This is a genomic window from Kitasatospora sp. NPDC022856, assembly GCF_055561235.1.
In genome coordinates, this window is sequence record NZ_JBVHHE010000017.1 from 111,868 (window position 1) to 221,953 (window position 110,086).

Sequence of the window (110,086 nt, forward strand, 5' to 3'; positions counted from 1 at the left end):
TGGAGCCGGCGCTTCTACGAGAACACCCCGGGCTACGCCGCCACGGTGGCACCGGTGCTGGTCATGCAGGGAACGGCGGACACCGTCATCAACCCGCACTCCACCGAGCAGTACATCAAGCGGGCCTGCGGGTTCAGCCGGCCGGTCGAATACTCGACCTACCAGGGCGCGACCCACAACACGATCCCGTTCGAGGCGCAGCAGGAGTACCTGACCTGGATCGCCGACCGCTTCGCCGGGAACGCGGCGCCGTCGAACTGCTGACGCGTCGGCGCCTGCCGCTCCCGGCCTGAACACACGTTCCGGGGGAGGGGCCGGCGGCCGAAGGCCGCGCGGCCCCGGGTGCCTGGTGGACCCGGGGCCGCGCGGCCTTCGGCGTCCCCGGGCCGCGTCTCCGTTCGCTCTCCCGGCGCTCCCCGCGCTCCGGCCCGCTCCCGGCCCCGTTCACCCGTCGCTCGCCGCCCGCTCACCGTCCGCTCACCGGACGGTACTTGACAGCATGAATTGGTCCAGTCCATTTTGGGCTCCTCCCCGCACCTCCACCCCCACACCCCCACTGGAGGTCCCCGGTGCTCAAGCGCACCCGACTGCCCGCCGTCGGCGCGGCAGCCCTGCTCGCGGCCGCCGCCGCGTTCACCGCCCCCACCGCCGCCCACGCGGCGAACCAACTCGGCAACCCCGGCTTCGAGACCGGCACCCTGTCCGGCTGGTCCTGCACCGGCGGACTCGGCTCGGTGGTCTCCACCCCCGTGCACGGCGGCGGCAAGGCGCTGGCGGGCGCCGCCTCCGCGAGCGACAACGCCAAGTGCACGCAGACCGTCGCCGTCCAGCCCAACACCACGTACTCGCTGTCCGGCTGGGTCCGCGGCAGCTATGTCTACCTCGGTGTCACCGGCGCCGGCTCCGCCTGGACCTCGGCCGCCGACTACACCCGGCTGAGCGTCTCCTTCACCACCGGCGCCACGCAGACCAGCGCGGAGGTCTATGTCAACGGCTGGTACGGCCAGGGCACCTACTACGCCGACGACCTGAGCCTGGACGGCCCAGGCGGCGGGACCCCGGGCGACACCCAGGCACCCACGTCCCCAGGCAACCTGCGCAGCACCGGCAAGTCCGCCACCGGCGTCACCCTCGCGTGGGACGCCGCCACCGACAACGTCGGCGTGACCGGCTACGACGTCTACCAGGGCGCCACCAAGGTCGCCACCACGACCGGCACCGGCGCGACCGTCGACGGGCTGACCGCCGCCACCGCGTACAGCTTCACCGTCAAGGCCCGCGACGCGGCCGGCAACACCTCCGGCTCCTCCGCCGCCCTCGTGGTCACCACCGACCAGGCCGGCGGCACCCCGACCGGGTTCAAGCAGGCCGCGCCCTACCTCTACAACGGCTGGGGCAACCCGCCGGCCCCCACGACCGTCATGAACGCCACCGGCGTGAAGTGGTTCACCCTGGCCTTCGTCCTCGCCCAGAACGGCTGCAACCCCACCTGGGACAGCCAGCGGCCGCTGCTGAACGGGGTCGACCAGGCCACCATCAAGGCCGTCCGCGCGGCCGGCGGCGACGTCGTCCCGTCCATCGGCGGGTGGAGCGGCAACAAGCTCGGTCCCAACTGCGCCACCACCGCCGATCTCGCCGGCGCCTACCAGAAGGTGATCGACGCCTACGGTCTGAAGGCGATCGACGTCGACATCGAGAACACCGACGAGTTCGAGAACACCGTCGTCCAGGACCGCATCCTCGGCGCGCTCAAGATCGTCAAGCAGAACAACCCCGGCCTGCGCACCGTCCTGACCTTCGGTACCGGCACCACCGGCCCGACCTCCTACGGGAACCGGCTGATCGAGCAGGCCAAGGCGCTCGGCGCGGACATCGACGTGTTCACCATCATGCCGTTCGACTTCGGCAACGCCTCCACCGACATGTACGCCGCCACCGTGAGTGCGGCGGAGGGCCTGAAGGCCAAGCTCAAGTCCACCTTCGGCTGGGACGACGCCACCGCCTACGCGCACGTCGGCATCTCCGGCATGAACGGCCTCAGCGACAACAACGAGGTCACCACCGTCCAGAACTGGACCGCGATCCGCGACTGGGCCAACAGCCACCACATCGCCCGGCTGGCCTTCTGGTCGGTGAACCGCGACCGCGGCTGCGCGGGCGGCGGCCTGCAGGAGACCTGCTCCGGCATCGCCCAGAACGACTGGCAGTTCACCTCCATCACGGCCGGCTTCACGGGCTGACACCCCGGCCGGCGGTCCGGCCCGGGCCCCCTCACCGCGAGGGGTCCGGGCCGGACCGTCAGTAGCCCGGTCGCGGCGAGCCGGTCGGCCCGCTCAGCCCCCGCAGCGGCGGGAGCTCCGGGCGGTCCAGCCACGCGGTGAACAGGGGCTCCAGCGAGTGATCGGCGTAGCGCCCCGCATGGGCGCGCAGGTCGGCGGTGCCGACGACGCCGTGCCGGTGGGCGGTGGCCCACTCCCGGAGCATCGGGAAGAACGCGGCGTCGCCGAGGGTGAGCCGGAGCGCGTGGACGGTCAGGCCGCCGCGCTGGTAGAGCCGGTCGTCGAACATCAGCTTCCGGCCCGGGTCGGCCAGCCTGAGGTCCTGGGGGAGGCCGGCCAGCAGGGCGTGCGCGGCCGCCGCGTGCGTGGTGGCCGACGGGCCGCCGGCCCGCTCGGACCAGAGCCACTCCGCGTACTTGGCGAAGCCCTCGTTGAGCCAGATGTGGCTCCAGTCGGCGATCGACACGCTGTTGCCGAACCACTGGTGGGCCAGCTCGTGGGCGATCAGCCGCTCCCGCTCCCAGCCCCCGCCGAGGTGGTTGGTGCCGAAGGTGGCGACGCCCTGCGCCTCCACCGGGACGTCCAGCTCCTCGTCGGCGACGACCACCGTGTACTCGCCGAACGGGTAGGGGCCGAAGATCTCCTCGAAGTACGCGGTCATCCGCGGCTGCCGCCCGAAGTCCACCGCGAAGTCGCCGGCCACCCGCTCGGGCACGTACCCGGTCTGCCGGACGGCCGGGCGCTCGGCGAGCACGACCGGCCGGTACTGGCCGATCGAGACCGTCACCAGGTACGTCGAGGTCGGTGCGCTCTGCTCGTACACCCAGGTCGTGCTGGAGGCGTGCGTGGTGCGGGTGAGCAGCCGGCCGCCGACCACCACGGTGTACGCGGACGGTGTGGTCACCGCTATCTGGTAGGTCGCCTTGTCGGCGGGCCGGTCGTTGCACGGGAACCAGGACGGGGCGCCGACGGGCTGGCTGGCGACCAGCGCGCCGTCGGTCAGCTCCTCCCAGCCGAGGCCGCCCCACGGGCTGCGCACCGGCCGCGGGTTCCCGGTGTAGTGCACCTCGACCGTGAACGCGGCGCCGGCCGCGAGCGCCTTGACCGGCCGCACCCGCAGCTTGCCGGCCCGGTGGGTGTACCGGGCGGCCTTGCCGTCCACCAGGACCCGGCCGATCCGGAACTCGGCGAGGTCGAGCGCGAACTCGGGCAGCGCCGTCCCGGCGACCGCGCTCAGTCGCGCGGTGCCGCCCAGCCGGTTGGGCCCGGGGCGGTAGTCCAGGGCGAGCTCGTAGCGGTGCACCCGGTAGCGGGTGTCCCCGCTGTTCGGGAAGTACGGGTCCGGGGCGGCGGCGCGGGCCGCCGAGGCGTGCTGGTGGTTCACCGGGCGGGGTTTCACCGGGTCGTGCGCTCCCTGCGAACTGGGGGACGTGGAGGTGGCGGGCGGGTCGGAGGGGGCGGCGGTCACGAGGTGGCCTGCCACACCTCGATCGGGTTGCCCAGCCACCGCGTGTCGGCGGGGACGGACTCGGCGCGCATCACCAGCGAGGCCGGGCCCAGGGTGCTGCGTGCGCCCACCGTACTGCCGGGCAGCACGATGCCGCCCGGGCCCAGGGTGGCGCCCTCGCGGAGGATGACAGTATCCATCCGCATGATCCGGTCGTGGAAGAGGTGGGTCTGCACCACGCAGCCCCGGTTGATGGTCACCCCGTCACCGAGGGTGACCAGGTCCGCCTCCGGCAGCCAGTAGCTCTCGCACCAGACACCCCGCCCGACCCGCGCGCCGAGCGCCCGCAGCCAGACGTTCAGGACCGGCGTGCCCGGGACCGCGCCCACCAGCCACGGCACCGCCAGGACCTCGACGAAGGTGTCCGCGAGCTCGTTGCGCCAGACGAAGCCGCTCCAGAGCGGGTGCTCCACCGCCCGGAACCGCCCGACCAGCAGCCACTTCGCGGCCACCGCGACCACGCAGGCCGCCCCGCCCGCCGCGAGCAGCACCAGCCCGGAGAGCAGCGCCGCCGCCACCGGGGACCAGTTCGCCGACAGCCAGGAGAGCGACGCGAGGGTCAGCGCACCGAGCGCGCCGGAGGCCAGCACCGGCAGCAGCCGGGCCACCTCCACCAGCCCGCGGGCCCAGAGCAGCCGGGCCGGCGGCTCGTAGGTGAGGCTCTGGTCGGCCTGGTCGGCCGAGCGCGGCAGCCGCATCGGCGGCATGCCCAGGTAGGAGCTGCCCTTCTTGGCCTTCTTCGGCGTCGCCGACAGCACACCCACCAGCCCGCGCGCCGGGACGGCCCGCCCGGGAGCGGTCATCCCCGAGTTGCCGAGGAACGCCCGCTCACCGACCTTCGCCTCACCGAGCCGCAGCCACCCGCCGCCCAGCTCGTACGGGGCGATCAGGGTGTCGTCCGCCAGGAACGCGCCGTCCCCGACCGTGGTCAGGCTCGGCAGCGCCAGCACGGTGGACACCTCGGCGCCCCGGCCGACCTTCATCCCCAGCGCCCGCAGCCACAGCGGCGTGACCAGACCCGCGTACAGCGGGAACAGGATCTCGCGGGCCTGGTCCATCAGCTGGGTGACCGTCCAGGCCTGCCAGCCGATCCGGCCGTGCAGCGGGTGCACGCCCGGGGCCAGCCCGATGCTCAGCAGCCGCACGGCCGCCACCAGCTGCGCCGCGTACACCAGGCCGTAGGCCAGGGTGGCCGGGAGGAGGCCGAGCAGGGCGCCCCCGAGTGCGGCACCGAGGTCCTGGCCGGGCTGGACGAAGCGGGAGAGCACCACGAGCCCGGCGAGGGCGGGCAGCACCGGCAACAGGCTGAGCGCTGTGCCGCTGGCGCCGAAGAGCGCCGCCCAGCGCGCCTGGCGGGCCGGCCGGTCCTTCGGCCAGGTCCGCTCGGCCCGGCCCAGCTTGGCGGCGGGCGCGCCGCCCCAGCGCTGGCCGGTCGGCACGTGCCCGGTGACGCTGGAACCGGCCACCACGTGCGACCGCTTGCCGACCCGGGCGCCGGGCAGCAGGGTCGAGCGGGTGCCGACCACGGCCCCCGAACCGACCTTGACCTGGCCGACCTCCAGCCGGTCGCCGTCCAGCCAGTAGCCGCAGAGGTCGACCTCGGCCTCGACGGCGCAGCCCCGGCCCAGCTTGAGCATCCCGGTGACCGGCGGCATCGAGTGCAGGTCCACCTCCGGGCCGACCTTGGCGCCGAGCGCCCGCGCGTAGCGGGTCAGCCAGGCTCCGGAGAGCGAGGTCGCGCCACTGACCTCGGCCAGCCGCTCGGCGGTCCAGAGCCGTAGATGGGCGCTGCCGCCGCGCGGGTAGCTGCCGGGCCGCAGGCCGCGCAGCAGCAGGCGGGCGCCGCCGGCCGCGATGGCGAGCCGGCCGGCCGGGGAGAACAGCGCCAGCGCGCCCGCGCCGACCACCCACCATGAGGCGGTCGGTGCCCAGGGGTAGTCGCCGAACCAGGCGAGCACATTGCCGAGAGTGAGCAGGGCGACCGTCCAGCGCAGGCCGACCACGGTGAAGAGCGGGATCAGCAGGAGCAGCTGGAGCAGCTTGGCCCAGGTCGGCACCAGGGCGACGGTGCGGGTCTCGCCGCTGTCCGCCACCGACCGCTCCAGATGGCGGGCGAGCTTGCGCAGCGTCGGCTGCTGGTAGATGTCCAGCACGGCGGCGCTCGGGTAGCGGGCGCGCAGCAGGGTGGTGAGCCGGGCGGCGGCCAGGCTGCCGCCGCCGATGGCGAAGAAGTCCTCGCGCGGGCCGCCGACCGGCACGCCGAGGATCTCGGTCCACTGCTCGGCCAGCCAGGCCTCGGTGCCGTAGAGCTGCTCGGTGGGCCCGGCGGTCTCCAGGTCGGGCAGCGGCCAGGGCAGGGCGTTGCGGTCGACCTTGCCGGACGTGCGGGTGGGCAGGGACTCCACGGACGCCAGCAGGGGCACCAGAGCCGCGGGCAGCTCGGCGCGCAGCCGCTCGACCGAGGCCTCCCGGTCCCAGCCGTCCTTGGTGACCAGGTAGCCGACCAGCAGCTGGTTGCCGCCGCGGGCGGTCCGCACGGCGGCGGCCGCACCGGCGACGCCCGGCAGGGCCTGCAGCGCGGCGTCGACCTCGCCGAGCTCGATCCGGCGCCCGCCGAGCTTGATCTGCTCGTCGCTGCGGCCGAGGAAGAGCAGGCCCTCGGGGTCGGCCTCGACGAGGTCGCCGCTGCGGTAGGCGCGGTCCCAGCCGAGCGAGGGCAGCGGCGCGTACTTCTCGGCGTCCTTGACCGGGTCCAGGTAACGGGCCAGACCGACGCCGCCGATCACCAGCTGGCCGGTGCCGCCCGCGGCGACCGGCTCGCCGGCCTCGTCGACCACGGCGAGGTCCCAGCCGTCCAGCGGCAGGCCGATCCGGACCGGACCGTCGCCGGTGAGCAGCGCGGCGCAGGCCACCACGGTCGCCTCGGTCGGGCCGTAGGTGTTCCACACCTCGCGGCCCTCGGTGACCAGGCGCTGCACCAGCTCGGGCGGGCAGGCCTCGCCGCCGAAGATCAGCAGCCGGACCTCGTTCAGTGCCTCGGCGGGCCAGAGCGCGGCCAGCGTCGGGACGGTGGAGACGACGGTGATCTCCTGCTCGGCGAGCCACGGGCCGAGATCGGCGCCGCTGCGCACCTGCGAGCGGGGGACGGGCACCAGGCAGGCGCCGTAGCGCCAGGCCAGCCACATCTCCTCGCAGGAGGCGTCGAAGGCGACGGAGAGGCCGGCCATCACGCGGTCGCCCGGGCCGATCGGCTCCTCCTGGAGGAAGAGGGCGGCCTCGGCGTCGACGAACGCGGCGGCGTTGCGATGGGTGACGGCGACGCCCTTCGGCCGGCCGGTCGAGCCGGAGGTGAAGATGATCCAGGCGTCGTCGGCGGGGGTCGGCCGGGTGTCCGCGGGGACGGCGGGCCGCCGGTCGCCGGTGAGGGTCAGGACGCGCTCGGCCCCGAGCACGCCGGCCACGGCGGCCTCCTCGAAGACGAGCTGGGCGCGCTCGTCCGGGTCCTCGGCGTCCACCGGGACGTAGGCGGCGCCCGCGGCCAGTACGGCGAGGATGGCGATGTAGAGGTCGTTGGTGCCGGAGGGGACGCGGACGCCGACCCGGTCACCGGGGCCGATCCCGGCGCCGTTCAGCCGGTGGCGCAGCTGCTCGACCTCGGCGGCGAGTGCCCGGTAGCCGAGGACGGTGTGCCCGTCGTCCAGGGCCGGCTCGTTGGGGTGGGCGCGGACGGCGGCGTCCAGGATGTCGACCAGGGTGCGCGGGGCCGGAGCCGGGCGACCGGGGAAGAGGGCCTGCGGGGCCCGCGCGGTCTGTTCTGTGTGGCTCGGTTCAGCGGTCATGGCTGCCGTGCGCTCCTCGTCCTCGCCCCTGGTTCCGACCGTGTCCGGCCCTTGGGGCGGTGGGACCACTCAGTCTATCGGGTGACCCCACTCCGGGGCCGGAGCGGACAACCTCACCGATGGTAGCCCCGTGTGATGAACGGCGTACTGCCCGACACTCTGCTCAACTTGCCTTGAATTGAATGAATCTGACGTTGCATCAGTTCAGAAGTGGGCCTAATCGTGGTGGATGTGACGACCCGTCAGTGATTTTGACGGATCGTCAGGTCGGAATTCCCATGGTGAGCCACGCCACACGGATCGTGCTCCCTCCGGGTGACGAGGGCTGCTCCGGGGGCGTCGCGGGCGCCTCCCACAGGGGTCGGGGACCGGTTCTCGGCGGGCCCAGGGCGCCTTCCAGCCCCGTTCGGAAGGCGCCCTGGGCGGACCTCCGGACTCCCGGGGGCGCGCGAGCCGTCCCGTGTGAGAACGCGGCGCGCCGGCGTCCGCGCGTTCATTGCCGGGCAGGGCCGGGCGTGGCGGATCCGGCGGGCCGCACCCTCGCCCTGCTGGCCTGCGTGGACGGGCTGGTCTTCGACCGGCTGGTCGCCGGAGGGAGCGTCCGGCCGGACGAGATCCGCGGGCTGGTCGTGGCCGCCCCGCGCGGGCCGGACGACGTCGACGGGTGACCGGGCCGACCCCGCCGATGGCGGCCGGCGGGGTCGTCGAGTGACCGAGCGCAGGGAATTCGCCCGCGCGAGGCGCATTCATCATATCGGCGTTCCTATTTCGCATCACATTCTCCGAGGGTCGTGCGGCCCGGGGTGCGAGGCCCGGAATCGAGCTGTCACCCCGGGGTCCGGGGTCGACGAGGGGACACTAATCGGCGCCACTGACAATGGCTCTGAGCCGGGAGAGTTCGAAGGGGGATTGAAAAGGACGTACAGTCACACTAATTCGTACAGGTATTCACATGGGCGAATGCCCGTGCTAGCGTGCGGACGCCAGCTTCTCAGAATCGAGAAAGTGGGTCCTGGCATGAGTCAAGAATTCTCTCGCCGCGGGTTCCTGGGCAGTGCCGGAATGGCTGCCGCCGGGGTTTCCGCCGTTTCGTTGGGGGTCGGCGCGGCCGGCCCGGCCGCGGCCGAGTCGGCCGGCGCCCCCGGCGTCCTCGGCGGGCAGTCGGTGCTCCCGGGCGATCCGCGGTACCAGACGCTCAGCCAGGGCTTCAACCAGCGCTGGTCCAGCAGACCGGCCTACATCCGGCTGGTGGGGAGCGACGCGGACGCGGTGGCGGCGCTGAAGACCGCGCTCGACAAGGGGCTGCGGCCGACGATCCGGGGCGGCGGGCACTGCTACGAGGGGTTCGTCGACAACGACCGGGGCGTCATCCTCGACCTCAGCACCCTGCGCGGTGTCCGCGCGGCGCGGGACAAGTTCGGCGCCCCCACCTACTGCGTCGAGGGCGGCGCGACCAACTGGGACGTTTACACCAGCCTGTTCCGGACGTACGGCGTCACGCTGCCCGCGGGGTCGTGCTACTCGGTCGGGGCGGGCGGTCACGTCAGTGGCGGCGGGTACGGGCTGCTCTCCCGAAGAGACGGGCTGACCGTCGACCACCTCGTCCAGGTGGACGTGGTCACGGTCCGCGGCGGCACGGTGGAGCTGACCACGGCCCACCGGGACGACCCCGCGACCTCGCCGGAGAGCGACCTCTTCTGGGCGCACACCGGTGGGGGCGGCGGAAACTTCGGCGTCGTCCTGCGCTACCACTTCGCCCGCCTCCCCAAGCCGCCGCCACGGGTCTGGCTGAGCAGCGTGGCCTGGTCCTGGGCGGACCTGCTCAAGCACCCGGAGGACTTCCGCCGCCTCGTGGAGAACTTCGGATCCTTCTTCGCCCAGCACAGCGGTCCGAAGGAGACGGTCTACCGGGGCCTCTTCGCGATCCTCAAACTCACCCACCGGACGAACGGGAACGTCGTCCTGCTCAGCCAGTGGGACGAGGACGATCCGTCGCCGCTGGAGGAGTTCCTGGCCGCGATGGAGGCCGGGCTGACGAGCAGGGCCGTGGTCCAGAGCTACGCCGCCGGGGGCGTGCTCCTGCCGTATCCGGACAAGCGCCGACAGATGCCGTGGTTCCAGGCCACCATGACGCTGAACCCCTCCGGGGCCAATCAGCGCGGCAAGTACAAGTCCGCCTACCACCGGCGGCGCTTCACCCCCACACACATCGACGCCTTCTGGGAGTGGCTGACCAAAACCGTCCCCGGCGTGGATCTCACCCAGGCGCTGGTCCAGATCGACTCCTACGGCTGCCGGATCAACGAGCACAAGCCCGCCGAAGCCGCGATCCCCCAGCGCGACTCCGTGATGAAGCTCCAGTACCAGACCTACTGGACCGACCCCGCGCAGGACGCCGCGCACCTGGCCTACCTCAGCGGGCTCTACCAAGCGGTCTACAAGGCCACCAACGGCATCCCGGAGATCGACACGGACACCGACGGCGCCTATGTGAACTACCCCGACGTCGACCTCGGAACGGCCGACCAGAAGCACCCGGCCTACCAGCGGCTCTACTACAAGCAGAACTACGCCCGACTGCAGAAGGCCAAGAAGACCTGGGATGCCGGGAACGTCTTCCACCACGCCCAGTCGGTCACCTTGCCGTCCTGACCGCACACACGGAGCCATGTCGACCATCCGGAAAGTAGGTGATATCGGGGCGAATGGTGTGAGCAAAGAGGTCGACGTGGCTTTCTGCCCCGAGCGCGGGAGGGCGGCCGGACCTCCTCGCAGCGGCGGTGCAGGTTCGACGTGCCGTGGGCTGATCTCTCAGGTGTTCGCGTATCTGTGAGGGTGGACTCGGACTGATGCTGACTTCTGCTGGTCTAAGCCGATGGTGAGTCAGGTCTGATCGGCGTACGCGGAAGCTGTTCGAGCAGGAGCGGTCGGAGAGGCCGGGCGAGGGCTGGAATCGCTCTGCGGCGCCTCTGCATGAGTATGTGCGGAAATGGCCTGGCTGCTGATCGGTACCCGGGCGGCCTGGTGTGCGGGCCCGGGAGCGAGCCGAAGGCGGAGGCGGCGGCTGGGATGGCCACCTCCATGCGGATCCTGGTCCTGGGTGGCAGTTGGTCGAGCACCGCCGAGACCCGGATTCCCGGGTCCGCGCCGGGCGGCAGCGGCGGTACCGTTCCGGCGAGGGCGCTGTGCGAAGCCGGTGTCCAGGCGCGGCAGGCGTGCGTCCACCAGGGTGAAACCCTGTCGGCGGTGCTCGGCGCACACCGATTCGAGCCAGGCGGCCAGGGCGGCCTCGGCAGCCCGGTAGGCAGCGGTTCCCGACAGCTGGCGCTCTACGATGACGCCGGTCAGCGCCCCGATCACACCGGTGGCGTCCATCACCAGCAGCCGCCATCCGCCGAACTCCACCGCCGAACTCCACCGCCGTCTCCTCCCAGGGCGAGCGACGCAGGCCGGCTGCGCGCGTGCGACCCGCACGCACCGGATTCCCCGCCGGGGTGGGTCACCGTCGGGCCAGCACCCGGGGAAGGCGCTCGGCGACCGCATTCGCGAGACGCTCGAACTCGGCCCGCAGGAACGGCGCCGCAAGGCGCGCCAGGCCGTGGAAGTGCAACGACGCGCGGTAGACCACCAGCGTTCGGCCCTCGGTTGCGCGGACCGTGATGTCGTCCGTGGCCGTGACGGTACGGTTGTGTCCGACGAATACCAGCCGGGCGGGCCCGTACTCCTCCAGGCGGTAGTCCAGGTCGGTTTGCCGCCCTCGGAACCGCGAGGTGTTGCGCCAGCGCGCACCTACCACGAGCGGACCGGGGTCCAGGCGCACGCAGGCCACGGTGCCCGGATCCCACTCCACTGTGTTGTCGAAGTCCGCCAGGTACCTCACCACCTCCCCGGCAGGGCGCCCGATCACCATGCTCCGTTCGACGCTGATCATCAGCTCGCCTTTCCGTCGTGGCCCGCCGCTTTGCGGGCTGCCGCTGTCTTGTTCGATGGCCGGGCCGGGTCCACCGTCACCGGTTCGGTGATCATCCGTACCTCCCCTGCTGGCGTTCAGGCCTCGGATGGTGCGCTCCCGGCGGTGGGGCGGGGACCTCGCAGCGTTGCTGCACTGGAGATCGGCGGAGCTGCCGGGGACCGGTACCGCGGCCGTCTGCGAGCTGCTCCGTCGGGGCTTACGAGGGTGAGTGAAGCGCTGCGGGCCCCGCAGGTGTTGTCCTGCGGGGCCCAGGCGGCGGCTCGGGCCGGTCACCCGGTCTTGTCGCCCGGGTGGTCGAGCCACGCGCTCCGCCGACCCTTGGAGGAGACGGTGGGCGCCTCGCGTTCGTACCCGGCGAGTGCCAGCCCGAGCCCGAAGAACGTGGGCGCCCACTCGCCCACGAAGATGCCCCACCGGTCGGCGCGTTCAACGCCGGCCTGTTCGGCCTTCATCGACGCGATCCAGCTCAGCAGGGACAGGCCGATGGATCCGAATGCCGCCGCGTAGGCGTGTTCGCTGGTGATTCCGGCTTCGTGGAGTCGTCGCACGATGGCCATGACTTCCCTCCGACATGCTCGAATCGGTCTTGGGCTTTCAGCCTGAGAGCAGGCTCGTTGGTCCGGTAGTCGCATCGTTGGTGCATCGTCCGCCCTCCCGCCGTCCGGCCCGGCGCGATCCCTTCCTGCGAGCAGCCGGCGCCATCAGCCGGCGCGCAGTAGTGCCAGGCGCCGGAAGACGAGCGGGAGCACGGGCGCGGACCCGCCCGCGCCGGCTTCGGCAACGGGTGTGGTGGCAGCACCCGAGCCCGCCAACAGCGCGCAGGCGGCAGTCGGGGCGGCCAGGGCCGAGGCTGCGGCGGCCAGGAAACGGGGCCGGTGCCACAGGCGCGTCCGCAGACCCGGGGGAACTGCGAGCAGACGCTCCAGCGCCGGATCCTCCCGCCGGAGGTGGGACTCGATGCCGTCGAGCAGCCGCTGCTCGCGGCCGGTCAGGGGAGTGCGCATGGTGCGGCCACCTTTGGTTCGCCGGTTGCGATACAGCATCCGTTCGCTGCGGCGTGGCGCCGGTCGCAGCGTTTGCGTGAACCGACTTGGTGGCGTGCCGAAGGCGTCAGGGGCGGGTCGGCATGGACTGCAGGAGTTCTCGGGCGGCCCAGGCGGGGCCGCGTGGGTGCGGGCGGGCGGGTAGGGCCTCGGTGGGTTGTGGTGGTGCGGCGAGGAAGGCGGCGACGGCGTGGCCGGCGGCGTCCGGGGTGAGGGTGTTGGGGTCCAGGCAGCGGCCGGCTCCGGCGCGTTCGGCGTCGTGGGCGATGGCGAACTGGTCGCTGGAGAACGGCAGGACCAGAGCGGGCACGCCGGCGTGCAGGCACTCCGTGAAGGAGTTGTTGCCGCCGTGGTGGACCATGGCGGAGGCGTGCGGGAGCAGTTCCTGTTGCGGGATCACCGGGGCGACGTGCAGCCGTTCCGGGTCGGCGTCGCGCAGTGCCGGGTCGGCCGCGACGGCGGCGACGCGGTTCCCGGCGGCCATGATCACCGAGGCCGGGGTGTGCCGGAGGATCCCGGCCGCGGCGGTGGTCAGGACGTCGTCGCGGGCGGACAGGAACGTGCCGAGGGCCAGCAGTACCAGCGGGCGCCCGTCCGTCGTCAACCGGGCGAGCACGGCCTGCCAGTGCTCGTCCAGCGGGTCCGGGCCGGCGTCGGACAGCAGGTGCCCGGCGTACAGGGCCCGGGGGCCGGCCGGGGCTGACGGCAGCCACGGCAGACTCGGGTAGTTGAAGACGACGGCGTGCGGCGAGCACAGGGTGAACGCCCGCTCGGGCGCAGGTCGGCCCGGCGCCTGGCGGCGGACGACCGCCTGGAACGCGGCGGTGAACGCGGTGTCGTTCGCCGCCGCCGCGTCGCGCAGTCGCGCGAGGTCGGCGGCGGCCGGACGCACGGTGTCCGGCCAGGCGTGGGGGAGCCCGAAGAAGGCGTCGGGGGAGGCCGGCAGGTAGCTGGGGTGACCGGGGCAGAAGGTGGCGTAGGGCAGGTCGAGGCAGTGCAGGGCGAGGGTCGCGGAGTAGGAGAGCTGATCGACGAGGTACCAGTCCGGGCGCAGGCGCCGGTCGAGGTCGGCGAGGCCGCGCAGGACGTCCTCGGGGTCGGGAAGCATGTCGGCGCGGCGGTGGCGGGCCTGGACGAGGAGGGTCGCGGTCGGGCCGTGGTGGGTGGCGTCGAGGAAGTCGCGCAGGCGAGCGGCCTCGGCCCGGCCCTGCCGGGTCGCTTCGGCGACGCCGGTGTTGGCGTTGCGGGTAACTGCCAGTTCGGCGAACCCGAGGCCGGCGCGGGTCGCGAGGTCGGCGAACGCGGGGGTGCAGGCGAAGTCGACGCGGGCGCCGTACCGCTTCAGCGCGGAGCCGAGCGCGGCCAGCGGCCGGGCGTGGGAGTGGAAGGGCGGGCTGATCACGACGACGCGGGCCATGCTGTCCTCCTTCGGGGTGTCGCCGCGCGAGCGGCCTTCGATGATGCCGGGAGCCCGGTGCCACGTCCGGGCGACCGGTGCTGCCCCGGGCGGAAGCTCGTGCCACCGATGCCGTCGATACCGGCCCGGACAGGGTACGTGGCGCCGGTCGCGGCCTGGGCCCAAACCGTTGCGCGGCCCGGCTCCGAAGGCGCCGTCGACCGGACAGCGGCACGGGAGGAAACGCGATGACCCACCACCTGACACCGGCCTTGGCAGCACCTCCGCGAAGCGGGCTCGCCGGCGCCGGGGCACTTGCCGCTTGGCGCAGGTGCCACTGGGCCGAGGACCTCAGCGCGGTACCCGGCCGCGACCTGCTCAGCCGACTGGCCCGGGCCGAGTACGGCGGGTCCTGCGGCCGCTCGGACGCGGCGCTGTCCGTCGCCGACCGGCGAACGGCGTGGCTTCGCCGGCTCGTCCGGCGCGAGAGCACGGTTCCGGCGTGGATCCTGGCCGCCGCCGGGGCGGCGCCGGATCTCCAGGTGTGGGAGCGGACCGCCCTCGCGGAAGCCTGGGAACGCAGCGCCCGCCTCGACGCAGGGGCGAGCGCCACCGCCGAGATCCGCCGCCGGCTGCTCGCCGATCCCGGCCCGGCGGAGACCGGATTCCTGCTGGACGTGGCGGACGCGAACGGGCTGCGACCGCTCTCATCCGTGGAAGCCCTCCAGCACCGGGCCCCCGGCCGCAGGGCGGCTCACGCGCTGTGGCGCTACCTGTCGGGGGTGCCCGGCGGCCACCGCCTGCTGCCTGACCCCGGTGAGGGCAGGGACGGCTACGAGCGGCTCCTGCTCGCCGCCTGCGCTGGGCGGGCCGACCCCGCGGACCCGTCCGGCCGGCGGTTCAGGGCGGCGTTCGCGGTCCTGGAAGAGCCCCCGCCGGGATCCCTGGTCGTCGCGCAATCGATGCTGCTGGGCCGACTGGAGGAACCCGGCGCCGGACTCAGCGGCGGCATGAGCGTGCTCCTCACCGGGCTGGGCCCGTCCCTGACCGCACAGAACAGCGTCGCCCGGGTTCTCACCCTCACCACGGCCCGGCCCACGGAAGCCGACCGCTGCGACCTGGCCCAGCCATCGGGCCGATCCCATCTGCTGGTCCGGCTGCCCGTCGACTCGCCGCAGCCGCTGGATCCGCACACCGCCGTCGAGCACCAGGCGGCACTGGCCTGGTGGACCGCCCGGATCTTCGAACTCCCGGGCTACCGCCCGGACATCACGCACGTCAGATTCGCCGACGACGCCTCACTCGCCGTCGCCCGCACCGCCCGCCGCCGCGGCGCGAAACTCGCGTTCACCGTCACCCCCGACCCCCACCGCACGATCGACGAACGGCACGCCGGCCTGCCACCGGAGCACACTGGCGACGCGGCCCGCGCGCTGCGCCTGGACCTGCACCGGGTCTTCGTCGCCGACTGTCTCGTGGCGCGCGCCGACCTGCTGGTGGCCATGCCCGCGGCACCAGGAGGGCAGGAGCTCGCGGCGCACTTCCCCCAGCTGGCGGAGCGCCCGGTGCACATCCAGCCCGAGGGCATCGCCCCCTTTCATCCCGCCGCGGCCGACGGCGACACGGCACACGGCCTGCTGGCCCGCCTGTACGGCGGCGCGAGTGCGAGCGGCCTTGAAGCCGAGGACCGTGAACTGCCGCTTCTGCTCTGTGTTGGACGGCTCCACCCCGTCAAGCAGCAGGAGCACCTGGTGAAAGCCTGGGTCCTCGCGGGCCTGCACCACCGCACCACGCTGCTGCTGGTCGGAGGATCCCCCACGTTCCCGACCCCGGACGAAGCGGCGGTCCGCGCCCGGCTCGCTCAGCACCTGGCGACCGATCCCGTCGCCGAGCGGCGCGCCGCCCTGTGGCCCGCGCTGCCCAACCGGCAGGTGCGGCTGCTGGAGAGGGCGCTGGCGCAACGCGGGCCAGGAACCGTCCTGTATGTATGCCCCAGCGCCAAGGAGGAGTTCGGCCTGGCTGTACTGGAAGCCATGGAGGCGGGCCTTCCGGTGGCCGCCCCGCAGCGCGGCGGGGCCTCCCACTACCTGCACGACGGCGTCAACGGTCGACTGCTGGCCACCCAATCGGTCGAGCGGCTCGCCGACGGCCTGCGCTCCCTGGTCTCCACCCCCGCGCCGGAACTGGCGGCGATGGCAGAAGCCGGAGCCGCGACGGTGCGCGAGCGGTTGAGCATCGACGCCATGGCCGCGTCCCTGGCCTACGCCTACCGGACCACGTGCGGCGCCAGCCGCCCCGCGGACCAGCCGCAGCGTGCGGAGGGAAAGAGCGGCGAGCGCGATGTCACGGGACGTAGTTGAGGTGATTCCACCTGGTCGGAGCGGCATGGCGCGCGGCACCCTCTGCCTGCCGCAGGACGGCGTGGGGGCCGTCCCGGAGCAGCCCCGGCCGCCAGGCTGCCGACGGGGCAACTGTTGCTCGGCGTGGGAGCCGCCGGCCACCGGATCGCCGAGACGCTCTCGGCGGCTGCGGCCCCCACGGTCGCTCAGCCGTGGCACGCGCTTCGCGCCGGGCCGCCACGTGTGCGGGGACCACCGGGCGACGCCCTCGGTCCAGGGCGCGCCGGCGTGGGGGAGGCGGGCGGCCCGGGAAGTGGCGGCGGACCTGGCCGCCTCACGGCGGTGACTGGCCGCGGATGTGTTCGGCGGCCAGGACTTCGGACAGGCCGGTCAGCCGGTGCAGGCCGGCGGCGGCCCGGGCGGTGCGGTGGTTGGCGGCGAGGAGGTCCTGGTGGCGGTGGACGAAGGCCCAGTAGCCGGTGGTGAAAGGGCAGGCGCGGTCGCCGAGGCGTTCGGTGGGCTGGTAGCGGCAGGGGCGGCAGTGGTTGCCCATGCGGTTCAGGTAGGCGCCGCCGGCCGCGTAGGGCTTGGTGGTGATCAGGCCGCCGTCGGCGAACTGGGACATGCCGACCACGTTGGCGGTCATCACCCAGTCGTAGCCGTCCACGAAGCAGCGGTGGAACCAGTCGGTCAACTCCCGTGGGTCCCAGCCGTGCTGGAGGGCCCAGTTGCCGAGCACCATGAGCCGGGGGATGTGGTGGACCCAGCCGTGGTCGCGGACCTCGGTGAGGACGTGGGACAGGCAGCGGGCGGTGACGGCATCGGCGTCCAGGTCGCGGAACCAGCTGGGAAGAGGTTCGTGGTGGCGGAGGCGGTTGGCGTCTCGGTATCCCTCGCCGAGGTGCCAGTAGAGCTGCCAGACGTACTCGCGCCAGCCGACGATCTGTCGTACGAAGCCCTCGGCACTGTTGAGCGGTACCCGGCCCGCCCGGTACGCGTTCTCGGCGGCACGCGCGCATTCGCGGGCGTCGAGCAGGCCGAGGTTGAGCGGGACGGACAGGGCGCTGTGGGCCAGCCACGGGTCGGCGAGGAGCATGGCATCCTCGTAGCGGCCGAAGTCGGCCAGGCGGTGGGCGACGAAGTGCGCGAGCGCCCGCTCGGCCTCCGGCCGGGTCGCGGCGAAGCGGCGCGGGCCGTCCCGGCCGACGAAGGCGACCTCCCCGGCGCGCTCCCAACGGTCCAGATCGGCCCGGACCTCCTCGTCGATGCCGTCCTCCTCGGGCTCGAACGGGGCCGGCAGCGGCAGGGCGGTAGCTCCCCTCGGCGGCGGTTCGCGGTTGTCCCGGTCGAGGTTCCAGCGGCCGCCGACCGGGCTGCCGTCCGGTTCAAGCAGCAGGTGCTCGGCGCGGCGCACCCGGTGGTAGAAGTCCTCCATGAGCAGCCGCCGCTCGCCGGGTTCGCCGGCCCAGCGGCGGAAGTCGGCGAAGGGGACCAGGAAGCCGCGTGGCGGCAGCACCCTGACCTGGTCGAGGTCGCGCACCAGGCCGAGGGCAGCACGCGAGGTCGGGTGGCAGACGGTGGTCCGGCGACCGCCTACGGCCTTCGCCAGGCCCTCGCGGTAGGTGTCGGCCCGGACGTAGCGCACCCGGTCGCCGAGCGCCTCGGCGGCGTGGCGCATCGCCGACAGGACCAGATGCGCCTTGGCCCGGTGGAACCGCCGCCGGCGAAGCACCGAGCGGGCCTCGATCATGACCACCGGCGCGTCCGGGTCCGGGCCGCCCTCGCCCGGGGCGAGAAAGTGCGGCCCGAGCTGGTCGCCGAACAGCCAGTGCGGGCACGGGCCGCTCACACCGGCCGCCCGGGGAGTACCGACGGCCGGGAGCCGCCGGGGAGGGCCGGCGCACTGTCCCGGTCGGCGGGTCGGGGGTGGCGCTGGCGCCAGTAAGGGTTGTCGAGGGGCAGCTTGCCGCTGACGCGGCCGTACATGCCGAAGGTGGCGATCACCAGGCCCATGGCGAAGCTGAAGAGCACGTTCTGGATGCGGAAGGCCAGGATGTTGGCGGGCGAGTCCAGCAGGACGAGGTTGACGAAGCCGCTGAGGACGAACAGCGCGCCGACGGTGATGTTGACCGTGGAGGCCGCGTTGCCGCCGATCAGCGCGCCGGCGATCAGTACCACGGCCGTCACCAGCGAGACCAGGCTGAGCAGGCCGTTGCTGGACAGGCCGGCGATCCGCTCGCCGCTGGTGCTGAAGAACGCCAGACCGTTCGTGAGCCCGAGGCAGCCGAAGACCAGTAGCGCCGCTCCGCACAGGCCGGCGCCCGCGCGGTAGATCTGCGAGAGGTGATTGTCGACCGGAAGTTCGTCGTGCAGCTTCATGGTCCGCTCCCGTTCCGAGTGAGTCCATGGCCGCCGTGCGGCCCGTGGCGAGCATTGGCCGCGGTAAGCTCCCGCCCCACTCGCACCGAAGGCGCAGCGTTTCACGGGATGTGCGGCGGAGTGCGCTGCACAAACGCTGCGACTGGGCTTTCCGGGGCGAATCGCTGCACCGTGACGGTGTGAAGACGCCAACGAGGACCGAGTGCGGCAAACGTTCCGTCGTTCGCCGCAGCCCGACGGCCGAGGAAATGCCCCAGCTCGTGGGCCGGGTCGCCCGGGGCGACGAGGCGGCCTTCGAGTTGCTGCACAGCGTGATCGCCGGGCCGGTTTACGGGGTCGTGCTACGGACCCTGCACAGCCCGGCGCACGCCGAGGAGGTGGCCCAGGAAGTCCTGCTGGAGGTGTGGCGCACCGCTGCCGCGTATCGGCCGGAGCGTGGCGCGGTCATGACCTGGGTGCTGGTCTGCGCGCACCGCCGGGCCGTTGACCGGGTGCGGGCCGTCCAGGCGTCCGCCGAGCGCGACCGGCGGGTCGGGCTCCGGGAGACCTGCCCCGGTGACCCCCCGGAGGAGCAGGCGCTGCGATCGCTCGAACGCCGACGGGTCCGGTCCGCGCTCCGGCAGCTGAGCGCGGCGCAACGCGAGGCCGTGGTGCTGGCCTACTACGGCGGGTACACGCAACGTGAGATCGCGCACCGGACCGGCGTGCCGCTGGGCACCGTCAAGACCCGCGTCCGCGACGGGCTCCTTCGGCTGCGCGCCGCGATCACGCCCGACGCCGACTCGGCTGGGCTGCTCCCCGCACCGGACCGCACGGCGGCGTGATGACCGGCGGTCCGGCCTCGAACCGGTGCGTGACCACCCGCACCCACCGGCCGTCCACTCTGCTCGCCGGACGCGGATCGAGGTGCGGTTCGCCGGGGTGCTGATCGCCTCCGCGGCCGAGGCGGCGCGTGTGCTGGAGACGAGCCACCCGCCGGTGCACTACCCCCCGGATGACGTTGTCACCGAGTTCCTCACGTCCCGGGACGGTGTCAGCGTGTGCGAGTGGAAGGGGCGGGCCCGCTCCTGGGACGCGCGGGTCGGGCAGCGCACAGCGGCGCGGGCGGCCTGGGGCTGTTCCCATCCGAAGCCCGTCCACGAGGAGTGAGCGGCCGTCTGGCGTCCTACCCCGGAGTGGTGGACCTGTGCACGGTTCACGGCGAGACGGTGCGCGCCAAGGATGGCCGCTTCTACGGCGGGTGGATCACCGACGCGCTCACCGGCCCGTTCGAACGGCCACCGGGTTCGGCCGGGCCGTGAGCACCCCGGCGGTACGGCCGGCCGCCGCCCGCAGCGGAGCGCAAAACGGTGCGATTGGGCACGACAAGTGGACAGGACGACCATTGAGCTCTGGACCCAGCGGCGCACCCGCCGCTGCCGACCGCCGCTTCGGCGGCACCCGAAAGTACAGCTCCCGTTACCCATGGAGAACCAGCCGGTCGGCGGCGTGTGGGTTCGTAGGGCGGCGGCTCGGATGAGGCGGCCGCGGTGGCGGGCGGCAGTGTCGCGGACGAGCTGGGCGAAGCGTTCGCGGCCGGCGCGCTGGTGCCGAGGTCTTCGTCGTCGGCTTCGCCGTACTCGCTGTGCAGGAGCCAGCAGGCGTGCCAGGGTGAAGCTCTCCCTCCGCAGCCAGCGGCGAAGCTGCCGGCGGGTACGTCGACCAGGGCCGCGCCCTCGTGTCCGCTGAGCGTGGTGCGAAGCGGCTTGCGGCCGTGAGAAGGCCTGCCGGGCGGCTGACCAGCCCTGAGCGAGAGGAACTCCCCCGGCTGCGTCGCCAGAACCTCGGGCAGCAGAGACCATCGAGATCTGTCACGTGGGTGGTCCATTCACGGCTCCCGCCGGGCAACGCCGTGCGCCGCCAAGCGGCAAGGGCTCGGCGGCGCACGATGGTTCGACCGGTCAGGCCGGAAGCGGGCGATTCAGAGGAAACAGGGGTCGTCGAGTGCGGGGCCGCCGCCCTGTCCGGGCACCCAGTGGCCGCGGGCCGCGCGCCAGGCGCGCTGCTCGTCGGAGTCGGCCGCCGCCTCGGCCAGCCGCTCGGCCTGCCGGACACCGGACAGGCTCGGCGCCGGGGTGGCCTGGTAGCCGCCGAAGCGTGCCACCGGGCTCCACAGCGGGACCACGGCCGGCAGCTCGGGGGCGAGGCCCTCGTGCTCCTGGACGCCGTACACGATACGGCCGCCGACTACGGTGAGCACCGACTCGATGTGCGGGATGTCCGCCTCGGGGACGGTGAGGTAGTCCGCGCTGAGCACCGTGAGGTCGGCGTAACAGCCCACCCGAAGACGGCCCTTGACCTCCTCCTCACCGGTGAGCCGGGCGCCGCCGAGGGTGTACAGCTCCAGTGCCTCCTCGCGGCTCAGCCGGTTGGCGGCCGGGCGGACCGCGCGTCCACTGACGGCCCGTCCGGAGACCAGCCAGTGCAGGGCCACCCGTGGGTTGTAGGAGGAGACCCGGGTGGCGTCGGTGCCGGCGGCCACCGTCAGGCCGCGTTCCAGCATCGCCCGCACCGGCGGGGCGTCGGCGGCCGCGGCCGCGCCGTAGCGCCGGACGAACGCCTCGCCCTGGAAGGACATCCGGTTCTGCACCGAGACGGCGCCGCCGAGCGCCGCGATCCGCTCCAGGCTCGCGGCGGAGACCGTCTCGGCGTGGTCGAAGAGCCACCGGTTCCCACCGGGGAACAGGCCCTCGGCGGCCAGCCGCTCGAAGACCGCCAGATCGCGGCGGATCGTCTCGTCGTAGCTCGCGTGCAGCGGGAAGCCCCAGTCGTGCTCCATCAGCAGCCGCACCGCTTGCTCGAACCCGGCCTAGTACGGGCCGAGTTCGGGGCGCGGCTCGGAGAAGTTCTCGAAGTCGGCGGCCGCCCAGGTGAGGTTCTCCCCGGCTCCGTTGAGTCGCAGCCACTCGTCCCCGTCGCCGGGTCGGACGGTCTCCACCCAGCGCCGCAGGGCGTCCAGCTCCTGCCCGGCGGCCTGCGGGAAGAGGTGGTAGGCGATCCGGAGCGTCAGCTGGCCGTTCTTCGCCAACTCCGTGACGGTGCCGTAGTTCTCCGGGAAGCTCTGGAAGCCGCCCGCCGCGTCGATGGCGGAGGTGAGCCCGAAGCGGTTGAGCTCGCGCAGGAAGTGCCGGGTGGAGGCGGCCTTGTCGGCCTCGTCCAGGGTCGGAGCCTTGGCCAGCGTGGAGTACAGCAGCAGGGCGCCCGGTGCGGCCAGCAGCATGCCGGTCGGCTCGCCGTCGTGAGCGCGCACGATCTGCCCGCCGACCGGGTCGGGGGTGTTCCGGGTGAAGCCCGCGGCCCGCAGTGCCGCCCGGTTGAGCAGCGCCGACTGGTACAGGTGCAGCACGAACACCGGGGTGTCGGGGGCGGCGGCGTTGAGTTCGGCGAGGGTGGGCAGTCGACGCTCGGCGAACTGGTCGGCGGACCAGCCACCCACCACCCGGACCCACTGGCCCGGCGGGGTGCGCTCGGCCTGGGCGCGCAGCATGGCCAGCGCCTGGCGCAGCGTGGGCACGCCGTCCCAGCGCAGTTCCAGCACGTAGTTGAGGCCGCCCCGGATGACGTGCAGGTGCGAGTCGTTGAGGCCGGGGACGGCGCGCCGGCCCAGCGCGTCGACCACGCGGGTGTGCGGGCCGACCTGCGGCAGGACGTCGGCGTCGTCGCCGACGGCGGTGATCAGTCCGGCGCGGATCGCGACCGCGCTCGCCCGGGGCGCAAGGGGTCGCCGGTGTACACCTTGGCGTTGCGTACGACCAGGTCTGCGGTGTGCTCAGGGGAGCGGCCGGTCAGCCGCCGATGAAGGTCAGCAGTTCTCTGTTGACCTCGGTGGCGTGCGTCCAGATGAAGACCGTGCGGGGCCCCTTCGAGCACCACCAGGCGGGCGCCCGCGATGGCCTTCGAGAGTGGGACGGCGGTCGAGCGCAGCGGCAGGGTGCGGTCGGCGTCGCCGTGGATGATCAGGACGGGGACGTCGATCTTCGGCAGGTCCGCACGGAAGTCGGTGAGCCAGGTCGGGACGCAGTCCGCGGTCGCCTTGGCGGAGGCCGAAACGCCGACGTTCCAGCTGTACTGACCGACTTGGTCGCTCACCCGGTCGCCGCCGAGCACGTCCACGTGGTACAAGCCGGCGACGAAGGCGGGGCGGTCGGCGCGGATGGCGCCCCGGATCTTCTCGAAGACGATGTCGCCGACCCTGCCCGGGGTGTCATCGGCTTTCAGCAGGAACGGCGGCAGCACGCCGAGCATCACGGCCCTGGAGACGCGCTCCGAGCCGTCGCCTTCGCCGCCGTCATCGGCGCCACCCGCGTCTACCTCGGCGTCCACTGGCCGCCGGACGTCCTCGGCGGCTGGCTCCTCGCCACCGCCTGGCTGCTCCTGGGCTCCGCGCTCCTCCGGACACCGGAGCGTCCGATGCCCGAGGGAGCGCCGACGGACGAAGCGACGACATTGCTGTAGACATCCTCAGTGACGGCGCCTTGTCGAGGTGGAGACGCCGTCCGGCGCCACCGGTGGCCGGGCGATAGCCGACTCTCTGATGAGTTGCTCCGATTCGGGGAGGGCGCACTCCTCCCTGTCGATCACGGCACAGAGCCGCGTCTGTCGGAAGTCGGGATCGCCGGCGGGTCCGCAGGGCACCGCCTGAACACGAGTGGTGCCTTCGAGACTCGGATCGGCTGTCCGTCACACCTGGCCGGGCCACCGCGGCGTGGTCACCGAACGGTGGTGACTACCATGTCGGAGCGAACAGCGCTTCTAGGCGCGACGCTTGGGGGAACCGGGCCGGGGATGACGTCGAGATTAAGGTGCTCCTTGAAAAGGTGGACCAGGTTGGCTCCGTCGAGGAGCTCAAGTCGGCCGTGGTCCTGGGCGAACGCCTGGCTGGCTCTGCCGAACCACGAGGTGGTGACCAGGATGCCCTTCGCTGCCCGCTTGTGCTCGACGACGCCCGCCAGGGCCGAGACGGTCTCGAAGGGCACCACGTTACGGCTGCGCTTCGCCTGGATGACGCACAGCCCCTTCATCACCGGGTCGCTCCCGCTCAGCCTGCTTGGCACGGGCCTCCGCGGCCTTGCCTGCGGTTGTGTACCGGCTCCCCCAACGGTGGGCCAGTTGCGCCACCATGAACAGGCCGCGGCCGCCTTCGTCGGTCACCAGGGCCCGCCAAGATGTGGCTGGGTCTGGCTGGGGTCGGAGATTTCGCACGTCAGCAGATGCGACTTGATGAGGCGTAGCCCCACCGGTCCGCCCGCGTAGCGGATTGCGTTGGTGACGAGTTCGCTGACGATGAGTTGGGTGTTGAAGATCAGGTGGTCTAGCGCGAACAGCACCACCGCCAGCGCCAAACCGGGCAACGTAAGGGCGAACGCCATGACCCTCGACCCGTGACCCCCAGTTGCACGACGCTCCCCGCATCGTGTTCCGACCGACAAACGGCCCGCACCTGAACGGTAGTTCCCGGACGGGCGACGCGCAGGCCGGCAACCCCGCGTCAGCGGGCCGACAGGGCCGGGGCGCCGCCTGCGGTGATGTCGTTCCAGCGGCGGTGGCAGGCGGCGGCGCGGTGCTGATGGCGGGGGCGCCAGCGTGACCAGTGCAGGACGAGTTTCAGGTCGCGTCGCACGCGTGCGGGGGGCCGGCAGTTCGTTCGTAGGTGCGCCTTCGGTTGGCAGCCTAGCCGCCTTTCAGGGCCTGGCCTCGTTCACCTTTGCCACCAGCGGACCTTTTTCGGCTTTACAGGCTCAGTGACCCTGAAGAGGTCAGCGAACCCCTGGGTTCCGCGGCTCTGTTCGGCTGCCATGAAATCACTTAGTGTCTCTTTGGTTCGCGAAACGTACTGCGAGTCTGCCCCAGGCACAATGCGCGGAATGAGAGCCTCCATTGGGGCAACTAAAGGTTGGTATTGATCGCACGGGAATGCGATGACTTCCAAGGCGACTCCCGCCATGCCTCGCCCTAGGTGATATGCGCAAAATCGTTCCGAAGGAAGCATCAGGCAAAGCAGTCTCTCAACATTGAAGGCATTCCCTCGGGTGCGATCATCGATTCCCTTCCACTCATTCAAGCCATACTGATTCCATGTCGATTCAATGGCGCGACTAAGTGACTTGGAATCAACTAACGCAAGCTTCGGGGTATAGGGGCAGCGCGCCTCATTGTCTCGATCTATGATGAGCCCTGGGGATATGACGTCGAACTCTCCCCATTCTGGATATGACACTTTCCCTCCCCTCTGGCGAGTAGGGATGGGTTTGCATTCTTCGTGTCAGAATATTTAGATCTCTGGATCACATGGGCGTCGGCCGGTCTTCAGATAGACGACCTAACTTAAGTCTGCGTCGGATGTTGGCTTGTGTCGACCAGCGACGGCTTATGTCGACCAGCGACGCCGTGCCCGGGCGCGTCATTGGTCGAGCAGGCCACACGAGGTGAACCTGGCGCATCTCCTCCAAGCCCGATGCCCCGCCGCCGCCAAGCCCAGCCAGATCCTCGCCGAACACTGAGCCCCCACCGCGACCAGGCACAGGCCCTCAGGTCATGCGGACCGAGGTCGGAAAGGGGCCGCTGGCAGCCCGGCGACCCGCTTCCCAATGGCAGCGAGCTTGCTGCCGGTCTACCCGGCCCGCTGCTCCAGTTGCGTCCGCAGTAGGCGGTTCTCCTCCTCCAATGCGGCCAGCCGCTTCTGCAACTGGTCGAGGTGGGGCCGGAGTTCGGCCTCGGAGAAGCGCGGGGTGATGTGCTGGGGGCAGTTCCAGTTGAAGCCCTCGACGTGGATGGTCATCAGGCGTTCCACCCGGCCCCCGGTCCGGGTGGCGAGCAGGCGCCGGTCGAGCTCCGGATTCTCCTCCAGGTCCTGCACCGAGGCCCGGCCGAAGAGCTTCAGCCGGGCCTGGCGGGCGTAGTCCATGAAGAACAGCGCCACCCGGCCGTCCGCGCGGATGTTGCCGGTGCTGATGTACTGGCGATTGCCGCGCACCTCGGCGAAGGCGATCGTCCGCTCGTCGACGACCTGGGCGAAGCCGGGCGGGCCGCCGCGGAACTGGACGTACGGCCACCCGGTCTCGCTGACGCTGGCCAGGTAGAACCCGTCGCGGGACTGGATGAAGTCGGCCTCGGCGTCCGTCAGCTCCTCGGGCTCGTCGCCGTGCGCGAGCTGGCGGATGGCCGACAACTCGCTTCCCTGTTCCCTCTGGACCAGGCGCACCTCGTCGGTGTACGCCAGGTGGGCGTAGCGGCCCATGCTGTGCTCCTTCTCGCCGGTGGGGCGGTTGGGTGGACGCGATGGCGCGGCGGTGCGGTGGCGGTCCGGATCACCGGGCCCGCCGGGTCAGCCGGTCGGGACGGCCGGTGGGGCGGTCGCCGGGGCGGCCGTGAGGATCGAGGTCAGGAGTCCGGGGAAACGGGCTTCGAGGTCGTCCCGGCGCAGCCGGCTGAGCCGACTGTTGCCGGCCAGCCTGGTCGCCACGACACCGGCCTCGCGCAGGGTGCGCAGGTGGTGCGAGACGGTCGAGCGCTTGACGGGCAGGTCCAGCGACGTGCACGACTCCTCGGCGGAGGCGTCGAGCGCCCGGAGGATCTGCAGGCGCACCGGATCGGCCAGCGCCTGGAGCACGGTGCTGATGTCCACCGCCGCAAGGTCGGGCTGTGGCAGCCAGGTCTCCTCGATCGCGTGCATCCGCTCCACCCTGCTCGTCGGTGCGGCCGTGCACCGGTGCCGACGATACCCATCCGCCCGGGCCGCTCGGCCGGAGGCTCTCCGTGCTTCGATAGTAGTCGTCTTGTCCGATGTACATCGACCTTTCTGCGTCTTTCGGCCGCCGCGGGGGAGTTGCGGGGGACCGGCGTCGCCGCGGGGTCGTCGGCCGTCGAAGGCTTCAACGGAACTTCTCCGACGGGCATTTGGCCGGAACCCGACGGTCGGCCGCGCTGTCGGCACCAGTGGGGGAGGCCCCTGCCGTTACGATGCCGGTCGTAACAGACGCCGATCATCGAACCGGGAGTCGCACCGTGACCGTCCCCGCCGGCGCGTCCCCGGCGGCCCCCTGGGGACCCGCCGCGATGCTCCTGGCCCTTGGTACCTTCGCCGTGGGCACCGACGCCTTCGTCATCGCGGGCCTGCTCCCCGACATCGCCGGCTCACTGCACGTCGATGTCGCCGCGGCGGGCCAGCTGGTCAGTGTCTTCGCCCTCGCCTACGCGGTGCTCTCCCCGGTCCTGGCGGCGCTGACCGGCACCTGGTCACGGCGTACCGTGCTGGTCACGGCGCTGCTGGTGTTCGGGGTGGGCAACGTGGTGACGGCGGTCGCCCCCGGCTACGGGCTGGTGCTCGCCTCGCGGGTGATCGCGGCGGCCGGTGCGGCGATGTTCACCCCGAACGCGGGCGCCACGGCGGCGGCGCTCGCCGGTGAGCGCCACCGCGGCCGGGCGATCGCCATCGTGACCGTGGGCCTGACCGCCTCGCTCGCCCTCGGCGCGCCGCTGGGCACCGCTCTCGGCGACGCGATCGGCTGGCGGGCGACGATGTGGTTCGTCACCGCCCTGGCGGTCCCGGTCGCCGCCGTGATCGCGTTGCGCCTGCCCGAGATCAGGCTCGGCACCGCGGCCGGGCTGCGCCGGCGCCTGTCCCCGCTCACCGATCGGCGGGTGGCCGGCGTGCTCGCCTGCACCCTGCTGGCCTTCGTCGGCGTCTACCTCCCCTACACGTACATCAGCTCCGTCTTCGCGCCGGCCGTCGGGGGACACGGCGGTCGGGTGTCGCTGCTGCTGCTGGTCTTCGGGGTGGCCGGCACCGCCGGGAACCTGATGGCCGGGCACCTCGCCGACCGGTACGGGCCGCGCAAGGTGGTGATCACCGCGACCCTGGGGCTGGCGGCCGTCTTCCTGGCGATGCTGGAAGCCCGGGGCTCGTTCGCGGCCGCGCTGGTGTCGGTGGCGTTCTGCGGGGTGGCCTCCTGGTCGCTGACCGCGCCGCAGCAGCAGCGGATCATCGCGCTCGCCCCGGCGGGCTCCGAGTCCCTCGTCGTCTCGCTCAACGCGGCCGTGCTGTACCTGGCGGTCTCGCTGTCCAGCGTCCTCGGGGCGATCGGCCTGAAGGCCTTCGGATCCGCCGGGCACCTGCTCCCGGTCGGAGCGGCCTTCGCCGTGTCGGCGGCCGGCCTCGCCTGGACCTCGGGCCGGGCGGACGGCCGCACGGCGCCCGCCGAGCCCCCTGCCGCGCCGGTGTCCTCGGCCTCGGAGTGAGGCCGCCGAGGCAGCGGCGGGACGCCGCCGCTGCCCGGCGCCGCCGCTGCCCGGCGCCGCCGCTGCCCGGCGCCGCCGCTGCCCGGCGCCGCCGCTGCCCGGCGCCGCCGCTGCCCGGCGCTGCCGCTGCCGCCGCTGCCGCCGCTGACGACAGTGCCGACAGGGCCGACCGGCGGAGCCTCCTCGACGGCGTCGAATCGGCCTCCTTTGCGACCTCGTCACCGAAGAAGTACGCGGGCTTGACGCCGAAGAAGGCCGTGAGGGCCTCCGGGTGGTGCAGGGACGGACTTTCGCGGGGCCGTTCCGCGGATAGGCGATGTGCACCGTCGAGATATCTCTGTCATAGAGGTGAATGGCCTTCGCCACCGCTTCGTTGCGGTACGGACCGCGATCCCGGGGGCGGGCGGTCGCGAAAGAGGTGGTCGAGGCGCCTCCCGGGTGCGTCCGGGCAGGATGGCGCGTGTTCCTTCAGGGCTTTCCAATCCTCACCAGCAGTCCCACGGGGAACACGTCGCACACGGACTCTGATTGGTTGACATGAAAGTGGCGCAAGGTAAGCTGACGTCCTGGCAACTGCTGTGGCCGCGAACCGTGTTGCGGCCCTCACCACGGAGAACGCGAGTTGCCGCCGTCGACTCCGCCCCGACGGCGATCACGGCCCGAGGAAAGCGCCGCACCTGCCTTCTGCCGACTCTCCTCACCGAAGAACTTCCACGCCTGCGTCAATCATTTGCGTCTCCGCTGCCCAGTGATCGGATAGGACGGGACAACTGGGATGGAAGAACAAGGCTTGACCAATAACACGGGATGGATCCAGATATTCGACCCCGCACCGAAGGCCGGACTGCGCCTGGTCTGTTGCCCGCACGCCGGGGCCTCGGCGGGCACCTACCGCCGGCTCTCGGCCGCCCTTCCCGGCGACGTCGAGGCGCTGTCGGTCCAGTACCCCGGGCGGCGCGGCGGGTCCGGGGAGCGCGGGATCGACGACATCGGCGCGCTGGCCGACCGGATCGGCGCCGAACTGCACGGCTTCGACGACCTGCCGTTGGCCGTGCTGGGCCACAGCATGGGCTCGGTCGTCGCCTTCGAGGTGACCCGCCGGCTGGAGGCGGCCGGGCGGGCGCCGGTGCGGCTGTTCGTCTCGGGCCGCCGCTCGCCGTCCGCCGGGCTCGGCCTGAACATCCCCCGGGGCGACGACGAGGTCCTGGACGAACTCCGGGAGCTGGGCGGGATCCCGGCGAGGCTGCTGGACCGCCCGAAGTACCGCGAGTCGATCCTGACCGTCATCCGCAACGACTACCGGGCCAACTCCCGTTACACCGCCCGGCCCGACACCACCGTGACCTGTCCGGTCACCTTCCTGTTCGCGGACGCCGACCCGTATCTCGACCCGGCGGCGGCGCTCGGCTGGAAGGGCCACACCACAGCGGAGTTCCGGCTCGCCTCCTTCCCCGGTGGCCACTTCTTCCTCGATCAGCAGTTGGCCGCGGTGGTCGCGACGATCACCGCGGATCTGGGTGTCGGATCCACCGGACGAGCGGACGGAGACAGAGCGTGAAGCGGGGACTGTGCTCGATCGACGAGGAGCTGGCGGTCCGGGTCTACGAGCGGCTGCTGGTGGCCAAGGGGGTGACCCTCCCGGAGCTCGCCACCGACCTGGGAATCACGGCCGAGCGGGCGGAACAGGCGCTCTCCGCCCTGCGCTGCCTGAAGCTCGTCAGGTACTGCCAGGAGCAGGGGCGCTTCGTGGCGCGCAGCCCCGAGATCGCCCAACTGGAACTGCTCATGCCGCTGGAGCAGGCGATCCGCGAGAAGCGCCGTGAACTGACGGACTTCCAGGACACGCTGGGCTCGTTCGCCGACACCTACAGCAGCCTCCAGCGCACCCGGCTGCGGAGGGAGCCGGTGCTCAGCGGGCTGGACCGGGAGCAGACCGGGTTGCGGATGGCGGACGCCCTGCGCGACCGCCCGTCCGAGATCCTCGTCATGGAGCCGTTCGCCCCGGTCCAGGGGCAGGACTCGCACGTGCTGGGCCTGTCGGCGCTGCCGCCCGGGGTCCCGATTCAGGTCCTGTACCCGCACACCGCCCGCAGCAGCCTGGCCTCACGCGGCAGCCTGCGGACGCTGGCCGAGGCGAGCGCGCGGGTCCGCACCTCGACCCAGGCCTTCGAGCGCCTGGTCATCGTGGGTGGCGAGGTGGCCTTCCTGGCCGACCCCGGGGGCGACGACGCGGGCGTCACCGTCGTCTACGAGCAGGCCATCGTCGCCCGGCTGGTGCGCTCCTACGAGCACGCCTGGGCGTCCGGGACGGACATCGACTCGAACGTGGTCAGGTACGGCGAGACCCTGGACGAGGTCCGCTGCGCCATCCTGGAACTGCTCGCCTCGGGGCTCAAGGACGAGGTGGTGGCCCGGCGCATCGGCATGTCCTCGCGGACCTTCCGCCGTCACCTCGCCACCATCATGGACGAGTTGAACGCCGAGAGCCGGTTCCAGGCGGGCGCGGCCGCCGTCCAGGCCGGACTCCTGCCGGTCCGGGGCGCCGCCGGCTGACCGGCCCGGTGCCGTCGGTCCCGGCGGGCGTCGCCGCTTCGATATGGCCGTATGTGGCCACACCACATCAGGTCATTGCGGCGCCCGCCGGGACTTCCCTACCTTCGAAGAGTGCCGGAAAACGGCACGGCATTGGAGCCGCCGGTCACCACGAGGCGGCCGGGGAAACTCGGAGGTCAACGCCAGCATGGTCAGCAAACTGATCGACCAGGACGGCCGGTTCCTGGAAATACTCGACCGTCTGACCACGAAGTCGATCGATGACTACTACAACCCCTACAAACTCTTCGAGTGGCCGGACAGCCTGCCCGAGGAGATGTGGTGGATGAGCCCCGAACTCACCACCACCCACGGTACCGAGGCCGCCCGGCGGCTCACCGAAAAGGAGCTCCACGCACTGTCGCGGTACGAGAGCATCAACTTCTACAGCCTCAATGTGCACGGAATCCGGGAACTTCTCATCGAGGTCACCAAGCGGATTCACACCACCGGCTTCGAGACGCCCTCGGACTTCTTCCACCACTTCATCGGTGAGGAGAACGAGCACATGTGGTTCTTCGCCGAGTTCTGCCTGCGCTACGGCAGGAAGATCTACCGGCAGCCGGCCGGTGCGAACGTCGAGATCCCCCGCTCGAACGTGGAGAGCCTGCTGGTCTTCGCCCGGATCCTGATCTTCGAGGAACTGGTGGACCACTTCAACTCCCGGATGGCGCTGGACGACCGCCTGCACGAGACGATCCGCGGGATCAACCGGATCCACCACCAGGACGAGTCGCGGCACATCGCCTTCGGCCGTGAACTGGTCACCGCGCTGGCCGCCGACGTCCGGCAGACCTCCACCGAGGAGGAGATGCGGGACATCGCCGGCTACATCCGGCGCTACATGACCTACAGCTTCGAGACGCTCTACAGCCCGCAGGTGTACCGGGACGCGGGCATCGAGGACCCGCACGGCCTGCGCCGGCAGCTCCTCGAATCCCCGCAGCGCGCCGAGTTCGAGCAGAGCGTCTACCGCAAGACCGCCAAGTACCTCGAGAGGACGGGGCTCATCTGATGGCCGGCACCGCCCCCCGAACCACCGGCCCCGCCGGCGGACTGGTCATCCTCGACCCGGACCAGACCGACCTGCTCCTCGAACTCGACCGGACGTTCGCCGGCTGGGGCCGCTCCGCCGGAGCCCGCGAGATCCTCCCGCCGCCGCTGTACCCGGTGTCGGACCTGGAGAAGTTCGACGTCTACGTCAACTTCCCGCACCTCGCCCTCGTCGGTGCCGGACTCGACCTGGAGAGCGGCGAGAACAAGCCCGTCGACGGCCGGTTCGCGCCCGCCGCACTGCGCGGCGCACAGGTCGGCCTGCCCCACGCGACCTGCTACAGCGCCTTCCTGTACTACGAGAACTCCGTCGTGGCGGCGGACGCGCTGATCACCCTGGTCAACCGCTGCTTCCGCAACGAGGAGCGGTACGAGGGCCTGCGGCGGCTGCTCAGCTTCCAGATGCGCGAGGTCGTCGCACTCGGCTCGTACGAGCACACGCAGCAGGTCCTCGGGTCCTTCGCCGAGCGGATCGCCGCGTTCGCCGACGCGCTGTCCCTGCGGCTGGAGAAGGTGCCCGCCTTCGACCCGTTCTTCCGGGCCGACGGCGCCCGAGCCCTGCTCCAGAAGCTCAGCCCGGTCAAGTACGAGTTCCAGGTCGGCGACCTGGCCGTCTCCTCCGTCAACACGCACCGCAACTTCTTCGGCGAGCGCTGCGACATCCGCGGGCCGGAGAACGAGTTCGTCTTCACCAGCTGCGTGGCGTTCGGCCTGGAGCGGTGGCTCTCCGTCCTGGTCGACCTGCACCACGGCGACGCGGTCGAGGCCCTGGACGCGGTGCGGACCGCGGTCCGGCAGCTCGCCTGAGCCGCGGAGCCTCCGCGTAGATCCCGCACCGGGCCGCGTAGATCCCGCACCGGCCCGAGCGCATCCGGCACGGGCTGCGTGGAGTGCGTACGTCCCGACGCATCCAGCACGGCCCGAGCATGCCCGGATCGCCCTATCCCCCTATCGCCCCAACACCCGAGGAGTGGCAATGGCTTCGGCAGGAATCGACCAGGTCCGCGAGTGGATCCTGGCCAGGCACCCGGACCGGGAATCCATCGAGCCCGACGAGAACCTCATCGAGAGCCGCCTCGTCGACTCGCTCTCCTTCGTGGAGCTGGTCTACACGATCGAGAGCGCCAGCGGCGTCGAGATCGACTTCGACAGCATCGACATGCAGGACCTCCAGACCCTCTCGTCGATCGAGAAGGCCTTCTTCACCCCGGCCCGACTCCCGTAGGAGGCCATCCCCATGGAAGCTGTCTCGTACACGGCCCAGTGGACCGCCGCGGCCCGCGCCGTCGAGTCCGAGCGCCCCGGTGACGCCATGTTCCAGGACAGGTTCGCGCGCGATCTCGCGGCCCCGCGCGGCTTCGAGCTCCTCGACAAGTACGGCGGCGGCGGCCTGATCCCGTTCATCGCCATCCGCACCAAGTACCTCGACGACAGCATCGAGGCGCTGCTGGCGGACAGCGGCATCCGGCAGGTGGTCCTGGTCGCCGCCGGGATGGACACCCGGGCGTTCCGGCTGGCCTGGCCGCCCGGCAGCACGGTGTACGAGGTCGACCACGGCGGCCTCATCGACGAGAAGCGTGCCCGGCTGGCCGCGCTCGGGGCGGAGCCCACGGTGGAGCGCCGCGAGGTGTCGGCCGACCTCGCCACGGAGTGGCTGCCCGCGCTGCACCGCGCCGGCTTCGACCCGGAACTGCCCACGCTCTGGGTCGCCGAAGGGCTGATGTTCTTCCTCACCGAGGAGCAGGCCTCCCACCTGCTCGGCGTACTCGGCTCGGTCTCGGCCCCCGGCAGCCGGCTGGCCGTCGACTTCGCCAGCCGGGCGCTGCTGCGCAGCCCCTTCTCCAGGGCATTCCTGGCCGGCCTGCGCGAGGACGGCACGCCCTGGCTCTTCGGCACCGACGAGCCGGAGGAGTTCCTGGCCGGTACCGGCTGGAAGGTCCGCGAGCTGCGCGAGCCCGGCGAGCCCGGCGCGGGCCAGGGGCGCTGGCCGTACGAGGTGCAGCCCCGCGACCGCCGGGGCGTGGCGCGCAGCTGGCTGGTCCGCGCCGAGTTCGCCGGCCGCTGAGGAGCGGGCGGATGAGGAGGGAGCGGAGGAGGAGCGGGCGGATGAGGGGAGTACCCGGATGGGTGGCGTGACCACACTGGAGAGGATCGAGTCGTTCCTCCCCGAACGGAGCGTGCGGATCGACGACCTCGCCGAGAGCCTGGGGCTGCGCCGCGCCGAAGTGGGGGTGTTCCGGAAGATCTACGGCCTCGACCGGCTGCGGTTCGATCCCGGCACCGGCCTCTTCGACCTGGTGCTTCCCGCGGCCCGCCGTGCCCTGGCGGCGCTTCCCGCAGGACGGCGGGTCGACTACGTCATCTACGCGCACACCGTGCAGACGCTCGCCCCGCCGCACATCGACGCCGCCCGGGTCATCCGGGCGAAGCTGGGGCTGCACGACGCCGAGGCCTTCGCCCTCACCCAGCAGGCGTGTGTCAGCAGCCTCGGCGCCATCGACCTGGCCGGCGAGCTGCTGCGGGCCGAGGCGCCCGAGGGCGCGTACGCGCTGATGGTCACGGGGGAGCGGGCGTACTCCCCGAAGGTCCAGCTGATCCCGAACAGCGCGGTGATGGCGGACGCGGCCTCCGCCTGCCTGCTGACCGTCGGCGGCCCCGGCGACGAGGTGCGCTCGTACCTGACCCGCACCCTCGGCGCCTACGCGGCGGGCCTGGAGATGACCCCGCAGGAGATCAGCGCCTTCGGCCAGGACTACGCCACCGTGCTCGGCGAGGTGATCGAGGAGTCCGTCCGCCGGGCCGGCCTGAGCTTCGACGAGATCGACCTGGTCATCCCGCACAACGTCAACGCCGTCTCCTGGCGCCACACCATCCAGCGGATGGGCGCCGACCCGGACCGCTTCTTCCTGGACAACATCCCGCTCTACAGCCACTGCTTCGCCTCGGACGTGTTCCTCAACTACACCACCCTGCGCGAGCGGGGCCGGCTGGTCGACGGCGGCCACTACGTCCTGGTCTCGGTCGGCCTGGGCGCCACCTTCGGCGCCATGGTCATCACCCACCGAGAGGGAGGCACCCCATGACCGGCACCGCCTACACGGCGGACCTCAAGGAGGCGCTGACCGGCGACCGCGAAGCGCGGTTCGTCTGGCTCTGCAACTTCGAGGTGGAGAACCAGTGGGCGCGCGGCCACACCGGGCTCCCGGCGGCGCGGATCACCACCACCGCCGCGACCGTGCAGCGGATGGAGGAGCTCGGCGCCCTGCTCGCCGAGCCGACCGACCACCTGCTGCTCGACCGCCCGCTCGATCCCGGCTACCGCGCGTACGCGGAGAAGACCGGGCTCGGCGCGCCCACCGAACTGATCACCCGGGCACCGGCCGGCGAGGACGGCACCAGCGGGGCCGTCCTCGACTCCCCGGAGCTGCTGGACCGGCTGCGGGTGCTCGCGGGCGGCGGCGCCTACCTGATGCCGATGGGCAACTCCCCCCTGGAGCAGGAGATCTGCCGGCGGACCGGGCTGCGCCCCGCGGTGCCCGGTCCGGAGACCTCGGCGCGGGTCAACAGCAAGATCTACAGCCGCCGGCTGACCGAGGAGCTCGGCCTGCGGGCGATCCCCGGCTTCACCTGCGAGACGGTGGGCGAGCTCCACCGGGCGCTCGACGACTCGCTGGGCGACGGCGGGCCGGTGATCGTCAAGGACGCCTACGGCGTCTCCGGCAAGGGCCTGATCGTGCTCGACAGCCGCAAGAAGGCCGACCGGCTGCTGCGCATGGTCGACCGCCGCGCGCGGAGCAACGGGGACGACGCGATCCACGTCGTCGTCGAGCGGTTCCTGCCCAAGCGGTTCGATCTCAACTACCAGTTCACCATCGCCCGGGACGGGCGGGTGAGGTTCGACTTCGCGAAGGAGGCCCTGACCTCCGGCGGCGTCCACCTCGGGCACGTCATGCCCGCCGCGCTCTCGCCCGTCCAGCACGAGGGCCTCGTCGCCGCCGCCGAGCGGCTGGGTGCCCGGCTCTTCGAGGACGGCTTCTTCGGCGTGGTCGGCGTGGACGCGCTGCTCGGGCGGGACGATCTGGTGTACCCCGTCCTGGAGATCAACGCCCGTCTGAACATGTCCAGTTACCAGGGGCAGGTCACCGAGCGCTTCCTCGCCCCGGGCGGGGCCGCGCTGGCGAAGCACTACCCACTGCGGATCTCCGCCCCGGTCTCCTTCGACGAGGTGGCCCACGCCCTCGGGGACCTCGCCCGGCCGCCCGTCGACGGCACCGGGCTGGTCGTCACCTGTTTCGGCACGGTCAACGCGCAGGCCGGCACCTCCCTCCCGTTCGACGGCCGGCTCTACACCCTGCTCTTCGCCGCCGACCGGCACGGCCTCGGCGACCTCGACCGCCGGACCACCGAGGCGCTCCACCGTCTCGGCACCACCGAAAGGACGCCATGAACACCAGCGAACTGAGGGTGCAGGGGGTACCGGTCTCGCGGATCGCCGAGCAGTTCGGCACCCCGCTGTTCGTCTACGACGCCGAGGTGCTGCGCACCGTCTACCAGTCGCTGCGCGAGGGGCTCCACCCCGCGGTGGACGTCTTCCTCTCGCTCAAGGCCAACCCCAACGTCGCCGTCTGCGGCTACCTCGGCTCGCTCGGCGCCGGCGCCGAGATCTCCTCCCTGGTCGAGCTGATGACCGTCCAGCGGGCCGGCATCGCGCCGGAGAACGTGATCTTCCTGGGGCCGGGCAAGACCCGCGCCGAGCTGGAGGCGTGCGTCGCGGCGAACCTGCACGCCATCGTCTGCGAGTCCCTGGACGAGCTGCGCCTCCTGGAGGAGATCGCCGAACAGGCGGGGCGGGCGGAGGTGCCGGTCCTGCTCCGGGTCAACCCCGACTTCCACACCAAGGGCTCGGGCCTCGCCATGAGCGGCAAGCCGCGCCAGTTCGGAATCGACGCGGAACTGCTGCGCCGTTCCCGCCCGGTGATCGACGCACTGCGCCGGGTCCGGGTCCGCGGCTTCCACGCCTACATGGGCACCCGGTTCCTGAACGCCGACGACCTGGTGCACAACACCCGGCAGATCCTGGTGATCGCCGAGGAGCTGTCGCAGACGCTCGGCATCCCGCTGGAGACCGTCGACTTCGGCGGCGGCTTCGGCGTCGCCTACTTCGACAACGAGAAGGACCTCGACCTGGGGGCCGTCCTCGCCGGCATCAACGAGGTCGTCGAGCCCTTCGTCCGGGCGCACCCCGGTTGCCGGCTGATCAACGAGCTCGGCCGCTACCTGACCGCGCACGCCGGTACGTACGTGGTGCGCGCGCTGTACGTGAAGGAGTCCCTCGGCGAACGCTTCGTGGTCGCCGACGGCGGCACCAACCACCACATGGCGGCGGTCGGCGTCGGCAGCTTCGTCAAGCGCAACTTCCCGATCCGCTCGCTGACCAGGTACCGGGACGAGCCCAGCGACACGTACACCGTCACCGGGCCGCTCTGCACGCCCAACGACGTCATCGGCAAGAAGGTCGCCCTGCCGCCGGTCGAGGCCGGCGACCTGCTGGGCGTCGAGCGCTCCGGCGCCTACGGGCCGACCGCCTCCCCCGGGCTCTTCCTCAGCCACGGATTCCCCGCCGAGGTCCTGGTCCACAACGGTGCCGCGCACCTGGTCCGGGAGCGGGACCGCCGCGAGGAGATCCTCGCCAAGCAGCACCTCGTCGACTTCGACTGACCGGTCGGCGGCCGTTCCCGGCAGCCCCGGCAGCCCCGGCAGCCCCGGCAGCCGCGAAGTCCCCGACCGCGCGACCGTGACAGAGCCACCGCCAGCCCCGACAACCCCGACAGCCCTACAGCCCTGACAGCCCAGCCAAGCCCAGCCCCGACAGCCCCGGCACAGAGGAGTGAACCGGAACATGGAACGTCAGAACGTGGTGTCCGCGGTGGAGGCCGCTCTCAGCGAGGTCCTGGAGCGGGCCGTCACCGGTATCACCGAGGACGCCCGGCTCTTCGAGGACCTGCACCTGGACTCCACCTCCGTCCTGGAACTGCTGATGGTCCTGGAGGACACGGTCGAGATCTCGGTGGACCCGGAAGCCCTGGACATGGACGACTTCACGTCGGTGGGCACCCTCACCGACTACGTCCTGGCCCAGGCCGACGGGGCATGAGGGAGACCGCGATGTCCACGACCCTCCAGGGCGCCGGCGCGGTGGTCTCCCCGCCGCGCCGGCCGTACGACGAGGACCCGGCGACGCTCTCCTACTACCGCGACCTGGTCGAGCCCTTCGGCCTGGAGGTGGCGCCGGACCTGCTGCGCGCCGCGCCGAACGTCACCCACCGCGACCTGGTCGACCGGCTCGCGGCGATCGAGGGCGTCCGGGACAGTGCGCCCGACCTGGTGATCGTGGCGCAGGCACTGCCGGACGTGACGCCGTTCGTCGCCATCGCGCCCTACCTCGACCGGCTGCTCGGCGGCGGGTCCGCCAACAACCTCGGCATCGGCCAGCAGGGCCTGGCCGCACCGTTCACCGCGCTGCGGGTCGTCTCCGCCTTCCAGCGGGCGGGCCGGAGCCGGACGGCGGTGCTCGCCGTCCTCGAACAGACCACCCTGCCGACCCGGTTCCCCCTGGTCCACGACAACGGCCTGGTCGACTCCGGGGTGGTGCTGGTCCTCGGCACCACCGGCGGACCCCGGGTGGCGGGGGTCGAGACGATCCCCGCCACCGAGTCGCCCCTCGACCGCCTCGGGGAGCTGGCCGCCAAGGACCCGGCGGGCACGCTGGTGGTCACCGGGCCCTGGTTCGACCGGCGGGGGCTGGACCAGGACGGCCCCCGGCACCGGGTGGAGCCCGGCAGCTACTGCACCAGCGTCTGGTTGGCACTGGCCCGGAACTGGCGCTCCTGGCAGCACCGGTACGCCACGGTGCTGCTCTGCGACACCGACCCGCGCTCCGGCGAGAGCCACCTGGCCGTGCTGGCCTCGGACTCCGCCGGGACCGCGGCCTCCGGCAGGGGAGCGCTCTGATGCCGCCGGTCGACACCCCGCCCCGGACGGCGCCCGGCGGCGTCGGCACCGGTAGCGCCGGGGCCGCGGCGGCCCTGCGGAACTTCGCCGCCGCGCTCGACGCCTGCCACGAGCTGGCAGGCCCGGGCGCGCTGGTCAGCTCGACCGGCGGCTGGGCCGTCGCCTCGGCCGGGCGCCTGCCGGAGGGCACCCCGGTGCCGGGCGGCTTCGACGCGCTCGCCGTGACCGGCCCCGGGGCGCCGTCGCCGGACCGGGCCCGGGAGCTGTTCGCCGACGGGCTGCTCCGGCTCCACCGGGAGCTGCTCCGCGGGCTGCTCGACGCCGTCGTGGTCCGGCTCAACGACCGCACCTCGGAGGGCGCCACCCTGCTCAACCGTCAACTGGTGCGGAGCGCGGTGGCCGACGTCGCGCTGGCCCTCACCGAGGCGGCCGACCTGCTGGCGATCCCCGACCGCACCGCCGCGCGCCGCCACCGGATCCACCGCGGGCTGGTGGACGCGGGCCGCGTCGCGATCAAGCTGTACGGCGCGAGCGGCTTCGTGGCCGACGGCCCCGGCCGGCTGCTGTACCTCGCCGAACTGCTGGGCAACACCTACCTCCTGCCGGACCGCCGAGAACGAGACGAGGACGGGAATGAGTGAGCCGGACCCGCACCGGACAGCCGCGCTCAGGTCCCACATCCGCGAGTCCGCGGGAGAGCTGCGCGGGATCGGTCTGGAGATCGACCGCGACCCTGAGGCGATCGACCGCTGGCTGCACCTCCCCGTGGTGGACATCATGCGCAAGGCCACCGTCCCGGTGGAGTACCTGGAGCGGCCGCTGCGCATCGACGGACACACCTACGACATGAGTTCCTGTCTCGAACACTCGATTGCCATCGAGGAGTTGAGCTATGGAGACGCGGGCTTCATGCTCGCCTGCCCCGGCCCGCTGATGTCCGGCGTGGCGGTCGCCGCGCTGGGTGACGACAAGCAGCGGCAGGCCTACTACGAGCGGGTGGCGGCCCCCGGGTCGACCTGGACCTTCTTCGGACTGACCGAGCCCGAGAAGGGGTCCGCCGCCGCCGAACTGGAGACGGCGCTCACCCCGGACGGGGACGGCTTCCGGCTGAACGGCGCCAAGCGCTACGTGGGCAACGCCGCCTTCGCCCAGCTGGGCGTGGTGTTCTGCCGCCGGGCACCGGGACCGCTCGGCATCGAGGCGGTGCTGCTGGACACCACGGCGCCTGGCCTGCGGGCCGAGCTGATCCCGACCGTCGGCCTGCGCGGCGCGCGGATCTCCGCGATCCGGTTCGAGGACGTCCGGGTGGAGCGCGAGCAGATCCTCGGCTACGAGACGCTCAAGCCCAGCCGGCGCGGGCTGGTCGGCGCCATCCGGACCTTGCAGCGGTTCCGTCCGGTGCTCGCCGGGACGGCGCTGGGGCTGGTCCGCGCGGTGCTGGACCACGTGCGGGAGGAGCGTCCGGGGCTCACCGGTACGGACCGGTTGCGGCTGGACGAGCTGGTGGACGCGCTCGCCGCGCTGCGGCACCGGAACTACGAGGTGGCCGCCGCGATCGACGCGGGCCGGACGGGAGCGGACCGGATCGCCGGGGTCAAGACGCGTGCCGCCGAGCTCGCCGAGCGCAGCACCCTGGCCGCCGCCGAACTGCTGGGCCCGGGCGCCCTGCTGGCGGATCCGCTGCTCGACAAGCTGTACCGGGACGCGCGGGCCTTCGAGTTCATGGAGGGCACCGGGCACATCCAGCGGTTGGCCGTCTTCCAGGGCGTGCTCAAGGGCACGTTCCTCCGGTGAGCCCGGTCCGTGCCGGCGTCGTCCGCGCCGTGCCCGCCGTCCGGGCCGGCGTCGTCCGGCCGCCTCGGCGGGGGGTGCGCTGACCGTGTGGATCGGTGTCGACGTCCTCCAGGAGGGCGAGCTGGCGGCGCTGCTCGGCCGGCCCTGGTTCCGGGTGTACGCCTACGCGCCGGCGGAGCTGGAGATCGCGGACTCCTACGGGGCGGAGCGGGCCCGGGAGTTCCTCACCGGCCGGTTCGCGGCCAAGGAGGCCGTGCTGAAGGTGATCGGCACGGGCTTCGGCGGGGGAGTGACCCCCCGGCAGGTGAGCGTCCTGCGCGCCGACGGCGGGGCGCCGGTGGTCCGGCTCGGCGGCGAGGCCGCGCTGAGGGCCCGGGAGCGCGGCATCGCGGCCATCGGGGTCTCGATCACGCACAAGCGGGGTCTGGTCATCGCCGCCGCCATCGGGACACCGGGCCGGGCCGCGGCGGACGCACCGCCGGTGGCCCGGCCCGGGCACCGGCCCTGACCGACGAACCGGACAGTCGAGAGAGGGGGAGAGCCCGTGCCACGACCGCCGCAGACGCCGCCCGCCCCGGGCCGTGCCGCCGCCCGCCCGACCGACGCGGGGGCCGCCGGGGCCGCGCCGGCCCTCCCGGGACGGGGGCGGCGCTCAGTCGAGGAGCCGCTCCGCCATCCGGCGGGCCAGCAGGGCCGGTGCGGCGTTGCGCTCGCGCATCGCGGTGACGATGGCGCCGTCCATCAGCAGGGCGAACTGCGGCGCGAGTTCGGAGTGCCGGCTGTGCCCGGCGGCTTCGAGCAGGCGGTCGAGGAAGTCGGTCACCGCCTGTTTGTGCGCTGCCGCCAGCCGGTACACCTCGCTGGCGGGGTCGGACACCTCCGCCATGGCGTTGATGAACGCGCAGCCGTGGAAGTTGACGTCCGCCGCCCCCTCCGCGAGGGCGTCGAAGACCGCGAGCGGTCCGCCCCCGCGGGCGTCCACGGCGTCTTCGAGCCAGGCGCGCCAGCTCTCGTCCCGACGGGTCAGGACGGCCGCCACCAGGGCGTCCTTGCCGGTGAAGTGCCGGTAGAAGGACGCCCGGCCGACCCCGGAGTCGGCCAGCAGTCTCTCCACGCCGACGGCATGGATCCCCTCGGCGTAGAAGAGCTCCTCCGCGGTCTGGAGGAGGCGGTCGCGTGCATGGGTCGCCATGGGTCCACGGTAGCGGATCTTGACCCCAAACGGCACCGAGCGGTACCGTCCTCATAAACAGAACCGATCGGTACCGAATGAAGGAGGGCCCATGGCCCGGCTGACCGATTCCGGCACGGGAACAGCGCTGATGGCCGAGGACGAACCCGAGGCGGTATCGGCGAGGAGTGCGTGGCGAGCCGTCCTGATGCTCGGCTTCGGCACCTTCGCGCTCGGTACCGACGAGTTCGTGCTCGCCGGGGTGCTGCCCGAGTTCAGCAAGTCCCTGGACGTCTCGATCGCCACCGCCGGCCAGACCGTCACGGTGTTCGCGCTGACCTGCGCCGTGATGTCGCCGGTCCTCGGCACCCTGACCGCCGGCTGGCCCCGCCACCGGGTGCTCAAGCTCGCCGTCCTGCTCTACATGGCGGGCGTGATCGCGACCGGGCTCGCCCCGTCCTTCGCGGTCGTCCTGGTCGCGCAGATGATCGCCGCGGCGGGCGCCGGCCTCTACATCCCCGCGGCCAGCGTCACGGCCGCCAGTCTGGTCGAACCCGAACGCCGGGGCCGGGCCATCGCCGCGGTGACCACCGGGCTGACGGCGGCGACGGCCCTGGGCGCGCCGATCGGCACCGTGGTCGGCAGCGTCCTCGGCTGGCGGGCGACGATGTGGTTCATCACGGCGCTGACGGCGCTGGGCCTGATCGGCGTGCTGGCCCTGGTGCCCCGGGTGTCCGTGCCGGCCCCCGGCGGGCTGCGCCAGCGGCTCGCCCCGCTCGGCGACCGCCGGGTGGTCACCGTGCTCGCGACCACGCTGGTCGCCTTCACCGCCGCCTACATCGTCTACACCTACATGGCCGAGGTGTTCTCCGACGCGACCGGCGGCAGCGGCACCAAGCTGGCGGTCCTGATGTTCGCCTTCGGTCTGACCGGCACGGTCGGCAACTTCTACGCCGGCGCTCTGGTCGACCGGATCGGTGCCCGGCCGGTGGTGGGCGGCGCCATCGTGCTGCTGGCCCTCAGCCTCGTCGTCCTCCCGCTGACCACCGGCTCCTACCCGGCCGCGCTGGTCGTCATCGTGGCGTACGGTGTCGCGGCCTGGGCCATCACGGCCCCCCAGCAGACCCGTCTGATCACCCTCGAACCCGAGTCCGCGCCCCTGCTGATCTCGCTCAACGCGGCCTTCCTCTACCTCGCCATCGCCTTCTCCGGCGTCATCGGGGCGGTCGGCATGAGCTCGATCGGCGCGGACCGGATCAGCTTCATCGGAGCGGGGCTGGCGGTGGCCGCCCTCGGCCTGTCCGAGCTGGCGCACCGGTTGTCCTCGCGCACCCCGGCGGCGGAGCCGTCGAAGGTCGATACGTACCACTGAAACGCGCTCGATCACTCGACGAAAGGGATGTCCGAGATGTGTGGAATAGTCGGCTGGGTGGACTTCGGTCGCGACCTGACCAGGGAGGGAGCGACCGCGCAGGCCATGACGGACACCATGGCCTGCCGGGGGCCCGACGCCGAAGGCGTCTGGACCGCCCCGCACGCGATGCTCGGCCACCGCAGGCTCGCGGTGATCGACATCGAGGGCGGCGCCCAGCCGATGACCACCCCGGAGACCGGTCCGGACGGCCTGCCGCTCGTGGTCCTGAGCTACAGCGGCGAGGTCTACAACTTCCAGGAGATCCGCGAGGAACTGGTCCTGCTCGGCCACCGCTTCCTCACCAGGAGCGACACCGAGGTGGTGCTGCGCTCGTACCTCCAGTGGGGGAGCGAGTTCGTCCACCGCTTCAACGGCATGTTCGGCCTGGCGATCTGGGACACCCGGACGCAGGAACTGCTCCTGGTCCGCGACCGCCTCGGGGTCAAGCCGCTCTTCTACTACCCGATCGACGGCGGCGTGCTCTTCGGGTCCGAGCCCAAGGCCATCCTCGCCAACCCGCGGAGCACCGCGACGCTCGACCTGGACGGGCTGCGCGATGCCCTCGCCCTCGCCCGGGTGCCCGGCCGGACCCCGTTGAAGAACCTCTACGAGGTACGGCCGGGCCACATCCTGCGGGTCGGCCGCGACGGGCTGCGCGAGGAGCGCTACTGGTCACTGGAGACCCGCCCGCACACCGACGACCTCGACACCACCGTCGCCACCGTCCGCGAGCTCATCGAGGACGCGGTGAGCCGGCAGATGGTCTCCGACGTACCGCTCTGCGCGCTGCTCTCCGGCGGCCTCGACTCCAGCGCCCTCACCGCGCTGGCCCAGCGCTCGCTCGACGCCAAGGACGGCAGCCGGGTCCGCACCTTCTCCGTCGACTTCGTCGGACTGGCCGGGGAGTTCAAGCCCGAGCAGTTCCGGGACGCGCCGGACGCCCCGTTCGCCGCCGAACTCGTCCGCCACGTCGGCACCGAGCACCGCGAGATCCTCCTCGACACCGCCCAGCTCGTCGACCCCGGCGTCCGCGACACCGTGCTGCGGGCCTGGGACCTGCCCTACGGCATCGGCGACCACGACCCCTCGCTCTACCTGCTGTTCAAGGCGGTCCGCGAGAGCTCGACCGTCGCCCTCTCCGGCGAGTCGGCCGACGAGGTCTTCGGCGGGTACCTCTGGTTCCACGACCCGGTGGCCTCGCAGGCCGACACCTTCCCGTGGCACGCCATCAACCGGGTCCCGGTGAGCGAGCAGGCGACCAGCTTCCTCGACCCCGGCCTGGTCAAGTCCCTCAACCTGGCCGAGTACGTCGCCGACGAGTACCGCACCGCCGTCGGCCAGGTCACCCACCTGCCCGGGGACAGCGGCCTCGAACGCCGGATGCGCCTCGCCAGCCACCTCAACATCACCCGCTTCCTCCAGATGATGCTCGACCGCAAGGACCGGATGAGCATGGCGACCGGCCTGGAGGTCCGGGTGCCGTTCTGCGACCACCGGCTCGTCGAGTACGTCTACAACACGCCGTGGGCGTTCAAGACCTTCGACGGGCGGGAGAAGAGCCTGCTGCGCCACGCCACCAAGGACCTGCTGCCGCGGTCGATCGCACAGCGCCGAAAGGCCCCCTACCCCTCGACCCAGGACCTCGGCTACGACCGGGCCATCAACCGCGAACTCGCCCGGATCGCCGGCGACCGGGACGCCCCGGCGCGGCCGCTGCTGAACCTCGACGCCGTCCGGTCCCACCTCGCCGCGCCGGTCGAGAACGCCTACTCCATGATGCAGCGATCGGTGTACACCGAGCCCCCGGTCCGGCTGGACGCCTGGCTCAGGCTCCACGACGTCCGGCTCGACGACGGCCTCCTGACCGCCTGACCGCCTGACGCGTGACCGCCTGACCGCCCGACCGTCCGGCACCGGTACCCGGCCAGGGCGCCGCCGGGACCATCGGCGACCGTCGAGCCGCCTGTGAGAGCGGGTACTCGGGACACCAGGTACCCGCTCTCCCCGGTCTCCGGGCGGGTCGCGGTCCACGGCGGTCCGCGAACGGCGAACGCCTCGGGCAGAAGACCCGGACAGGGATGCCACCAGGAACTGATTTCCGCCCAATTCGTTTTCTCTCACTCGGAATTGGCGCCGCGATGGTGTTGACTGAGACGATGATGCCGTTGTTGTTGGTGACCGACCACGGGTCCAAGGAGGGCAGCCGCGAGATCCTCGCCGACGCGATCGCCCGGGTGACGGGCCAGGGTCCGGTGCGGCTGGACGCGCGGCTCCTGTACGACGACGGGCCCGTGACGGCAGGCCTTGAGCGGGCCGGAGGCCTCCTCACGGTCCGCCGGCCGGGCCGCGCCCCGGTGGCCGTCGAACCGGTGGTCGTGGTCTTCGAGATACCTCCCCACCGCAGACGCCACCTCGAAGGATTCCAGGACCTGCTGCGCCGGTTCGGAGCGCGGACGCTCGCGGCGGATCCCGAGGCGTGGCGGGTCGCGACGGACAAGTCCCTGATGGTCGAGCGGTTCAGCCGGGACTCCGTCGCGCAGATGGAGACTCTGCGAATGAACGGCTCCTGGCACGACATGCTGAGCGCGTTCCGCCGCCTGGGCCGGGACGTGTGGGCACGGCCCGTACTCGGCATGGGCGGAGCGGACGTCTTCCACGTCACCGGCACCGAGCAGCTGAAGGCCGCCGCTGCCTTCTACCGGAGCACCGGGCAGGGCTGGCTCATCTCCCGCGATGCGGGGAACTTCACGGCCGACGGCCGCCGCAACCAGCACCGCGTGATCGTGCTGAACGGAAAGGTCGTCCACGCCTTCGAACGCCACCAGAGTGACCCGGACCGGCCGTGCAACGTCTCCCAGGGGGCCGGCACCACCGTGTTGGGCCCCGACCGGCTTCCCCCGAGGCTCGCCGAACTCGCGGTGGCCGCCACCGCGTCCGTCGGACTGCCCTTCGCCGGCGTCGACCTCGCCGCGCAGAGCGGCGGTGTCGTCTTCGAAGTGAACGTCCACCCTGCCTTCAACCCCGACCGGCCCGTGGAGACTGTCGCCATCCCCTACGTCCGCGCCCACCTGTCGGCAGACCCGGACCTGACGCCCAACGGTGCCGGCCGACGAGGCGACCGCCGACCGGCGCGAGCCCCGCCGCGTTGCCCGGTTCCCCTGCCGCTTCTCCGGCCGCGTGCGGCTCCCCGACGCCGCGGGCTCACCAACACCGCGGCTCACCGACACCGCCGGGCCCGCACGCCGCCGGGCTCGCACGCCGCAGTCAGCTGCTTCGGTCACCCGCCGCGCAGCTTTCCCAGTCCCACCCGCATGTTGCGGATCGCCCCTTCGGCCTGGGAGCGCAGACCGCAGGCCTGGAGGAGCGCCGCGGCCTCGCGGCTGACGGTGATGCCCTCCTGTAGTTCTCCGAGGTCGACCAGGACCGCGCCGAGCATGAACAGGGCGGTGCCCTCGGTCTCGCGCGCTCCCAGGGTCCGAGCGAGTTCGACCGCCCGCCGCCACACCGGGGTCGACTCGACGTAGTGACCGGCTCCCAGCAGGGCTTTGCCGAGCGAGACCTGGGCGGTGAGCTCGTTCCCGTGGTCGGCGGGGGGAGCCGCGAAGAGGGTGGCGGCCTGTCGGCAGGGTTCGACCGCCCGGGGCCACTGCTCGATCCGCAGATGCATCTCGCCCGCGTTCAGCCACGCTGTCGCGGCTGAGCGCGGGTTGCCCGAGGCCCGGTACGACGCGGCGGCCTCGGTGAAGGCTCCGGCCGCCCGCTCCTGCTGCCCGGCCTGGTGGAGCGCCGCGCCGAACTCGAACCAGGCCATCGCCCGGAGCGGGTCGCCGAGCTCCAGCGGCACCGTCGTGGCCCGGCCGGCGGCGGCGAGGCGCTCCTCGGCCCGGCCGGTCTCCCGCGACGCCATGGCCAGCAGGATCAGCGCCTTGACCTCCCCGGGCCGGTCGCCGATCGTCCGATGGACGGCCGCAGCCCGGTCCGCCACGTCGGCCACGGCGTCGAACCGCTGCGTCTCCTGGAGCGCGGAGCACTGATTGAGCAGGGCCGACCCCTCGTGCCAGAGCTCACCGAGGTCCCGCATCAGGTCGGCGCAGCGGCCGTTGACCGCCGCGGCCTCCTCGAAGCGCCGGCCGTCCGACAGCGCGGTGCCGAGACTGTGGAGCGCCGACCCCTCGCCCAGCCGGTCGCCGGCCGCCGCGTAGAGATCGACGGCACGCCGGGCACCGCTGATCGCCTCGTCGGGACGGCCCGCCCGAATCCGGCTGTTGCTCAGCCGCACGAGTGCCGCGGCCTCGCCACGTGCGTCGCGATCGGCGCGGTGGGCGGCGGCCGCCTGCTCCAGTGCGGCGGTGGCCTCGTCCGGTCGGCCGAGCCGGGTGAGTGCGTCGTGCAGCTGACCGAGCGCCAGTCCTTCGCTGCCGTGCTCGCCCAACTCCCTCAGCAGTTCGACGGCAAGGCGCCCGGCGTCGACCGCTTCGGCGAACTCCTCCGCTTCCACCAGCGCGCCGGTGAGGCCGAGTAGGGCCCCGGCCTCGCTCGACCGGTCGGCCGTGCGCCGGCTCAGCCGCACGGCCCGCTCGAAGGCGTCGACGGCCTCCGCGTTGTCGTGGAGGGCGAAGCAGGCGACGCCGAGCCCGTAGCAGGCGTCCCGCTCGTACCGGCGGTCGCCGAGCTCCGCCCACATCCGCGCGGCCTCGCGCCACGGTGCGACGGCCTCCGACGGCCGCCCGGAGCGCTCCAGGGCCCGGCCCAGGTTGTGCCAGGCCGCCGCCGGGTGGCGGGGATCGTCCGGCCTGGTCGGGCCGTTCAGCGCCGCCGCCGCCTCGCGGCACAGCGGGAGGGCTTCGTCGACCCGGCCCGCTTCCAGGAGGGCGGCGCCGTACTGGGAGAGTGCCACGGCCTCCTGCTCCCGGTCGCCCGCCGCCCGGCAGCGGGCGAGCAGTCGCTCGGCGAGGGGGAGGGCCTGGTCCAGTCGCCCCGAACCGACCAGGTTGGCGCAGAGGGTGAGCGAGGCCTGCCTGGCCCGGCGGGGCTCTCCGGCGGCCTCGTAGAGCGCCACCGCACGTCGCAGCGCGGTGGTCGCCTCGGCGAGTCGCCCGCTCCGCGACAGCGCCGTTCCGAGGCTGTGCCGGGCGTCGACCTCTTCCAGGGGATCGCCGCTGTCCTCGTACTCCCGCCTGCCCGTGCGCTCGTAGAGGTCGGCGGCCCGCTCCAGGGCGACCACCGCCTCCTCGTTCCGGCCCAGCTGGAGGAGGGCCTCACCGCGGGTGTAGAAGGGGTGGCCGTGCTCCCGGCCGAGCTCCTCGTCGAGGGCGCAGGCGGCGTCGGCGGCCTCGACCGCCTCCCCGTACCGCCCGGCGCGCCGCAGGTGGTCCGCCAGGTTGCTGAGCGACACGGCCTCGAACTCCCGGAAGCCCAGTTCGCGGGAGGTCCCGAGGGCACGCCGGCCGACGGACACGGCCTCCTCGTACCGCCGGGCCCGGGCCAGCGCCGTGCCCAGATTGAGCAGCGCGGCGGCCTCGGCGGCGCGTTCGTCCGTCCCGGCGTACAGCTCGACGGCCTGCCGGGCCGCCTCGACGCGCTCCTCGGGCGCGCCGAAGGGCAGGGCGCTCAGGTTGAGGAGCATGTGCGCCTTGTCGCCGGCCGCCCCGGACTCGCCGTACAGGGCTGCCAACCGCCGTAGCAGGCCGGTGAGTTCCCAGGGTGCCGTGCTGCCGCCGGAGCCCAGTGCCTGATAGAGGTCGGCGGCTTCGCGCAGCACCGTGACGGCCTCGTCCCGCCGGCCGAGTTCGGCCAGCCGGTCGCCGTGCGCCTCCAGGGCCCGGCCCAGGCCGCGCCGGTGGATCGCGGGATCGACCTCGGCGAGTTCCCTCGCCAGGACCACGGCCTCCTCGGCCGCGGTCAGGGCAGGCCCGGAGGTCCGGTCGCCGTGTTCGGTCCGGCGGGGGAGCGTCGCGCTCAGGTGGACCAGGGAGGTCACCAGATGCGGCCGGTGTACGGCCGGATTGGCCCCGGCCAGGCGCCGGAACAGGCCGACCGCCTCCTGCGCCGCCTCGACGGCCCGCTCGCGGCGTCCGGCTTCCAGCCGCACCCGCCCCAGGCTGCCCAGTGCCCGTGCCAGATCCCCGAGGTGGTCGCCCGGCCGGACCGCGGCCAGCCCGCGCAGCACGGCGACCGCCTCCTCCGCCGCCTCCACGGCCTCGTCCCGGTGGCCCTGTCGCAGGCGCAGGGCGCCCAGGCCGCTGAGGGCCCGGGCCAGCTGGGCCGACTGTCGCTCGGGGTCCTCGGCCGCGAGTCGCCGGCGCAGGGCCGTCGCCTCCTCGGCGGCGTCGAGGGCTTCGCGCGCCCGGCCGCAGTCGGCGAACCGTCCTCCGAGGTCCGTCAACGACCGGGCCAGGGCGGGGCGGTGGCCCGGGTCGTGCTCGGCCAGCTCGCGCAGGAGGGCGGTGGCGCCCTGGGACTGCGACAGCGCCTCGCTCCAGCGCCCGTGCCGGGCGAGGGCGTTGCCGAGTTCGGTCAGCGAGTCCGCCAGTCGGGCCCGGTGCCGGGGGTCGTTCCCGGCCTGCCACCGGTTGAGCCTGGCGGCCTCCTCCGCCGCCGCCAGGGCGGGCCCCCACTTGCCGGCGTTGGTCCGGCGCCTGCCCAGCGTCCCGTACAGCCCGGCCCGTTCGGCCGGGTCCGTGCTGCCGTCCAGGCGGTGCGCGGTCAGCCGCTCGACCACGGCCAGGGCGCCGGCGTCCAGGTCGATGTGCTCGCCCTCGGGCAGCAGCGGCTCCACGTGCTCCAGCACCGTGAGCAGCTCCGGGTCGATCGGGCGGCCGTGGGCGCCGTCGGCGCTGTCGGCGCCGATGGCGGAGAGGCCGCTCAGGGCCGCGCTGCCCGCTCGGAGCGCGAGGTCGGGCCGGTCCCGCAGCACGGGGTAGAGCACGGTGCCGCCCACATGCGGCCACCGGTCGGCCGCGGCGGCCAGGAAGGCGACGGCGCGGGGCGCGCAGAACGCCGTGCGTTCGTCGGTGAGCAGCCGTGCGGGGACAGTGGTGGCCCAGGCGTCCGTGGGAAAGCCGGTGACGGGGTGGCCCGGCAGGAGCAGGGCGAGGAAGTCCTCGGCCAGCCGGTCGGGTAACAGCGGCTCCAGCGCGGTGCCGCGGTCGGACGGCGGGTAGCAGACGGCGTGGTCGGCCAGGGCCCGGTCGACGGGCACGCCGGGCATGACCCGCTCCAGGACGGTCACGGCTCTCGTGCGGGCGACCGGCCCGGAGAGGATCGCCGTGAACACCGTCCGCGCCAGCACCTCGTCGGGCGTGCCGTAGTCCAGGCCCCGCCCGCTGTTCTCCTGGAGCTGGCTCCAGTTCTCGCGCTCGCGGTCCAGCAGGTAGGTGGTGAGGCCGATCATGTCCGTCGGTGGCGTGCGGCCGCAGGCCGCCGCGTCCACCGCGACGAGGGCGGCCATGTGCAGGGCCAGCGTCAGCCCGAAGTCGGCGTGACGCAGGTCCCGGGGCGGCCGGATCGGGGCCGGGGCGCCGAGTTCGGGGTAGTGGCGGACGAAGCAGTCCCTGGCCGCGTCGAACATAGCGCCCCGGAGCTGTCCGTCGTCGGCGAGCGGCCGCAGCAGCTGGTCGGAGGTGTGGATGCTCTCCCGCAGCCGGTCCAGCTTGCCCCGTAGCGCGGGCCACTGGCCCGCCGACCGGCCGATGAGCAGCACCCGCGCGGGGACCGGCTGCCGGAGCATCATGTTGTGGAACAGCCAGCTCAGGTCGGACAGCGGCCACCGGTCGGCGTAGTCGACCAGCACCAGCACCCCGGCGCTCCCGTCGAGACGCAGATCCTGGCTGCCGTCGGCCGGCGGATGGGTGTCCGTCCCGTGGACGGCCTCCGCGACCACCCAGCCCGCCCGCTCGGACTCCTCGGCCAGCCGCCCGGCCAGCCGGGTCTTGCCCTGGCCGCCTTCCCCGTGCAGCCACCGCACCGCGAACCTCGGTTCGGCGTCACGCCAGGCCAGCAGCTCCGCCGTCTCGGTGTCGCGGCCGGTGAAGTCGACGACCTCGGCACGCGCGTCCAGCAGTCGGCTGGGCTGCGACCTGAGCCAGGCCGGGTCGGGACCGGCCGGGCGCCGGTGGCGCAGCAGCAGGTAGACCGGCGTACCGTCACCGAACACGTGGATGTCGGCGCCGACGGCACCGTAGGCGAAGCCGCCCTCGGCACGGACGTGTTGGACGTGCCGGGCCCCCTGGACCCGCTGGGCGGGTGGGGCCTGTGGGGCCGGCACGGGCGGTGTGGCCTGTTCTCGGTCGGGCGGGGTCCCGTCGGCGCGTCCCGTACGGGCGTCGCTCACGCCTCGGCCTGCCCGCCGTCCGCGGCAGCGCCGTCCGGGGGTGGCACCTCACGGGCGTGGGCGCCCTGGTAGTGGATGACGTTCCCGCCCTGCGCGCCGTAGACCGTGGCGTTGTCGCGGGCCACGATCGTCTGCACCCAGCCCCGGCGCTCCTCGGGCAGCGCCTCGCGGAGCGCGGCGAGCAGGTCGCGCAGCTCCGGCTCGACCTCGGGGCAGTCCCTGAGCAGACGGGCGAGCCTGCGCCGCCAGACGGGCGCGATGTCCTGGCGGACCTCGTCCTGCTCCTCCGGGTCCGCGTCGCGGACGAGCTCCTGGTCGGCGTCCAACTGTGTCTCCACGCCCGCCTCGTGGTTCGGGCCCAGCCGTCCGAACATCGCGGCGATCCTCGCGCGGGCCACACCGAACGCACCCGTGGCCAGGGCACCGGCGAGAACGATGGCGCCCTCCTCGGCAAGACCTTCGAGTCCGTCGACCGTGGTCGGCAGATTGGTCATCATCGCCCCCTCCGTTGACTTCCGGTGCCGACAGCGTACAAGTGACGGATTATCAGCGGCGGGCGGTGGGGGCGGAACGAGCGGGGCGAGCGCGGTCACAGGGGTCCTGGGCATCACCCTGGCCGAAGCCGTCCGTGCGTGGGCTGTCCCACCTCGGTGGAGCTCTTCGCCGAGCACCGAGGTTCGCGGTCGACCCACCGTCGGACATTCCGGTCGGCTGCCTTCGCGGTGCGGCCGGGGGGCTGCCGACCGCTCAGCAGACCCGGCCGCACCGGCCGGCTCGGCCGCTCCTGGCTGCCCGCGGCCGGCCGGTGCGGCGGCAGGTCACCAGGCGGTGCAGGCTCCGCTCGTCCTGATCGCCTCGAAGTTCGCCTTGAAGGCGTCGTGGACGGCCGGGTCGTCGATCTTCAGCAGGGTCTCGTCGTGGGACCGCAGGTTCGGGTAGGTGTAGTTGTGGCTCCCGGTGAACACCAGCTTGCGGTTGGCGGCGCCCAGGTAGGTGCCCTCGATCAGCAGGTACTTGGAGTGGATGCCGATCGACCGGGTGGTGCCGTCGCCGTTCGGCGCGGTGCCCCAGCAGCGGGCGGCCAGGTCGAGCTTGCCGGCCAGCGCGTTCTTCACGGTGGTGCCGAGGTTGCCGCTCTCCCCGTTGTGCAGCAGCTCCACCTGGCAGCCGGCCTTCTTCAGCTCGACCAGCTTGTCGGCGACCTGGACCCGGGTGAAGGCGTACATGGCGATCCGGATCCGGGTGGCGCCGCCCGCGCAGTCCGTGTTGCCGAGCAGGGAGACGACGGTGTCGGTGGACGCGTCGTCGTTGTAGGCCGTCCCCGCGCTCTCCTGGCGGGGGAAGAAGTACGTCTTGTACGGGCCGGCCTGCTGGCTCAGGTAGTTCGTCGCCAGGCCGTTGCCGGAGGAGCCGTACGTCACGAGGTCCTGCCAGTACGTCCGGTAGGCGGCGTAGAGGCCGGAGCCGGCGTCGGGGACGGTGACGGCGTTGTTGAAGAGGTTCTTGCGCTGGCTGGTGGTGAGGTTCGCAGAGGTCTGGAACACCACGTTCTCGGTGCTGCCGACCTTGGAGAACAGGAAGAACTTGTTGTGGTTGATCGCGCCGTCGTCGTCGTCGTTCAGCGCCCGGTTGCCGATGCAACCGCGGGTGTCCGGACAGGCCAGCACCCAGGAGTCGGCGTTCTGGTCGGTGCCCAGGCCGGTCGGCGCGGCGAGCGTCGCGTACTCGGACCCGGTGGCCTTGGGCGGGTTGCTGCCGGGCTCGTAGACCGGCACGGCGTCCCCGTCCACGACGAGCCTGACCTTCACGCCGCGCTGCTTGGCCGCGATCAGCGCGGCGCTGACACCGCCGTCGGTGAACAGGTACATCGAGCCGTTGATCTCGGCTCCGGCCGGCGTGCGCTTGATCAGGGAGATCAGCTGGTTGCGGATGGCGTCCTGGGAGGCGGCCGGCCCCGCCGGGTTGTTGAACGTGGTGGTGAGCGCCACCGGCGTGTCCTCGGCCGCTGCCATCGGCACCCCGAGCAGCGACGCGCCCACGACCAGCGCCGCCAGCCCCGCCGTCGTACGGACCTTCATCTGTATCCCCCTCTGTCGACACATCGATACAGGAGGTCACTGTACTGCCCATGATCATTAAGAGTGATCATGGGCCGGTCAACAGAGGGGCGAGGGGTGGGTGGTACGCCGGCGCGCCCCGCTCACCGCACCGTCCGCGCAGGGGCGGGGGCAGCTGGTACCCCGGGCAGGGGCGGGGGCAGCTGGTACCCCGGGCAGGGGCGGCGGCAGCGGGTACCCCGGTGCCGGCACCGTGGCCGGGTGGCACGGAAATGCCGCGTCACGCCGAGGCCCCGAGGTGCTACCCTGCCTATGGCGATGCTGGAAGCCCACCCTCAGGGTGCGGGAACCAGGCGCACTGCACACCGGAGTCCCCGCCGTAGCGGCCCGGATCCCGTCATTCCAACCGCTTCTTCCGGCGGTCTCCTGCCCGACGCATCGCCGGCACCCGACTGGTGCCCGCCCGGCAGGCAGCCAACTTCCCCTGCCCAGCCCCTTCGTGTGCCCGGCCCCTTCGTGTGCCCGGCCCCTTCGTGGCCGCGCCGGGGCCGCGTGTCCCGCCCGAGCACCGCCGCAGCCCGCTCCGGGCGCCCCGCCGGGCCGAACAGCTCGTCGCCGGTTCCTGCCGCCCCACCGGGGCCACCCGGCGCCCCTCACCCTTCGCCATCATCCGACAGCACAGGAGTACCTTCTCGTGACGACCACCACCGCACCGTCGACCCCCGCGCCGCTGGACGGCCTGCTGAAGACCGACCTCCACCAACTCGCCTCCGCCCTGGGCGTTCCGGGCGCCGCTCGGCTGCGCAAGGACGAACTCGTCGAGGCGATCATCGCCAAGCGCTCTCCCGGCCGGCCACCGGCGCCGGCGGCCGGTTCCCGGCCCGCGGCCACCGAACGCCGGGGCAGCCGGCCCGCGCAGCCGGCCGCCGCCGCGGACAGCGACCTCCTACCGGTCGCCGGCGTGCTGGACATCCGCGAGGGGAAAGCCGTCCTGCGCACCTCCGGCTACCTCCCCGGGCCCACCGACGTGCACCTGCCCGCCGACCAGGTCCGCGCACTCGGCCTGCGGACCGGCGACGTGCTGACCGGCGCGACCGCCCCGCGCACCCCCGCCCCGCGCACGCCCGCCCCGCGCACGCCCGCCCCGCGCGGCGGCGGCACCGTCCGCCCGGCATCGACCCGCATCGACACCGTCAACGGCCGCACCGTCGACGGGGCCCGGCACCGGCCCGCGTTCCACGAACTGACGCCGCTGTACCCGCAGGAGCAGCTGCGCCTGGAGACCGGTCCGCGGGAGCTGATCGGCCGGGCCGTCGACCTGGTGGCCCCGATCGGCAAGGGCCAGCGCGGGCTGATCGTGGCACCTCCGAAGGCCGGCAAGACGATGGTCGTGCAGTCGATCGCGGCGGCGATCGCCCGGAACCACCCCGAGGCGCACCTGATGGTCGTCCTGGTCGACGAGCGTCCGGAGGAGGTCACCGACATGCGGCGCTCGGTCCGGGGCGAGGTCATCGCCTCGACCTTCGACCGGCCCGCCCGCGAGCACATCGCGCTCGCCGAACTCGCCGTCGAGCGCGCCAAGCGGCTGGTCGAACTCGGCCACGACGTCGTCGTGCTGCTCGACTCCCTCACCCGCCTCGCCCGCGCCCACAACTCCGCCGCCCCCGCCAACGGCCGCACCCTCACCGGCGGCATCGACGCCGCGGCCCTCCAGCTTCCGAAGAAGCTCTTCGGCGCGGCCCGCAACACCGAGAACGGCGGCTCGCTCACCATCCTGGCCACCGCCCTGGTCGAGACCGGCTCCCGGATGGACGACCTGATCTTCGAGGAGTTCAAGAGCACCGGGAACATGGAACTCCGACTCGACCGCCGTCTCGCCGACAAGCGCGTCTTCCCGGCAGTCGACGTCAAGGCCTCCGGCACCCGCCGCGAGGAGCTCCTCCTCGGCCCCGCCCGCACGCCCGCGGCGTGGACCCTGCGCCGGGCGCTGAGCGCTCTCGACGTCCAGCAGGCCGCCGAGCTGCTCCTGGACCGGCTGAAGCGGACCGGCGGCAACGACGAACTCCTGCGCCAGGTGGCGATCGGCTCCCCGGCCCGCACGGTCTGAACCGAAGACACCCGCGGACCGCTGACGGCCTACCGCTGTCGAACACCCTCCACGACCGCGTCCCCGACCCGGTGGAGTACCTCCGGACGCGCCGCCGACCCGCCGGGACCTCGCTCTCCACGATCCTGCCCCGCTACGCCCACGGGCGGGACCTCCCGGCGGAACTGCCCGGCCATCCCACCGTGCAGGCACCCGTCGACGCCTTCGCGGACAACCTGGACCTGCGCAACGACCTCTACTCCCGCCGCCAGGAGAGCGAGGTCGAACGCGACGGCAACACCCCGGACGCCCATCGGGCGCTGCCGGCCTGCGCGGACGACGGACTGGCTGGCGGGTGATCACGCCAGGTACCCGCAGACCCGCCGGTACGCCGTCGGCGCGTGACTCCGCGCCGCCTGGCGGGCCCCGACCGACGGCCGGCCACGCCGGTCCCGGCGGTCGGCGCCGGCGCCGTGGCCTTCGTGGAGTCCACCGGCCTGAAGCCGGTCAGAGCGCCACACCGTGGTGCTGGGCGACGTCGAGGAGGGCGGACGTCACCATGCCTGCGAGCGCCATGACGTAGGGCACGAACTCGCGGGCGTCCGCGTGGTCGGCGAGGCGGAATCTCAGGTCGTTCTCGTGCCAGGGGCTGTAGTGCCTGGCCTCGTCGTCGAGGAACGACCGGGCGAACTGAGCCGGGGTCCGGCGGTACCACACCGAGCGCGTGAAGGTGCTGCAGACGGTCTCCTTCGTCACCTCGGCGAACCCGACCGGATCGCGCCGCGACCGGTCGAGCGTCAGGGTCAGCGTGTCGTAGGGGAGGACCCTGCCGTCGTAGTTCCAGAGTCTCCAGCCGCGATTGGCGGGCTCCGGGGGGACGACCGGCAGCTCGACGCCCGGCCGGGTGAGGCGCGGCGGCCGGTCGAGGGCGAGGTGCCAGCCGGACACGGACTGCTGGCTGCCCACGGTGAAGACCCGCATGCCGGGTCGGCCGGCCGTGTCGAGGGCGGCGCCCAGCCGTTCGGCCGTGGACGTGATCTCCTGCTCCGCCGCCTCCCGCGTCCGGGTGTTCACCGTCGCGCTCAGCACGTCCCGCCACCATGCGGGGAACTGCCCGGGGCCGACGATCTCCTCCACCGAGCGGCGGGCCTCCCGCTGGATCAGCGCCGACCCGGCGGAGCCCGGCAACGTGATGTGCGGCCGCATCCCGGAGCGGTGATGCCGCCGCCGAGCGAGCGAGCGTCACCCGCGGGGCCCGTCCGGGAGCACGGCGACGGCGAGCGGGAGGCGGCCGACCGTGCCGACCAGATCGTTCCCGACGCGATGGGTCTGCTCGACCCGGTGCGGCCGGCCACCTGGATCAGCGGCCCGCCCGCGACCAGCGACATCGCACGGTGAACACCCTGTTCGCGGCGGCCGCCGTCAAGGTCGTCGGCGGGGGAGACGCGGCGCAGATCCTCGCCGACGCGGCCAGGCGGGCCCAGGCCGAGATCGACCGGCAGCGCGCCTGAGGAATGCCCGGTCCGGCGCCCCGCGCTCCCGTCCGGGGAAGCGTATTCCCGCGGCAGGGGTGATTCCCGGCGACGGACCGGGTGTTCCGCGGTGAGGCCCTGGTGGCGGGGGGATTTCGGCCGCTCGGCGGTGCGGGTCGGGAATTGCAAGCCGCCGTACTTCGGAATGCGCTCCGCCTTGTCCGGGCCCGCGGGAATTCCGGTGCGGGGCGGATCCCGGCGGGTCCGGCTCCGGATTCCGGTATTCGCTCCGGCGGGGATTCCGGGCGCCGCCCCGGCGGTCGGGATGCGGCCGGTGCGGGGCGGGGGCAGGGTCGAGGTATGAGCGGAGTGATCGTACTGGTCGAGCTGGAGCCGTCCACGGAGGTGCTGGACGCGGGAGAGGTCGACGTGGGCGCCCGGATCCGCTGGGTGCACGCGGCCCCGGCCGACCCGGAGGTGCCGGAGGACCCGGGGCCGGTCACGTTCTGCGGGATCGGCACGGGCGACCTGGAGCGCGAGAACTACCGGCCGTCCGGACCGGGGCAGCCCTGGTACCCGCCGTCCCAGCGGACCCGTCGGTGCCGCGCCTGCGAGTCCGCGCTCAGGGTGCTCTGAGCTCAGGGTGCTCTGAGCGGGTGGACCGGGGCCGGCCGGGCAGCGGGCCGTGCCTCTCCGGGCACGGTCCGCTGCCCCGAGAGGGCCGACCCACGGGGTCAGGGGGTGGGTTCGGTGATCCGGCCGTCGCGGAGTTCGATCACGTGGTCGGCGAGTTCCATGAGGGTGGGGTCGTGGGTGGCGACGAGGGCGGTGACGCCTTCGCTGCGCACGACGGCGCGCAGCAGTTCCATGATGGCGCGGCCGGTCTCGGAGTCGAGTTGGCCGGTGGGTTCGTCGGCGATGATGAGGTCGGGCTGGTTGGCCAGGGCCCGGGCGATGGCGACGCGTTGCTGCTGTCCGCCGGAGAGTTCGGCGGGGCGCTGGTTGGCGTGGTCGCTCAGGCCGACGAGGGCGAGGAGGGTGCGGGCGCGCTCCTCGCGCTGGGGGGTCGGGACGTTGCGCAGGCGCATCGGGATCCCGACGTTCTCGCTCGCGGTGAGGACGGGGATGAGGCCGAAGGACTGGAACACGAAGCCGATGCGGTCGCGGCGCAGGGCGAGCCGCTGGTTCTCGTCGAGGCCGGCGAGGTCGGTGCCGTCGAGGGTGATGGTGCCGCCGGTGGGGGTGTCGAGGCCGCCGACGAGGTTGAGGAGGGTGGTCTTCCCGGAGCCGGAGCGGCCCTTGAGGGCGGTGAGTTCGCCGCGCCGTGCGGTGAAGGAGACGCCGCGCAGGGCGTGGACGGTGCGGTCGCCGGTGCCGAAGCTGTGGGTGAGGTCGGTGACGGTGACCATGTCGGTGGTGACGGTGGCGGCCGGTTGCTGCGTCATTGGGCGTCCCCCTGGGTGTTCCTCGACTGAAGTGAAGTACTGATGACGGGCGTTCAAGCTGAGGTGTGCATGGCATTCTGATCGAACGCTGAACCGCGTGCCACGGCCGGCCCGTTGTTCCTGTCTCGCCGGGTGGGGGTCCGATGTACTGCCAACGCGGAGAATTTGCTCACTAGTTACATGATTCGCGCAAGTCCCTTCCGTTTGAAGAGCGAATCTGACAGCATCGTCCGCTATCCGGTGATCAAGCGCCGGTGATCACCGTATCGGTGCGTAACAGGCGTCCATCCCGTGGCTGGAGAGTGCCCGGACGGCGGCGCCGGGCGCGACCGGGATGTTTCCGGGGGAGGCAACAGGATGCTCGGCTTCGTCGTGCGCCGTCTGCGCGGGCGGTTGCCGTTGGCCGGCGCCGTCCTGCTCACGGTGCTGATCACCACGGCGGTGCTCACCGCGCTGGTGGCCTTCAACCGCACCGTGGGGGAGGCGGGGCTGCGGCAGGCGCTCCAGGCACCCGGCCAGGCCGCCCGGACCACCGTTCTGGTCAAAGCCGAGCACGGCCAGGACAAGCGGGCCGCCGACGACGCGGCGGTCGCCGGCTACGCCGGCCGGCTCTTCGGCGGACTGCCCGTGCACCACGAGAGCCTGACCCGCAGCCGCTCCTACGGCCTTCCGGCCGCCGCCACCGCTCCCGCCGCCGGCCAGGCCGCCGCGAAGCAGACCGATCTCACCCTGCTCGCCACGCTCGACCACGACCGGGTCACCCTGGTGGCGGGCGCGTGGCCGGCGGCGGCCGCGTCCGGGGCCGGGCCGGTCCAGGCGGCCGTGCCACAGGCGGCGCTCGCGAGGCTGGGCCTGAGCGCCGGGGCGCTGCCCGCCGAGGTCCGGCTGGACGACCGCCTGAGCGGCGCGCCGCTCACCGTCCGGCTCACGGGCGTCTACCGCGCCACCGATCTCGCCGACCCGTACTGGCGGTTGGACCCGGTGGGCGGCCGCGAGATCCTGGTCGGCGGCTTCACCACCTACGGGCCGCTGCTGGTCGACGACAGCGCCTTCACCGCCGCCGGCGTCCCGCAGAACGGCCGGAGCTGGCTGCTCGGCGCCGACTTCTCCACCGTCCGCGCCGCCGAGGCCGCCGCCGTCCGGGACCGTGCCGCGGGCCTCGCCGCGGAGCTCGGCACCTCGGCCGGCCTCCAGGTCTCGACCGAACTGCCGCTGTTCCTCCAGGAACTGGACTCCAGCGCGCTGGTCGCCCGCTCCACCCTGCTGATCGGCGCGCTGCAACTGGTGGTGCTCGCCGCCGCGGTGCTGCTGCTGGTGGTGCACCTGATGGCGGCCCGGCAGGTGGGGGAGAACGCCCTGCTCGCGGCGCGCGGTGCCTCGGGTGTGCGGCTGGGCGCGTTCTCGGCGGCGGAGTCGGTGCTGCTGGCGCTGCCGGCGGCGGTGCTGGCGCCGTTGCTGGTCCCGGTGCTGCTGCGGGCGCTGACCCGGTTCGGCGCGTTGTCCCGGGTGCCGCTGGACACCGGTCTGAGCTGGACCTTGTGGCCGGTCGCGGGTGTGTGCGCGCTGGCCTGTGTGGTGCTGACGGCGGCTCCGGCGGTGTTCCGCGGCGCGGGTGGCGCGGTGCTGCGCCGGGCGGGGCGCCGGCAGGCGCTGGTGGCGGGCGCGGTGCGCTCGGGTGCCGACCTCGCGGTGGTGGCGCTGGCGGTGCTGGCCTACTTCCAGCTGGCGCGTTACAGCGGCGGGCTGTCGGCGGATTCCGACGGCAAGCTGGGCCTGGACCCGGTGCTGGTGGCGGCTCCGACGCTGCTGCTGTGCGCCGGCACCCTGCTGGTGCTGCGGCTGCTGCCGTTCGCCGCCCGGCTGGGCGGCAGGCTGGCGGCGCGGGGCCGGGGCCTGGCGCCGGCCCTGGCGGGGTGGCAGCTGGCACGCCGGCCCGGGCGCGCCGCGGGGCCGGTGCTGCTGCTGGTGCTGGCGGTGTCGACGGGGGTGCTGGCGCTGGGTCAGCATGCCAGCTGGTCGGGATCGCAGCGGGACCAGGCGGACTTCGTGTCGGCGGGCGGTCTGCGGATCTTCGGGTCGGCGACGGCGTCGATGGGGCAGGGCGGCCGGTACGGGGCGCTGCCGGGCGGTGAGCGGCTGGTTCCGGTGGTCCGGCAGGAGAGTTCGCTGCCGGGCGGTGCGGCGGGTCAGCTGCTGGCGCTGGACGCCGCCGGGTTCGCGGACCGGGTGCCGGTGCGGGCGGACCTGCTGGGCGGGCAGAGCGCCCGCGAGGTGTTCGCGCCGCTGGCCGGGCCGGCCCCGACCGGGGCGCAGGCCGGGCTCCCGCTGCCGGGCAGCCCCCGGCGCATCGACGTCGAGCTCACCATTGTGCCGGCCGCGCCGGCCGACGCGCGCCCCGAGGTCTGGCTGATGCTGCGCGACCGTTTCGGCGCCACCTTCCGGGCCCCGCTGGCCGGGGTCCCCGAGCAGGGCGGCGCGGTGGCCACCGCCGACCTCTCGGCGCTGACCGGCGCGCCGGTCGGCTCCGCCGCCGCGCCGCTCACGATGGCCGGGCTGGTCGTGGTGTTCGGCTCGGACCGCGTCGTCCCGCTCAGCGGCACGCTGACCGTCGGGCGGATCGGCCTCGCCGACAGCGCCACCGGACCGGCCACCCCCGTCGCCGCCCCGGCCGGCCTCGCCTGGACCACCGTCGCCGCCTCGGACGACGAGCTGTCCTCCTCCGCGGTCCTACCGGTGGCGGAGGGCGAGGGCGAGCGGCAGCTGCTCAAGCTCCACTACGAGAAGGGGCACGGCGGCAGGAACAGCGCGGAGGCCATCGTCGCCCCCGCCGGCGCCCCGGCTCCGAAGGGGGTCTCCGGGGTCGCCACCCGCGCCTATCTGACCGCGGTGGGAGCGGCGGTCGGCGACCTCGTCCAGGTGCCGTTCGCGAGCGTCACGCTGCAGGTCGAGGTGACGGGCGTGGTCGAGTCGCTGCCGGTGGTCGGGGACCGGGCGGTCGTCGTCGACCTGGCCACCGTCGCGCGGCAGATCGGCGCGGGCGGCCGGCAGCTGCCGGCCGTCTCCGAGTGGTGGCTGCCCGCCACCGGGCCGGGGGACGGGGTGCCGGCCGCGGCCGCCGCGAAGCTGCGCGCCGAACCGGGGGGGGGCAGCAGCTGGTGGTCCGCGACGAGGTGGCGGCCGAGCTGCTCGCGGACCCGATCGGTGCCGCGCCGCAGAACGCGCTCGCCGCGATCGCCCTGGTCAGCGCCGTGCTGGCGGCGATCGGCTTCGCCGCGGCGGCGGCGGCCTCGGCCCGCGAACGCGCGGGGGAGTTCACCGTGCTGCTCGCGCTCGGCACCCCGCGGCGCCGGCTGAGCCGGACGGTCGCCGCCGAGCAGGGCGTGCTGGTCGCGCTGGGCAGCCTGGTCGGGCTGGCCCTGGGCGCCCTGACCGTCCACCTGGTGGTGCCGCTGGTGGTGCTCACCCCGTCCGCCCACCGGCCGGTGCCCGAGGTGCTGGTCGACCTGCCGTTGGGCCCGGCCCTGCTGCTCGCGGCCGCGATCACGGCCGTTGCCCTGCTGTCGGCCTCCCTGAGTGGGCGCCGCCGCCGTCGAGACGTGGCCGCCCGGCTGCGGTACGTGGAGGAGATGTGACCACCCCGGCCGACACCGGTACCCCCCGCCCCGCGCCGAGGCCGGAGCACCGCCCCGCGCCCTGGGTGCGGACCAGGCTGCGGACGGCGCCGCTGGCCGCCGCGCTGATGGCCGCGCTGGCCTTCGTCACCGTCCTGCTGGCCGCCGCCTTCCCGCGCGCCGTCGACCGGGGCACCGACGACGCGCTGCGCGAGTTCCTGCACGACCGAGGCCCGTCCTGGACCAGCCTGCTGGCCACCGGGCGCCACCAGTACGACGCCGCCGACCTGGACAAGGTGGCGGCGAAGCTCGCCTCCTACCCGAACGAGACCTTCCGGTTCGCGGCGAGCGGCCCGGTCTACGGAACGCGCAGCAACAAGTCGCGCCCGATGCTCAACACCGGGTACGCACGCCCCGACGAGGTGCCGCCCCAGCTCGACCTGGTCTCGCTGCACGGCCTCACCGACCGGGTCACCCTGGTGGCCGGCCAGTGGCCCGGCGCCGGCGGTGGCGACGGCCCGGTGCCGATCGCGATCAGCAAGGCCGCCGCCGACACCATCGGCATGCACCTCGGCGACCTCGTCGACGCCGGATCCTCGCTCACCGGCGAGCCGGTCCGGGCCGATGTGGTCGGCGTCTACGTGGCCAACGACCCCGACGACCCGTACTGGGTGGGCCTGCCGTGCCCCGAGCGGGCCTGTCGGGAGGCCACCGCCAAGGTCAAATGGCGCACCGGCGGTGTGGTCTCCCCCGGCGCGACGGACCGGATCGCCCCGTGGGGCGGCGGCGCGACGGACTTCTGGCGGCTGCCGGTCGACACCGCCGCCCTGCGCGCCGACCAGCTGGACCGGACCAAGGAGGAGATCTCCTCCTACCTCGCCGGCTCCACGGCGCTGCGCCTCACCACGCTGACCGGCCGCGAGGACCTGCGGGTCGGCTCGGAGCTGCCCGAGCTGTTCGGGCAGGCGGTGGCGCGCCGTGACGCGGCGGCGCCGTTGGCGGCGGTCGGTCCGGCCGGGCTGGCCGGGGTGGCCGTGGTGGTGCTCTGCCTGGCGGCGGGGCTGGCCGGGGACCGGCGGCACGGTGAGCTGGCGCTGCTGCAGGCCCGCGGCGGTTCGCGGGGCGGGGTGGTGCGGCGGTTGCTCGGCGAGGGCGCGGTGACCGTGGTCCCGGCCGCGGTGGTGGCGACCGGACTGGTGTGGTGGTGGCTGCCGACCCCCCGGTGGTGGGGATCGATGGTCGCGGCGCTGGTGGTGCTGCTGCTCGCGGCGCTGGGCCTGCCGGTCCGGGCGGCGCTGCTGTGGTCGGCGCGGCGTGCGCCGGGTGGCTGGCGCCGGCTGGTGGGTGAGCTGGTGGTCGGGGCGGTGACGGTCGCGGCGGTGCTGGAGGTCCGGCGCCGGGGTGTGGTGCCGCCCGGCGACGGGCTGGACCCGTTGCTGGTGGCGGCGCCGTTGCTGTTGGCGCTGACGGGTGGGCTGGTGCTGGCCCGGGTGCAGCCCGTGCTGGTGGGCCTGTTGGCGCGGGCGGCGGGCCGGGGTTCGGGGGTGGTCGGCTTCCTGGGCCTGGCGCGGGCCGCGCGGGGATCGGGCGGCCGGCCGCGTCCGTCGGTGCTGCCGGTGTTCGCGCTGATGCTGGCGGTCACGACGGCCGGCTTCGGCGCCACCGTGCTGGACGCCGTCGACCGTGGCCGGGCGCAGGCCGTCCGGAGCGCGGTCGGTGGCGACGCGGTCGTCGGGGCACCGACCGGCGCCGTGCTCCCGCCCGGCTTCCTCACGGCGGCCGGCGCGCTGCCCGGGGTGCGGACGGCCACCGCCGTGTGGTGGGACAACGACGTGTTCCTGCTGGGCAGCGACGCCGGGCCGATCCGGGTCAGCACCCTGGTCGTGGACCCGGGGACGTACGCCGAGCTGTCCCGGGCCGTCGGTCGCGGCGCCTTCGACCCGGCCGTCCTCGCGGGTGACGACGGCGGGATCGACACCCCCGTACCGGCCCTGTTCAGCACCGAACTCGCGCGGAGGATCGGTGACGGGGGCTACCGGCTGCGGATGCCCAACGGGTGGGAGCTGCTCGCCAGGTCGACCGGTACCCTCGACGGCACCCCGGCACTGGAGAGCTCCACCCGACGCTTCGTGGTGCTCCCGGCCGGCCCCTCGACCGCGCGCTTTCCCGAACTCAAGCGTGCCAACCTGTGGTTCGCCACCGGCGACATCGACGAGCGGCAGCTGAAGGGGCTGATGCGCGAGCTGGCACCGGTGCAGCCGCGCGACGGCTCCCCGGAGGGCGCCGCGGTGTCGGCCTCGGCCTCGGCGTCGACGCCCGGGCCGACCGCCGCGCCTTCGCCGTCCGGGACCGCCCCGGCGGCCCAGGCACCGGCCGAGTCCGACGCCGACGCGGTGCCGACCGGGTACCTGGTCCGCACCAGTGCCGCCCGCTCCGCCGAGCTGGCGAACGACCCGTTGCAGCACTCGGCGGCCCGGCTGTTCTGGGCGGCGGTGATCGGCGCTGCCGGGTTCGCGCTGCTCGCCGTGCTGCTGACGCTGCTCCGGGCGGCTCCGGAGCGGGCGGCCGTGCTGGCACGGCTGCGCACCATGGGGCTGCGGCCCCGGCAGGGGCTGGCGTTGATCGTGGCCGAGACGCTGCCGCAGACCCTGGTCGCGGCCGTCGGCGGCGGCGTGGTGGCGTGGATCGCGGTCGCCCTGCTCGGTCCGGCGATCGACCTGTCCGCGTTGGTCGGCGCACCGGTTCCGACCGGGCTGCGGCCGGCGCCGCTGCCGGTGCTGTTCCAGGTCCTCGGTCTGGCGGCGCTGGTCACCGCGGGTGTGCTGGCCGAGGCGCTGATCTCCGGCCGGCGCCAGATCAGCACCGAACTGCGGGCGGGGGACCAGCGATGACCGTCACCCGGCCCGCGCGGCCACCGGCCGACGGCGGGGCGTTCGGCAGCGGCGCGTTCGGCGGTGGCGGAGCCCCCGGCCGGGCGTTCGGCGGGGGAACCAGCACGTGGCGATCGCGACCAGGAGCGCACCCAGGCGCAGCAGCGGCGACAGGAGATCAGTGGTGAGCAGTGTGTCCGAGGGCGGGGCGGTCGTCGAGGGCCCGACGCTCGACGAGTTGCGGGAGCGGGCGCTGGCGGCCTCGGCGCCGCGGGTGGTCGCGGGGGACGCGGCGATCGTCTGCGAGCGCCTGGTGCGGATCTTCAGCGCCGAGGGTGTGGAGGTGCAGGCGCTCCAGGGCCTTGAGCTGACGATCCGTCAGGGCGACCTGGTGGCCCTGGTGGGCGCGTCGGGCAGCGGGAAGTCGACGCTGTTGACGATCCTGGCGGGGCTGGACGTGCCGACCGCGGGGACGGCCACCGTGGCGGGCTGCGACCTGCTGGAGATGTCGGCGCGGGAGCGGCTGCGGTACCGGCGCGAGGTGGTGGGGTTCATCTGGCAGCAGACCGCCCGCAACCTGCTGCCGTTCCTCACCGCGGCCGAGAACATCGCGCTGCCGATGCAGCTGCGGGGCCGCGGCGGCGCGGCCCGCTCCCGGCAGCAGGCGGCCCGGGTCGCCGAGCTCCTGGAGGCGATGGAGCTGGGCGACCTCGCGCACCGGCGCCCGGGTGAGCTCTCCGGCGGCCAGCAGCAGCGGGTGGCGATCGCCGTCGGCATGGCCAACAACCCGCCCGTCCTGCTCGCCGACGAGCCGACCGGTGAGCTCGACTCCGAGACCGCGGCGGGGATCTTCGAGACCTTCCGCACCGTCAACCGCGAGCTGGGTGCCACCGTCGTCATCGTCACCCACGACCCGATGGTCGCCGGTGAGGTGCGCCGCACGGTCGCGATCCGGGACGGCCGTACCAGCAGTGAGGTGCTGCGGCGGACGGTGACCGACGAGTACGGCGAGGAGTCGGTGAACGAGACCGAGTACGTGATGCTGGACCGGACCGGCCGGGTGCAGCTGCCGGTCAAGTTCCTGGAGGCGCTGGGGATGGAGCACCGGGTCGCGGTGGACCTGGGCGCCGACCACATCGCCGTCCGCCCGGACGACATCGCGGGCCACTGACGCGTCCGCCCGGCCGCACCCGCCGCCCGGCCCCGGGGCGGCGGGGCCGGGCGCGATGGGATACTGGACCGGACGTTCCGGGGCGAGAGGTACCGCATGAGCAGCCGCGTGAGAGTGCTGAGAAAGCAGAACCGGCTGAGCCTGGAGGCGCTGGCGGCCCAGGTCGGGGTGACCAAGAGCTACCTCTCCAAGGTGGAGCGGGGGCTCAGCGACCCCTCCATCTCGACCGCGCTCAAGCTGGCGCACGCGCTGAAGGTCGACGTCGGCCGCCTGTTCGCGGAGGACGTGGAGCCCGAGCTGATCACGGTGGTCCGGGCCGGCGAGCGGACGCCGATGGCCGGCGGCACGGGCCCCGGCGCCCCGCACTACGAGGGCATCGCGACCGGTCTCAGCGGCAAGCGGATGGTGCCGTTCATGATGTACCCGCCGCTGGAGCTGGGCGACTCGCCCTTCAAGTCGCACGCGGGTGAGGAGTTCTTCTTCGTCCACGCCGGGGCGGTCGAGCTGGAGTTCCCCGAGCGGACGGTCCGGCTCGCCCCGGGGGACAGCGTCTACTTCAACTCGGCGCTGCCGCACCGCTGCCGGAGCACCGGTCCGGAGCCGGCCGCGATCCTCGTGGTGATCCACGACGATCCGGCCGGCCCGTCGGACCGGGTTCCCAGCCTGCCCTGACGCCTCGTCAGTCCAGTGTCGCGAGCAACTCGGCCAGGTGGCGGGTGCGTTCGTCGTCCAGCGGCAGCAGCGGTCGGCGCGGCTCGCCGACGTCCAGCCCGCGCAGGGCCAGGCCGGCCTTCACGGTGGTGGGCAGGCCGCCCCGCAGGATGAACTGCAGAAGCGGCAGCTGGCGGTAGAAGGACTGCCGGGCGGCGTCCAGGTCGCCGACCCGCACCGCCCGGTGGAGTTCGAGCACCGCCTCGGGTATCAGGCAGGGCGCGGCGGTGCACCAGCCGGCGGCGCCGGCGGCGAACGCCTCCAGGGCCAGCGGGTTGCTGCCGTTGAAGAACGGCAGCTCGCCGCCGGTGAGCTGGCTGAGCCGGTGCATCCGCTGCACGTCGCCGCTGCTCTCCTTCACCATGGTGATGTTCTCGACCCGTTCGACCAGCGAGACCATCAGCTCGGGGGAGAGGTCGACGCCGCTGGTGGCCGGGTTGTTGTAGATCATCACGGGGACGGAGACGGCGCCCGCGACCTCGGTGAAGTGGCGGACGATCTCGCGTTCGTCCAGCTTCCAGTACGACAGCGGCAGGACCATCACGGCGTCGGCGCCGACCTGTTCGGCGAACCGGGCCCGGCGGACGGCCTTGCGGGTGGTGAGCTCCGCGATGCCCACCACGGTGGGCACCCGCCCGGCCACCGCCGCCACCGAGGCCTCGGCGGCGGTGAACCACTCCTGGTCGTCGAGGTAGGCGCTCTCCCCGGTCGAGCCGAGCGGGGCGACGGCGTGGCAGCCGGCCTCGACCAGCCGGTCGATCAGGGTGCCCAGGCGTGCGGTGTCGAGACCGCCGTCGGTGGGGGAGAACGGGGTCACCGGGTAGGCGATGATCCCTTCCAGGGTCGGACCGGCCATGTCAGCGACCGCCTTCCGTGGCGAGGGAGTCGAGCGCGTCGCCGTGGCCGGCGCGCAGGGCGCGGCGGGCGTAGTAGGCGAAGGACGCCTGGCCGCGCTTGGGGGTGGAGATCCAGTCGTGCGCCTCGCGGGCCAGCAGCTCGGGGATCTCCTGGATCCGTCCGGCGGCCGAGGCCAGCAGCTGGAGCCGGGCGGCCCGCTCGAACAGCACCGCGAGGACGCAGGACTCCTCGACGGTGCCGGTGGCCACCAGCTGTCCGTGGTGGGCGAGGAGCAGGGCGCGCTTGTCGCCGAGCGCGGCCGTGATGATCTCGCCCTCCTCGTTGCCGACCGGGATGCCGGGCCACTTCTCCAGGAACGCGCAGTCGTCGTAGAGCGGGCAGAGGTCCATGTGCGAGACGATCAGCGGCTTCTCCAGCATCGACAGCGCGGAGATGTGCAGCGGGTGGGTGTGGATGATGCACTCGACGTCCGGGCGGGCCCGGTAGACCCAGCTGTGGAAGCGGTTGGCGGGGTTGGCCATCCCCTCGCCCGCCAGGACGTTGAGGTCCTCGTCCACCAGTAGCAGGTTGGACTCGGTGATCTCGTCGAAGCCCAGGCCGAGCCGCTGGGTGTAGTAGGTGCCGGGTTCCTCGGCGCGGGCGGTGATCTGGCCGGCCAGGCCGGAGTCGTGTCCGGCGTCGAACAGGATCCGGCAGGTGAGCGCGAGCTTTCGCCGGGTGGTCCAGCCGTTGTCGGGGATGGCGCTCTGCATTCTGCGGTGGGCGAGGTCCACCAGCTCCGCCTTGGTGGCCGTGAGGGTCTCTGCCATCGGCTGTGCTTCTCCTTCGTAGGGGAACGCCCGGGCGCGGCGGGGCCGTTGGGCAGGCGTGGCCGCCGTGCCGCCCGCCGGGAGCGACGGGCGAGGACACGTTGTTCACCCTAGGACACCTTGTGTCCTGGCGTCGATAGCGTGCCCGCTACGGGTGGGCCCGAAGCCACGGCCGCTACCCGCTGCCCGCCACCTACTACCCCCGCTTCCCGGCAACAGCCCTGCTGATCAGAGGTGTTGGGGCTTCCGGGGCAGGCTCAGCCGTCGTCGCCGATGCGTCGGATCAGCCCGCTGCGCTCGGCCTCGGAGCGGAGGTCCCGCTCCGGCTCGCCGCGCCTGCCGCGGTCGCCCCGGGCGGCGGCGGTGCAGAGCGCGAAGACGAGTACGGCGCTGGCCGCCACGGCGAGGATGCCGAGCGCGGTGAGGACGCGGAGCCAGGTCACGGCAGATGCCTCCGGTGGGCGGTGCGACGGGAGTTGTGCCGGGGATATCGGCAGGACGCGCCGTAGGATCGAGTGTCCACGGGCGGTTCCGTGGGACATCCGCCGCAGCACCGGGAGCACGCGCGGGCACGCGAAGCGTCGGCGGCGCGCGGTGCTCCTCGATACGCGCCCCCGGAGCCTTTGCGCGCCCCCGTCGGCCGCCCGCGACCCCGCCGCCCGTGACCCCGCCCCCGCGATCCCGTCAGCCGCCCGTGACCCCGTCGGCCGCCTCCGGGGCCTCCCGTCCCTCCTCCGGTCCCGCCTGCGCCAGCAGGGTCCGCAGGGCGTCGAAGTCCGGCTTCCCGGTCGCGCTCAGCGGCAGCTCCGGCAGCACCAGGATCGTCGACGGATCACCGTGCGGACCGCCGCGCTCACGCGCCCACCGGTGCAGCTGCCGCGCCGTCACCCCCGCCCCGGGCCGGGTGGTGACCGCGGCGTGCACCCGCTCCAGCCGGTCCGGGCCGGTGGTCGCGAACATCACCGCCTCCCGCACCGCCGGATGCGCCAGCAGCGGCCGCTCGACATCGCGCGGGAAGACGTTGTGCGCGTCCACGATCGCCATCGGCCCCCGCCGCCCGGCCACCGTCAGGTACCCGGCCGCGTCCAGGCTGCCCAGGTCCCCGGTGTGCAGCCAGCCGCCGCGCAGCACCCGGGCCGTCAGCGCCGGATCACGCCAGTAGCCGGACATCACCGTCGGCGTCCGCACGCGGATCTCCCCGGTCCGGCCGACCGGCAGCGGCGCGCCCGCCTCGTCCACGATCCGGACCTCGGTGTCCGGGAGCGGCCGCCCGGCGGTGGTGAGCAGCCTCGGATCGAGGTGCTCGTCCGGGGTGAGCCGGGTGACCGGCCCGCACTCCGTCAGGCTGTACGTCTGGTGCAGCACCCGGCCGATCCGGCGGGTCGCCTCCGCCAGCCGTTCCGGGGCGGCCGGGGACCCGGTGTACGTCACCCGGCGCAGGCTGCCGGTGTCGGTCCGGGAGAGTGCGGGGTGGTCGAGCACCCGGTAGAGCAGGTGCGGCGGCAGGTACACCCGTGACACCCGGTACCGCTCGACGGCCGCCAGAACCGCCTCGGCCTCGAAGCCGTCCTGGAGCACCACCGTGCCGCCCGCCGCGAGGGCCAGGTCGGCCGTGGTGCCTCCGCCGTGGCACAGGGCCGTGCAGAGCAGGAAGGTGGACGCCGCCACCAGCTCCGGTCGGGGCGGCCGGGCGAAGCGGCGCAGCACCCCCTTCGGCCGGCCGGTCGAGCCGCCGGTGAACCGGATCGCCATCACGTCGTCCGGCCGCCAGCGGGGTGCCGGCGGGACGGGCGGGAGCGGCGCGGCCAGGGCGGTGAGGTCCGCCCCGACCGGGGTGGGGCCGAGGGCCAGCGGCAGCGCGGCGGGGAGCGCCCCGGCGAGCTGCCGCGCGGTCGCGGTGAACCGCTCCGGGGCGAAGACGAAGGCGGCGGTCCGCGCCTCCTCGGCCATCGCGACCTGGTCCGCCACCGACCGGTCGGTGGGCAGCATCGCCACCCGGCAGCCGATCAGGTTCGCCGCCAGGCGCACCAGCACCGCCTCCGGCCGGTTCCCGGCCAGCACGGTGACGCCGTCGCCGCGCCCGAGACCGGTGGCGGCCAGCGCGCGGGCGAACCGGTGCACGTCGTCCAGGCACTCCTGCGCCGTCAGCGACGACTCCCCGTACCGCAGCGCGACCCGGGCCGGATCGCGGGCCAGCCCGTCGAGGACCAGCCCGGTGTGCGTGGCCGTCCCGGTGCCCGCCGCCCGCCCCGCCGTCCGCGCCGTCCGCGTCCTCGCCACGCGCCGTCTCCCGACTCTCGATACCCGCGTTCGATCTGACAGTCCATCACATCACCCCGCCGTCCGGCGGCCGGGTCGGGGGAGCGGGCCGGGGGCCGGGCCGGGGACCGTGCGGTCCGGAGGGCGGTCGGTGTTGTTATCGTTCCAGGTCGGGCACCGACGGGGATGAGTGAGCACCATGGACAGGCCGACCACGCCGGGCGGGCGGACCGCGGTACGGCAGGGGGCGCAGACAGCGATGGAACCGCGGGGCCTGGTCGATCTCAGGGGCGCGGCCGGTGAGTCCTTCACCGTCCGCTACCCGCCGGGCGCGGTCGTGGTGGTCTCCGGACTCCCCGGCAGCGGCAAGAGCACCCTGCTGCGCCGCTGGTCGGACCGGAGCGGGGCGGCCGCCACCGTCGACCCCCGGGCCGTGCACGAGGCCTGCGCGGCGGTGATGCCGGCCGCCCTGCCGTACGCGGTCTACCGGCCGTGGGCCCGGATCGAGCACTTCCGCCTGCTGCGCGCCTCCGTCCGCCGGGGCGGTCCGCTGCTGGTGCACGACTGCGGCAGCCGGGCCTGGATGCGCCGCTGGTTGTCCGGCGTCGCCGCCCGTCAGGGCCGTGAACTGCACCTCGTCCTGCTGGACGTCGGCGCCGTCACCGCGCTCGCCGGTCAGCGGGAGCGCGGGCGCTGGGCCCCGCGCCGGGCCTTCGCCCGCCACCGCCGGGGCCTCGACCGGCTGCTGGCGGCCTTCACCCGGCACGCCGCGGGCGCGGCCGGCACGCCCACCCCGGAGGCCGCCTCGGTGCTGCTGCTGGACCGGGTCTCCCGGGAGCGCGCGGAGGCCGTCCGCTTCGGCCCGGCCGAGCCGGCCCGGTAGCGCGGCTCCGCCGCGGCGACGGGCCGGTCGCGGGTGCCGGGTGCCGGGTGGCCCGTGGTGCGCGGTGGGGCGGCAGGGGACACTGGGGAGGTAGCGCAGCAGCTGACCCGTCTTCAGGGAGGTCGTCCCGCATGGCCCGCAGTACCGCCACCGAGAGCCCGTGGTTCCGCCGGTTCCACTCCCACGACACGGCGCCCGCCCGGGTCGTCTGCTTCCCGCACGCGGGCGGGTCGGCGAGCTACTTCCTCGACTACGCGACCGCCCTCGCGCCGTACGCCGACGTGCTCGCCGTCCAGTACCCCGGCCGGCAGGACCGCTTCGGCGAGCCCGGGATCGACTCCGTCACCGGTCTCGCCGACCGGGTGTACGAGGCACTGCTGCCCTGGACCGACCTGCCGCTGACCTTCTTCGGGCACAGCATGGGCGCGGCCGTCTGCTTCGAGGTGGCGCGCCGCTTCGAAGCGGACGGCGCGGCCGGCCCGGCCCACCTGTTCGTCTCCGGCAGCCGCGCGCCCTCCCGGCCCCGGGAGTCGGCGGTGTACCGGCTCCCGGACGACGAGCTGCTCGCCGAGGTGTCCGAGCTCGGCGGCACCGACGCACGGGTCCTCGCCGACCCGGAGCTGCGGGCCGTCATCCTGCCGGCGCTGCGCAGCGACTACACCGCGATCGAGACGTACCGGTGCGCGCCGGACGCCGTGGTGTCGCCGCCGGTGACCGCGCTGACCGGGGACGCGGACCCGCGGGTCTCGCTGGACGAGGCCGGCGGCTGGGCCCGCCACACCACCGGCGCCTTCGAGCTGGAGGTGTTCCCGGGCGGCCACTTCTACTTGGCCGAACAGCGGGACGCGGTGCTGGAGGTGGTGACCGCGCGGCTCCGGGGGTGAACGGCCCCAGTGGCGGGGGGAGTCGGGCTCGTGCACGAACGAGCCCTGCTCCGGGGGGGGGGCGCCGGGCGACGCGGGCGCGGGCGGCGCCCCCGGGCGACACCAAAAGTTGACACGCTTGTGACAAGCCGTCACGCGTAAAGCCTTCCCCAAGTGCTCACCGATCTGGCATGTTGCGTTCAAACTCCGTGCGAACCCCTCACGCACGGGCCGATCGGAGGACACACGTGTCACCCCTGATATCCCGGCGGCTCGGTCGCCCGGCCGCCGCGCTCGCCGTCCTCTCGGCCCTGGCGCTGGCCGTCCCCGGCGTGACGGCCGCCGCCGCCCCCCTCGCGGCCGCCGCCCCCACGGCCGCCGGGGTGCCCGCCGCCGCCGGGGTGCCGACCGCCGCCGCCACCGCCCCGCAGGTCGCCGCCGGCTGGGCCGCCGGGACGCGCGCCTACCTGGTGATCAGCGCACCCGCCGACACCGCGGCCGCCAGGAGCGCCGTCACCGCCAACGGCGGCACGGTCTTCGCGAGCTACGACGCGATCGGCGTGATCGTGGCCCACTCCACCTCGGCCGGTTTCGCGACCGCGGTGCGCGGCGCCGCCGGTGTCCAGCAGGTCGGCGCGACCCGCACCTCCGACGTGCCGGCCGACGCCTACAACCCCGCGCTGCCCGCCAACCCGGCCCAGGCGGCCACCACCCTCACCGAGTCGAACCGCTGGGACATGACCCAGATCAAGGCCGACCAGGCGTGGGCCGTCAGCACCGGCTCCGCCACCGTCAAGGTCGGCGTCCTCGACACCGGGGTGGACGACCAGCACCAGGACCTCGCGCCGAACTTCGACGCCGCCGACTCGGCCTCCTGCGCCTACGGCAAGGCGGACACCCGCACCGGCGCCTGGCGGGACGTCGACACCCACGGCACCCACGTCGCGGGCACCATAGCGGCGGCCAAGAACGGCAAGGGCGTCGTCGGCGTCGCCCCGGGCGTGAGGATAGCCTCCGTCCGGATAGCCGAACCGACCAGCACCCTCTTCTACGCCGAGAACACCGTCTGCGGCTTCGTCTGGGCCGGTGACCACGGCTTCAAGGTGACCAACAACAGCTACTACACCGACCCGTGGCAGTTCAACTGCCCGGACAACGTCGACCAGGCGGCCATCATCGAGGGCGTCAAGCGCGCCCAGGAGTACGCCGAGGGCAAGGGCTCGCTCCAGGTCGCCGCGGCCGGCAACTCCGACTACGACCTGGCCAACAAGACGACCGACAGCGAGAGCCCGAACGACTCGACGCCGGTCACCCGGACCATCAGCAACGCCTGCCTGGACATCCCGACCGAGCTCCCCGGCGTGGTCACCGTCGCCGCCATGGGCAGCGGCAGCGCCAAGGCCTCCTACTCCAACTTCGGCAAGGGCGTCATCGACGTCGCGGCCCCCGGCGGCGACGGCGCCAACGGCGTCTACTCGACCCTGCCCGGCGGCAAGTACGGGACCAAGAGCGGCACCTCGATGGCCTCCCCGCACGTCACCGGCGTGGCCGCGCTGATCGCCAGTGCCGACCCGACGCTCACCCCGGCCGGCATCCGGGCCCGCCTCGCCACCCAGGCCAACGACGTGGCCTGCCCCGGCTCGGACGGCCGCTGCACCGGCACCACCGCGAACAACGCCTTCTTCGGCGAGGGCCAGGTCGACGCGCTGAAGGCGGTCGGCGGCACCACCACGCCGCCGACCGGCAAGTACTTCGAGAACCTGACCGACGCGGCGATCGCCGACAACGCCACGGTGGAAAGCCCGATCGCCGTCACCGGCGTGACCGGCAACGCCCCCGCCGCCCTCAAGGTCGGCGTGGACATCAAGCACACCTACCGCGGTGACCTGGTGATCTCCCTGGTCGCCCCGAGCGGCACGGTCTACCTGCTGGAGGACTTCGCGAACGGCGACAGTGCCGACGACGTCGCCAAGACGTACACCGTCAACGCCTCCGCGAGCGCGGCGAACGGCACCTGGAAGCTCCGGGTCAAGGACGGCGCCTCCGGCGATACCGGCACGATCGACGCCTGGAACCTCACCTTCTGATCCCGCGTCCGGTCCCGCCCGACAGCCCTGTGCTCCGCCGCCCACCGGGCGGCGGGGCACAGGCGTCCCGGGAGCCGCGGGCGCGCCCGTCAGAAGGCGACGATGCCCTCCCTGCCGACCCCCTGGGGCACGGTCTGCGAGCCCAGCGCGGTGAGCGAGCCGTCGGGGTTGACCGCGAACTCGTCCACGACGCCGTCGACCCCGGTCTGGGCGTAGAGGTGGCGCCCGTCCGAGGACACCGCCGCGTCGACGGTGCCGGGGCGGGTGGGCGTGTTGCCCAGCGCGGTCAGTCCCTGCGCTGACAGGGTAGGTGACGGTTTGTCGGGAACCATGGAATTGCCGGGTTCGGCCCCGCCGCGGGGCCACCGTGCGCGGCGGGTGGGCGGGGCTTGTTCTTGAATGAACGCTCAGGTATGTTTTCCCCATGCCCAGGCCGCGTGAGTTCGACCCCGACGCCGTCCTCGATCAGGCGATGCGGCGGTTCTGGGAGCGCGGCTACCGGGCCACCTCCATCGAGGATCTGGTGAAGGCGACCGGGGTCAAGCCCGGCAGCATCTACAGCGCGTTCCCCGGGGGCAAGCACGCGCTCTTCGTGAAGTCGCTGGAGCGCTATTCGAAGCTGGTCGTCCCGCAGAAGCTCGGGGAGCTGGAGGCGCCGGCCGCGTCGGTGGCGCAGGTGCGCGGCTACTTCGACGGGCTGGTGCGCGACCTGCTCAGCCCCGAGGGGCGGCAGGGCTGCCTCCTGGTCAACACCGCCATCGAGAAGGCCGCGGAGGACGACGAGGCGGCGGCCGTCGTGCGCGGCCACCTGGCGCGCCTGGAGCGCTGCATGACCCACGCCCTGGAGAACGCCGTCCGCCGGGGCGAGGTCAGGAGCTCGCTCGACGCGGCCGGCAGCGCCAAGCTGCTGGTGGCGACCTGCCAGGGGCTGATGGTCGTCGGCAAGGCCAATCCCGACGCGGCGGTCCTGCGGGCCGTCGTCGACAACGCCTTCGTCGCGCTCTCCTGACGGGCGCGGCGTTCCCGGGCCACCGTACGCGGTGGCCCTCTTTTCGGCCCCATAGTTGAATGACTACTCAAGAATGAGGTTCGGACATGAAGGCCATCGTCATCTCCGCCCACGGCGGCCCCGAGGTGCTCGCCGTCACCGAACTGCCCGACCCGGTACCCGCCGACGGCGAGGTCCTCGTCCGGGTCAAGGCGTTCGGTCTCAACCACGCCGAGGCGTACATGCGCAGCGGGGCCTGGGGCCCGGTGGCGGCCGTCCCCGGGATCGAGTGCGCCGGCCTCGTCGAGGCCGACCCCTCGGGCGAACTCCCCGTCGGCACCCGGGTGGTGGCGATCCTCGGCGGGATGGGGCGGACCCGCAACGGCAGCTACGCCGAATTGGTCACCGTCCCGGCCACCCATGTGGTGGCCGTGGAGTCCGGGCTCTCCTGGGCCGATCTGGCCGCCGTGCCCGAGGTGTACGCCACGGCCCACAGCGCCCTGCACGGCAACCTCGCCCTCCGGCCGGGGGAGACGCTGCTGGTCCGGGGCGCGACCTCCTCGCTCGGGCAGGCCGCCGTCAACCTCGCCGTCCGGCACGGTGCCGACGTGCTGGCCACCACGCGCAACCCGGATCACGGGCCCCTGCTCAAGGACCTCGGGGCCGTCGACGTGCTCATCGACGACGGAAACCTGGCCGCGGAGGTCGGCCGCCGGGGCCTCGTCGTCGACGCCCTGCTCGACATCGTCGGCAACAGCGTGCTGCGCGATTCGCTGGCCGCGGTCCGCCCACGGGGCCGGGTCTGCCAGGTCGGCTTCCTCGGCGGCTTCGCACCGGTGGCCGACTTCGACCCGATGGCCGACCTGCCCGGTGCGGTCGGGCTCAGCTTCTTCGGCAGCGCCTTCGTCCTGGGCACACCGGCGTTCCCGCTCGCCGACGTGCCCCTGGAGGCGATCTGCGCCGAGGTCGAGGCGGGCGTCCTGAAGGCCCGCCCGACCCGGGTCTTCCGCTTCGGTGAGATCGTCGAGGCCCATCGGGTGATGGAGGCGGGCCGGGCCCTGGGGAAGATGGTCGTCGTCGTCGACTGACGCGGCCCCGGCCCGGCACCGGGCCGGCCGCCACCGCGGACCGGACGCACCCCCGAGGACCGGACGCACCCCCGAGGAGCTGACCCGCCGGCGGGTCCGGCGCGGGGCGGCCCGCCACGCCGGCGCGGCGCCTCAGCGGTCGACGGCCGATCGAACACGCCCCGGACAACGGGCGGGAGCCGCGGCCCGGTCGCGGTTCCCCGCGGCTTCACCCAGGGCAGAACGCCGTGCCCTTCCCCCGGCGCCCGGGATCCCTAGGCTGAAGGTGTGAGCACTCCTACGCCGAACGAAGCCCGCGTCATCCCGCTGCGCCCGCCGGTCTCACCCGGCCCCGGTGCGGCGGCCCGCCCCCCGCATCGGCAGGCGGGGGTCCCCCCGACCCCCGCGCCCCGGGAACCCCTGTGGCGCGACCTCGTCGGCGACGCGCTGCGGCGCGAGCGGCTGGCCCAGGAGCGGACGTTGAAGGACGTCGCGGAGGCGGCCCGGATCTCGGTGCCGTACCTGTCGGAGCTGGAACGCGGACGGAAGGAGGCCTCCTCCGAGGTGCTCGCGGCCGCCGCCCGCTCCCTGGGCCTCGGCCTCGCCGACCTGCTCTCGCTCGCCCAGGACGAGCTGGTCCGGGGCGGGCTGGCCCGGGGCGGGCGCGGCCGGGTGGCGCACGGCTCGGTGGGTCGCGGCTCGGTGGGCCGGGGGCGGGTGTCCTCCCCGTCGCGCCACGACGGTCTCTGCCTCGCGGCCTGACCGCGACCGCGCGTCGCGCGGACCGGCCCGGCGGCACACGCCGCCGGGCCGGCCGCCGTGCGCTCGCCGTCCGACCGGCCCGCGCCCACGGCCCCGGGCGGGATCAGACGAGCGCGTTCCGTCGGCTCAGCACCTCGTCGGCGAGCCCGTAGGTGACGGCCTCCTCGGCGCTGAGCACCTTGTCCCGGTCCATGTCCGCCCGCAGCGTCGCCACGTCGTGACGGGTGTGCCGGGCGAGGACCTCCTCGACCTGGGAGCGGATGCGGACCATCTCCTTGGCCGCGAGGCTGAGGTCGGAGACGGTCCCCTGCCGGCCGCCGCTGGCCGGCTGGCCGAGCAGGACCCGTGCGTGCTGGAGCACGAACCGCCGTCCGGGGTCTCCGCCGGCCAGCAGCACCGCCGCCGTCGACGCGGCCTGTCCGACGCAGAACGTGGAGATCGGCGCCTGCACGAAGGTCATCGTGTCGTAGATCGCCATCAGTGAAGTGAAGGACCCGCCCGGCGAGTTGAGGTAGAGCGAGATCTCGCGCTCCGGGTTCTCCGACTCCAGGTGCAGGAGCTGGGCGATGACGACGTTGGCGAAGCCGTCGTCGATCTCGGTGCCGAGGAAGATGATCCGCTCGTTCAGCAGCCGGCTGAAGACGTCGTAGGACCGCTCGCCCTGTGCGGTGCGCTCGATGACGTAGGGAACCGTGTACGACCCCATGTCAGAGCCCCATCCGCGGCCGCGAGGAGGCCGGGCGGACGTCGGCGAGCGACTCCAGCACCCGGTCCACCATCCCGTACTCCCGGGCCTGTTCGGCCGTGAACCAGCGGTCCCGGTCGCCGTCCCGGGTGATCGTCTCCTCGCTCTGCCCGGTGTGCTCGGCGATGATCCGCTCGATGGCCTTCTTGGTGAACTGGAGGTTCTCCGCCTGGATCTCGATGTCCGCGGCGGTGCCGCCGATGCCCGCCGAGGGCTGGTGCATCATGATCCGCGCGTTCGGCAGCGCGAACCGCTTGCCGGGCGTCCCGACGGTGAGCAGGAACTGGCCCATGCTGGCGGCGAACCCCATCGCCAGGGTGGAGACGTCGTTCGGGATGAGCCGCATGGTGTCGTAGATGGCGAGGCCCGCGGTGACCGAGCCGCCGGGGCTGTTGATGTAGAGGCAGATGTCGGTGCGCGGGTCCTCCGCCGACAGCAGCAGCAGCTGGGCGCAGACCCGGTTGGCCGACACGTCGTCGACCTCCGTGCCGAGGAGGACGATCCGCTGGGCGAGCAGTTGGGCCGCCAGGTGGTCGTCGAAGCGGCTGGGCGGCCGGGAGCCCTCGTCCACGCGGGGCGGGGCGGTGGTGAGGGGAGTCATCGGGATCTCCTTGTCGATGCGGGATGCCGTCGACCCCACTCTTGCCCCCGGAGGATCCCCGCAGGTCGATTCTCTGCCCGCCGCAGATTCGCCGAGGGCAGAGCCGACGGGACGGCCCGCGGTCGCCGGCCGGGTTCCGCTCCCTCCCGCTCGCCTCCGGTCCACGTGGTGATGGTGATGGGTCTGACCGGGCTGATCGCCTTCACCATCCTGCTGATCCAGCAGCTCGACGCGCCCTTCGACGGCTTCCTCGCCGTCACTCCGCAGGCCTTCACGCGGTACTTCCCGTTCGTCTGACCCGCACTCCGGCGACGCCGCCACGGCCCGGGCGCGCGCCGCACGGAGCCGGTCGTCCTCGTCGCCGGGGTCGTCAGGGGGCATGAGCGGGCTGCCGGGGCGGCGGACGAAACAGTTCTTCCTGGACCGATGAGTTCGGGCGGTGGCGGCGGTCAAACCTGGGAAAGCATCGCCCGCTACCCGGGGAGACCTGACATGTCCGACATCACCACCCTCACCGCCCCTGACGTGACGACCACCGCGAGGTCCGGCAGGGCCATGGCCGGTGTGGTCCTGGCTTTGCGGGTGCTGCTCGCCCTCTTCTTCGCCCTGGCCAGCGCGCTCCCGAAGCTGCTCGCACTGCCCGCCGCGACGGAGGTCTTCGACGCGATCGGTGCGGGCCACTGGTTCATGTACCTGACCGGGCTGGTGGAACTGGCCGGCGCGGTCGGCCTGCTGGTCCGCCGCCTGGCCGGGCCGGCCGCCATGGCGCTGATCGTCTTCCTGGCGTTCGCGTTCGTCACCCAGCTCACCGCGATGCACGGCGAGAACGCCGGGACGCCGTTCGTCTTCATGGTGCCGCTGGCCGTCATCGCCTGGAACCGGCGCGCCGGGACGGTCGGGCTGCCCGGCCGCCGGCCGTGACCGGCCGCCCGGTGGCCCGGGGCCGTCACAGCTCGGTGAGTTCGCCCAGGCCCAGGGTGCGGAGCGTGAGGTCGGCCATGTGCCGGTGGCCGACGGCGTTGGGGTGCGCGGGGTCGTCGAGCCAGGCGATCGGCTCGCTGTCGGGGAAGTGGGCGAGCCAGTAGGCCTCGTGGTCGACCAGCAGGGCCCCGGTGTCCGCGGCGATCTCGCGCACCGCCTGGCAGTAGGCGGGCAGTTCGGCGCGGGCGGCGCGTCCGGCCCGGCTGACCACGAGGGGCGTGTGCAGCACGATCTGGGCACCGTCGGTCCTGGCGATGATCGCGCGCATCGACGCGTGGAACTCGGCGAGTCCGTCGAGCCCGGCGCGGGCGTCGTTGGTGCCCAGCGAGATGGACAGCACGTCGGGGGCGAACCGGCCGATGAGGTGGTCGTACGCGCCGAGGACGTCGGTGGCGCGCCAGGCGGACACCCCGGTGTTGACCACGATGTCGGTCAGCCGGTCGAGCTGCCAGCCGACGCGTTCGTGCACGTGCTCCACCCACCCGCGGGCGCCGTGCGTGTGCAGGACGGCCTGGGTGATGCTGTCGCCGGCCATCACCCAGGTCATCGGTCCGGTGGACAGTTCGACCATGTGATCATCCCCCTGTATTCGATGTACGGGCGGCGGCCCTCGGCCGGCGTCCCGAGAAGTTGATCATATGGGCTGGCGTTCCCGAGGGGTCCGGAGCCAGGGCAGGAGGGCGCAGGAGCAGCCGCCCGTCGCGGGCCCGAGGAGGCGCGTCCTTACCGGGCGGCGACGCCACTCACGCGGTCCGCCCGGCAGCCGTTCGCGGATCGTAAGGCCGTACGCGCGGGATCTCCCGGCGTCGGCTCCTACAGTGGCGGCACAGTCAGGCGAGAGAGGTGGATTCAGTGACGGACGATCAGATCATCCTGCCCCGCGCGGATGTGGGGGTGATCGGCGGCTCCGGGCTCTACGAGCTGCTGGACGACATGGTCGAGGTGCGGACCCGTACCCCGTACGGCGAGCCGAGCGACGCGCTGTTCGTCGGCGAGGTGGCCGGCCGCCGGGTCGCCTTCCTGCCCCGGCACGGCCGCGGCCACCGCCTCCCGCCGCACCGGATCAACTACCGGGCCAACCTCTGGGCGCTGCGCTCGCTCGGCGTCCGCCAGGTGCTCGGGCCCTGCGCGGTGGGCGGGCTGCGGCCCGAGTACGGACCGGGGACGCTGCTGGTGCCGGACCAGTTCGTGGACCGGACCAGTGGCCGGGCGCAGACCTACTACGACGGACTGCCGCTGCCGGACGGTTCGGTGCCCGAGGTGGTGCACGTGTCGACGGCGGACCCGTACTGCCCGCAGGGGCGCCGGGCCACGCTCTCGGCGGCGGCCGGCGCCGCCTGGGAGCCCGTGGACGGCGGCACCCTGGTGGTGATCGAGGGCCCCCGCTTCTCGACCCGCGCCGAGTCCCGGTGGTTCACCGCCAACGGCTGGTCGGTGGTCGGGATGACCGGCCACCCGGAGGCCGTCCTGGCGCGCGAACTCGGCCTCTGCTACACCTCGGTGGCCCTGGTCACCGACCTCGACGCGGGGGTGGAGAGCGGCGAGGGGGTCACCCACGCGGAGGTGCTCGCCGTCTTCGCGCGCAACGTCGAGCGGCTGCGCACGGTGCTGTTCAAGACGATCGGCCTGCTGCCCACCGAGCGCGCCTGCCCGTGCGGTCACGCACTGGACGGCCTCACGACCGGTCTTCCCGGCGTACCGGGCGACTGACCGGCCGGGGCCGGCGCCACCGCCGGACGAGCCCGATCAGCAGGGCGAGTACGGCGGTGGCGGCCAGGACGGCGAGCCAGTTGCGCAGGTAGGGCAGCGGCAGCAGCGAGGAGTTGCCGTGGTCGTCGTGGGCGCGCAGCACGGCCGGGAGTCCGACGGCGGTCACGGCGGCGGCCACGACCAGCCAGCCGCGCAGCACCGGTCCGCGGGCCAGGTGGGCGCCGACCAGGCAGAGCAGCGGGAGCCAGACCCCGTCGTGCAGGACCAGCGCCCCGATCCCCCAGACCAGGACCTGCGCCGGGTCGGTGAGGTAGACGTCGGTCAGCAGGCCGTAGAGGCCGTAGCCGATCAGGGCGAGACCGGCGGCGAGGGCGGTGCCGCGGAGCCAGCCGGTCATCGGGACACCTCCAGCCGGGCGACCCACTTGGTCTGCAGCACGCCGGGGCGGTTCGGCGCGATGACGCGCGCGGGGAAGCCGTGGTCGGCGTCCAGCGTCTCGCCGTCGACCCGGAGGGCGAGCAGGGTGAGCGGGTCGTCGACGTACTGCGCGGGCATCTCCATCACCCGGTAGGGGCCCTCCTCCTCCAGCGAGGTGACCCGCACGGCGGAGCCGGCCGGCGCACCGGCCCGGGCCATCAGCTCGGCCACCCGGACGCCGCCCCAGCGGGCGCTCGCGCTCCAGCCCTCCACACAGGCGATCGGCAGGACCGCCTCGTGCTGGGGGAGCCGGGCCAGTTCGTCGAGACCGATCTCGTACGGCCGGGGGCCGTCCACCCGCAGCCGCCAGCCGGCGGGCACCTCCACCGTCCCGGCCTGCGCGGCGGTGCGGTTCACCGGGAGCCCCTGCGGGCCCAGGTCGGGCCGGCGCGGGGCCAGCAGGTTCAGCGGGCGCAGCCAGGGCACGCTCTGCCCGGCCGTGGTGAGCGTCACCGCGCCGACCGCCGCGGCGACCGAGGTCAGGAAGGCGCGCCGCCCGGGGACGGTGAGCCGGGGCCGGCGCCAGTTCCGGGCGATCAGCGGCGCCTTGGCCGCGAGGTGGACCAGCAGGCCGCCGGTGGCCAGCCAGCCGACCCAGAAGTGGGTCTGCCGGAACGGGAACGGCCACGGGTACCACTGGAGGGTGTTCAGCAGGCCGGTGAACAGTTCCAGCAGCAGGGCGGCCACCAGGACGGCGATGCCCAGCCGCTCCAGCGCGTGCGCCACGCTCCGGGCCGGCGGCCACTCGAACAACCGCGGGTAGACCGTCCAGAGCTTGGCACCGAGCAGCGGCACGGCGGCGATCCCGCTGATGACGTGCAGTCCCTGGGTGACGCGGTAGCCGTTCACCGGGCGCGCGGGCAGCAGGCCGGCGAGCCGACCCGTCGGGTCCTGGAGCAGGTGGCTGAGGAGACCCGTCAGGAAGCAGACCACCAGCGCGGCGCCCAGCCACCGGCCGAGGACGACGGCGGTGCGCGGCTCGTGCAGGGCCGAGCGGAAGACGCCGTCCCGGAACGGGCCGCGGCGCAGGGACGCGGGCGGCGGCGGGAGGGCGAGGCGGGGGCGGCGCCGGGCGCCGGGGTACTTGGAATCCACGCCCCCATCGAAGCGCCACCCGGCCCCGCGCGGCGGGTACGACGTGCTTACGGAAGTCGAACGGGGGCCGCCGCGGCCGTTCGCGCCGCCGCCGCGGTGGCAGGGTGAGCGGGTGGCCACTCGGACCCTTCTGCCCTGCACGCTCGCCCTCGCCGCCCTGGTGGCGGCCCTGGCGACGACCGTGACCGGCGGCGGCACGCTCGCCGACCGCGGCCCGCTCCACGGCTGGTACGCCCTCGACGCGGGCCTGTTCGTGCTGGCGCTGCTGCTCCTGCGGCGGGTGCCGGCCCGCCGGGTGGCGCCGCTGGTGCTGGCCGGGAGCGTGGCGGTCGCCGCCGTCGGACTGCTCGCACCGCCGCGGACCAGCGACGACGCCTACCGGTACGTCTGGGACGGCCGGGTGCAGGCGGCCGGCATCTCCCCCTACGCGCACGCCCCGGACGACCCGGCGCTGGCCCGGCTGCGCGACCCGGGTCTGTTCCCGGTGACGGACGGCTGCAGGGGGTGGGACGAGCGGCGGACGGCGGCGGGCGACTGCACCCGGATCAACCGGCCCGCCGTGCGCACCATCTACCCGCCGGTCGCGCAGGCCTGGTTCCTCGCCGTGCACCCCTTCGGGGGCGGGGTGCGCGGGGTGCAGGTGGGCGGCGCGCTGCTGGCGGTCGCGACCACGGGCGCGCTGCTGGTGGTCGGGCGGGGCGGCCGGCGGGCGGCGCTCTGGGGGTGGTGCCCCGGCATCACCGTGTGGGCGGTCAACGACGCGCACGTCGACACCCTCGGCGCGCTGCTGATGACCGTCGGGCTGGGCTGCGTGGCCGGCCGCCGGCCCGGCACCGGGGGCGTGCTGCTCGGCGCCTCGGTCGCCACCAAGCTGCTGCCGGCCCTCGCCCTGCCCGGGGCGCTGTCGGGTGCACTGTCGGGGGCGCTCGCCCGCCGTCCGACCCGCCGGGACGTCGCCGTCCTCGGCGCGGCGCTCGGGGCGTTCGGGCTGGCGTACCTGCCCCATGTCGCCGTCTCGGGCCCGGCGGTGCTCGGGTACCTGCCGGGCTACCTGCGGGAGGAGGGCTACGAGCAGGGGCACCTGGACCGGTTCGGGCTGCTGCGGCTGGCGCTGCCCGACCGCTGGGCGCCGTGGGCGGCGGCCCTGGTGCTGGCGGCGGTGGTGTGGCGGGTGCTGCGGCACGGCGACCCCCGCCGCCCGTGGCGGGGCGCGCTGCTGGTGACCGGGACGGCCCTGCTGCTCGTCGCGCCGGCCTACCCCTGGTACGGCCTGCTGGTGGTGGCCCTGGTCGCGCTCGACGGCGGTTGGGAGTGGCTGGCCGTCCCGGCCGCCGGGCAGGTGCTTTACCTGGTCGGCGGCGGGCCGGCGCAGCAGGCCGCGTACGGGGCCGCGCTGGCCTGCGTGCTCGGGGTGCCGGCGGTGCGCGGGCTCCTGCGCGCCCGGCGGTGCGCGGCCGGGGAACGGGCCTCGGCGGGCGCGCCGGAGATGACGAAAGCCTGACGGCTCGGCGTCGGGGCTGGTCGCGGGTACGGGCCGGCTGTTCCAATCGAGCCGTGGACAGTAGAGCGAAGCGATCCCGGGGCACCCCGGTGGGCCGGCGGGTGGTGCTCGGCCTGGTCGGCCTCGGCGCCGCCGGCGTGGCGGCCGGACCCTTTCTCCAACGCGCCCAGGACGCCCTGGCCGGCCAGGACCCGACCGGGCTCACCGGCCTGCTGCCGGGCGGCGGCGGCTTCCGGTACTACTCCGTGGTGGCCTCGGTGCCCTCCCGGGGCCCCGACACCTACAGCCTCACGGTGGACGGCCTGGTGGAGCGCCCCGGCAGCTACCGGCTGGCCGACCTCCAGGCGATGCCGCAGCGCCGGATCGTGCGCGACGTGCAGTGCGTGACCGGCTGGCGGGTGCCGAACACCCCGTTCGAGGGCGTGCCGCTGGCACACCTGCTGGACGCCGCCGGCGTCTCGGCGGGCGCCCGGGCGGTCCGGTTCAGCTGCTTCGACGGCGAGTACACCGAGAGCCTCACCCTGGAGCAGGCCCGGCGGGACGACGTGGTGGTCGCGCTCAAGCTCCAGGACGCCCCGATCTCCCACTCCCACGGCGGACCGGTGCGCCTGTACGTGGCGCCGATGTACTTCTACAAGTCGGCGAAGTGGCTGTCGGGCATCACCGTGACCGACACCGTGGAGCCCGGGTACTGGGAGCGCAACGGTTACGACGTCGACGCCTGGGTCGGCCGCTCGAACGGACGTGACGATGCCCCGACCGCCTGACCTCCTGCTCCGCTTCGCCCGCGCCGAGCGCTGGGTGCACCGCACCACCGCGGCCCTGATGCTGGTCTGCCTGGCCACCGCCGCCTGCCTCTACCTGGCGCCGCTGGCTGAACTGGTCGGCCGCCGACGCCTGGTGGTCACCGTCCACGTCTGGTGCGGACTGGCCCTGCCGGTACCGCTGCTGCTCGGGCTCGCCTTCCGGACGGTGCGGGCGGACGTGTCGAGGCTGAGCCGCTTCCACCCGGCGGACTGGGTCTGGCTCCGGGCGACCTGGGCCCGCGCCTCGTACCGCCCGGCGGGGAAGTTCAACGCCGGGCAGAAGCTCTACGCCCAGTGGACGCTGGGCGCGATGCTGGTGATCCTCGGGACGGGCCTGCTGATGTGGCTCACCCACCTGGCGCCGACGGCCTGGCGGACCGGCGCGACCTTCGTCCACGACTGGCTCGCGGCGGCCATCGCCGTGGTGACCGCCGGGCACGTCTGGATGGCCGTCCGGGACCCCGAGGCCCGGCGCGGCATGCGGACCGGGCTGGTCGACCGGCGCTGGGCCGGGCGCGAGCACCCGCTGTGGACGCAGGAGCGCCCGGCGGCGGACGCCGAAGCGGTGCCCGTCAGCGGGGACGGTCCGCCCTCCTGAAGGCGAGGAACCGGCGGCCGAGGGCGGACCAGCGCTCGGTCTCGACCAGCCCGGCCCGCTCGGCCCGGCGGGCGGTGGCCGCCGCGCCGCAGCGGGCCCAGGCGAACGGCGGTCCGAGCCGCCCGTCGTAGCCCTCCACCCGGACGGTGATCCGTTCGTCGATCTCCCGCGGATCCACCTCGACCAGCAGCACGCCCCCCGGCGCGAGGAGTTCGGCGCCGCGGCGCAGCAGCAGCCCCGGGTCGCCGCCGATGCCGAGGTTGCCGTCGGCGAGGAGCGCCCCGCCCCAGCGGCCCTCGGCGGGCAGCCGGTCGAACACCGAGCGGCACAGGGCCGGGCCGCCGAGGCGCCGGGTGCGGTCCACCGCCGCTCCGGTGATGTCGACGCCGAGCGCCGGCACGCCCAGCTCCAGCAGGGCCGCGACCAGCCGGCCGGGTCCGCAGCCGAGGTCCACCACCGGCGCGGCCAACCGGCGGCAGCGCTCCAGCAGCCCGTGGTCCGCCCCGGCGGCGGGTGCGCACCAGCGCTCGACGTCGAGCGGGATCCGGTGGCCGTCCTCGCCGCGCAGCCAGAGCGGGCCCCGCCCGGCGCGGACGGCCTCGGCGAACGGGTCGTCCACCCACGCTCCGGCGGCGACGGTCATCGCGTCACCTCCGAGGTGGTCCCGTGCGCGTCGTCGGCCTGCTCCGGGCCACCGGTCCCGAGCGCGTCGGCCGCCTCGGTCGCGTCGTGGGCCTCGACCGCGTCGGCGAGCCTCATCGCGCGCAGGCGGGCCGCGAAGCCGCTGTGCGGAGCCTCGGCGGCGACCAGCCGCGCGTCGGCGACGGTGTCCACGTCGGTGAGCACCGGGAGGTGGTGGACGGCGAGCCGCTCGGCGGTCAGACGGTCGAGCAGGGCGCGCCCGGTCTCCGGCGTGGACATCGGCAGCCCCAGCAGCAGCCGCCGGGCCAGCTCCCCGGTCGGCCGGGCCAGCCCGAGCGCCCAGAACCCGCCGTCGGCGGCCGGCCCGTACCAGGCGTCGGCGCCCCCGCGCCGGGCCGGCGACAGCGGCTCGGCGAGCAGCGCCGCGTCCACCTGCGGGGTGTCCATGCCGACCAGCAGCGCCGGCGCCTCCGGGGCGGCCTCGGCGGCGTGCGTGAAGGCGGCCGCCAGCCGTTCGTCCAGCCCGCCGCCCCGCTGCGGCACGACCTGCCAGCCGGGCGGGAGCCAGCGCCCGGCCTCGCCGTCCAGCACGAGCAGCCGCCGCCCGGCCGGTACCCGGCCGAGGGTGGCCAGCGTGTCGGCGAGCGCGGCCTCGGCCAGCGCCGCGGCCTGCTCGGGTGTGCAGGGCGGGGTGAGCCGGGTCTTCACCCGCCCCGGGGCGGGCGACTTGGCGATCACCAGCAGGGTGGCCGGCGGCGCGGCCAGCACGGCCCGCATGTCGCGGACGGCCTGCCGGGTGCCGCGCACGGTACCGGTGACCTTGGAGCGACCGGTGCGCGGCAGGTAGTCGACGGGCGTCTCGGCGATCCGCATCCCCGCCGCCGAGGCGGCGAGCACCATCTCCAGCGGGTAGCCGGAGCGGCGGTCGCCCAGGCCCAGGGCCAGCAGCCGCTCACGGCGGGCGGCCCGCATCGGCCCGAGGTCGTGCAGCGGCGCCCCCGTCCGCGCCCGCAGCCGGCGGGCCAGCACGGCGTTGGCCAGCCGGGCGTGCGGCGGCCAGGCCCCGGCGGCCGCCGGCATGCGCCGGCCCAGGACGAGGTCCGCCGAACCGGCCAGGACCGGCGCGGCCACCCGCGGCAGCTGGGCGGGGTCCAGCGAACCGTCACAGTCCAGGAAGCAGACCAGCTCGGCGGTGGCGGCGAGCAGTCCGGCGTGGCAGGCGGCGCCGAAGCCGCGCCGCGGCTCCTCGACGACGGTCGCGCCCAGCGAGCGCGCCAGGTCGGCGGAGCCGTCGCGGGAGCCGTTGTCGACGACGATCGCCCGCCAGCCCGCGGGGATCCGCCCCAGCACCCAGGGCAGCGCCGCGGCCTCGTCGAGACAGGGCAGGATCACATCGGCGGACGGCGGTCCGGCGGACGGTACGGGGGGAGTCGGAGAGATCACGTCGGCCACGCTAAGGGCGGCCGGCCCGGCGGCGGCCGAACCGCGCCCTTACGAAAGTCCAACGGCGGGCACCGCCCCGGCCCGGCCGCGCCAGCGATCTTACGGAACCCGAACGTGCGCCGGCGCGACCCGTCCGGCCCCGCCCGCAGCTCGTATCCTCGGCGAGGTGAACGAGAGCCCCGCCTTCGGCGGACCACCCGACCCCGCCCGCATCCTGGTGATCGACGACGACCTCACCGTGGCCGAGGTCGTCGCCGGCTACCTCACCCGGGCCGGCCACCGGGTCGACCGGGCGAGCGACGGGAACCAGGGCCTCGACCTGGCGCGCCGGCACCGCCCCGACCTGCTGGTCCTGGACCTCATGCTGCCCGGGATCGACGGCCTCGAACTGCTGCGCAGGCTGCGCGCCACCGAGGCCGGTGCCGACCTGCCGGTGGTCATGCTCACCGCCAAGGGCGACGAGGCGGACCGCATCCTCGGCCTGGAACTGGGCGCGGACGACTACGTCACCAAGCCGTTCAGCCCGCGTGAACTCGTGCTGCGGGTCCAGTCCGTGCTGCGCCGCTCCCGGGCCGCCGCGCCCGCCCTCACGGTCCCCGGACCGCTGGTGTCCGGGGACATCACGCTCGACCCGCAGGCCCGCCGCGCGCACCGCAGGGGGTGTGAACTCCTCCTCACACTCCGGGAGTTCGACCTGCTCGCGTTCCTCCTCCGGCACCCCCGGACGGTTTTCGCCCGGCAGGAGCTGATGCAGCGGGTCTGGGGCTGGGACTTCGGCGACCTGTCCACCGTCACCGTCCACGTCCGCCGGCTGCGCGAGAAGATCGAGGACGACCCCGCCGCACCGACCCTGATCACCACCGTCTGGGGCGTCGGCTACCGCTACGACCCGGTGACGGCGGACGCGCCAGGGGCGACGACGGAACACCGCACGGACCGCAAGGACGGCTCGGAGTGAAGGACCTGCTGCTGATCGCCCTGTTCGCGGGGCTCGGCGCCACCGGTGCCGGTCTGCTCGGCTGGGTGGCGGTGCGACTGCTTCGCCGCCGCTCGATGGCGCTCTCGCTCTTCTGCGTCGCCGTCGTCACCGTCCTCGCGGTCACCTCCGGGACGTTCGCCGTCGCCCAGGCGATGTTCCTCTCCGGACACGACCTCGGGGTGGTGATCACCGTCCTCGGGATGGCCTCCGTGGTCTCACTGCTCACGGCCGCGCTGCTCGGCCGCCAGGTGGTGGCCGGCAGCCGGGCGCTCACCGAAGCCGCCCGCACCGTCGGGAGCGACGCCGGCTTCACCGCGCCGGCGCACCCGCTCGGGCTCGAACTGGCCCAGCTCAGCGAGGAACTCGCCGCCACCAGCGCCCGGCTCGCCGAGTCGCGCGCCCGGGCGCAGGCGCTGGACGCCTCGCGGCGCGAGCTGATCGCCTGGATCTCCCACGACCTGCGCACCCCGCTGGCCGGGCTGCGCGCCATGGCCGAGGCGCTGGAGGACGGCGTGGCCGAAAGGCCGGAGCAGTACCTCAAGCGGATCCGCTCCGAGGTCGAGCGGCTCACCGGGATGGTCGACGACCTCTTCGAACTCTCCCGGATCCAGGCCGGCGCGCTGTCCCTGTCGCTCGCCCGGGTGTCGGTCTACGACCTGGTCGACGACGCGCTGGCCGGCGCCCACCCGCTGGCCCGGCAGCGCGGTGTCCGCCTGGAGGGCCGGCAGGTCGCCGCCGAGCCGGTCGAGGTGGACAGCGGTGAGATCACCCGGGTGCTCGGCAACCTGCTGGTCAACGCGATCCGCTCGACGCCCGAGGACGGTGTGGTCGCCGTCTCCGCCCGCCGCGAGGTGGACGAGGTGGTGCTCTCGGTCACCGACGGCTGCGGCGGCATCCCGGAGCAGGACCTCTCGCGGGTCTTCGAGACCGGCTGGCGCGGCAGCGCCGCCCGCACGCCGCGGCGCGATCGCGGTGAGGGCGGCGAGGGCGGGGACAGCGGCGCCGGGCTGGGGCTGGCCATCGTCCGCGGCATCGTCGAGGCGCATGCCGGCCGGGCCCGGGTGCACAACGTCGCCGGGGGCTGCTGCTTCGAGATCGCGCTCCCGGCGGCGCGCGGCTGACCGCCCGGGCCGGGCCGTTCTCGGGGGCCCCGGACCGGCCCGGTCGGGCCGGTCCGGGGCAGATCCGGGTCAGACCCGGTCAGACCCGCAGGGGCGCCGCCGCGAACTCGGCCATGCCCGCCCGGAACGGCACCCGGGCCCGCCAGCCCAGCTCGGCCCGGAGCCGGGAGGAGTCGGCGGTGATGTGCCGGACGTCCCCGAGCCGGTACTGGCCGGTCACCACCGGCGCCGGGCCGCCGTGGGCGTCGGCCAGCGCCCGGGCCGTCTCGCCGACCGTGCGCACCTCGCCGCTGCCGACGTTGTACGCCCGGGTACTGCCCGGCGGGCGGCCGCCGACGGACCCCAGGGCCGCCAGATTGGCCGCCGCGACATCGTCGACATGGACGAAGTCCCGGCGCTGACCGCCGTCCTCGAAGACCCGGGGAGCCTCGCCCCGGGCGAGCGCGGAACGGAACAGCGAGGCCACCCCGGCGTACGGGGTGTTCCGCGGCATGCCCGGGCCGTAGACGTTGTGGTAGCGCAGCGCCAGCACCGACCCGCCGCTCGCGCGGGCCCAGGCGGCGGCCAGCTGCTCCTGGGCGAGCTTGGTGACGGCGTACACGTTGCGCGGGTCGCCCGGCGCGTCCTCGGTGACCAGGCCCGGCCGCAGCGCGGCGCCGCACACCGGGCACGGCGGTTCGAACCGGCCGGCGTCGAGATCCTCCGGCCGCCGCGGGCCGGGTGCCACCTCGCCGTGCGCCGGACACGTGTACCGGCCCTCGCCGTAGACCACCATCGACCCGGCCAGGACCAGGCTCCGCAGGCCGGCCCGGGCCATCGCGGAGAGCAGGACGGCAGTGCCGAGGTCGTTGCAGCCGACGTACTCGGGCGCGTCGTCGAGGTCGAGGCCGAGACCGACCATCGCCGCCTGGTGGCAGACCGCGTCCACCCCGGCCAGCGCCCGTTCCACCGTCGACGCGTCGCGGACGTCACCGTGGCGGAACTCCACGCCGGCCGGCAGTTCGGGCGCGGCCCCCGACGGATGGACGGCGGGCAGCAACGCGTCCAGCACGCGGACCTCGTGACCCGCCGTGACCAGGGCTCGCGCGACGGCCGAACCGATGAACCCGGCGCCGCCGGTGACCAGAATCCTCATGCCCGGCGACGCTACCGGCCGGTGACGGCCGGGGGAGCGACGCAGGGCATCGCGTCATGCTTCGGTAAGCACCGGCCCGGGCCGTGCACCCGCCACCCGTGCTCCGCCGTGTGCGTCGCGCGGGGCGACGGCCGGCGGGCCGGCGCCGCCCCGGGTCCGGGGCCGTGCGCGCCCGCCCCCGGGCCTGTCGGTCCGGGCCGGGCGGACTCCGCTGGTCCACAATGCTGGCAGTCACCGATGCCGACGGGCGGTGCGCCCGGACGGGGGAGCCCCATGAAGAGCGCCGATCTGCTCGCCGATGCCTTCGGCCGGATCCACGAGGCCGTCCACGACGTGGTGGACGGCCTCACCGCCGAGGAGTTGGCCGAGCGCGTCGACCCGAAGGCCAACTCGATCGTCTGGCTGGTCTGGCACCTGACCCGCATCCAGGACGACCACATCGCCGATGCCGCCGGGACCGAACAGATCTGGACCGCCGACGGCTGGTTCGACCGCTTCGCCCTCGGCTTCCCCGCCGCCGCCACCGGCTACGGTCACCGCGCCCGCGATGTCGCGGCCGTCCGCGTGGACTCCCCGGAGCTGCTCACCGGCTACCACGACGCGGTGCACGAGCGGACGCTGTCCTTCGTCCGCGGTCTGACCGGCCCCGCGCTGGACCGGGTCGTGGACGAGGCCTGGAGCCCGCCCGTGACCCTGGGCGTGCGCCTGGTCAGCGTCATCTCCGACGACCTCCAGCACATCGGCCAGGCGGCCTTCGTCCGCGGCGTGCTCCGGCGGGGCTGACCCCGGGCGGCCGGCGCCAGGCCTCGTCGAAGCGGTCGCCGACCCAGCCGGTGAGGGCGGGCGGCGCAGCGGGACTACCACCGCACCCCGTTCCATCCGCCGGTGCCCCCGATGTCGCCCGAACGGGTCAGCCCGGCGGCGCACGGTGGGTGCGCTCCGGCCGGAGCGCACCCCATTCGCCGGGGCGCTCACGGGGTGGATCCCCAGCGTCCACCGGCGAAGTGCGACAGGGCGACCTCCAGCGCCAGCGGGACCGTCCCGGTCGGTCCCAGGTCCCAGACCCGAATCCAACCATCCCGGTCGGTACGGTACTTCGGTCCGACGAGGCCGGGCCTCGGCAGCACCGCCAGGTGGTACTGGGCCGGAAGGAGGGCTCCCATGCCCGTGGGCGCCGGGGCCTTGCGGACCTGGACCCCGGTCACGTCCTCCCAGCTCAACCGCAGCCGGCGGCCCCGGTTGAGCTCGACCGCGTCCGCGTCGACGCGCAGTTCCGTTCCCACGGCGCGCAGTCCCAGCGCGGCCAGCAGGAGCAGTGCCACCAGGACCGCCAGCACGAGCCGGTCCCGTACCAGGAGGTCCCAGGTCTGGTGCCAGTCGTTGCGGAAGCCGGTGGCCGAGGACAGCGGTGCGACGACCACGAGGTAGGCGACGACCGGCATCACCAGGTCGAAGCCCAGCAGCCGCAGGGCGCGCAGGCTGGTGGCGCTGCTCCGCAGGCGTACCGCACCGGGCCGGGCGGCGGTTCCGGCGGCCCGGTCGGGACTCGCTCCGGCGAGCCGTCGCCGCAGTCCGGCGTGGCGGAACTGGTAGACCCCGCCGACCTGTCGCAGCACGCCCAGCCGGTGCGCGTCCTCCAGGAACCCGATCGTGTCCGTCGGCAGCCGCCGTCGGCACGCCAGGACGAGCCGGGTGGCCGTCCAGCGTCCCCACCGGCTCAGGGCGGCCAGCGCCAGGGCGGAGCAGGACCAGGCGACGGCGAGTGCCGCGACGGCCGGCAGCGGACGTCCGTCGAACCAGCGGAAGAACCCCACGCAGAGTCCCGCGACGACGGGGGCGAGGACCACCGCTCGGGCGGAGGCGATCCGCCGTTCGTCGTCGAGCAGCAGCCGGGGCCGCAGGGCCGTGTCGGAGTCGGCCGGTCGGGTGAGCAGCACGTCGGCGAGCACGGGGAGGAAGAAGGCCGCCAGGATCGCCGGTGCCCCGGACGGGGTGACCGACCCGGCGACGGCCAGGACCGCGGTCACGGCGGGAAGGGCCGGGAGGAACCGGCTACCGGTTCGGACCGGGCGGCGGGGGCGCTCGCCCTGGCCTGGGAAGAGGTGCTTGGCGGTGACCGCTCCGACGACCGTCGCCACCGTGGACAGTCCCGCCGAAGCGGCGAGCGCCTCGGCGGCGGTCGTGAACGGCGCTCCGGTCGAGGACTCGCCGAGGGAGAGCAGGGCGGCGGCCGCGTAGGCCGCGCCCGTTCCGACCAGCGCCACCGCGACCAGGACGACGGCGCCCCAGACGACGGGGCGGGTCGGTGCGGCCAGGATCTGCCACCAGGCGATGTCCTGCGTCCGTCCGCGGTCCAGCAGGCCGGCAAGGAAGCGGAGGTAGCCGAGGGCGCGCTTCTCCCCCCAGGGCCGCACCCCGCCCGGGATGTGACGGGGCGTCGGCCCTCGGGAGAAGACGGCCGGTACGAGTCCTTCGAGGAGGTGGTCCTCGATGTGTGCCCGGGTCGGCAGGCGTCCGGGGTCGAGCAACTCCTCCGGACCGGCCGCACCGCGTGCGTAGACCGTCGAAGCGAGCCAGAGCATGAGGGGGGAGGAGAGGGCCCGGGCGAGGGGGCCGCCGGGATTCCCGAGCAGTTCCGCGAAGACCGGCTGCCACCGTGCGAGCCGTTCCGGATCGCATTCCCGGGCGAGGTAGTCCCGTCCGTCCTGCGGGGTGACCGGGCAGGCCCGGAGCACGGGCATGGCCCGGAGGAATGACTCCTCGGCCGCGGCCGCCTTGAAGGCCTCTGGTCGGGAGAGCAGCACCAGAGGCGATCCGGTGCTCGCCCGGGAGCGCTTCAGCGCGGTCACCACCACGTCGGCCCGGGCCGGCGGCACGAGTTCGTCGAGGCCGTCCAGCAGGGGAACGATCTTCCGGGACTGGACCAGCGCCTCGACGATGCCTGCGGCGGAGCCGGCGGCGAGGTCGCCGTAGTCCTCTGTGACGCGCTGGACGATCCAGTCGTCGAGGCTGTGCTTCTCCGGCTCCCAGCCCGACAGCGAGAGGACGACGGGAACGGCGTCCCCGGGCCCGCGCCGCTCCAGCATCCCCAGGACCAGGAGAACCGCCAAGGAGGACTTCCCCGCTCCACCCGGTCCGGTGACGACCAGTCGGGCCGGCCCCGGCAGCCGGGCGATCAGCTCGTCGAGGCCGAGGCGGTCAGGTCGGACCTCGGTGTGGTCGGCGGTCGGCGCCCACCGGGCCTCCCACCGCACCGCCAGGCGGCCGGGGCCTGTCAGACCGCGGACGTTGGCCTCGTCCTGCCACTGGGCGCCGACCCGCAGGGCTAGCCGGTCGGCCGCGTCGCTCACGGGGTCGCGGGGGTGGATCACGGAGATCCCGATGTTCTTCCCCTGCGCCACGAGCTGCGCCGAGCCCTCGTAGCGGTTGTGCACCGAGTCGGTCATGCCTCCATGGTGTCAGGGCCCGCTCGGCCGCAGGTGATTCCGAAGGACTGCATATACCGTCTATCGACATATCGCGTCGGGCGACTTATGGTTCTCGTGGTGATCGTCAGCCGCGTGGCCCGCGTGGCCCGCGCGTCCTCCGGCCTGCCGTCAACTCCGCGACGGCGAAGAGTCCGTGGGTGACTGACGAGCCGTCATCGGCCGTGGCGCGCGTAGGTGTCACGGACATCCGTTCCGCTGTTCACGGGAGGACCGCAGTGCACCAACGCTCTCGCACGCCCAAGGCGCTCGGCGCCGGCCTGGCCGCCGTTCTGAGCCTCGGCCTCGCCGCACCGGCCGCGCTGGCCGTTCCGGCCGCGCCGGCCGCCGACACCGATCCCGTCCCCACGCTGGTGGACGGCCAGGAGACCGCCACCCCGCAACTGGTCACCGGTCTTCATGAGTCGGCGCCGGGCAGCCCGGCCGACGCCGCCCGGGCCCACCTCGCGGCGCACCCGGAGCGCTACCGGATCGACCCGGGGCAGCTCACCGAGGTCGCCGCCGAGCGCGGCGCCGACGGCCGGAGCACCGTCAGGTTCCAGCAGTACCACGGCGGTGTGCCCGTGCTGGGCGCGCAGTACCTGGTCCACCTGACCGGTGACGGCGCCGGTCAGCGGGTCGAGTCCGTCGGCGGCAAGTACTTCACCGGGCTCACCGCGCCGACGACGGCCACCGTCCCCGCCGCCGTGCTGCGCGACCTGGCGCTCGGCGAGGTCAAGGACCCGGGCGCCCGGGCCGGGGCCACCGTGGAGGACCACGGCGCGGTGGTCGTGCCCGGTGGCACCGGCCGGCTGGCCCGGCACTTCACCGTGCGGGCCGCGGACCCGGCGGGCGGCGGGCAGGCCCGCGAGGTCTACGTGGACGCGAACCTCGGGGTGGTCGCCCTCGTCCACGACTCCCGCTCCTCGGCCCCGGCGGCCACCACGGGTGCCAAGGCCGCCGCGGTCGGCGTCGAGCCCGCCACCGGCACCGCGCCGGACTTCTTCGGCCGCCCGGTCAAGGTGGACATCGGCCGCCTCCCGGACGGGAGTTACCAGTTCAGCGACCTCACCCGGCCCGCCGCCGTCACCACCTACGACGCGGCCGGCGAGGGGGTCGGGCGGGGGCTGCCCACCGACCTCGCCGTGGTCCACGCGCCCGGTCCGGACTTCCCGGCCGCCACCGGCACCGTCGGCGCCACCGACGCGCACGTCAACGCCGGTATCGTCTACGACTTCTACCGCGACCGGCTCGGCCGGGACGGGCTGGACGGCAAGGCCGGCCCGATCGTCTCGGTGGTCAACGCGACCGCGTGGGGCGAGCCGCTCGCCAACGCGTCCTGGGACGGCACCAAGATGGTCTACGGCGGTGGCGACGACAAGTTCCGCCCGTTCTCCGTCGCACTCGACGTGGTCGGCCACGAGATGACCCACGGTGTCGTCGAGAACACCGCCGGGCTGCTGATGGCCGGCCAGACCGGCGCGATGGACGAGGCGCTGGCGGACTACTTCGGCAACGCCATCGAGGTCACCGCCCGGGGCATCCCGATGACCGACCCGAAGGCGGGCCTGCTCGGCGAGAACCTCTGCCGGACCGGTACCCCGGAGGCCTGCGCGGGGAGCCGGCGGCTGGACAACCACCGGACCACCGTCGACGACTACCTCGGCGTGCCGACCGACGTCGACAGCGGCGGGGTGCACCTCAACTCCACCATCTTCAGCGGCGCGCTCTGGGACATCCGGCGCACCCTGGACCCGCTCACCGCCGACCGGGTGGTCTACCGGGCGCTCGCCGCCTACCTCACCCCGCTGGACGACTTCGTCGCGGGACGCAACGCCGTCCTCGCCGCGGGCCAGGACCTCGGGCTCAGCCGGGCCCAACTGCGGACGGTGGCCGGGGCGTTCGACGCCCACGGGATCCGGGCCGGCTGGCAGAGCCGGATCGGCGCGGACAGCCGCACGCTGCTGCGCGGCATCACCGGGACGGGCGCCCCGGCGGTCGCGGCCGGCCGCTGGGTGATGGCCAGCGCCGAGCGGCCCGGTGCCACCGAGGCGCTGTACACGGGCCCGATCACCGGAGGCGGCGGCCCGACCCGGCTCAGCCCGGAGGACGGGCGCGCGCACGGCTACCCCGCCACCGACGGCACGTCCGCCGCGTGGATCTCGCTCGGCGGCCAGGGCCAGGACAGCTGGAAGATGGAGGTGCTGACCCGCTCGCTGGCCGGCGGCCCGGTCCGTACCCTCTACTCCTCCCCGTCGCGGCTCCCCGCCGACGTCCGGGTGTCCGGCGGCGACATCGCGTTCCGGGCGAGCGACCCGAGCGTCAACCTGAACCGGGTGTTCCTCTCCCACGACGGCGGACCGGCGGTGCCGCTGCCGCTGCCCGTCGGCCACGACGTGCTGAGCGTGACGCTCAAGGACGGCGTCCTCGGCTGGACCGAGCGTTGGGTGGGCGACCAGGGAGCCGACGTCTACGCGCCGACCGTCTACTCGATCGCGCTCGGCAAGGTCACCGCCCAGTACGTGGTGCCGGCCTCGAAGGCGAAGGTCGGACCGGCCCTGCTCACGGGCGGGCGGCTGGTCTGGACGGAGACCTCCGGCGACGGCGGCAGGCGCACCTCGATCCGCTCCGGCGCGGTGGACGGCTCCGGGGTGACCGACGTGGTGTCCGGTGACGGGCCGAACGCCCCGTCGAACGGGACCCTCACCGCCTCCGACCGGGCCGTCACCTACCAGGTGGGCACGGACGAGCAGCGGGGCGAGTGGAGCAACGCCGCGCTGCCCAAGCTCTGGCAGGTGCCGCTCGCCGGCGGCACGCCGGAGCGGGTCTCCTGCAACCGCGGCGGCCAGTACCGGCCCGCCGCCGAGCAGGGCACCCGGGTGGTCTGGGTGGACGCCACCGCCGGCCGCAGCGACCTGGTGGTCCGCGACCGGCCGGCCGGCGGTTGCTGATCCTCCGCGCACTCCGTGCCCGGCGGCGGGCCGCACCCTTCGTGCGGGCCCGCCGCCGGGTCGGGTGGTTCCGCCCGCCCGCCCCCGCTCGGCCGGGTGCTCGGTCGGCCGGGCGTCCGGTCACGGCTCGGCCCGGCGGCCGACGAGGTCGGCGAAGTACTGGCGGTCCCGCAGGGTCGGGGGCAGCGGGTGGCCGAGCAGGACGTGCAGGTTGCACGCGGCGAGGGTGTAGGCGTGGAAGAGCAGGTCCGTGGTGGTGTCGGCGCCCAGCTTGCGCAGCACGGTCGGGGTGCCGCTGCTGCGGCGGGCCAGGTCCTGCCAGGCGGCCCGGCTCCGCGGGTCGTCGCCGAGCGCGTCCAGCACCTCCTTGGCGAGGGTGGCGCGCTCCGGCCAGCGGTCCCCGGCGGCGGCGTACGCGTCGGCCACCCGGTACGGGGACTGCGCGATGTGGACCAGCGCGCTCACCGGGGCGCCCTCGGGTGCGGGACGCTCGGACCACCGCACCAGGGTGTTGCGCCGATGGCTGGTGGTGACGTCGTACATCACGCTCTTGATCCGCAGCAGGGCGGCCAGTTCGCCGACCAGCGGGAGCCGTGACCGGGGGAGCGGGCGCCAGGTCATCCCGGCGGAGGCGTTGACCACGACGTTCTCGTCGACCTCGTACTGCGCGGGCGGCCGGTCGGCGCGCCGGGCCCGGTCCGCGAGCGCGGTGAGCCACTGGTCGGCCATGTTGTCGTAGACCCCGCCGTCCGTCAGCACCAGCTCGGCGGCGGTCGCGGCGGGATCGCCGCCGTCCGGACCGGCGGCGGACCCGTTCGGACCGGCGGCGGACCCGTTCGGACCGGCGGCGGACCCGTTCGGACCGGCCGCCGCGTAGTGCCGGGCGGCGGGGAGACGCCGGACGGCGAAGGCGCCCGGCAGGCAGGCCGAGACCTGCACCGCGGTGGACAGCGCGAGGTCGCCCGGGCCGCCGGTGCCGAAGCGGTACCCGTAGGTGAAGGCGGGCGAGAGGTAGAAGTGGTCGCCGCTCTGCAGTTCGGTGGCGCAGAAGACGTGGTCGACCGAGCGCCGCACGTCGCGCAGCCCGGTGGCGACGCCGTCCCGGTTGAACAGCTCGCGCGCCAGGGCCGTGTCCACGACGGCGCTGCGCCGTTCGAAGAACAGCAGCGCACCGGCGGACAGCAGCAGACCGGCCACCAGCAGGAGGCCGGAGAGGAGCCGGACGCCGTCGACCGCCGCGACGACCACCCCGGTGAGCGTGACCGCGGCGGCCGCGCCGCCGAGCACGAACAGCGAGCGCACGTACGCGTTGGTCGACGGGCCCCAGAAGAACAGGCCGGTGTGGGCGCAGTGGCGGATCAACGGGCGGACGCGGTCGGCGAACTCCGTGCCGGGGCCGTCGCGGTAGTCGGTCTCGTGGGCGACCACGCCGTTGGCGACCGAGCCGCCGGACACCGAGGAGATCGCCACCACCTCGCGGTGCCGGCCGACGTCGGCCAGGTAGATGAGGGCTCCGATGCCCCACATGGTGGCGCGGTAGCCGCCACCGGAGAGGGCCACACCGATCTTCGCCATGTCAGACCTCCACGGTCGTGCCCGCCGCCGGAGCTGCCGGGGTCGCCGGGCCTGTCGGGCCTCCCGGGCCTGTCGGGGTCGGCGGGCCCGGCGCGTCCGGCGGGTAGACGGCGGTGTAGCCGAGCGTCCGCTGCCGGTCGGGGTCGGCCCACGGATCCGTCGTCGGGCTGCGGTAGTTGAACACCAGCTCCGGCGGCCCGGGGGTCCGCTCCGGGGTGCCGATCAGGCGCAGCACGGCCGCCCGGTCCGGGTGCTTGAACTTGTCGCCGTTCGTCGAGATCAGGAAGCGGCGGGTGGCGAGCAGCGCCAGCAGCTCGTCCGTGGTGTTGGCGGCGCTGCCGTGGTGCGGCACCTTGAGGGCGTCCACCGCCAGCCGGTCCGCGCCGCGCCCCGGACCTCGCTCCGGACCGCGCTCCGCCAGGAGCCGGGTCAGACCGCGCGCCAGGACGTCGCCGTGGCCGTCGCCGGTGAGCAGGACGCGGTGGTCGCCGACCTCCAGCAGGAACGCGATGCTCGATCCGTTGGGGACCGAGCCGTCCACCCGCTCGCCGCCGAGGAGGTCGTCGGCCAGGCCGCGCAGGTCCTTGCGGCGGGCCAGTCGTTCCAGCGCCTCCCCGGGGCGTCCGGGGGTCACCCCGAGGCCCTTGAGGACCTTGGTCCATTCCTTGCGCAGCGCGAGCAGCTCCGCCCCGCCGGGGGACACCACGGTGACGCGGGCGCCGCCCGGCAGCACGGCCGAGGGCAGCGGCCCGCGGGCCGGGACCCGGACGGCGGGCGCCTCCACCCGGGCCGTGCGGAACGCCGCGTTCCAGGCGAGGTGCTGGCTGCCGATCAGGGCCTGGAGCATCTCGCCCTGGTCCGCGCCGAGCAGGTCGGCGTCCTGGGTGAGCTGCGGCCAGCCGTTGAACCAGACGTCGCCGATCGACAGGCCGAGCGCGGTCCGGTCCTGGAGGAGGCGTACGACGCCTTCGATGTGGTCGGCGTCCACGTGCGTCACCACCAGCACGTCCAGGTGCCGGTCCGGCTTCGGCAGCGCCGAGACGCGGTCGAAGACGGCCCGGTAGGTGGTGTTCGGTCCGCCGTCGACGAGCATCCGGTGGACCTCGCCGCCCGGCCCGGGCCACTCGATCCACAGCGCGTCGCCGTGTGCGGCGGGCAGCAGTTGCACGGTGATCACGGCGTGCCTCCCACAGGGGTTCCGGCCGCGTTCGCGTTCGCGGTCGTGCTGATGGCCGTGCTGCCGGCCGGGCTCTCGACGAGCCAGCGGGCGTCGCCGAAGGCCACGATCGACATGGCGAGGGTGAACCCCCGGGCGAGCAGCAGCCGGCGGATGTCACGCACCAGCTCGCCGATGCTCTTCCCGTCGCTGGCCCGGTCGGCGAGCGTCGCGGCCCCGATGCCCGCCATCACGGCGGCCTGCCGGCCCAGGGTCGGTACGAGGGTCGCGACCACCACGGGGGCGCTCTCCTGGAGGAACTTCGCCGCGACGTTCTGCCAGCGCACCTCGGCCTGCGCCATGGTGCAGCCGAGCAGCATCACGACCGGGCCGGTGCCGCCGTCGTGCCGGTCGGACAGGATGTACCGGCGGTCGATCAGCACGGCGGCGAGCCTGCTCGGCCGGTTCGTCTTGCCGATCTCCAGCACGGCGGTGCTGCCCTCGTCGCTCGCGTTGTGCGGCAGGGCCACCAGCAGGGGCGGGCCCTGGGCCCTGACCACCTGCCGCCAGGCTCGCCAACTCGCCGCCGTGTGCAGCCCGTCGGCGCCGAACGAGGTGCGGAGCATCGCCGCCGTGACCGTGCGGTCCTGCGCCCGGACCTTGTCGCTCGCCGCGAAGAGCACGCTGTCGACCGGCCGCAGCGCCCGGCCGCGCTCCGTGGCGTCCGGCTCGACGATCGTGCCGGTGAGCCGGTCCCGCTCCACCCGCCGCTCGATCTCCATGCGCAGGCCCCAGAACCCGAGTGGGCAGATCGTCCGGCGGCCGGTGCCGTCGGCGCTGCCGGCGCCGCGGCGACAGGAGCAGGTGCCGGCCGCCAGGGCCTCGCGCCAGTGGGCGCAGAGCGTGGCGCCGTCCCGCGGGTAGCCGTAGTCGTAGACGAACTCCACCGGCCACAGTTCGGCCGCCTCGGCGGAGACCACCTGGAGGAAGGTGACGTCCTTCAGGCTCCCCAGGCCGAGCGTCGCCAACTGGTCGAACAGGGTGCTGCCCTGCTGGGCGAGGCCGCGCAGCAGGGCGTCCGGCGGCGGGAGTTCCGTCGCCGGCGCGCCGAGCTGCCGGTCGAGGTCGTCGGTGAGGAGCTGCTGTATCAGGGACCTGAACCGGTCGAGGTCGGCGAGCCGGACGGTGGTGCTCGTCCCGTTCAGGCGGATGTCGGCCCGGTCGTCGCTGTCGATGCGGATGACCGCCGCCCGGCGGTCGCCGGTGCCCGCGGAACCGGCTGTGTCGGTGCTGTCGGTGCTGTCGGTGCTGTCGCTGAGGGAGCTGAACACCTCGCCGTGCACGGTGATCTCCCGACCGGCGACGGGTCGGTCGGCCGCTCCGACCGGGCCGGTCAGCTCCAGCCGCTGCAACAGCCGGTCCCGGTGGTAGACGCGGGCGCCGCAGCGGATCTCCCGCTCGTCCGGCCCCACCGCGACCGGGAACACGGCCTCGCTGGACGCGCCCCGGTCCGGCAGGACGATCGCCTTGGACGTGTGGCGGCTCGCAGTGCTCCGCTCCTCGTAGAACTCGACGACGAGGCGCGCCCCGGTTCCTCGGAACGAGAGCCCCTCCTCGGGGAACTCCTCGGTGGCCGCGTGCCATTCGGGGCTGCCGGGCCCGACACGGAGGTGGATGTCGTGCACGGCGCCGGGCAGGAACGCCTGCCGGCGCGGTTCGCCCGTCGCTCGGACGGCGACGAGCGCCTGGAGGAAGCGGGCATCGGGCCGGCCGGGTGTGGGCCCGGCCCGGCGGGGCACCCGCAGGGCGGGGGTGACGGCGCGCTTGAACCGGCCGCCGAGGTGTCGGAAGGCGCCGGCCCGCGTGACAGGGCGGATCGTCACCCGCTCCGCCGGTGCGGGCAGCGAGGGTGGTGAGATGTTGTCTGCCTGGTGAACCGCCTCGCTGGCTCCCCCGGGCCCGGCCGGGTACGGCAGTGCGTCGGACAGCGCGCGGCGCTCGACCAGCCCGGGGCGGGCCACCGTCAGCCAGGAGCCCGCCCGGGCCGCCGCCTCGTCCAGCGGGCGGTCGTCGAGCAGCCCGTGGACCAGCAGGCGGAGCCAGTCGGCGGCACCGGTCCCGGCGAGGTCGGCGACGATCCAGCCGGAGGCCCCGAGACCGCGCGCCGTGCCGTCGAGCCGGGCCAGGTCGGCTCGCCCGGGCGGCTGCGGGGCGCACCACAGCACGCAGGTGGCGCCAACGCCGTCGCGGTGCTGCTCCAGCAGGGCGAGCCCGGTCGCACCGGAGACCACCAGGAGGTCGTCCGGCTCACCGGGGGTGGAGGTGTCCGCGATTCTCGGATCGGAGCGCAGGCCGTCGAAGAGTTCCCCGGCCGGGTCGGCCCCTACGGCGCCGACCCGTAGCGGCCGGTGCCAGGGCGGATCCGGTGCCAGGCTCACGTCCGCGACGTATACCGCGCCGACGGCGGGGCACAGGGCGGATAACCGCTCGACGAGCGGGCGCCGCTGGCTGGGCGGTACGTCGTGCAGGGCCAGTCGGACGGGGGCGGTGCCCGCGACGGCCTCGTCCCAGGCGCGGGTCAGCTCGTCCTGGAGCCCGGTGTCCCCGGCGATCCGGATGCGGATCCCAGGCGGCAGCCGCCACGCCCACGGCTCCCGCTCCGGCACGTCGAGCGCCGCGAGTGCTCCGCCGGTCGGGCCCGCACCCTCCCCACCCATCAGACCCGCGGCCGCCAGGGCCGCCGGCGCGATGGAGAGGATCTGGCTCAGCTCAGCCATGGGAGACCTCGTCACCGGCTCCGCCAGGAGGCCACCCACGACCAGGTCGGTCTCCCGACCCTTCCACTCTGCCACAGAAGGGGTGGCCCCCGGGGGGTACCGTCCGCGGGCAAGGACTGCGGTCTCAAACGTTGAACCGTCGAGCAGTTGACTCTCCGGCGGCGCGCGTCAGGTGCGCGGCAGTGATCCCACAGCGGCGAGGAACTCGGGGAGCGAGCCGTCGTGGCCGGGCAGAAGCTCGGCCGCCGTCCGCCAGAAACCGGGGCCCGCCGCTTCGGCGGCCCGCCCGACCAGTTCGGCGCAGCGAGTGGCCCAGGCGTCGCGTCCGGGTGCCCGCCGGGGGAGGTGGTGGCCGTGGCGCAGGGCTTCCCGGGCGGGCCGGATCGCGGCGAGCAGTTCGCGGTCGTCGAGCACCGCCGCCCGGCGGACGCGTTCGATCAGGTCCGACGCGGTGGAGGTCGTCCGCAGGTCGGCGAGTGCGGCCCGGGCGGTCGCGGGCCCGTGCGGGGCCAGTCGGGTCAGCCGCTCGCGGGGCAGGGCACGGGCCAGTTCGTCGGGGAACCCGGCGCGGTCGGCTAGCACGCACAGCACCGGCTCGGGCAGCGGGATCCGCGCGTGGGCCCGCACCAGCTCCGCCCACGGCGGGCCGTCGCAGGCGTGGCGGCTGCCGTCCAGCACCGCCTGTGCCTCGACCGGCCCGGCGCACCGCCGTAGCCGGGCCGGCAGGTCCGCGGCGGGTGGCTCCGGCGGCCGGCGCTCGGCCAGGAGGCGGCGCAACTCGGCGTCCGTGTGGGCGAGATGGTCGATGAACTGGTCCAGCCGGTCGTCCAGGCCGTGGAGCCAGGCCCGGATCGCGGTCGCGTCCCCGTTGCCGTACACGCCCAGGGCCCAGCGGGCGAAGAGTGCCCGGGGCGGCACTCCCGCCCGGTGGAACCGGTCGAGGACGGTCCGGGCGAAGTACTCCCTGGTCCGGAGCCGGCGCAACGGGTGCTCGGCCATCGCGGCCAGTTCGTCGTCGCCGAGCCGCCCGACCAGCGCGGCCAGCACCTCCGGCGGCGCCTGCACGAGAACCCGCAGGTCGGGCCGCCCGGCGGCACCGGCTGCCGGGCGGCCGAGGCCCCGGAGCAGGCCGCGCAGGCTGCCGCGGTGGCCGGGGAACCGCTCCGCGGCGGTGCGCCAGGCCCGGGGATCGGCGCCGGTCCCGGCCCGCAGCGCCACGCCGACGGCCTCCCAGAAGCCGTGGACCTGCCGGTGGTTGTGGTCATAGCCGTCGACGGCCGCGACCAGCAGGTCGACCCTCGGGGTGGCGTGCAGCAGGTCGGCCGCGTTCTCCCCGGTCAGCACGTGGCGCAGCAGTGACGGCCGCAGCTCGCCGATCCGGGCGAGCCCCGGTCGCCAGGCCCAGGGCGGCAGTTCCTGCTGCCGGGCCACCAGACGGTTCGCCACCGCCGGCTCCCAGGGGGTGAGCAGCTCGGCGGTGAACGCGTCGGGGCAGTCCCGGCGCGCGATCAGGGCGCGCCGCTGGCGCCGCTCGAACGGCTCCCGGCGATGGGCGGCGGCGAGCGCCGGCCAGTCCACGGGGGCGGCGGCCAATACCGCGTCGCACTCCAGCACCGACCGGGCCGCGCGCAGCCCCGCCGTCGGACCGCCCGTCCCGGAGGCCACCGGGCCGCTGTCGGTACGGGCCGGACGGTGGCCCGGCCCCCGCACCCGCGCGGCCTCGGCGGCCACGTGCTCGGCGCCGCCCAGCTCGGCGATCGCCCGGCGGTGCGCCTCCGGTGGCAGCAACGAGGCGACCCAGCCCAGCAGTTGTACCGCCTGCGCGGCGCGCCACCGCTCCTTTCCGTCGCCCACCGACCCCACCGTCCTACGCCCCCGCCCCGCCCCGGGGCACGGGCCACTCTGACACAGCGGCCCGGGCCCGTGCGTCCCGGCGGTGCCGGTGGCCCGACGGCGTGCTGCCGCCCCGGAGTGGGGAGTCGGCCGGTCCGACGTCCCACTCCACGGCGTACGGCGCGTCAGCGGTGGACGCCCCAGGAGAGGGTGTCGGTCAGGGTGGCCCGGAGCTTGGGGTCGATCACGGCCGTCGTCGGGTCGGTGGCGACGGCGGAGAGCCGGTGGCGCAGGCCCTTCGGGCCGAAGAGGGGCAGGTCGGCGAGGGTGACCGCGGTGCGGTCGCGCCAGGTGATCAGCTCGAAGCCGTCGAGGTACCAGCGCAGCCGGGTGCCGGGGGCGGGCAGCTCGACGGCGAGCCGGTCGGCGGGGGTGAGCGGGGTGGTGGTGGGGGTGGGGCTGCTGAGGGTGGTCGCGTAGCGGTAGAACCCGGCGATCATGGCCTCGCGGCCGGGGAGGTTGAACTCGCGGCCGAGCGATCGCATGATCGAGTTGTCGGTGGGCCGGTAGAGGCCGGTCGGGTAGTAGCCGCCGCCCTCGTACGCGCCGACGGTGCCGCCGTCGGGGGAGGTCCGGCCGAGCCAGCGGTACCACTTGGCGCGGGTGCGGCGCAGCTGGTCGGCGGTCAGCGTGGTGATGTTGGCCTCGGTGGGTTCGTCGCCCTCGTAGCTGCCCTGGCCCTCGTAGGAGTACTCGTCGGCGAGGAGGCCCAGGGAGTGGCCGGTCTCGTGCACGGCCACCTGCCCGGAGCGGTCGTTGCCGCCCGAGACCGTGGCGATGCCGGAGTACCCGAGCGGGGAGACCACGTCGTTGTAGCCGGCGCCGCCGTACTTGGCGCTGTTGGCGACCACGAGGACGAGGTCCGCCTTCGGCGCCTTGGCGGCGTAGCGGTCGACGGCGGCCGTGTCGACGCAGAGCAGGCGTTCGACGTCCTCGCACCAGAAGTAGGAGCCGAGGGCGGTCTGCCGCACGGTGGCCCGGTCCGGGTCGCCCGTGATGCCGGACTCGGTGGAGACGGCCTGCACGGCCCAGACGTTGAAGAGTGAGCGGTAGGTCGTGTAGGGCTCGACGCCGGTGATCTCCTGCCACTTGGTGGCGGCGTCGGCGAGGAACTTCTGCTGTTCGGCGGCCGTGTAGCCGTCACCGATCACCACCACGTCGAGCTTGCTGTCGGTGCTGCCGTTGCTGACCAGCGGGGTGACGGTGCCGTCGCCCGCCGGGGGCCCGGCCAGCGACGGCGGGGCGACGAACGGCGAGGCGGCGGGCACCTGGGCGCGGCTGATGCTGCCGTCCTCGGCGAACGCCTCGACCTGGTGGGCGCCGGTTCGCGCGCCGGTCACGGGCGCGCCGGTCGCCGGCGGGGTGGCCGGGGCGGCGGTGGCCGGGACGGCCCAGGAGCAGAGGGCTGCCAGGGCCGTGACGCCGGCCAGGGCGGTGGTGGCGAGCCTGCGGTGACGCACGGGGACCTCCGGGAGGGGCGGGGGTGGGCGGGGCGGGGGCGGTGCTGGGGCACGGTGCGGCGGAACGCCGGCGGGGGTGCTTAAGTGTCGAGATAATCGGACTGAAACAGGGAGTTAATCTAAGACACTGTCACGTCCACGACAATAGGGCGGGACGAGAACGGGCCGACACCCGACGGAAAGGGCGCACATGACCTCGGAACAGGACCCGGCCGACATCGGCCGACGCGTCCGACAACTGCGCAGGGAACGGCACTTGACGCAGCGCATGCTCGCCGAACCCGCCTACACCGCCGCCTACGTCTCCACCGTCGAGGCCGGCCGGGTACACCCCTCGGAGGCGGCGCTGCGCCACCTGGCCGAGCGCCTCGGCGTCACCTTCGACGAACTCGCCACCGGCCGGCCGGCCCACCTGGCCACCGAGCTGGGCATCGCCCTGGCGGACGCCCAGAGCGCCCTGGCCGACGGCGACACCGCCGAGGCGGCCCGCCGCTTCACCGCCGTCCGGGACCGCGCCGACCACTACGGCGTCGAGTCCGTCCGCCCCGCCGCCCTGCTCGGCCTCGGCGACTGCGCACTGGAGGCCGGCCGCCTCGACGACGCCAGGGAGCACTTCGAGCAGGCCGAGCGCCTCCTGGCCGACGAGCCGCTGCCGCGCCGCGCCGCCGCGATCCGCGGCCGGGCCGTCGCCCACCTGCTGGCCGGCGAACTGCGGTACGCCTGCTACCTGCTGGAGACCGCCATCGACGGGCTCAACGCCGGCGGCCTGCACGACCCCGACGCGCTGCTCCTGCTGTACTCGGCCGCCATCGGCCCCTACATGGACATGGGCGCCCACGCCCGCGCCGCCCAGGCCGCCGAGCTCGCCCTCGCGCTGGCCCCCGACGCCACCGACCCCGCACTGGTCGCCGGGCTGCACCGCAGCGTGGCCCGCACCCTGATCGCCGACGGCCGGGCGGCCGAGGCCGACGCCTCCCTCGCCAAGGCGCAGGCGCTCTACCAGCGCCTGCGCCTCACCTCCGACCTGGCCAAGTGCCACTGGATGCGCGGCTACGTGCACGCCCAGGCCGGCGACCTGGCCCGCGCGGAGGACGAACTGCGCACCGCCCGCGCCATGCTGGCCTCCCGGCAGGCGGAGCTGTTCACGCACCAGGTGGACGTCGAACTCGCCGACGTCCTGCGCCGCCGCGGCCGGCACGAGCAGGCCGACGACCTGCTGCGCAGCCTCCTCGACCGGATCGGCCCGGACCGTGGCACCGTCCACGCCGCCGGGGCGCACCGGCTGCTCGGACTCATCGCCGAGGACCGGGACGACCCGGGCACCGCCGAGCGGCACTACGTCGATGCCCTCGCCCTGCTCGAACGAGCGGGCGCGGCGGGCGACCTCGCCGACCTCTGCCGCCTCCTGGGCGACCTGCTGCGCCGCACCGGCCGGGTGGAGCGCGCCCTGGACGTCTACCGGACCGGCCTCGGCCACCGCGCCGCCCCGGGCACCACGACCCTCGGCCCGGCCCCGGCCGCGCCGCCGATCCCGACGACGGCCGGCCCGGCCCCGGCGGGCCCGACGACGACCGGCCCGGCTACGACCGGCCCGGCTACGACGGGCGGGTAGGCGGCCGAGGGGCGGACGGGCAGGCGGGCGATCCTCCGGGCGTCGGGTGCGCCCCGTCAGTCGCTGAAGTCGCTCGGGCGGACGCGGTAGACCTGGAGGTTCAGCCCGTAGTACTTACCGGTCTCGCCGACCCACTCCATGCCGAGCCGCTTCGCCATCGCGATGGCGCGGGTGTTGTTCGGCCGGGCGACGGCGAACAGTTCCTCGGCCTCCTGCGTGAACGCCCAGGCGATCAGGGCGCGGCCGGCCTCGGTGGCGTAGCCCTTGCCCCAGGCGTCGGGGGCGAGCTGCCAGTTCATCTCCAGGTCGTCCTCGAACGGCGGCAGCAGCCGGATGCCGAGACCGCCGACGACGGCCCCGTCCTCCTTGCGCTGCACGGCCCACCGGCCCCGAGGGGGCGGCAGGTTCGGCTGCGCCTCCTGCCAGGCCTGCAGTACCGACCGCATCGCCGCCACATCGGCGACGCGGTCCATCGCCGGAGTCAGCCAGTGGGCGACGTCCGGCGAGCCGTAGATCGCCAGAGCGGCCTCGGCGTCGTCCGGGGACCAGTCCCGGATGATCAGCCGGTCGGTGGTCAGCGAGATGTCCATGGGCCGGAACCTCCTCGCGCTTCCTGAAGCACATCATCCCCCCGCCCGCCGGTGTGTGCGCGAGGAGCCCGTGCTGGCCGGGACGAGGAGCCCGCGGCGGCCCCGTAGGCGGCGGCCGCCCTGGTCGCGGGGGAGGCGCGGCGAGGGAGAACCGCCTGCCCGTGCCCGGACCCCCGGGCCGGTTCGGTTCGGGCGGATTCGGTGGCTGCCGGGTCACCTGGGGCGGGGCGGGGCGGGGCAGGCCGGGTGGGGGCCGCCGAGGTCCCGAGGGGGAGACATGGCGCATCTCGATCGAGCTGCCGGTCGGTGCGGCGGACGGCCGGTCGGACATCGAAGGTCGAGATCGAGCGGGCTGCGGCGGGCCTGGTGCAGGTCGCCCGGCCGGGACAGGTGATGGCTCGTGCCACCCGGTCCCCGGGCGAGCTGCTGGCCGGGTGCGGCCGGTGGCGCAGGACTTCGTCGACGGGTTCCGGCGCATGGCCCACGCGCCGGGCGAGATCGGCATCGAGTTCGGACTGTCGCTCTCCGCCGAGGCGGGGGTGTCGAGCCGGCGGCGGAGCCCGCGCCGTGACCGGGCCGGGCACCGGGCCCGTCGGGGAGACGGGGACGGGGATCGGGGCGAAGGCGCTGGACGCTGCGGGTGCGCGACGCGCTGGCCCGACCGGTCGGGGTGTGGGCTCCCTGGTCACCCCCGAGCCGGCGCTCACCTGTGCGCACGTGGCCTCGGCGGCGCTCGCCGGTCAGGGCGTGGAGGCGGGTGTCGGGCCCCGGGTCTTCGTGGACCTGCCGCTGCTGCCCAGGTCACCGGCGGGGCCCGGACCGCCCGGGTCGCCCAGGTGGGACGGGTCGGCCGGGTCGCGCGGCCCGGACGGTTCGCCCGGGCCGGACGTGCCCGAAGTCGCCTACCGGGACCCGTGCTCCGGTCGCCGGCCGGCGGAGCGTACGTCGGTGGGCGCTATTCGGCGGGGATGCCGCGGAGGAGGAAGGGGAGGTGGGCGCCGCGGGCGAGGGCGTCGAGGGCTTGGGTGACGCGGTGGTGCTGGTCGGGGTCCATGGTGTCGGCGAGGTGGTCGGGGTGGATGAAGTGGAGGCCGGTGATGTGGTGCGGGGGTCGGTGGTGGGTGGTGGTGGCTTGTTGGGCGCGGGTGAGGCGGCCGCCCCAGTAGACGAAGTCGATGGCTTCGGGGAGGAGTCGGGCGTCGGTGTAGTCGGTGGCGAGGATGCTGCGCAGGGGGAGGACGAGGCCGGTTTCGGTCTCGGTGTGACGGCGGGCGGCGAGGTGGGGGAGTTCGTTGCGTTCGGCGCTGCCGCCGGGGAGGGTGAGGCCGTTCTGGTGGGTGGTGGCGACGAGGAGGACGGCGCCGTCGGGGTCGAGGG

General features: G+C 74.1%; 88 protein-coding genes and 8 pseudogenes (1 of these 96 cut by a window edge). 55 read left to right on the top strand and 41 right to left on the bottom strand.

Annotated features, from left to right (window positions below):
• Window positions 1-264, top strand: the end of a protein-coding gene (locus ACZ34W_RS22755; RefSeq protein WP_465606548.1) for a lipase family protein. It extends 1,011 nt beyond the left edge of the window; 264 of the gene's 1,275 nt are visible here — the last part of the coding sequence; the start codon falls outside the window, past its left edge; its stop codon occupies window positions 262-264.
• A 305-nt stretch (window positions 265-569) separates the two neighbouring features.
• Complete coding sequence (locus tag ACZ34W_RS22760; RefSeq protein ID WP_465606550.1) at window positions 570-2,240, top strand: carbohydrate binding domain-containing protein; 1,671 nt, start codon at window positions 570-572, stop codon at window positions 2,238-2,240.
• A 58-nt stretch (window positions 2,241-2,298) separates the two neighbouring features.
• Here ACZ34W_RS22760 and ACZ34W_RS22765 read toward each other — a convergent pair whose 3' ends face one another.
• Window positions 2,299-3,678, bottom strand: a complete 1,380-nt coding sequence (locus ACZ34W_RS22765; RefSeq protein WP_329485915.1) for a M1 family metallopeptidase — start codon at window positions 3,676-3,678, stop codon at window positions 2,299-2,301.
• Between the two features lie 65 nt (window positions 3,679-3,743).
• Entirely contained in the window at window positions 3,744-7,625 is a 3,882-nt protein-coding gene (locus tag ACZ34W_RS22770) for a Pls/PosA family non-ribosomal peptide synthetase (protein WP_465606552.1), read from the bottom strand.
• A gap of 515 nt (window positions 7,626-8,140) precedes the next feature.
• Here ACZ34W_RS22770 and ACZ34W_RS22775 point away from each other — a divergent pair.
• Window positions 8,141-8,293 carry a hypothetical protein gene (locus tag ACZ34W_RS22775; RefSeq protein WP_465606554.1) on the top strand — a complete coding sequence of 51 codons (153 nt, stop codon included), beginning with the start codon at window positions 8,141-8,143 and terminating at the stop codon, window positions 8,291-8,293.
• A gap of 394 nt (window positions 8,294-8,687) precedes the next feature.
• Window positions 8,688-10,277 carry an FAD-binding oxidoreductase gene (locus tag ACZ34W_RS22780; RefSeq protein WP_465606556.1) on the top strand — a complete coding sequence of 530 codons (1,590 nt, stop codon included), beginning with the start codon at window positions 8,688-8,690 and terminating at the stop codon, window positions 10,275-10,277.
• An 847-nt stretch (window positions 10,278-11,124) separates the two neighbouring features.
• Here the strand turns inward: ACZ34W_RS22780 and ACZ34W_RS22785 are convergent.
• From ACZ34W_RS22785 to ACZ34W_RS22800, 4 genes are all read right to left on the bottom strand, one after another.
• Window positions 11,125-11,556, bottom strand: a complete 432-nt coding sequence (locus tag ACZ34W_RS22785; protein WP_465606558.1) for an SRPBCC family protein — start codon at window positions 11,554-11,556, stop codon at window positions 11,125-11,127.
• Between the two features lie 311 nt (window positions 11,557-11,867).
• Entirely contained in the window at window positions 11,868-12,155 is a 288-nt protein-coding gene (locus ACZ34W_RS22790) for a hypothetical protein (RefSeq protein ID WP_359804509.1), read from the bottom strand.
• 144 nt (window positions 12,156-12,299) lie between these two features.
• Window positions 12,300-12,602: a DUF3040 domain-containing protein gene (locus ACZ34W_RS22795; protein ID WP_465606561.1), complete on the bottom strand. Its 303-nt coding sequence runs from the start codon at window positions 12,600-12,602 to the stop codon at window positions 12,300-12,302.
• A 106-nt stretch (window positions 12,603-12,708) separates the two neighbouring features.
• Window positions 12,709-14,058, bottom strand: a complete 1,350-nt coding sequence (locus ACZ34W_RS22800) for a glycosyltransferase (protein ID WP_465606563.1) — start codon at window positions 14,056-14,058, stop codon at window positions 12,709-12,711.
• Between the two features lie 227 nt (window positions 14,059-14,285).
• On the opposite strand from ACZ34W_RS22800, the gene ACZ34W_RS22805 reads away from it, so the two are divergent.
• Window positions 14,286-16,397, top strand: a complete 2,112-nt coding sequence (locus tag ACZ34W_RS22805; RefSeq protein WP_465606565.1) for a glycosyltransferase family 4 protein — start codon at window positions 14,286-14,288, stop codon at window positions 16,395-16,397.
• Between the two features lie 166 nt (window positions 16,398-16,563).
• A pseudogene (locus ACZ34W_RS22810) lies at window positions 16,564-16,722 on the top strand (amine oxidase); the annotation flags it as partial.
• Here the strand turns inward: ACZ34W_RS22810 and ACZ34W_RS22815 are convergent.
• The gene (locus ACZ34W_RS22815; RefSeq protein ID WP_465606567.1) at window positions 16,711-18,225 is read right to left on the bottom strand and encodes a cryptochrome/photolyase family protein; all 1,515 of its coding nucleotides are present in this window, start codon (window positions 18,223-18,225) and stop codon (window positions 16,711-16,713) included. The pseudogene ACZ34W_RS22810 and the gene ACZ34W_RS22815 overlap by 12 nt on opposite strands.
• A complete protein-coding gene (locus ACZ34W_RS22820) occupies window positions 18,222-18,755 on the bottom strand; it encodes a DUF4383 domain-containing protein (RefSeq protein WP_465606569.1) in 534 nt (177 codons plus the stop codon). Before ACZ34W_RS22820 ends, ACZ34W_RS22815 begins: the two co-directional genes overlap by 4 nt.
• Window positions 18,756-19,003: 248 nt before the next feature.
• Between ACZ34W_RS22820 and ACZ34W_RS22825 the strand changes: the two genes are divergently transcribed.
• The 3 genes from ACZ34W_RS22825 to ACZ34W_RS22835 are packed head-to-tail and all read left to right on the top strand — an operon-like array spanning window position 19,004 to window position 20,056.
• Entirely contained in the window at window positions 19,004-19,579 is a 576-nt protein-coding gene (locus ACZ34W_RS22825) for a sigma-70 family RNA polymerase sigma factor (protein WP_465606571.1), read from the top strand.
• 25 nt (window positions 19,580-19,604) lie between these two features.
• Window positions 19,605-19,904 carry a DUF427 domain-containing protein gene (locus ACZ34W_RS22830; protein ID WP_465606573.1) on the top strand — a complete coding sequence of 100 codons (300 nt, stop codon included), beginning with the start codon at window positions 19,605-19,607 and terminating at the stop codon, window positions 19,902-19,904.
• Window positions 19,901-20,056 (top strand): hypothetical protein, encoded by a 156-nt coding sequence (locus tag ACZ34W_RS22835; RefSeq protein ID WP_465606575.1) that lies wholly within the window; start codon window positions 19,901-19,903, stop codon window positions 20,054-20,056. The genes ACZ34W_RS22830 and ACZ34W_RS22835 overlap by 4 nt, the downstream gene beginning before the upstream one ends.
• A gap of 659 nt (window positions 20,057-20,715) precedes the next feature.
• Here ACZ34W_RS22835 and ACZ34W_RS22840 read toward each other — a convergent pair.
• Window positions 20,716-22,583: pseudogene (locus ACZ34W_RS22840) on the bottom strand (amidohydrolase).
• Between the two features lie 51 nt (window positions 22,584-22,634).
• On the opposite strand from ACZ34W_RS22840, the gene ACZ34W_RS22845 reads away from it, so the two are divergent.
• On the top strand, window positions 22,635-23,249 hold the full coding sequence (locus ACZ34W_RS22845) for a phosphatase PAP2 family protein (protein WP_465606577.1): 615 nt from the start codon (window positions 22,635-22,637) through the stop codon (window positions 23,247-23,249).
• A 254-nt stretch (window positions 23,250-23,503) separates the two neighbouring features.
• Here ACZ34W_RS22845 and ACZ34W_RS22850 read toward each other — a convergent pair whose 3' ends face one another.
• The 4 genes and pseudogenes from ACZ34W_RS22850 to ACZ34W_RS22865 form a co-directional block, all read right to left on the bottom strand.
• Complete coding sequence (locus tag ACZ34W_RS22850) at window positions 23,504-23,815, bottom strand: restriction endonuclease (protein ID WP_465606695.1); 312 nt, start codon at window positions 23,813-23,815, stop codon at window positions 23,504-23,506.
• Window positions 23,775-24,091: pseudogene (locus ACZ34W_RS22855) on the bottom strand (ATP-binding protein); the annotation flags it as partial. The pseudogene ACZ34W_RS22855 and the gene ACZ34W_RS22850, both read right to left, overlap by 41 nt.
• Before the next feature lie 1,313 nt (window positions 24,092-25,404).
• The gene (locus ACZ34W_RS22860) at window positions 25,405-26,031 is read right to left on the bottom strand and encodes a pyridoxamine 5'-phosphate oxidase family protein (protein ID WP_465606579.1); all 627 of its coding nucleotides are present in this window, start codon (window positions 26,029-26,031) and stop codon (window positions 25,405-25,407) included.
• 87 nt (window positions 26,032-26,118) lie between these two features.
• Window positions 26,119-26,466: an ArsR/SmtB family transcription factor gene (locus ACZ34W_RS22865; RefSeq protein ID WP_465606581.1), complete on the bottom strand. Its 348-nt coding sequence runs from the start codon at window positions 26,464-26,466 to the stop codon at window positions 26,119-26,121.
• Window positions 26,467-26,798: 332 nt separating this feature from the next.
• On the opposite strand from ACZ34W_RS22865, the gene ACZ34W_RS22870 reads away from it, so the two are divergent.
• The 15 genes from ACZ34W_RS22870 (at window position 26,799) to ACZ34W_RS22940 (ending at window position 40,989) form a co-directional block, all read left to right on the top strand.
• Window positions 26,799-28,031 carry an MFS transporter gene (locus ACZ34W_RS22870; RefSeq protein WP_465606583.1) on the top strand — a complete coding sequence of 411 codons (1,233 nt, stop codon included), beginning with the start codon at window positions 26,799-26,801 and terminating at the stop codon, window positions 28,029-28,031.
• Between the two features lie 790 nt (window positions 28,032-28,821).
• Window positions 28,822-29,589, top strand: a complete 768-nt coding sequence (locus ACZ34W_RS22875) for a thioesterase II family protein (protein WP_465606585.1) — start codon at window positions 28,822-28,824, stop codon at window positions 29,587-29,589.
• A complete protein-coding gene (locus ACZ34W_RS22880; RefSeq protein WP_329485908.1) occupies window positions 29,586-30,584 on the top strand; it encodes a LuxR C-terminal-related transcriptional regulator in 999 nt (332 codons plus the stop codon). Before ACZ34W_RS22875 ends, ACZ34W_RS22880 begins: the two co-directional genes overlap by 4 nt.
• Window positions 30,585-30,771: 187 nt before the next feature.
• Entirely contained in the window at window positions 30,772-31,638 is an 867-nt protein-coding gene (locus ACZ34W_RS22885; RefSeq protein WP_465606588.1) for a diiron oxygenase, read from the top strand.
• Window positions 31,638-32,483, top strand: coding sequence for a class-II aminoacyl-tRNA synthetase family protein (locus tag ACZ34W_RS22890; protein ID WP_329485906.1), 846 nt, complete (start codon window positions 31,638-31,640; stop codon window positions 32,481-32,483). The genes ACZ34W_RS22885 and ACZ34W_RS22890 overlap by 1 nt, the downstream gene beginning before the upstream one ends.
• A gap of 169 nt (window positions 32,484-32,652) precedes the next feature.
• Window positions 32,653-32,901: a phosphopantetheine-binding protein gene (locus ACZ34W_RS22895; protein ID WP_329485905.1), complete on the top strand. Its 249-nt coding sequence runs from the start codon at window positions 32,653-32,655 to the stop codon at window positions 32,899-32,901.
• A 12-nt stretch (window positions 32,902-32,913) separates the two neighbouring features.
• Entirely contained in the window at window positions 32,914-33,741 is an 828-nt protein-coding gene (locus tag ACZ34W_RS22900; RefSeq protein ID WP_329485904.1) for a class I SAM-dependent methyltransferase, read from the top strand.
• Between the two features lie 58 nt (window positions 33,742-33,799).
• On the top strand, window positions 33,800-34,759 hold the full coding sequence (locus ACZ34W_RS22905; protein WP_465606591.1) for a 3-oxoacyl-[acyl-carrier-protein] synthase III C-terminal domain-containing protein: 960 nt from the start codon (window positions 33,800-33,802) through the stop codon (window positions 34,757-34,759).
• The gene (locus tag ACZ34W_RS22910) at window positions 34,756-36,123 is read left to right on the top strand and encodes a preATP grasp domain-containing protein (protein WP_465606593.1); all 1,368 of its coding nucleotides are present in this window, start codon (window positions 34,756-34,758) and stop codon (window positions 36,121-36,123) included. The genes ACZ34W_RS22905 and ACZ34W_RS22910 overlap by 4 nt, the downstream gene beginning before the upstream one ends.
• Window positions 36,120-37,394, top strand: coding sequence for a type III PLP-dependent enzyme (locus ACZ34W_RS22915; RefSeq protein ID WP_329485901.1), 1,275 nt, complete (start codon window positions 36,120-36,122; stop codon window positions 37,392-37,394). The genes ACZ34W_RS22910 and ACZ34W_RS22915 overlap by 4 nt, the downstream gene beginning before the upstream one ends.
• Window positions 37,395-37,575: 181 nt before the next feature.
• Window positions 37,576-37,830, top strand: coding sequence for an acyl carrier protein (locus tag ACZ34W_RS22920; protein WP_465606596.1), 255 nt, complete (start codon window positions 37,576-37,578; stop codon window positions 37,828-37,830).
• An 11-nt stretch (window positions 37,831-37,841) separates the two neighbouring features.
• A complete protein-coding gene (locus ACZ34W_RS22925; RefSeq protein ID WP_465606598.1) occupies window positions 37,842-38,687 on the top strand; it encodes a hypothetical protein in 846 nt (281 codons plus the stop codon).
• Window positions 38,687-39,328, top strand: coding sequence for a hypothetical protein (locus ACZ34W_RS22930; protein WP_465606600.1), 642 nt, complete (start codon window positions 38,687-38,689; stop codon window positions 39,326-39,328). The genes ACZ34W_RS22925 and ACZ34W_RS22930 overlap by 1 nt, the downstream gene beginning before the upstream one ends.
• Window positions 39,321-40,481 carry an acyl-CoA dehydrogenase family protein gene (locus ACZ34W_RS22935; RefSeq protein ID WP_329485897.1) on the top strand — a complete coding sequence of 387 codons (1,161 nt, stop codon included), beginning with the start codon at window positions 39,321-39,323 and terminating at the stop codon, window positions 40,479-40,481. The genes ACZ34W_RS22930 and ACZ34W_RS22935 overlap by 8 nt, the downstream gene beginning before the upstream one ends.
• Before the next feature lie 85 nt (window positions 40,482-40,566).
• Complete coding sequence (locus ACZ34W_RS22940) at window positions 40,567-40,989, top strand: holo-ACP synthase (RefSeq protein ID WP_465606602.1); 423 nt, start codon at window positions 40,567-40,569, stop codon at window positions 40,987-40,989.
• Window positions 40,990-41,133: 144 nt separating this feature from the next.
• Here the strand turns inward: ACZ34W_RS22940 and ACZ34W_RS22945 are convergent, their stop codons facing one another.
• Window positions 41,134-41,673, bottom strand: a complete 540-nt coding sequence (locus tag ACZ34W_RS22945) for a TetR/AcrR family transcriptional regulator (RefSeq protein ID WP_465606604.1) — start codon at window positions 41,671-41,673, stop codon at window positions 41,134-41,136.
• Window positions 41,674-41,764: 91 nt separating this feature from the next.
• Between ACZ34W_RS22945 and ACZ34W_RS22950 the strand changes: the two genes are divergently transcribed.
• The 3 genes and pseudogenes from ACZ34W_RS22950 to ACZ34W_RS22960 all read left to right on the top strand — a co-directional run.
• On the top strand, window positions 41,765-43,024 hold the full coding sequence (locus ACZ34W_RS22950; RefSeq protein WP_465606606.1) for an MFS transporter: 1,260 nt from the start codon (window positions 41,765-41,767) through the stop codon (window positions 43,022-43,024).
• A gap of 36 nt (window positions 43,025-43,060) precedes the next feature.
• Window positions 43,061-44,938, top strand: a complete 1,878-nt coding sequence (gene asnB, locus ACZ34W_RS22955; RefSeq protein WP_465606608.1) for an asparagine synthase (glutamine-hydrolyzing) — start codon at window positions 43,061-43,063, stop codon at window positions 44,936-44,938.
• 704 nt (window positions 44,939-45,642) lie between these two features.
• A pseudogene (locus tag ACZ34W_RS22960) lies at window positions 45,643-46,020 on the top strand (ATP-grasp domain-containing protein); the annotation flags it as partial.
• Window positions 46,021-46,343: 323 nt separating this feature from the next.
• Here the strand turns inward: ACZ34W_RS22960 and ACZ34W_RS22965 are convergent.
• From ACZ34W_RS22965 to ACZ34W_RS22975, 3 genes are all read right to left on the bottom strand, one after another.
• Window positions 46,344-51,332: a tetratricopeptide repeat protein gene (locus ACZ34W_RS22965; RefSeq protein WP_465606610.1), complete on the bottom strand. Its 4,989-nt coding sequence runs from the start codon at window positions 51,330-51,332 to the stop codon at window positions 46,344-46,346.
• A gap of 62 nt (window positions 51,333-51,394) precedes the next feature.
• Complete coding sequence (locus ACZ34W_RS22970) at window positions 51,395-51,895, bottom strand: hypothetical protein (protein WP_465606612.1); 501 nt, start codon at window positions 51,893-51,895, stop codon at window positions 51,395-51,397.
• A 321-nt stretch (window positions 51,896-52,216) separates the two neighbouring features.
• The gene (locus tag ACZ34W_RS22975; RefSeq protein WP_465606614.1) at window positions 52,217-53,476 is read right to left on the bottom strand and encodes a phospholipase D-like domain-containing protein; all 1,260 of its coding nucleotides are present in this window, start codon (window positions 53,474-53,476) and stop codon (window positions 52,217-52,219) included.
• A 673-nt stretch (window positions 53,477-54,149) separates the two neighbouring features.
• Here ACZ34W_RS22975 and ACZ34W_RS22980 point away from each other — a divergent pair.
• From ACZ34W_RS22980 to ACZ34W_RS22990, 3 genes and pseudogenes are all read left to right on the top strand, one after another.
• Window positions 54,150-54,251, top strand: a pseudogene (locus ACZ34W_RS22980) (hypothetical protein); the annotation flags it as partial.
• Window positions 54,252-54,254: 3 nt separating this feature from the next.
• Window positions 54,255-55,562 carry a transcription termination factor Rho gene (gene rho, locus ACZ34W_RS22985; protein WP_465606697.1) on the top strand — a complete coding sequence of 436 codons (1,308 nt, stop codon included), beginning with the start codon at window positions 54,255-54,257 and terminating at the stop codon, window positions 55,560-55,562.
• A 35-nt stretch (window positions 55,563-55,597) separates the two neighbouring features.
• Entirely contained in the window at window positions 55,598-55,900 is a 303-nt protein-coding gene (locus ACZ34W_RS22990) for a terpene synthase family protein (protein ID WP_465606699.1), read from the top strand.
• Between the two features lie 148 nt (window positions 55,901-56,048).
• Here the strand turns inward: ACZ34W_RS22990 and ACZ34W_RS22995 are convergent, their stop codons facing one another.
• Entirely contained in the window at window positions 56,049-56,747 is a 699-nt protein-coding gene (locus ACZ34W_RS22995; RefSeq protein WP_465606616.1) for a hypothetical protein, read from the bottom strand.
• Window positions 56,748-56,852: 105 nt separating this feature from the next.
• Between ACZ34W_RS22995 and ACZ34W_RS23000 the strand changes: the two are divergent.
• Window positions 56,853-56,939, top strand: a pseudogene (locus ACZ34W_RS23000) (lactate utilization protein C); the annotation flags it as partial.
• A 434-nt stretch (window positions 56,940-57,373) separates the two neighbouring features.
• Entirely contained in the window at window positions 57,374-57,649 is a 276-nt protein-coding gene (locus ACZ34W_RS23005; protein ID WP_329485884.1) for a hypothetical protein, read from the top strand.
• 98 nt (window positions 57,650-57,747) lie between these two features.
• On the opposite strand, the gene ACZ34W_RS23010 is transcribed toward ACZ34W_RS23005, so the two are convergent.
• Window positions 57,748-58,458 carry an ABC transporter ATP-binding protein gene (locus tag ACZ34W_RS23010; RefSeq protein ID WP_465606618.1) on the bottom strand — a complete coding sequence of 237 codons (711 nt, stop codon included), beginning with the start codon at window positions 58,456-58,458 and terminating at the stop codon, window positions 57,748-57,750.
• Between the two features lie 357 nt (window positions 58,459-58,815).
• On the opposite strand from ACZ34W_RS23010, the gene ACZ34W_RS23015 reads away from it, so the two are divergent.
• The 5 genes from ACZ34W_RS23015 to ACZ34W_RS23035 all read left to right on the top strand — a co-directional run bounded on the left by ACZ34W_RS23015 (window position 58,816) and on the right by ACZ34W_RS23035 (window position 66,782).
• Entirely contained in the window at window positions 58,816-61,812 is a 2,997-nt protein-coding gene (locus ACZ34W_RS23015) for an ABC transporter permease (protein ID WP_465606620.1), read from the top strand.
• A complete protein-coding gene (locus ACZ34W_RS23020; protein WP_465606622.1) occupies window positions 61,707-62,090 on the top strand; it encodes an FtsX-like permease family protein in 384 nt (127 codons plus the stop codon). Before ACZ34W_RS23015 ends, ACZ34W_RS23020 begins: the two co-directional genes overlap by 106 nt.
• The gene (locus tag ACZ34W_RS23025) at window positions 62,087-64,960 is read left to right on the top strand and encodes a hypothetical protein (RefSeq protein WP_465606624.1); all 2,874 of its coding nucleotides are present in this window, start codon (window positions 62,087-62,089) and stop codon (window positions 64,958-64,960) included. Before ACZ34W_RS23020 ends, ACZ34W_RS23025 begins: the two co-directional genes overlap by 4 nt.
• A 163-nt stretch (window positions 64,961-65,123) precedes the next feature.
• The gene (locus tag ACZ34W_RS23030; RefSeq protein ID WP_465606626.1) at window positions 65,124-66,110 is read left to right on the top strand and encodes an ABC transporter ATP-binding protein; all 987 of its coding nucleotides are present in this window, start codon (window positions 65,124-65,126) and stop codon (window positions 66,108-66,110) included.
• 108 nt (window positions 66,111-66,218) lie between these two features.
• A complete protein-coding gene (locus ACZ34W_RS23035) occupies window positions 66,219-66,782 on the top strand; it encodes a helix-turn-helix domain-containing protein (RefSeq protein ID WP_329485880.1) in 564 nt (187 codons plus the stop codon).
• A 7-nt stretch (window positions 66,783-66,789) separates the two neighbouring features.
• On the opposite strand, the gene ACZ34W_RS23040 is transcribed toward ACZ34W_RS23035, so the two are convergent.
• From ACZ34W_RS23040 to ACZ34W_RS23055, 4 genes are all read right to left on the bottom strand, one after another.
• Window positions 66,790-67,677, bottom strand: coding sequence for a dihydrodipicolinate synthase family protein (locus ACZ34W_RS23040; protein WP_465606629.1), 888 nt, complete (start codon window positions 67,675-67,677; stop codon window positions 66,790-66,792).
• Window position 67,678: 1 nt separating this feature from the next.
• On the bottom strand, window positions 67,679-68,488 hold the full coding sequence (locus ACZ34W_RS23045) for an aldolase (protein ID WP_465606631.1): 810 nt from the start codon (window positions 68,486-68,488) through the stop codon (window positions 67,679-67,681).
• A gap of 257 nt (window positions 68,489-68,745) precedes the next feature.
• Complete coding sequence (locus tag ACZ34W_RS23050) at window positions 68,746-68,931, bottom strand: hypothetical protein (RefSeq protein WP_359804548.1); 186 nt, start codon at window positions 68,929-68,931, stop codon at window positions 68,746-68,748.
• Between the two features lie 241 nt (window positions 68,932-69,172).
• Window positions 69,173-70,768: an AMP-binding protein gene (locus ACZ34W_RS23055; RefSeq protein WP_465606633.1), complete on the bottom strand. Its 1,596-nt coding sequence runs from the start codon at window positions 70,766-70,768 to the stop codon at window positions 69,173-69,175.
• A gap of 178 nt (window positions 70,769-70,946) precedes the next feature.
• Here ACZ34W_RS23055 and ACZ34W_RS23060 point away from each other — a divergent pair, with 178 nt between their 5' ends.
• The 3 genes from ACZ34W_RS23060 to ACZ34W_RS23070 all read left to right on the top strand — a co-directional run bounded on the left by ACZ34W_RS23060 (window position 70,947) and on the right by ACZ34W_RS23070 (window position 74,580).
• Window positions 70,947-71,630, top strand: a complete 684-nt coding sequence (locus ACZ34W_RS23060; protein WP_396486257.1) for an AAA family ATPase — start codon at window positions 70,947-70,949, stop codon at window positions 71,628-71,630.
• 131 nt (window positions 71,631-71,761) lie between these two features.
• The gene (locus ACZ34W_RS23065) at window positions 71,762-72,514 is read left to right on the top strand and encodes a thioesterase II family protein (protein WP_359804551.1); all 753 of its coding nucleotides are present in this window, start codon (window positions 71,762-71,764) and stop codon (window positions 72,512-72,514) included.
• Window positions 72,515-72,741: 227 nt separating this feature from the next.
• Window positions 72,742-74,580, top strand: coding sequence for a S8 family peptidase (locus ACZ34W_RS23070; protein WP_465606635.1), 1,839 nt, complete (start codon window positions 72,742-72,744; stop codon window positions 74,578-74,580).
• Window positions 74,581-74,669: 89 nt separating this feature from the next.
• Here the strand turns inward: ACZ34W_RS23070 and ACZ34W_RS23075 are convergent, their stop codons facing one another.
• Window positions 74,670-74,912, bottom strand: a complete 243-nt coding sequence (locus tag ACZ34W_RS23075; RefSeq protein ID WP_465606637.1) for a hypothetical protein — start codon at window positions 74,910-74,912, stop codon at window positions 74,670-74,672.
• A gap of 92 nt (window positions 74,913-75,004) precedes the next feature.
• Between ACZ34W_RS23075 and ACZ34W_RS23080 the strand changes: the two genes are divergently transcribed.
• From ACZ34W_RS23080 to ACZ34W_RS23090, 3 genes are all read left to right on the top strand, one after another.
• Window positions 75,005-75,589, top strand: coding sequence for a TetR/AcrR family transcriptional regulator (locus ACZ34W_RS23080; RefSeq protein WP_329485870.1), 585 nt, complete (start codon window positions 75,005-75,007; stop codon window positions 75,587-75,589).
• Window positions 75,590-75,675: 86 nt separating this feature from the next.
• Window positions 75,676-76,656: a zinc-binding dehydrogenase gene (locus ACZ34W_RS23085; RefSeq protein ID WP_329485869.1), complete on the top strand. Its 981-nt coding sequence runs from the start codon at window positions 75,676-75,678 to the stop codon at window positions 76,654-76,656.
• 267 nt (window positions 76,657-76,923) lie between these two features.
• Window positions 76,924-77,397, top strand: coding sequence for a helix-turn-helix domain-containing protein (locus ACZ34W_RS23090; protein WP_465606640.1), 474 nt, complete (start codon window positions 76,924-76,926; stop codon window positions 77,395-77,397).
• A 103-nt stretch (window positions 77,398-77,500) separates the two neighbouring features.
• On the opposite strand, the gene ACZ34W_RS23095 is transcribed toward ACZ34W_RS23090, so the two are convergent.
• A complete protein-coding gene (locus tag ACZ34W_RS23095; protein WP_329485867.1) occupies window positions 77,501-78,103 on the bottom strand; it encodes a ClpP family protease in 603 nt (200 codons plus the stop codon).
• Between the two features lies 1 nt (window position 78,104).
• A complete protein-coding gene (locus ACZ34W_RS23100) occupies window positions 78,105-78,743 on the bottom strand; it encodes a ClpP family protease (RefSeq protein WP_465606642.1) in 639 nt (212 codons plus the stop codon).
• Between the two features lie 492 nt (window positions 78,744-79,235).
• Here ACZ34W_RS23100 and ACZ34W_RS23105 point away from each other — a divergent pair, with 492 nt between their 5' ends.
• Window positions 79,236-79,664, top strand: a complete 429-nt coding sequence (locus ACZ34W_RS23105) for a DoxX family protein (protein WP_465606644.1) — start codon at window positions 79,236-79,238, stop codon at window positions 79,662-79,664.
• A gap of 25 nt (window positions 79,665-79,689) precedes the next feature.
• Here ACZ34W_RS23105 and ACZ34W_RS23110 read toward each other — a convergent pair whose 3' ends face one another.
• Complete coding sequence (locus tag ACZ34W_RS23110; RefSeq protein ID WP_465606646.1) at window positions 79,690-80,295, bottom strand: SGNH/GDSL hydrolase family protein; 606 nt, start codon at window positions 80,293-80,295, stop codon at window positions 79,690-79,692.
• A gap of 281 nt (window positions 80,296-80,576) precedes the next feature.
• On the opposite strand from ACZ34W_RS23110, the gene ACZ34W_RS23115 reads away from it, so the two are divergent.
• Window positions 80,577-81,434 (top strand): S-methyl-5'-thioadenosine phosphorylase, encoded by an 858-nt coding sequence (locus tag ACZ34W_RS23115; protein ID WP_465606648.1) that lies wholly within the window; start codon window positions 80,577-80,579, stop codon window positions 81,432-81,434.
• Here the strand turns inward: ACZ34W_RS23115 and ACZ34W_RS23120 are convergent.
• Both ACZ34W_RS23120 and ACZ34W_RS23125 read right to left on the bottom strand, forming a co-directional pair.
• Window positions 81,400-81,831 carry a hypothetical protein gene (locus ACZ34W_RS23120; RefSeq protein ID WP_465606650.1) on the bottom strand — a complete coding sequence of 144 codons (432 nt, stop codon included), beginning with the start codon at window positions 81,829-81,831 and terminating at the stop codon, window positions 81,400-81,402. The two genes, ACZ34W_RS23115 and ACZ34W_RS23120, sit on opposite strands and share 35 nt — an antisense overlap.
• On the bottom strand, window positions 81,828-83,006 hold the full coding sequence (locus tag ACZ34W_RS23125) for a molybdopterin-dependent oxidoreductase (protein WP_465606652.1): 1,179 nt from the start codon (window positions 83,004-83,006) through the stop codon (window positions 81,828-81,830). The genes ACZ34W_RS23120 and ACZ34W_RS23125 overlap by 4 nt, the downstream gene beginning before the upstream one ends.
• Window positions 83,007-83,118: 112 nt before the next feature.
• On the opposite strand from ACZ34W_RS23125, the gene ACZ34W_RS23130 reads away from it, so the two are divergent.
• From ACZ34W_RS23130 to ACZ34W_RS23140, 3 genes are read left to right on the top strand one after another with little or no spacing between them, the layout of a single operon-like run.
• Window positions 83,119-84,507, top strand: a complete 1,389-nt coding sequence (locus ACZ34W_RS23130) for a hypothetical protein (protein ID WP_465606654.1) — start codon at window positions 83,119-83,121, stop codon at window positions 84,505-84,507.
• Between the two features lie 53 nt (window positions 84,508-84,560).
• Entirely contained in the window at window positions 84,561-85,274 is a 714-nt protein-coding gene (locus tag ACZ34W_RS23135) for a molybdopterin-dependent oxidoreductase (RefSeq protein ID WP_329485856.1), read from the top strand.
• Window positions 85,258-85,911, top strand: a complete 654-nt coding sequence (locus ACZ34W_RS23140) for a cytochrome b/b6 domain-containing protein (RefSeq protein ID WP_465606656.1) — start codon at window positions 85,258-85,260, stop codon at window positions 85,909-85,911. The genes ACZ34W_RS23135 and ACZ34W_RS23140 overlap by 17 nt, the downstream gene beginning before the upstream one ends.
• Here the strand turns inward: ACZ34W_RS23140 and ACZ34W_RS23145 are convergent.
• The 3 genes and pseudogenes from ACZ34W_RS23145 to ACZ34W_RS23155 form a co-directional block, all read right to left on the bottom strand.
• Window positions 85,886-86,554, bottom strand: coding sequence for a class I SAM-dependent methyltransferase (locus ACZ34W_RS23145; protein WP_465606658.1), 669 nt, complete (start codon window positions 86,552-86,554; stop codon window positions 85,886-85,888). The genes ACZ34W_RS23140 and ACZ34W_RS23145 overlap by 26 nt on opposite strands.
• On the bottom strand, window positions 86,551-87,291 hold the full coding sequence (locus tag ACZ34W_RS23150) for a TIGR04282 family arsenosugar biosynthesis glycosyltransferase (RefSeq protein ID WP_465606701.1): 741 nt from the start codon (window positions 87,289-87,291) through the stop codon (window positions 86,551-86,553). The genes ACZ34W_RS23145 and ACZ34W_RS23150 overlap by 4 nt, the downstream gene beginning before the upstream one ends.
• A pseudogene (locus ACZ34W_RS23155) lies at window positions 87,268-87,996 on the bottom strand (glycosyltransferase family 2 protein); the annotation flags it as partial. The pseudogene ACZ34W_RS23155 and the gene ACZ34W_RS23150, both read right to left, overlap by 24 nt.
• Window positions 87,997-88,162: 166 nt before the next feature.
• Here ACZ34W_RS23155 and ACZ34W_RS23160 point away from each other — a divergent pair.
• Both ACZ34W_RS23160 and ACZ34W_RS23165 read left to right on the top strand, forming a co-directional pair.
• The gene (locus tag ACZ34W_RS23160) at window positions 88,163-88,954 is read left to right on the top strand and encodes a response regulator transcription factor (RefSeq protein ID WP_465606660.1); all 792 of its coding nucleotides are present in this window, start codon (window positions 88,163-88,165) and stop codon (window positions 88,952-88,954) included.
• The gene (locus ACZ34W_RS23165) at window positions 88,951-90,096 is read left to right on the top strand and encodes a sensor histidine kinase (protein WP_465606662.1); all 1,146 of its coding nucleotides are present in this window, start codon (window positions 88,951-88,953) and stop codon (window positions 90,094-90,096) included. Before ACZ34W_RS23160 ends, ACZ34W_RS23165 begins: the two co-directional genes overlap by 4 nt.
• 79 nt (window positions 90,097-90,175) lie before the next feature.
• Here the strand turns inward: ACZ34W_RS23165 and ACZ34W_RS23170 are convergent, their stop codons facing one another.
• On the bottom strand, window positions 90,176-91,231 hold the full coding sequence (locus tag ACZ34W_RS23170; protein ID WP_465606664.1) for an NAD-dependent epimerase/dehydratase family protein: 1,056 nt from the start codon (window positions 91,229-91,231) through the stop codon (window positions 90,176-90,178).
• 273 nt (window positions 91,232-91,504) lie between these two features.
• Between ACZ34W_RS23170 and ACZ34W_RS23175 the strand changes: the two genes are divergently transcribed.
• On the top strand, window positions 91,505-92,014 hold the full coding sequence (locus ACZ34W_RS23175; RefSeq protein WP_329485850.1) for a mycothiol transferase: 510 nt from the start codon (window positions 91,505-91,507) through the stop codon (window positions 92,012-92,014).
• 188 nt (window positions 92,015-92,202) lie between these two features.
• On the opposite strand, the gene ACZ34W_RS23180 is transcribed toward ACZ34W_RS23175, so the two are convergent.
• Entirely contained in the window at window positions 92,203-94,677 is a 2,475-nt protein-coding gene (locus tag ACZ34W_RS23180; RefSeq protein WP_465606667.1) for an NACHT domain-containing protein, read from the bottom strand.
• Window positions 94,678-94,934: 257 nt separating this feature from the next.
• On the opposite strand from ACZ34W_RS23180, the gene ACZ34W_RS23185 reads away from it, so the two are divergent.
• Entirely contained in the window at window positions 94,935-97,646 is a 2,712-nt protein-coding gene (locus ACZ34W_RS23185; protein WP_465606669.1) for a M4 family metallopeptidase, read from the top strand.
• Window positions 97,647-97,766: 120 nt separating this feature from the next.
• Here ACZ34W_RS23185 and ACZ34W_RS23190 read toward each other — a convergent pair whose 3' ends face one another.
• The 5 genes from ACZ34W_RS23190 to ACZ34W_RS23210 all read right to left on the bottom strand — a co-directional run bounded on the left by ACZ34W_RS23190 (window position 97,767) and on the right by ACZ34W_RS23210 (window position 106,507).
• Window positions 97,767-99,221 carry a hypothetical protein gene (locus tag ACZ34W_RS23190; RefSeq protein WP_465606671.1) on the bottom strand — a complete coding sequence of 485 codons (1,455 nt, stop codon included), beginning with the start codon at window positions 99,219-99,221 and terminating at the stop codon, window positions 97,767-97,769.
• Between the two features lies 1 nt (window position 99,222).
• On the bottom strand, window positions 99,223-100,398 hold the full coding sequence (locus ACZ34W_RS23195; protein WP_465606673.1) for a ComEC/Rec2 family competence protein: 1,176 nt from the start codon (window positions 100,396-100,398) through the stop codon (window positions 99,223-99,225).
• Window positions 100,395-103,154: a hypothetical protein gene (locus ACZ34W_RS23200; RefSeq protein ID WP_465606675.1), complete on the bottom strand. Its 2,760-nt coding sequence runs from the start codon at window positions 103,152-103,154 to the stop codon at window positions 100,395-100,397. Before ACZ34W_RS23200 ends, ACZ34W_RS23195 begins: the two co-directional genes overlap by 4 nt.
• A gap of 168 nt (window positions 103,155-103,322) precedes the next feature.
• Complete coding sequence (locus tag ACZ34W_RS23205) at window positions 103,323-105,008, bottom strand: hypothetical protein (protein WP_465606677.1); 1,686 nt, start codon at window positions 105,006-105,008, stop codon at window positions 103,323-103,325.
• Window positions 105,009-105,172: 164 nt separating this feature from the next.
• The gene (locus ACZ34W_RS23210; protein ID WP_465606679.1) at window positions 105,173-106,507 is read right to left on the bottom strand and encodes a M64 family metallopeptidase; all 1,335 of its coding nucleotides are present in this window, start codon (window positions 106,505-106,507) and stop codon (window positions 105,173-105,175) included.
• A 190-nt stretch (window positions 106,508-106,697) separates the two neighbouring features.
• On the opposite strand from ACZ34W_RS23210, the gene ACZ34W_RS23215 reads away from it, so the two are divergent.
• Entirely contained in the window at window positions 106,698-108,119 is a 1,422-nt protein-coding gene (locus tag ACZ34W_RS23215) for a tetratricopeptide repeat protein (RefSeq protein WP_465606681.1), read from the top strand.
• A gap of 56 nt (window positions 108,120-108,175) precedes the next feature.
• Here ACZ34W_RS23215 and ACZ34W_RS23220 read toward each other — a convergent pair whose 3' ends face one another.
• Window positions 108,176-108,709: a GNAT family N-acetyltransferase gene (locus tag ACZ34W_RS23220; RefSeq protein WP_329485841.1), complete on the bottom strand. Its 534-nt coding sequence runs from the start codon at window positions 108,707-108,709 to the stop codon at window positions 108,176-108,178.
• 161 nt (window positions 108,710-108,870) lie between these two features.
• On the opposite strand from ACZ34W_RS23220, the pseudogene ACZ34W_RS23225 reads away from it, so the two are divergent.
• Window positions 108,871-109,239, top strand: a pseudogene (locus ACZ34W_RS23225) (hypothetical protein); the annotation flags it as partial.
• 425 nt (window positions 109,240-109,664) lie between these two features.
• On the opposite strand, the gene ACZ34W_RS23230 reads toward ACZ34W_RS23225, so the two are convergent.
• On the bottom strand, window positions 109,665-110,086 hold a 422-nt coding region (locus tag ACZ34W_RS23230), incomplete at its 5' end, for an NUDIX domain-containing protein (protein ID WP_465606684.1).

Excerpts from the sequence above, each read along its gene's own strand:
- ACZ34W_RS22770 (WP_465606552.1), bottom strand. The coding sequence starts at position 7,625 with ATGACCGCTGAACCGAGCCACACAGAACAGACCGCGCGGGCCCCGCAG.
- ACZ34W_RS22780 (WP_465606556.1), top strand. The coding sequence starts at position 8,688 with ATGGCTGCCGCCGGGGTTTCCGCCGTTTCGTTGGGGGTCGGCGCGGCC.
- ACZ34W_RS22785 (WP_465606558.1), bottom strand. The coding sequence starts at position 11,556 with ATGATCAGCGTCGAACGGAGCATGGTGATCGGGCGCCCTGCCGGGGAG.
- ACZ34W_RS22790 (WP_359804509.1), bottom strand. The coding sequence starts at position 12,155 with ATGGCCATCGTGCGACGACTCCACGAAGCCGGAATCACCAGCGAACAC.
- ACZ34W_RS22795 (WP_465606561.1), bottom strand. The coding sequence starts at position 12,602 with ATGCGCACTCCCCTGACCGGCCGCGAGCAGCGGCTGCTCGACGGCATC.
- ACZ34W_RS22800 (WP_465606563.1), bottom strand. The coding sequence starts at position 14,058 with ATGGCCCGCGTCGTCGTGATCAGCCCGCCCTTCCACTCCCACGCCCGG.
- ACZ34W_RS22805 (WP_465606565.1), top strand. The coding sequence starts at position 14,286 with ATGACCCACCACCTGACACCGGCCTTGGCAGCACCTCCGCGAAGCGGG.
- ACZ34W_RS22820 (WP_465606569.1), bottom strand. The coding sequence starts at position 18,755 with ATGAAGCTGCACGACGAACTTCCGGTCGACAATCACCTCTCGCAGATC.
- ACZ34W_RS22825 (WP_465606571.1), top strand. The coding sequence starts at position 19,004 with ATGCCCCAGCTCGTGGGCCGGGTCGCCCGGGGCGACGAGGCGGCCTTC.
- ACZ34W_RS22845 (WP_465606577.1), top strand. The coding sequence starts at position 22,635 with ATGAAGACCGTGCGGGGCCCCTTCGAGCACCACCAGGCGGGCGCCCGC.
- ACZ34W_RS22850 (WP_465606695.1), bottom strand. The coding sequence starts at position 23,815 with ATGAAGGGGCTGTGCGTCATCCAGGCGAAGCGCAGCCGTAACGTGGTG.
- ACZ34W_RS22860 (WP_465606579.1), bottom strand. The coding sequence starts at position 26,031 with ATGGGCCGCTACGCCCACCTGGCGTACACCGACGAGGTGCGCCTGGTC.
- ACZ34W_RS22865 (WP_465606581.1), bottom strand. The coding sequence starts at position 26,466 with ATGCACGCGATCGAGGAGACCTGGCTGCCACAGCCCGACCTTGCGGCG.
- ACZ34W_RS22885 (WP_465606588.1), top strand. The coding sequence starts at position 30,772 with ATGGTCAGCAAACTGATCGACCAGGACGGCCGGTTCCTGGAAATACTC.
- ACZ34W_RS22890 (WP_329485906.1), top strand. The coding sequence starts at position 31,638 with ATGGCCGGCACCGCCCCCCGAACCACCGGCCCCGCCGGCGGACTGGTC.
- ACZ34W_RS22895 (WP_329485905.1), top strand. The coding sequence starts at position 32,653 with ATGGCTTCGGCAGGAATCGACCAGGTCCGCGAGTGGATCCTGGCCAGG.
- ACZ34W_RS22900 (WP_329485904.1), top strand. The coding sequence starts at position 32,914 with ATGGAAGCTGTCTCGTACACGGCCCAGTGGACCGCCGCGGCCCGCGCC.
- ACZ34W_RS22905 (WP_465606591.1), top strand. The coding sequence starts at position 33,800 with ATGGGTGGCGTGACCACACTGGAGAGGATCGAGTCGTTCCTCCCCGAA.
- ACZ34W_RS22910 (WP_465606593.1), top strand. The coding sequence starts at position 34,756 with ATGACCGGCACCGCCTACACGGCGGACCTCAAGGAGGCGCTGACCGGC.
- ACZ34W_RS22915 (WP_329485901.1), top strand. The coding sequence starts at position 36,120 with ATGAACACCAGCGAACTGAGGGTGCAGGGGGTACCGGTCTCGCGGATC.
- ACZ34W_RS22920 (WP_465606596.1), top strand. The coding sequence starts at position 37,576 with ATGGAACGTCAGAACGTGGTGTCCGCGGTGGAGGCCGCTCTCAGCGAG.
- ACZ34W_RS22925 (WP_465606598.1), top strand. The coding sequence starts at position 37,842 with ATGTCCACGACCCTCCAGGGCGCCGGCGCGGTGGTCTCCCCGCCGCGC.
- ACZ34W_RS22930 (WP_465606600.1), top strand. The coding sequence starts at position 38,687 with ATGCCGCCGGTCGACACCCCGCCCCGGACGGCGCCCGGCGGCGTCGGC.
- ACZ34W_RS22935 (WP_329485897.1), top strand. The coding sequence starts at position 39,321 with ATGAGTGAGCCGGACCCGCACCGGACAGCCGCGCTCAGGTCCCACATC.
- ACZ34W_RS22945 (WP_465606604.1), bottom strand. The coding sequence starts at position 41,673 with ATGGCGACCCATGCACGCGACCGCCTCCTCCAGACCGCGGAGGAGCTC.
- ACZ34W_RS22950 (WP_465606606.1), top strand. The coding sequence starts at position 41,765 with ATGGCCCGGCTGACCGATTCCGGCACGGGAACAGCGCTGATGGCCGAG.
- asnB (WP_465606608.1), top strand. The coding sequence starts at position 43,061 with ATGTGTGGAATAGTCGGCTGGGTGGACTTCGGTCGCGACCTGACCAGG.
- ACZ34W_RS22970 (WP_465606612.1), bottom strand. The coding sequence starts at position 51,895 with ATGATGACCAATCTGCCGACCACGGTCGACGGACTCGAAGGTCTTGCC.
- ACZ34W_RS22975 (WP_465606614.1), bottom strand. The coding sequence starts at position 53,476 with ATGAAGGTCCGTACGACGGCGGGGCTGGCGGCGCTGGTCGTGGGCGCG.
- ACZ34W_RS22995 (WP_465606616.1), bottom strand. The coding sequence starts at position 56,747 with ATGCGGCCGCACATCACGTTGCCGGGCTCCGCCGGGTCGGCGCTGATC.
- ACZ34W_RS23005 (WP_329485884.1), top strand. The coding sequence starts at position 57,374 with ATGAGCGGAGTGATCGTACTGGTCGAGCTGGAGCCGTCCACGGAGGTG.
- ACZ34W_RS23010 (WP_465606618.1), bottom strand. The coding sequence starts at position 58,458 with ATGACGCAGCAACCGGCCGCCACCGTCACCACCGACATGGTCACCGTC.
- ACZ34W_RS23015 (WP_465606620.1), top strand. The coding sequence starts at position 58,816 with ATGCTCGGCTTCGTCGTGCGCCGTCTGCGCGGGCGGTTGCCGTTGGCC.
- ACZ34W_RS23040 (WP_465606629.1), bottom strand. The coding sequence starts at position 67,677 with ATGGCCGGTCCGACCCTGGAAGGGATCATCGCCTACCCGGTGACCCCG.
- ACZ34W_RS23045 (WP_465606631.1), bottom strand. The coding sequence starts at position 68,488 with ATGGCAGAGACCCTCACGGCCACCAAGGCGGAGCTGGTGGACCTCGCC.
- ACZ34W_RS23060 (WP_396486257.1), top strand. The coding sequence starts at position 70,947 with ATGGACAGGCCGACCACGCCGGGCGGGCGGACCGCGGTACGGCAGGGG.
- ACZ34W_RS23065 (WP_359804551.1), top strand. The coding sequence starts at position 71,762 with ATGGCCCGCAGTACCGCCACCGAGAGCCCGTGGTTCCGCCGGTTCCAC.
- ACZ34W_RS23075 (WP_465606637.1), bottom strand. The coding sequence starts at position 74,912 with ATGGTTCCCGACAAACCGTCACCTACCCTGTCAGCGCAGGGACTGACC.
- ACZ34W_RS23080 (WP_329485870.1), top strand. The coding sequence starts at position 75,005 with ATGCCCAGGCCGCGTGAGTTCGACCCCGACGCCGTCCTCGATCAGGCG.
- ACZ34W_RS23085 (WP_329485869.1), top strand. The coding sequence starts at position 75,676 with ATGAAGGCCATCGTCATCTCCGCCCACGGCGGCCCCGAGGTGCTCGCC.
- ACZ34W_RS23095 (WP_329485867.1), bottom strand. The coding sequence starts at position 78,103 with ATGGGGTCGTACACGGTTCCCTACGTCATCGAGCGCACCGCACAGGGC.
- ACZ34W_RS23100 (WP_465606642.1), bottom strand. The coding sequence starts at position 78,743 with ATGACTCCCCTCACCACCGCCCCGCCCCGCGTGGACGAGGGCTCCCGG.
- ACZ34W_RS23105 (WP_465606644.1), top strand. The coding sequence starts at position 79,236 with ATGTCCGACATCACCACCCTCACCGCCCCTGACGTGACGACCACCGCG.
- ACZ34W_RS23110 (WP_465606646.1), bottom strand. The coding sequence starts at position 80,295 with ATGGTCGAACTGTCCACCGGACCGATGACCTGGGTGATGGCCGGCGAC.
- ACZ34W_RS23120 (WP_465606650.1), bottom strand. The coding sequence starts at position 81,831 with ATGACCGGCTGGCTCCGCGGCACCGCCCTCGCCGCCGGTCTCGCCCTG.
- ACZ34W_RS23140 (WP_465606656.1), top strand. The coding sequence starts at position 85,258 with ATGCCCCGACCGCCTGACCTCCTGCTCCGCTTCGCCCGCGCCGAGCGC.
- ACZ34W_RS23145 (WP_465606658.1), bottom strand. The coding sequence starts at position 86,554 with ATGACCGTCGCCGCCGGAGCGTGGGTGGACGACCCGTTCGCCGAGGCC.
- ACZ34W_RS23170 (WP_465606664.1), bottom strand. The coding sequence starts at position 91,231 with ATGAGGATTCTGGTCACCGGCGGCGCCGGGTTCATCGGTTCGGCCGTC.
- ACZ34W_RS23175 (WP_329485850.1), top strand. The coding sequence starts at position 91,505 with ATGAAGAGCGCCGATCTGCTCGCCGATGCCTTCGGCCGGATCCACGAG.
- ACZ34W_RS23180 (WP_465606667.1), bottom strand. The coding sequence starts at position 94,677 with ATGACCGACTCGGTGCACAACCGCTACGAGGGCTCGGCGCAGCTCGTG.
- ACZ34W_RS23190 (WP_465606671.1), bottom strand. The coding sequence starts at position 99,221 with ATGGCGAAGATCGGTGTGGCCCTCTCCGGTGGCGGCTACCGCGCCACC.
- ACZ34W_RS23200 (WP_465606675.1), bottom strand. The coding sequence starts at position 103,154 with ATGGCTGAGCTGAGCCAGATCCTCTCCATCGCGCCGGCGGCCCTGGCG.
- ACZ34W_RS23215 (WP_465606681.1), top strand. The coding sequence starts at position 106,698 with ATGACCTCGGAACAGGACCCGGCCGACATCGGCCGACGCGTCCGACAA.
- ACZ34W_RS23220 (WP_329485841.1), bottom strand. The coding sequence starts at position 108,709 with ATGGACATCTCGCTGACCACCGACCGGCTGATCATCCGGGACTGGTCC.